100 protein-coding genes, 1 pseudogene and 1 riboswitch (2 of these 102 cut by a window edge) are annotated in these 113,285 nt (G+C 65.8%); of the genes and pseudogenes, 48 read left to right on the forward strand and 53 right to left on the reverse strand.

Annotated features, from left to right (window positions below):
• Together G4G71_RS11360 and nudC are read left to right on the forward strand one after the other, a co-directional pair.
• Positions 1-1,008, forward strand: partial view of a FimL-related protein gene (locus tag G4G71_RS11360; protein ID WP_169937692.1) — the 3' portion only. Its footprint begins 666 nt before the window's first position; only the last 1,008 of its 1,674 coding nucleotides appear in the window; its start codon lies off the left edge, out of view; the stop codon is at positions 1,006-1,008.
• Positions 1,008-1,847, forward strand: a complete 840-nt coding sequence (nudC, locus tag G4G71_RS11365) for an NAD(+) diphosphatase (protein ID WP_169937694.1) — start codon at positions 1,008-1,010, stop codon at positions 1,845-1,847. Before G4G71_RS11360 ends, nudC begins: the two co-directional genes overlap by 1 nt.
• 24 nt (positions 1,848-1,871) lie before the next feature.
• Here nudC and G4G71_RS11370 read toward each other — a convergent pair whose 3' ends face one another.
• Positions 1,872-2,654, reverse strand: a complete 783-nt coding sequence (locus G4G71_RS11370) for a TSUP family transporter (protein WP_169937696.1) — start codon at positions 2,652-2,654, stop codon at positions 1,872-1,874.
• A 158-nt stretch (positions 2,655-2,812) separates the two neighbouring features.
• Here G4G71_RS11370 and G4G71_RS11375 point away from each other — a divergent pair, with 158 nt between their 5' ends.
• A complete protein-coding gene (locus G4G71_RS11375) occupies positions 2,813-3,457 on the forward strand; it encodes a hypothetical protein (RefSeq protein ID WP_169937698.1) in 645 nt (214 codons plus the stop codon).
• 144 nt (positions 3,458-3,601) lie between these two features.
• On the opposite strand, the gene G4G71_RS11380 is transcribed toward G4G71_RS11375, so the two are convergent.
• From G4G71_RS11380 to G4G71_RS11395, 4 genes are all read right to left on the reverse strand, one after another.
• Positions 3,602-4,369: an SDR family oxidoreductase gene (locus tag G4G71_RS11380; protein WP_169937700.1), complete on the reverse strand. Its 768-nt coding sequence runs from the start codon at positions 4,367-4,369 to the stop codon at positions 3,602-3,604.
• A gap of 27 nt (positions 4,370-4,396) precedes the next feature.
• The gene (locus tag G4G71_RS11385; protein WP_045208351.1) at positions 4,397-5,464 is read right to left on the reverse strand and encodes a phosphotransferase family protein; all 1,068 of its coding nucleotides are present in this window, start codon (positions 5,462-5,464) and stop codon (positions 4,397-4,399) included.
• Between the two features lie 318 nt (positions 5,465-5,782).
• A complete protein-coding gene (locus G4G71_RS11390; RefSeq protein ID WP_017519529.1) occupies positions 5,783-6,094 on the reverse strand; it encodes an SCP2 sterol-binding domain-containing protein in 312 nt (103 codons plus the stop codon).
• A 59-nt stretch (positions 6,095-6,153) separates the two neighbouring features.
• Positions 6,154-6,864 carry a histidine phosphatase family protein gene (locus G4G71_RS11395; protein WP_169937702.1) on the reverse strand — a complete coding sequence of 237 codons (711 nt, stop codon included), beginning with the start codon at positions 6,862-6,864 and terminating at the stop codon, positions 6,154-6,156.
• Between the two features lie 211 nt (positions 6,865-7,075).
• On the opposite strand from G4G71_RS11395, the gene sohB reads away from it, so the two are divergent.
• Together sohB and G4G71_RS11405 are read left to right on the forward strand one after the other, a co-directional pair.
• The gene (sohB, locus tag G4G71_RS11400) at positions 7,076-8,104 is read left to right on the forward strand and encodes a protease SohB (RefSeq protein WP_169937704.1); all 1,029 of its coding nucleotides are present in this window, start codon (positions 7,076-7,078) and stop codon (positions 8,102-8,104) included.
• 73 nt (positions 8,105-8,177) lie between these two features.
• Positions 8,178-9,170 (forward strand): YhdH/YhfP family quinone oxidoreductase, encoded by a 993-nt coding sequence (locus tag G4G71_RS11405; protein WP_054907709.1) that lies wholly within the window; start codon positions 8,178-8,180, stop codon positions 9,168-9,170.
• Between the two features lie 21 nt (positions 9,171-9,191).
• Here G4G71_RS11405 and G4G71_RS11410 read toward each other — a convergent pair whose 3' ends face one another.
• Complete coding sequence (locus G4G71_RS11410; protein ID WP_038803142.1) at positions 9,192-10,046, reverse strand: alpha/beta hydrolase family protein; 855 nt, start codon at positions 10,044-10,046, stop codon at positions 9,192-9,194.
• Positions 10,047-10,057: 11 nt separating this feature from the next.
• Entirely contained in the window at positions 10,058-10,495 is a 438-nt protein-coding gene (locus tag G4G71_RS11415) for a hotdog fold domain-containing protein (protein ID WP_024763305.1), read from the reverse strand.
• Positions 10,496-10,618: 123 nt separating this feature from the next.
• Between G4G71_RS11415 and G4G71_RS11420 the strand changes: the two genes are divergently transcribed.
• On the forward strand, positions 10,619-11,197 hold the full coding sequence (locus tag G4G71_RS11420) for a TetR/AcrR family transcriptional regulator (protein ID WP_169937706.1): 579 nt from the start codon (positions 10,619-10,621) through the stop codon (positions 11,195-11,197).
• A 270-nt stretch (positions 11,198-11,467) separates the two neighbouring features.
• Here G4G71_RS11420 and G4G71_RS11425 read toward each other — a convergent pair whose 3' ends face one another.
• The 5 genes from G4G71_RS11425 to G4G71_RS11445 form a co-directional block, all read right to left on the reverse strand.
• A complete protein-coding gene (locus G4G71_RS11425; RefSeq protein ID WP_169937708.1) occupies positions 11,468-11,971 on the reverse strand; it encodes a DUF934 domain-containing protein in 504 nt (167 codons plus the stop codon).
• Positions 11,955-13,613, reverse strand: coding sequence for a nitrite/sulfite reductase (locus tag G4G71_RS11430; protein ID WP_169937710.1), 1,659 nt, complete (start codon positions 13,611-13,613; stop codon positions 11,955-11,957). The genes G4G71_RS11425 and G4G71_RS11430 overlap by 17 nt, the downstream gene beginning before the upstream one ends.
• A 270-nt stretch (positions 13,614-13,883) precedes the next feature.
• Complete coding sequence (locus tag G4G71_RS11435; protein ID WP_169937712.1) at positions 13,884-14,378, reverse strand: PaaI family thioesterase; 495 nt, start codon at positions 14,376-14,378, stop codon at positions 13,884-13,886.
• 314 nt (positions 14,379-14,692) lie between these two features.
• Positions 14,693-14,908 (reverse strand): DUF2970 domain-containing protein, encoded by a 216-nt coding sequence (locus G4G71_RS11440; RefSeq protein WP_024763310.1) that lies wholly within the window; start codon positions 14,906-14,908, stop codon positions 14,693-14,695.
• Between the two features lie 49 nt (positions 14,909-14,957).
• The gene (locus G4G71_RS11445; protein WP_169937715.1) at positions 14,958-16,283 is read right to left on the reverse strand and encodes an MATE family efflux transporter; all 1,326 of its coding nucleotides are present in this window, start codon (positions 16,281-16,283) and stop codon (positions 14,958-14,960) included.
• A gap of 229 nt (positions 16,284-16,512) precedes the next feature.
• Positions 16,513-16,600, forward strand: a riboswitch (cyclic di-GMP riboswitch).
• Between the two features lie 121 nt (positions 16,601-16,721).
• On the opposite strand from G4G71_RS11445, the gene G4G71_RS11450 reads away from it, so the two are divergent.
• The 4 genes from G4G71_RS11450 to G4G71_RS11465 all read left to right on the forward strand — a co-directional run bounded on the left by G4G71_RS11450 (position 16,722) and on the right by G4G71_RS11465 (position 18,722).
• Positions 16,722-17,321: a hypothetical protein gene (locus G4G71_RS11450; RefSeq protein ID WP_169937717.1), complete on the forward strand. Its 600-nt coding sequence runs from the start codon at positions 16,722-16,724 to the stop codon at positions 17,319-17,321.
• Complete coding sequence (locus tag G4G71_RS11455; RefSeq protein ID WP_054907703.1) at positions 17,318-17,848, forward strand: GTP-binding protein; 531 nt, start codon at positions 17,318-17,320, stop codon at positions 17,846-17,848. Before G4G71_RS11450 ends, G4G71_RS11455 begins: the two co-directional genes overlap by 4 nt.
• Before the next feature lie 32 nt (positions 17,849-17,880).
• Positions 17,881-18,291: a roadblock/LC7 domain-containing protein gene (locus tag G4G71_RS11460; protein WP_024763314.1), complete on the forward strand. Its 411-nt coding sequence runs from the start codon at positions 17,881-17,883 to the stop codon at positions 18,289-18,291.
• 71 nt (positions 18,292-18,362) lie between these two features.
• Positions 18,363-18,722: a hypothetical protein gene (locus G4G71_RS11465; protein WP_017519512.1), complete on the forward strand. Its 360-nt coding sequence runs from the start codon at positions 18,363-18,365 to the stop codon at positions 18,720-18,722.
• A 59-nt stretch (positions 18,723-18,781) separates the two neighbouring features.
• Here the strand turns inward: G4G71_RS11465 and G4G71_RS11470 are convergent, their stop codons facing one another.
• The gene (locus tag G4G71_RS11470) at positions 18,782-19,135 is read right to left on the reverse strand and encodes a 50S ribosome-binding protein YggL (RefSeq protein ID WP_169937719.1); all 354 of its coding nucleotides are present in this window, start codon (positions 19,133-19,135) and stop codon (positions 18,782-18,784) included.
• 189 nt (positions 19,136-19,324) lie between these two features.
• Positions 19,325-23,017, reverse strand: a complete 3,693-nt coding sequence (metH, locus tag G4G71_RS11475; RefSeq protein ID WP_169937722.1) for a methionine synthase — start codon at positions 23,015-23,017, stop codon at positions 19,325-19,327.
• 172 nt (positions 23,018-23,189) lie between these two features.
• On the opposite strand from metH, the gene G4G71_RS11480 reads away from it, so the two are divergent.
• Together G4G71_RS11480 and nfuA are read left to right on the forward strand one after the other, a co-directional pair.
• Positions 23,190-25,478 carry a fatty acid cis/trans isomerase gene (locus G4G71_RS11480; RefSeq protein WP_169937724.1) on the forward strand — a complete coding sequence of 763 codons (2,289 nt, stop codon included), beginning with the start codon at positions 23,190-23,192 and terminating at the stop codon, positions 25,476-25,478.
• A 202-nt stretch (positions 25,479-25,680) separates the two neighbouring features.
• Entirely contained in the window at positions 25,681-26,265 is a 585-nt protein-coding gene (gene nfuA, locus G4G71_RS11485) for a Fe-S biogenesis protein NfuA (protein ID WP_054907697.1), read from the forward strand.
• Between the two features lie 206 nt (positions 26,266-26,471).
• On the opposite strand, the gene G4G71_RS11490 is transcribed toward nfuA, so the two are convergent.
• The 10 genes from G4G71_RS11490 to lpdA all read right to left on the reverse strand — a co-directional run bounded on the left by G4G71_RS11490 (position 26,472) and on the right by lpdA (position 40,813).
• Positions 26,472-27,638: an MFS transporter gene (locus G4G71_RS11490; protein ID WP_169937727.1), complete on the reverse strand. Its 1,167-nt coding sequence runs from the start codon at positions 27,636-27,638 to the stop codon at positions 26,472-26,474.
• Positions 27,639-27,647: 9 nt separating this feature from the next.
• Positions 27,648-27,890, reverse strand: a complete 243-nt coding sequence (locus G4G71_RS11495) for a DUF1272 domain-containing protein (protein ID WP_169937729.1) — start codon at positions 27,888-27,890, stop codon at positions 27,648-27,650.
• 27 nt (positions 27,891-27,917) lie between these two features.
• A complete protein-coding gene (locus tag G4G71_RS11500) occupies positions 27,918-28,919 on the reverse strand; it encodes a GlxA family transcriptional regulator (protein WP_169937731.1) in 1,002 nt (333 codons plus the stop codon).
• Between the two features lie 96 nt (positions 28,920-29,015).
• The gene (locus G4G71_RS11505; protein WP_169937733.1) at positions 29,016-32,069 is read right to left on the reverse strand and encodes an efflux RND transporter permease subunit; all 3,054 of its coding nucleotides are present in this window, start codon (positions 32,067-32,069) and stop codon (positions 29,016-29,018) included.
• Positions 32,069-33,151 (reverse strand): efflux RND transporter periplasmic adaptor subunit, encoded by a 1,083-nt coding sequence (locus G4G71_RS11510; RefSeq protein WP_169937736.1) that lies wholly within the window; start codon positions 33,149-33,151, stop codon positions 32,069-32,071. Before G4G71_RS11510 ends, G4G71_RS11505 begins: the two co-directional genes overlap by 1 nt.
• 150 nt (positions 33,152-33,301) lie before the next feature.
• Positions 33,302-33,847: a DUF4256 domain-containing protein gene (locus G4G71_RS11515; protein ID WP_169937738.1), complete on the reverse strand. Its 546-nt coding sequence runs from the start codon at positions 33,845-33,847 to the stop codon at positions 33,302-33,304.
• 63 nt (positions 33,848-33,910) lie between these two features.
• Positions 33,911-34,912 (reverse strand): response regulator, encoded by a 1,002-nt coding sequence (locus G4G71_RS11520; RefSeq protein ID WP_169937740.1) that lies wholly within the window; start codon positions 34,910-34,912, stop codon positions 33,911-33,913.
• The gene (locus G4G71_RS11525) at positions 34,909-38,592 is read right to left on the reverse strand and encodes a PAS domain S-box protein (RefSeq protein WP_169937742.1); all 3,684 of its coding nucleotides are present in this window, start codon (positions 38,590-38,592) and stop codon (positions 34,909-34,911) included. The genes G4G71_RS11520 and G4G71_RS11525 overlap by 4 nt, the downstream gene beginning before the upstream one ends.
• 304 nt (positions 38,593-38,896) lie before the next feature.
• Complete coding sequence (locus G4G71_RS11530; protein ID WP_024763325.1) at positions 38,897-39,166, reverse strand: hypothetical protein; 270 nt, start codon at positions 39,164-39,166, stop codon at positions 38,897-38,899.
• Between the two features lie 246 nt (positions 39,167-39,412).
• Positions 39,413-40,813, reverse strand: coding sequence for a dihydrolipoyl dehydrogenase (gene lpdA / locus G4G71_RS11535; RefSeq protein ID WP_169937744.1), 1,401 nt, complete (start codon positions 40,811-40,813; stop codon positions 39,413-39,415).
• A gap of 210 nt (positions 40,814-41,023) precedes the next feature.
• Between lpdA and G4G71_RS11540 the strand changes: the two genes are divergently transcribed.
• The 4 genes from G4G71_RS11540 to ppk2 all read left to right on the forward strand — a co-directional run bounded on the left by G4G71_RS11540 (position 41,024) and on the right by ppk2 (position 44,710).
• Positions 41,024-42,145, forward strand: coding sequence for a M14 family metallopeptidase (locus G4G71_RS11540; protein WP_169937746.1), 1,122 nt, complete (start codon positions 41,024-41,026; stop codon positions 42,143-42,145).
• A 367-nt stretch (positions 42,146-42,512) separates the two neighbouring features.
• The gene (locus tag G4G71_RS11545; RefSeq protein WP_169937748.1) at positions 42,513-42,905 is read left to right on the forward strand and encodes a hypothetical protein; all 393 of its coding nucleotides are present in this window, start codon (positions 42,513-42,515) and stop codon (positions 42,903-42,905) included.
• Between the two features lie 146 nt (positions 42,906-43,051).
• Positions 43,052-43,504 carry a PaaI family thioesterase gene (locus G4G71_RS11550; protein WP_024763329.1) on the forward strand — a complete coding sequence of 151 codons (453 nt, stop codon included), beginning with the start codon at positions 43,052-43,054 and terminating at the stop codon, positions 43,502-43,504.
• Positions 43,505-43,792: 288 nt separating this feature from the next.
• Positions 43,793-44,710 carry a polyphosphate kinase 2 gene (gene ppk2, locus G4G71_RS11555; RefSeq protein ID WP_054907684.1) on the forward strand — a complete coding sequence of 306 codons (918 nt, stop codon included), beginning with the start codon at positions 43,793-43,795 and terminating at the stop codon, positions 44,708-44,710.
• Between the two features lie 28 nt (positions 44,711-44,738).
• Here ppk2 and G4G71_RS11560 read toward each other — a convergent pair whose 3' ends face one another.
• Together G4G71_RS11560 and G4G71_RS11565 are read right to left on the reverse strand one after the other, a co-directional pair.
• Positions 44,739-45,977, reverse strand: coding sequence for a tetratricopeptide repeat protein (locus G4G71_RS11560; protein ID WP_169937750.1), 1,239 nt, complete (start codon positions 45,975-45,977; stop codon positions 44,739-44,741).
• 639 nt (positions 45,978-46,616) lie between these two features.
• The gene (locus tag G4G71_RS11565) at positions 46,617-47,534 is read right to left on the reverse strand and encodes a hypothetical protein (RefSeq protein ID WP_169937751.1); all 918 of its coding nucleotides are present in this window, start codon (positions 47,532-47,534) and stop codon (positions 46,617-46,619) included.
• A 236-nt stretch (positions 47,535-47,770) separates the two neighbouring features.
• On the opposite strand from G4G71_RS11565, the gene G4G71_RS29900 reads away from it, so the two are divergent.
• On the forward strand, positions 47,771-48,328 hold the full coding sequence (locus G4G71_RS29900; protein ID WP_205896263.1) for a hypothetical protein: 558 nt from the start codon (positions 47,771-47,773) through the stop codon (positions 48,326-48,328).
• Between the two features lie 216 nt (positions 48,329-48,544).
• Here G4G71_RS29900 and G4G71_RS11575 read toward each other — a convergent pair whose 3' ends face one another.
• From G4G71_RS11575 to pobA, 7 genes are all read right to left on the reverse strand, one after another.
• Positions 48,545-49,051: a BRO family protein gene (locus tag G4G71_RS11575; RefSeq protein WP_169937754.1), complete on the reverse strand. Its 507-nt coding sequence runs from the start codon at positions 49,049-49,051 to the stop codon at positions 48,545-48,547.
• Positions 49,052-49,380: 329 nt separating this feature from the next.
• The gene (locus G4G71_RS11580; protein WP_169937756.1) at positions 49,381-50,073 is read right to left on the reverse strand and encodes a hypothetical protein; all 693 of its coding nucleotides are present in this window, start codon (positions 50,071-50,073) and stop codon (positions 49,381-49,383) included.
• 137 nt (positions 50,074-50,210) lie between these two features.
• A complete protein-coding gene (locus tag G4G71_RS11585; RefSeq protein WP_169937758.1) occupies positions 50,211-50,831 on the reverse strand; it encodes an HNH endonuclease in 621 nt (206 codons plus the stop codon).
• 60 nt (positions 50,832-50,891) lie between these two features.
• A complete protein-coding gene (locus G4G71_RS11590) occupies positions 50,892-52,046 on the reverse strand; it encodes a catalase family protein (protein WP_169937760.1) in 1,155 nt (384 codons plus the stop codon).
• A 276-nt stretch (positions 52,047-52,322) separates the two neighbouring features.
• Positions 52,323-54,233 (reverse strand): di-heme-cytochrome C peroxidase, encoded by a 1,911-nt coding sequence (locus G4G71_RS11595; RefSeq protein ID WP_169937762.1) that lies wholly within the window; start codon positions 54,231-54,233, stop codon positions 52,323-52,325.
• 273 nt (positions 54,234-54,506) lie between these two features.
• Positions 54,507-54,857 (reverse strand): hypothetical protein, encoded by a 351-nt coding sequence (locus G4G71_RS11600; protein ID WP_169937764.1) that lies wholly within the window; start codon positions 54,855-54,857, stop codon positions 54,507-54,509.
• Positions 54,858-55,309: 452 nt separating this feature from the next.
• Positions 55,310-56,494, reverse strand: coding sequence for a 4-hydroxybenzoate 3-monooxygenase (pobA, locus tag G4G71_RS11605; RefSeq protein WP_169937766.1), 1,185 nt, complete (start codon positions 56,492-56,494; stop codon positions 55,310-55,312).
• Positions 56,495-56,611: 117 nt separating this feature from the next.
• On the opposite strand from pobA, the gene G4G71_RS11610 reads away from it, so the two are divergent.
• From G4G71_RS11610 to pcaK, 7 genes are all read left to right on the forward strand, one after another.
• Positions 56,612-57,481 carry a helix-turn-helix domain-containing protein gene (locus G4G71_RS11610; RefSeq protein ID WP_420826009.1) on the forward strand — a complete coding sequence of 290 codons (870 nt, stop codon included), beginning with the start codon at positions 56,612-56,614 and terminating at the stop codon, positions 57,479-57,481.
• Between the two features lie 6 nt (positions 57,482-57,487).
• Positions 57,488-58,417 carry a pca operon transcription factor PcaQ gene (pcaQ, locus tag G4G71_RS11615; protein WP_169937770.1) on the forward strand — a complete coding sequence of 310 codons (930 nt, stop codon included), beginning with the start codon at positions 57,488-57,490 and terminating at the stop codon, positions 58,415-58,417.
• A 117-nt stretch (positions 58,418-58,534) separates the two neighbouring features.
• Entirely contained in the window at positions 58,535-59,254 is a 720-nt protein-coding gene (pcaH, locus tag G4G71_RS11620; RefSeq protein ID WP_138216277.1) for a protocatechuate 3,4-dioxygenase subunit beta, read from the forward strand.
• Between the two features lie 12 nt (positions 59,255-59,266).
• Positions 59,267-59,872, forward strand: coding sequence for a protocatechuate 3,4-dioxygenase subunit alpha (gene pcaG, locus G4G71_RS11625; protein WP_169937772.1), 606 nt, complete (start codon positions 59,267-59,269; stop codon positions 59,870-59,872).
• The gene (gene zapE / locus G4G71_RS11630; RefSeq protein ID WP_169937775.1) at positions 59,862-60,941 is read left to right on the forward strand and encodes a cell division protein ZapE; all 1,080 of its coding nucleotides are present in this window, start codon (positions 59,862-59,864) and stop codon (positions 60,939-60,941) included. Before pcaG ends, zapE begins: the two co-directional genes overlap by 11 nt.
• A gap of 271 nt (positions 60,942-61,212) precedes the next feature.
• Positions 61,213-62,055: an IclR family transcriptional regulator gene (locus G4G71_RS11635; RefSeq protein ID WP_054907667.1), complete on the forward strand. Its 843-nt coding sequence runs from the start codon at positions 61,213-61,215 to the stop codon at positions 62,053-62,055.
• Positions 62,056-62,332: 277 nt separating this feature from the next.
• Positions 62,333-63,682, forward strand: a complete 1,350-nt coding sequence (pcaK, locus tag G4G71_RS11640) for a 4-hydroxybenzoate transporter PcaK (RefSeq protein ID WP_169937777.1) — start codon at positions 62,333-62,335, stop codon at positions 63,680-63,682.
• Positions 63,683-63,685: 3 nt separating this feature from the next.
• Here pcaK and G4G71_RS11645 read toward each other — a convergent pair whose 3' ends face one another.
• The gene (locus G4G71_RS11645) at positions 63,686-64,558 is read right to left on the reverse strand and encodes a LysR family transcriptional regulator (RefSeq protein WP_169937779.1); all 873 of its coding nucleotides are present in this window, start codon (positions 64,556-64,558) and stop codon (positions 63,686-63,688) included.
• A gap of 148 nt (positions 64,559-64,706) precedes the next feature.
• On the opposite strand from G4G71_RS11645, the gene G4G71_RS11650 reads away from it, so the two are divergent.
• The 9 genes from G4G71_RS11650 (at position 64,707) to pcaC (ending at position 73,225) form a co-directional block, all read left to right on the forward strand.
• Positions 64,707-65,828 (forward strand): muconate cycloisomerase family protein, encoded by a 1,122-nt coding sequence (locus tag G4G71_RS11650; RefSeq protein WP_169937781.1) that lies wholly within the window; start codon positions 64,707-64,709, stop codon positions 65,826-65,828.
• A 31-nt stretch (positions 65,829-65,859) separates the two neighbouring features.
• Entirely contained in the window at positions 65,860-66,150 is a 291-nt protein-coding gene (catC, locus tag G4G71_RS11655) for a muconolactone Delta-isomerase (protein WP_015477003.1), read from the forward strand.
• A gap of 47 nt (positions 66,151-66,197) precedes the next feature.
• A complete protein-coding gene (gene catA, locus G4G71_RS11660) occupies positions 66,198-67,130 on the forward strand; it encodes a catechol 1,2-dioxygenase (RefSeq protein WP_169937783.1) in 933 nt (310 codons plus the stop codon).
• 448 nt (positions 67,131-67,578) lie between these two features.
• Positions 67,579-68,427, forward strand: coding sequence for a CoA transferase subunit A (locus G4G71_RS11665; protein WP_169937785.1), 849 nt, complete (start codon positions 67,579-67,581; stop codon positions 68,425-68,427).
• On the forward strand, positions 68,427-69,209 hold the full coding sequence (locus tag G4G71_RS11670) for a CoA-transferase subunit beta (protein ID WP_169937787.1): 783 nt from the start codon (positions 68,427-68,429) through the stop codon (positions 69,207-69,209). Before G4G71_RS11665 ends, G4G71_RS11670 begins: the two co-directional genes overlap by 1 nt.
• A complete protein-coding gene (pcaF, locus tag G4G71_RS11675; protein WP_169937790.1) occupies positions 69,206-70,411 on the forward strand; it encodes a 3-oxoadipyl-CoA thiolase in 1,206 nt (401 codons plus the stop codon). The genes G4G71_RS11670 and pcaF overlap by 4 nt, the downstream gene beginning before the upstream one ends.
• Positions 70,412-70,601: 190 nt before the next feature.
• The gene (locus G4G71_RS11680) at positions 70,602-71,915 is read left to right on the forward strand and encodes a 3-carboxy-cis,cis-muconate cycloisomerase (RefSeq protein ID WP_240964947.1); all 1,314 of its coding nucleotides are present in this window, start codon (positions 70,602-70,604) and stop codon (positions 71,913-71,915) included.
• A gap of 21 nt (positions 71,916-71,936) precedes the next feature.
• On the forward strand, positions 71,937-72,725 hold the full coding sequence (gene pcaD, locus G4G71_RS11685) for a 3-oxoadipate enol-lactonase (RefSeq protein WP_169937793.1): 789 nt from the start codon (positions 71,937-71,939) through the stop codon (positions 72,723-72,725).
• 104 nt (positions 72,726-72,829) lie between these two features.
• Positions 72,830-73,225, forward strand: coding sequence for a 4-carboxymuconolactone decarboxylase (gene pcaC / locus G4G71_RS11690; protein ID WP_169937795.1), 396 nt, complete (start codon positions 72,830-72,832; stop codon positions 73,223-73,225).
• 205 nt (positions 73,226-73,430) lie between these two features.
• Here pcaC and G4G71_RS11695 read toward each other — a convergent pair whose 3' ends face one another.
• The 11 genes and pseudogenes from G4G71_RS11695 to G4G71_RS11745 all read right to left on the reverse strand — a co-directional run bounded on the left by G4G71_RS11695 (position 73,431) and on the right by G4G71_RS11745 (position 88,267).
• Positions 73,431-75,386, reverse strand: a complete 1,956-nt coding sequence (locus G4G71_RS11695; protein WP_169937797.1) for an acetoacetate--CoA ligase — start codon at positions 75,384-75,386, stop codon at positions 73,431-73,433.
• Positions 75,387-75,481: 95 nt separating this feature from the next.
• The gene (locus G4G71_RS11700) at positions 75,482-76,252 is read right to left on the reverse strand and encodes a 3-hydroxybutyrate dehydrogenase (RefSeq protein WP_169937799.1); all 771 of its coding nucleotides are present in this window, start codon (positions 76,250-76,252) and stop codon (positions 75,482-75,484) included.
• Positions 76,253-76,310: 58 nt separating this feature from the next.
• The gene (locus G4G71_RS11705; RefSeq protein WP_169937801.1) at positions 76,311-77,702 is read right to left on the reverse strand and encodes a GntP family permease; all 1,392 of its coding nucleotides are present in this window, start codon (positions 77,700-77,702) and stop codon (positions 76,311-76,313) included.
• A 78-nt stretch (positions 77,703-77,780) separates the two neighbouring features.
• Entirely contained in the window at positions 77,781-79,031 is a 1,251-nt protein-coding gene (locus G4G71_RS11710; RefSeq protein WP_169937804.1) for an OprD family porin, read from the reverse strand.
• A 262-nt stretch (positions 79,032-79,293) separates the two neighbouring features.
• Positions 79,294-80,764: pseudogene (locus G4G71_RS11715) on the reverse strand (sigma-54 interaction domain-containing protein).
• Between the two features lie 158 nt (positions 80,765-80,922).
• Positions 80,923-81,825, reverse strand: a complete 903-nt coding sequence (locus G4G71_RS11720) for a hydroxymethylglutaryl-CoA lyase (RefSeq protein ID WP_169937808.1) — start codon at positions 81,823-81,825, stop codon at positions 80,923-80,925.
• 235 nt (positions 81,826-82,060) lie between these two features.
• Positions 82,061-84,022 carry an acetyl/propionyl/methylcrotonyl-CoA carboxylase subunit alpha gene (locus tag G4G71_RS11725; protein ID WP_169937810.1) on the reverse strand — a complete coding sequence of 654 codons (1,962 nt, stop codon included), beginning with the start codon at positions 84,020-84,022 and terminating at the stop codon, positions 82,061-82,063.
• A complete protein-coding gene (locus tag G4G71_RS11730) occupies positions 84,022-84,819 on the reverse strand; it encodes a gamma-carboxygeranoyl-CoA hydratase (protein WP_169937812.1) in 798 nt (265 codons plus the stop codon). The genes G4G71_RS11725 and G4G71_RS11730 overlap by 1 nt, the downstream gene beginning before the upstream one ends.
• 88 nt (positions 84,820-84,907) lie before the next feature.
• Positions 84,908-86,515 (reverse strand): carboxyl transferase domain-containing protein, encoded by a 1,608-nt coding sequence (locus G4G71_RS11735; RefSeq protein WP_169937814.1) that lies wholly within the window; start codon positions 86,513-86,515, stop codon positions 84,908-84,910.
• A 128-nt stretch (positions 86,516-86,643) separates the two neighbouring features.
• The gene (locus tag G4G71_RS11740; RefSeq protein WP_169937816.1) at positions 86,644-87,807 is read right to left on the reverse strand and encodes an isovaleryl-CoA dehydrogenase; all 1,164 of its coding nucleotides are present in this window, start codon (positions 87,805-87,807) and stop codon (positions 86,644-86,646) included.
• Positions 87,808-87,862: 55 nt separating this feature from the next.
• Entirely contained in the window at positions 87,863-88,267 is a 405-nt protein-coding gene (locus G4G71_RS11745) for a MerR family transcriptional regulator (RefSeq protein WP_169937818.1), read from the reverse strand.
• Between the two features lie 261 nt (positions 88,268-88,528).
• Here G4G71_RS11745 and G4G71_RS11750 point away from each other — a divergent pair, with 261 nt between their 5' ends.
• From G4G71_RS11750 to G4G71_RS11770, 5 genes are all read left to right on the forward strand, one after another.
• A complete protein-coding gene (locus G4G71_RS11750; RefSeq protein ID WP_169937820.1) occupies positions 88,529-90,427 on the forward strand; it encodes a sigma-54-dependent Fis family transcriptional regulator in 1,899 nt (632 codons plus the stop codon).
• Positions 90,427-92,154 (forward strand): ABC transporter ATP-binding protein, encoded by a 1,728-nt coding sequence (locus G4G71_RS11755; RefSeq protein WP_169937823.1) that lies wholly within the window; start codon positions 90,427-90,429, stop codon positions 92,152-92,154. The genes G4G71_RS11750 and G4G71_RS11755 overlap by 1 nt, the downstream gene beginning before the upstream one ends.
• Complete coding sequence (qhpE, locus tag G4G71_RS11760) at positions 92,144-92,815, forward strand: subtilisin-like serine protease QhpE (RefSeq protein WP_169937825.1); 672 nt, start codon at positions 92,144-92,146, stop codon at positions 92,813-92,815. The genes G4G71_RS11755 and qhpE overlap by 11 nt, the downstream gene beginning before the upstream one ends.
• Positions 92,816-93,001: 186 nt before the next feature.
• Positions 93,002-94,318 carry a flavin-dependent monooxygenase QhpG gene (gene qhpG, locus G4G71_RS11765; RefSeq protein WP_169937827.1) on the forward strand — a complete coding sequence of 439 codons (1,317 nt, stop codon included), beginning with the start codon at positions 93,002-93,004 and terminating at the stop codon, positions 94,316-94,318.
• Between the two features lie 63 nt (positions 94,319-94,381).
• Positions 94,382-94,909 (forward strand): DUF3828 domain-containing protein, encoded by a 528-nt coding sequence (locus G4G71_RS11770; protein WP_169937829.1) that lies wholly within the window; start codon positions 94,382-94,384, stop codon positions 94,907-94,909.
• A 235-nt stretch (positions 94,910-95,144) separates the two neighbouring features.
• On the opposite strand, the gene G4G71_RS11775 is transcribed toward G4G71_RS11770, so the two are convergent.
• Positions 95,145-96,530: an NAD-dependent succinate-semialdehyde dehydrogenase gene (locus G4G71_RS11775; RefSeq protein WP_169937831.1), complete on the reverse strand. Its 1,386-nt coding sequence runs from the start codon at positions 96,528-96,530 to the stop codon at positions 95,145-95,147.
• Positions 96,531-96,675: 145 nt separating this feature from the next.
• On the opposite strand from G4G71_RS11775, the gene ptrR reads away from it, so the two are divergent.
• Both ptrR and G4G71_RS11785 read left to right on the forward strand, forming a co-directional pair.
• Entirely contained in the window at positions 96,676-97,554 is an 879-nt protein-coding gene (gene ptrR, locus G4G71_RS11780; RefSeq protein WP_169937833.1) for a putrescine utilization regulator PtrR, read from the forward strand.
• 191 nt (positions 97,555-97,745) lie between these two features.
• Positions 97,746-98,672, forward strand: coding sequence for a hypothetical protein (locus G4G71_RS11785; protein WP_169937835.1), 927 nt, complete (start codon positions 97,746-97,748; stop codon positions 98,670-98,672).
• 153 nt (positions 98,673-98,825) lie between these two features.
• Here the strand turns inward: G4G71_RS11785 and G4G71_RS11790 are convergent, their stop codons facing one another.
• Positions 98,826-100,373 carry a nucleobase:cation symporter-2 family protein gene (locus G4G71_RS11790; RefSeq protein ID WP_054907870.1) on the reverse strand — a complete coding sequence of 516 codons (1,548 nt, stop codon included), beginning with the start codon at positions 100,371-100,373 and terminating at the stop codon, positions 98,826-98,828.
• A gap of 379 nt (positions 100,374-100,752) precedes the next feature.
• On the opposite strand from G4G71_RS11790, the gene G4G71_RS11795 reads away from it, so the two are divergent.
• Positions 100,753-101,637: a LysR substrate-binding domain-containing protein gene (locus G4G71_RS11795; protein WP_169937837.1), complete on the forward strand. Its 885-nt coding sequence runs from the start codon at positions 100,753-100,755 to the stop codon at positions 101,635-101,637.
• Between the two features lie 186 nt (positions 101,638-101,823).
• Here G4G71_RS11795 and G4G71_RS11800 read toward each other — a convergent pair whose 3' ends face one another.
• Positions 101,824-102,762 carry an MBL fold metallo-hydrolase gene (locus G4G71_RS11800; RefSeq protein ID WP_169937839.1) on the reverse strand — a complete coding sequence of 313 codons (939 nt, stop codon included), beginning with the start codon at positions 102,760-102,762 and terminating at the stop codon, positions 101,824-101,826.
• Between the two features lie 438 nt (positions 102,763-103,200).
• Here G4G71_RS11800 and G4G71_RS11805 point away from each other — a divergent pair, with 438 nt between their 5' ends.
• Entirely contained in the window at positions 103,201-103,893 is a 693-nt protein-coding gene (locus G4G71_RS11805) for a B3/B4 domain-containing protein (RefSeq protein ID WP_169937841.1), read from the forward strand.
• A 4-nt stretch (positions 103,894-103,897) separates the two neighbouring features.
• On the opposite strand, the gene G4G71_RS11810 is transcribed toward G4G71_RS11805, so the two are convergent.
• Positions 103,898-104,527 carry a TetR/AcrR family transcriptional regulator gene (locus G4G71_RS11810; protein WP_169937843.1) on the reverse strand — a complete coding sequence of 210 codons (630 nt, stop codon included), beginning with the start codon at positions 104,525-104,527 and terminating at the stop codon, positions 103,898-103,900.
• A 95-nt stretch (positions 104,528-104,622) separates the two neighbouring features.
• On the opposite strand from G4G71_RS11810, the gene G4G71_RS11815 reads away from it, so the two are divergent.
• Positions 104,623-105,288 carry an O-methyltransferase gene (locus G4G71_RS11815; RefSeq protein WP_169937845.1) on the forward strand — a complete coding sequence of 222 codons (666 nt, stop codon included), beginning with the start codon at positions 104,623-104,625 and terminating at the stop codon, positions 105,286-105,288.
• 11 nt (positions 105,289-105,299) lie between these two features.
• On the opposite strand, the gene G4G71_RS11820 is transcribed toward G4G71_RS11815, so the two are convergent.
• A complete protein-coding gene (locus G4G71_RS11820; RefSeq protein ID WP_169937847.1) occupies positions 105,300-106,223 on the reverse strand; it encodes a LysR family transcriptional regulator in 924 nt (307 codons plus the stop codon).
• Positions 106,224-106,386: 163 nt separating this feature from the next.
• Here G4G71_RS11820 and G4G71_RS11825 point away from each other — a divergent pair, with 163 nt between their 5' ends.
• Both G4G71_RS11825 and G4G71_RS11830 read left to right on the forward strand, forming a co-directional pair.
• On the forward strand, positions 106,387-106,782 hold the full coding sequence (locus G4G71_RS11825) for a RidA family protein (RefSeq protein ID WP_169937849.1): 396 nt from the start codon (positions 106,387-106,389) through the stop codon (positions 106,780-106,782).
• A gap of 85 nt (positions 106,783-106,867) precedes the next feature.
• Positions 106,868-107,368: a GNAT family N-acetyltransferase gene (locus G4G71_RS11830; RefSeq protein ID WP_169937851.1), complete on the forward strand. Its 501-nt coding sequence runs from the start codon at positions 106,868-106,870 to the stop codon at positions 107,366-107,368.
• Between the two features lie 4 nt (positions 107,369-107,372).
• Here the strand turns inward: G4G71_RS11830 and G4G71_RS11835 are convergent, their stop codons facing one another.
• A complete protein-coding gene (locus tag G4G71_RS11835; protein WP_054907879.1) occupies positions 107,373-107,792 on the reverse strand; it encodes a hypothetical protein in 420 nt (139 codons plus the stop codon).
• Between the two features lie 201 nt (positions 107,793-107,993).
• Here G4G71_RS11835 and G4G71_RS11840 point away from each other — a divergent pair, with 201 nt between their 5' ends.
• The 3 genes from G4G71_RS11840 to G4G71_RS11850 all read left to right on the forward strand — a co-directional run bounded on the left by G4G71_RS11840 (position 107,994) and on the right by G4G71_RS11850 (position 111,681).
• Positions 107,994-108,383 carry a hypothetical protein gene (locus G4G71_RS11840; protein WP_169937853.1) on the forward strand — a complete coding sequence of 130 codons (390 nt, stop codon included), beginning with the start codon at positions 107,994-107,996 and terminating at the stop codon, positions 108,381-108,383.
• Positions 108,384-108,832: 449 nt separating this feature from the next.
• Positions 108,833-110,527 (forward strand): amidase, encoded by a 1,695-nt coding sequence (locus G4G71_RS11845; protein WP_169937854.1) that lies wholly within the window; start codon positions 108,833-108,835, stop codon positions 110,525-110,527.
• A gap of 212 nt (positions 110,528-110,739) precedes the next feature.
• On the forward strand, positions 110,740-111,681 hold the full coding sequence (locus G4G71_RS11850) for an IS481 family transposase (protein ID WP_169935270.1): 942 nt from the start codon (positions 110,740-110,742) through the stop codon (positions 111,679-111,681).
• Positions 111,682-111,971: 290 nt separating this feature from the next.
• Here G4G71_RS11850 and G4G71_RS11855 read toward each other — a convergent pair whose 3' ends face one another.
• Positions 111,972-112,988, reverse strand: coding sequence for a GlxA family transcriptional regulator (locus tag G4G71_RS11855; RefSeq protein WP_169942617.1), 1,017 nt, complete (start codon positions 112,986-112,988; stop codon positions 111,972-111,974).
• Positions 112,989-113,050: 62 nt separating this feature from the next.
• A protein-coding gene (gene gabP, locus G4G71_RS11860) for a GABA permease (protein WP_169937857.1) crosses the window boundary here: on the reverse strand, positions 113,051-113,285 show its final stretch. 1,178 nt of this gene lie beyond the right edge of the window; 235 of the gene's 1,413 nt are visible here — the last part of the coding sequence; the start codon falls outside the window, past its right edge; its stop codon occupies positions 113,051-113,053.

Raw genomic sequence — 113,285 nt, forward strand, 5'->3', positions numbered from 1 at the left:
CAGATGCTGCCGCGCAAGACGCGCAAGCAGGTGTTCGCGCGCCTGGACCGCGAGCTCAAGCAACTGATCGCCAACCCGCAGTACGAGGCACCGCGGCAGTTGCTCAAGGAGCTGCTGTATCTCACCACGCTGGCTGACACCAGCGGCGTGCGCGCCACCGAACTGCGCCAGGTGTTCGGCCTGGCACCGCTGCCATTCACCGATCACCTGCTCGAAGACGAATCGCAACGCCTGTCCGGCCCTGGCAAGTCGGTGATGCGCTCGCTGTCGGTGGCGATCCGCGAGGAACTCACGGCGGTGAAGGACCAGCTCGACCTGATCGAGCGCGGCGTGTCCCAGGCCGATGCGCTGGGCATCCTGCACACTCAGCTGGGCAAGCTGGCCAAGACCCTGGGCATGGTCGGCCTGAACTCCGCCGCCACCTCGCTGCAGCACCAGCACGGTGTGGTTGCAGGCTGGGTCGCCAAGTGCGCGGTGGACGAACCTGCTGCGCTCAACTCGCTGGCTGACGCGCTGCTGTATGTGGAGAGCATGGTCGGCAACCTGGAGCGTGGCGAGCGAATGAGCGCGCGCCCGACACCGGTGAGCGAGGACGATTCCTTCGCCGCGCACCAGCTCGCCGAAGCGCGCATCGTGGTGATCGACGAGGCTCAGGCGGGCCTGGCGCTGGCCAAGCGTGCGATCACCGCGTACCTGGAATCCAATGGCGACAAGCTGCACCTGGCCAACGTCCCCATCAGCCTGCAGGCGGTGCGCGGTGGCCTGTGGTTCCTCGGCCAGGAGCGCGCGGCATTGCTCGTGGGTGCCTGTGCCGATTACATTCAGGGGCAGATGATCGAGACGACCCAGATGCCGTCCGAGCAGATGCTGGAAACCCTGGCAGATGCGCTGACCGGCCTGGAGTACTACCTGGAGGGTGGAGCCATGATGCGGCCTGAAGGCCAACCCGACGTCCTGGACGTCGCCAGCGAGAGCGTCAAGGCCCTGGGCCTGACGGTGGCAGCCTGATGCGTACCGGACGCTGGGAATCCTCGATGTTCGAGGTGGCGGCGACTGGTGGCTGGGCGCTCGCCCATTGCCAGCAGCAGTTCCTCGCCGACAGCAACGGCGTGCTGTTTCCCCGTGACTGGCTCAAGCGCCAGGATCTTTCCGTGCTTTCCGAGCACGCTGTCGGGCAGTTCGACGGCGAGCCGGTGTACCTGCTGGAAATCGACCGTACCGACCCGCTGGAAGGCGCCAGCTGGATCGGCCTGCGCCAGTTCATGATGCAGGCCGAGGAAGACATCTTCGCCATGCTCGGCTTCGCCAGCCAGATCGGCATCTGGTGGCGGCAGAACCGCTTCTGCGGCAGCTGCGGCCAGCCCAATCAGCGCATGCCCCGCGACCGTGCCATGCAGTGTGAAAGCTGCGGCATCCAGCGCTATCCGCTGCTGTCGCCGAGCATGATCGTGCTGGTAACCCGTGGCGATGAAGTGCTGCTGGCGCGTTCGCCGCGCTTCGTTCCGGGGATGTACAGCACTCTGGCCGGCTTCGTCGAGCCGGGCGAGTCGGTGGAGCACTGCGTCGCCCGCGAAGTGCGCGAAGAGGTGGGCGTCGAGATCGGCAATATCCGCTACATGGGCAGCCAGCCCTGGCCGTTCCCGCATTCGCTGATGTTCGGCTACCACGCCGAATACGTCAGCGGCGAGATCGTCATGCAGCCGGACGAGATCGAAGACGCTCGCTGGTTCCACGTTGACGAGCTGCCGCGCCTGCCGGCCGAGCGCTCCATCGCCCGCTACCTGATCGAGGTTTACCTGGCGCGCCGCGCCGGTCGTCCCGATCCTGTCCTGCCCGGCGGCGCCTGAGTCCAGGCGCCGCACCGGCCGACTTCAGGCCGCGACGCTGAACCAGTGCTGCCAGGCCAGGCGTACGGTCAGCGCGAGTACCACCAGGATGAACACCGGACGGATGAACTTGGCGCCGCCGCCAATCGCCGTGCGGGCGCCGAAGTAGGCGCCGATCATCAGCGAACTGCCCATGCACAGGCCCATCAGCCAGACCACCTGACCCGAGGCGATGAACACCGCCAGCGCAACGATGTTGCTGACGAAGTTCATGCTGCGTGCCACGCCGCTGGCGCGTACCAGGTCCAGCGGGTACATCAGCAGCGTGCTGACGGTCCAGAAGGCACCAGTGCCAGGGCCGGCCACACCGTCGTAGAAGCCCAGGCCCAGGCCCTGTGGCCATTGCCGGCGCTGGGCGATGCGCGGGTTGGCGTCCAGCGGCGCTTCGGGCGTCTTGCCGAACAGCAGGTAGAGACCGCAGCCGAACACCACCACCGGCAGCATGCGGTTGAGCCATTCCGCCGGCATCAGGTGCGCGGCCCAGGCGCCGAGCGCTGCGCCGATGGCGGTGGCGATCAGCCCCTTGCGCCATTGGCGCGGCTGGAACAGTTTGCGGCGGTAGAAGGTGTAGCTGGCCACGGCGGCGCCGAAGGTCGAGCTGAGCTTGTTGGTGCCCAGCGCCAGGTGCGGCGGGACGCCGGCGGTGAGCAGGGCAGGGATGGTCAGCAGGCCACCGCCACCGGCGATGGCGTCGATGAAACCGGCGAGGAAGGCGACGCCGGCGAGGATGACGAGGGTGGTTGGGTCTACGACGAGTTCGAAGGGCATTGGGTTCGCCTTGATCAGGGGCCCGTCCAGCCACTCTTTTGTAAAGAGCGGGTGGCATAGGAAACGTTAACGGGCCCGAAAGCTGCGACGGTCTGGCTGGCCGCGCAGGTACGCGGTGCGCATAATGCCGGCAATTCTACGAGGAAGGAAATCATTCGATGCAGTACGACGGTCTGGCCTGGGTCGTTGCCTTCGTGGCGCTGTTGGCCCTGGTGGTAGCCGCCCGCATTCTGTTCGACCGTCACTGGTTCCTCGGCTGGTTACGGGGTATGGCAGGGATGCTGTTCGTGGCCGTTGCCGCGCTGGTGGCGCTGGTGGCCTGGGACCTGCGCAGCTACGACGCGCTGCCGGCAGAGCGGCCGCTGGCGACCCTGAGCTTCCACAAGGTCGGCGAGCAAAGCTATGACGTGACGCTGCTGCAGGGCGACGAGGAGCGTCGCGTGGAGCTGGCCGGCGACCTCTGGCAACTGGATGCGCGGGTGTTGGAGTGGAAAGGCCTGGCACGTCTGATCGACATGGCGCCCGGTTATCGCTTGCAGGATCTTTCCGGCCGCTTCCTGGCCATTGAACAGCAGTCCCTCGGGCGCAAGGTGTCGCTGGTTTCCGATGCGCCGGGGATCGACCTCTGGCGCTGGCTGCGCGATGGCCAGCACGATCTGCTGACTTTCGTGCCGAAAGCCGGGCGGGTGAATTATCTGCCAATGGCCGACCAGGCGGTTTTCGCCGTGCGTTACGGGGCGGGTGGGCTGACCGCTGAGCCGATGAATGCGGCGGCGAACCAAGCGCTCAAGGAGTGGCAGTAGCCGCTTTTCTGTAGGAGCGAGCTTGCTCGCGAACCGCATCGCACCATGAAACGCCAGCGTGAGGCGGGTTCGCGAGCAAGCTCGCTCCTACAAAAGGCAAAAAAGGGAGCCGAATGGCTCCCTTTCTCGTTTCCGCGATAGCGCTTAGGCGAGGAAGCCGCCGTCCACGTTCAGCGTCACGCCGGTGGTGTAGCTGGAGGCGGCGCTGGCGAGGTACAGCACGGCGCCGGCCATTTCGCTCGGGTCGGCCACGCGCTTGAGCGGGATGCGCTGCAGGGCGACGTTGCGGATGGCATCGTTGCTGACCAGCGCCGAGGCGAACTTGGTGTCGGTCAGGCCAGGCAGCAAAGCGTTGCAGCGGATGTTGAACTGCGCGCATTCCTTGGCGAAGACCTTGGTCATGCTGATCACTGCGGCCTTGGTTACCGAGTAGATGCCCTGGAATTCGCCCGGGGTGACGCCGTTGACCGAGGCGACGTTGATGATGCTGCCGCCGCCGTTGGCCTTCATCAGCTTGCCGCCTTCGATGGACATGAAGTAGTAGCCGCGGATGTTCACGTCGACGGTCTTCTGGAAGGCCGACAGGTCGGTGTCCAGCACGTTGCAGAACTGCGGGTTGGTGGCGGCGTTGTTGACCAGGATATCCAGGCGGCCGAACTGCTCGCGGATCTGCGCGAAGACGGCCTGGATCTGCTCCATTTCACCGATGTGGCAGGCAATCGCGGTGGCCTTGCCGCCGGCGGCGACGATCTCGTCAGCCACGGCCTGGCAGCCGTCAATCTTGCGGCTGGAGACGATCACGTGGGCGCCCTGTTGGGCCAGCAGCTTGGCGATGGCCTCGCCGATGCCGCGGCTGGCGCCGGAAACGAAGGCGATCTTGCCTTCGAGGTCGAACAGTTGGGTCTTGGACATGGGGGTTCTCCTTATTCTCTAGCGCCGTTACAGGCGGGACTTGCCGATGACCTGCAGGCTCACCTGTTCCAGCAGCTTGTTGGCGTGGATGAAGGTGGCGAAGCGCTTGTCCTGGGTCTGGCCGTGGAAGAAGCGGTAGTAGATCTGCTGCATGATGCCGGCCAGGCGGAACAGGCCGTAGGTGTAGTAGTAATCGAGGTTGTCGATCTGGATGCCGGCGCGCTCGGCGTAGTAGTCGGCGAACTGCTGGCGGGTCAGCATGCCCGGCTCGTGGCTGGGCTGGCGGCGCAGCATCTGCATCGGCTGCGGGTCGCCCGCTTCGATCCAGTAGGCGAGGGTGTTGCCCAGGTCCATCAGCGGGTCGCCGATGGTGGTCATCTCCCAGTCGAGCACGCCGATGATCTGCATCGGGTTGTTCGGGTCGAGGATGACGTTGTCGAAGCGGTAGTCGTTGTGGACGATGCCCGGCTTGTGGTGGTCGGCCGGCATCTTCTCGCGCAGCCACACCTTCACCTGTTCCCAGGCCGGTGCGTCGGGGGTCAGGGACTTCTCGTAGCGATCGATCCAGCCGCCGATCTGGCGCTGCACGTAGCCCTCGGGCTTGCCGAGGTCGCCCAGGCCGCAGGCGTTGTAGTCGACGTTGTGCAGGTCGACGAATTTGTCGATGAAGCTCTTGCACAGCGCGGTGGTCTGCGGCGCGTCGAGGTTCAGTTCCTTGGGCAGGTCGCTGCGCAGGATGATGCCATTGACCCGCTCCATGACGTAGAACTCGGCGCCGATCACCGACTCGTCGGTGCAGTAGGCGTACGCCTTGGGGCAGTAGGGGAAGCCGTCCTTGAGTTGGTTCAGGATGCGGTATTCGCGGCCCATGTCGTGGGCGGACTTGGCCTTCTTGCCAAACGGCGGGCGGCGCAGGACCAGCTCCTGGTTGTCGTACTGGATCAGGTAGGTCAGGTTCGACGCGCCGCCGGGGAACTGGCTGATGCGCGGCTGGCCCTGCAGGCCGGGAATGTGGTCCTTGAGGTAGCCGTCGATCACGGCGGCGTCGAGTTCTTCACCTTCGCGGGAGCGGATGGTCTGGTCGGTCAACGACATGCTGGTCCCTTCTTGTACTGGGCTTGTACGGGTCATCGCACCGCAGCGAAAGCGGCGGGCAAGGGTGGCGCGCAAGGTGGCGTCGTGCTCTCGCCTGATGGGTTGCGGCAGAATCAGGCAAAGCAATGATGGCGCCGGGTGATCATTGGCTAATCTAATGTCGACGTCTGCCGCTCACAAGCACGGCGGGACGTTATTGGCGTTCGTGTTGCACCCCGATCAGGCTGCCTGATTCGCGGGCCGGAGCGGGGCGCGGGCATAAAAAAACCGGAGCCAGGGACTCCGGTTTTTCGTGCTGCGCGGGCAGGCTTCCTCGGATCAGACCGGGAACAGTTCGCCCAGCTTCATCGCCAGCATCATGTCGCCTTCGGCGCGCAGCTTGCCGGCCATGAAGGCCTGCATGCCGTCGGTTTCGCCGCTGGTGATGCCCTTGAGGGTCTCGCTGTCCATGATCAGGGTGACGTTGGGGGACTCGGCGTCGCCCTGTACCACTTCGCAGGTACCGTCCTTGACGACCAGGTAGTGGTTGTCGCCGTCTTCGATGTTGAACTGGAACACCAGATCCAGGCCGGCGGCCGCGCTGGCGTTGAACTTGCTCTTCATGGTGGAAACGATGTCAGCAACACTCATGGTTCTATTCCTTTTCTAGGTTTTCTCGCGCGGCGCTCGGCGCCGCATTGGGCCGGTACTCAACGATAGGTGATGAGTTCCGGCGCCCTCAACAGTTCCAGATGCACGTGACTGTTGAAGGAAGCCAGGGCCACTTCGCTGCCGCGGAACTTCAGGCGGTTGAGCGAAGTGTTGACGATCTGCCAGTTGAGCTCGAAGGCGTTCAGCGCCGGAATGCCGGTGACCATCTGCAGGACGGCGGTGATGGTGCCGCCGGAGGTGAACACGCCGATGTTGTCCTTGCCGCTGGCCGATTCCAGCAGGCGCTTGAGGCCGCCGTGCACGGTGTCGAGGAATTCAGCCCAGCTGACCAGGCCGTCCTTGTCGTGGTCGCCGGAAACCCAGCGGGCGATCACGGTGGAGAACAGGCGCTGGAATTCGGCGCGGTGGTCGGCGGCGTTGCGCATGATGTGCAGCGCCTGCGGCTCGATCTCCAGCAGGTCCGGCAGGTGGGCGCGGATCACTGCGTCGGCTTCGAATTCGTTGAAGGCGGAATCGATTTCCAGGGTGGGCGTATCGATCCCGGCTTCGTTCAACCGGCCCATCACCGCTTCGGCGGTGTGGCGCTGGCGGCGCAGGTCGCCGGCAATGCAGCGATCGAAGCGCAGGCCGAGGCTGGCCAGGTGCTCGCCGAGGATTTGCGCCTGGCGCACGCCGGTGTCCGAGAGCACATCGTAGTCGTCGGCACCGAATGAAGCCTGGCCATGTCGAATCAGGTAGATGCTTCCCACGCGCGCGTTCCCGGCAGGGCTGAAAGTTCCGGCGAGGTTATGAGGATCACCTGGGGCTGTCAACGAAAAAACATACGCTTGTTTGAATGCTATTCGCTGGACTGATACAGCGCTTTGCCAGCGCTGGTGGCGGGCCGGCGGCGTGGGTATGCTTGCGGGATTCACAGCGCTTGTCACGCGTGCGCGAACAGAATTGTAAAAGGGGATGTGAGTGGAGTTTCTAGCGGATTACGCGGGTTTCCTGGCCAAGACCTTCACCGTGGTAGTGGCCATCGTCATCGTCCTAGTGGTGATCGCCGCTCTGCGCGGCCGCGGCCGTCGTGGTGGCAGCGGGCACCTGGAGGTGCACAAGCTCAACGACTTCTACAAGGAACTGCGCGAGCGCCTGCAGCACAGCGTGCTGGAGAAGGCCAAGCTCAAGGCCCTGCGCAAGTCCGAGGCGAAAACGCTGAAGGAAGCGAAAAAGAAGAAGGGCGGCGAGAAGAACCGCGTCTACGTGCTCGACTTCGATGGCGACATCAAGGCCTCGGCCACCGAGCAACTGCGCCATGAGGTGACCGCGCTGCTGACCCTCGCCACCCCGCGCGACGAAGTGGTGCTGCGCCTGGAGAGCGGCGGTGGCATGGTCCATGGCTACGGTCTGGCCGCCTCCCAGTTGGCGCGCATCCGCCAGGCCGGCGTGCCGCTGACCGTCTGCGTCGACAAGGTCGCTGCCAGCGGCGGCTACATGATGGCCTGCATCGGCGAGCGCATCCTCTCCGCGCCATTCGCCATCCTCGGCTCCATCGGCGTGGTGGCGCAGTTGCCCAACGTCAATCGCCTGCTGAAGAAGCACGACATCGACTTCGAAGTGCTCACCGCTGGCGAATACAAGCGCACCCTGACCGTGTTCGGCGAGAACACCGACAAGGGCCGCGAGAAGTTCCAGGAAGACCTGGAAACCACCCACGAGCTGTTCAAGCGATTCGTTGTCCACTACCGCCCGCAGCTGGCCATCGACGAGATCGCCACCGGCGAGGTCTGGCTGGGCCAGGCGGCCCTGGGCAAGAAACTGGTCGACGAGCTCAAGACCAGTGACGAATACCTGGCCGAACGCGCCCGCGAGGCGGATGTCTACCAGCTCAGTTACGTGCAGAAGAAGTCCATCCAGGAGCGCTTCGGCGTGGGTGTCAGCGGCGTGATCGATCGCGTGCTGGTGACCTGGTGGGACCGCCTGGGTCGCAGCCGCTTCTGGCAATGACTCTTCTGGCAATGATTGGGCGTCGGGCGCCGGGATCGCGCCCGTTTATTGAATTCGAAAGAGGAGGGTCGAGATGAGTGCATTCAAGGCGTTGTGGGTCACGGAAAGCGCGCACGGCGTGCATGACCTGCAGGTGGCAGAGCGGCAGGTTGCCGATCTGCCGGCGGGTGAAGTGCTGGTGCGGGTGAAGTATTCCTCGCTCAACTACAAGGATGCGCTGTCCGCCAGCGGCAACCGTGGCGTCACCCGCAAGTACCCGCACACTCCCGGCATCGATGCCGCCGGCGTGGTGGAAGAGTCCTCGGTGGGCGAATTCGCCGCCGGCGATGAAGTCATCGTCACCGGCTATGACCTGGGCATGAACACGCCGGGCGGCTTCGGCCAGTACATCCGCGTGCCTGCCGCCTGGCTGATCAAGCGCCCGCAGGGCCTGTCGCTGCGCGAATCAATGATCCTCGGCACCGCCGGCCTGACCGCCGCGCTTTGCGTCGACAAGCTCGAGCGCGCTGGCCTGACGCCGTCCGCCGGGCCGATCCTGGTCACTGGCGCCACCGGCGGCGTGGGCAGCATCGCGGTAATGCTGCTGGCGCAACTGGGCTACACCGTGGCTGCCGCTACCGGCAAGCTGGAACAGGCCGAGCTGCTGAACCGCCTCGGCGCCCGGCAGATCCTCGACCGCGCCACCGTCTCCGATGGCGTCGACAAGCCGCTGCTGCGCGAGCAGTGGGCTGGCGCGGTGGACACCGTGGGTGGTGACATCCTGTTCAATGTGGTCAAGTCGCTGCAGTACGGCGGCAGCGTCGCCTGCTGCGGCCTGACCGCCGGCGCCGCCTTCAAGGCCACCGTGCTGCCCTTCATCCTGCGCGGCGTGAATCTGCTGGGCGTGGACTCGGTGGAGCTGCCGTTGGTGGTCAAGGCTTCCATGTGGGACAAGCTGTCCCTGCAATGGAAGCTCGACAACCTGGAGGCGGCGGTGCGCGAGGTCAAGCTCGACGACCTGCCGGCTGCCATCCACCAGATCCTGGCCGGCAAGCTGGTTGGCCGGGTGCTGGTCAACCTGGATTGATGCCCGTGCCGGGCCTGGGTGTCAGCCCAGGTCCGGCAGCAGGTAATCCGCCCACAGTGAATCGGCGAACTGGCTTCTGAAGAAGCCGAAGTGGCCGATGCGCTTCACGCCGATATCCTCCGGCGCGATTCTCTTCAGCGTCTTCGGCGAGCCACGGTAGAAACCGTGCAGCGACTCGGTATTGCGCCCGGACATCATCTCGTCGTCGGTGAAGGAGATGGAGGTAATGGGTGTGCTCACCGAGGAATACGCCTCGCGCACTGCACCACCTTCCGCGCCCACCGAGTACTCCGGGTCCAGGCACCAGCGCCGCCATTGCTCGATCACTCCGCGCGGCAGGTCGCCGACCACGCCCAGGCGCTTGCCGGGGAAGTAGCCCAGCAGCGGCGTGATCGTCGGTGCCAGCAGGTACCAGAGCAGCCAGGCCTTGTGCCGCAAGCCCTTGGTGTTCTCGCGCCAGTAGCCGCTGCCGGTGGCAATGGTGAAGGCGCGGTGGATGCGCTCGGTACCCCGCACGAAGGGCAGTATCTGCCCGCCCAGGCTGTGGCCGATCCAGTACACCGGCAGCTCGCCGGCCGCGGCGACCACGGCATCGAGCATGGCGCTGCAGTCGTGGTTCCCCCAGGCGAGGATGTCGACGTCCAGATCACGCAGGGAGCCGGCGCGGGATTTACCCATGCCGACATAGTCGAAGGTGACTGTCAGGTAGCCGCGCTCGGCCAGCCAGTTGGCGAAGGCCGTGTAGAAACGCTGCTCGACGCCCATGGCAGGAACGATCAGCACCGCTCCGCGGGCTTCGCCGGGTGGGTAGTACCAGTGGCTGGAGAGGCTTTGGCCATTGCCGTTGTCCAGCGGGCGGGGAAGCGGTGTGATCATGGCGCGATCCCTCAGGCCTGGCTGATGTACATGGTGATGTCGGCGCGGAATACCTTCTTGTCACCGACGTAGGCGAGCACCGGGACGATGACGTCGCCTTCCTGGTTCCAGTCCACGGCACGGCCATCGGCCACGGCGCGTACGTCACCGTCCGCCTTGGCCAGGTATTCCACGGTCATGCCGCGGGGAATCCAGCGGCGGCCCTTGGGGATCGACACGTCGGTCATGGTCCCGGCGGCCAGTTCGGCAGCGTTGCACAGGGCGATGGCGTGCACGGTCCCGATGTGGTTGAGCACTTCGCGGCGCTTGGGGAAGGTCACTTCCGCGTAGCCTGGGCGCAGTTCGACGAACTGCGGGGCGATGCTGGCGAAGTAGGGGGCGACCTGGCCGATCATGGCGCTGAACTGCGCGGGGCCGGCCTGCTGGTACATTTGCATCATCTGACTCATGGCAACTCCGGGGCAAAGCGGATTGAAGATGGATGCGCGCCCAGGCAGTATACGAAGACTAGAAATTAATTCTAGAAAAATATTCTAGAATTCTGTTCGAGCGGTTTTTCCAACAGGAACCCCATGGCCCGACCTTCCCGCAAAGACGACATTCTTCAGGCCGCGCTGGCCTGCTTCAGCGAATCCGGCGTGGATGCCACCACCATCGAGATGATCCGCGATCGCTCCGGCGCCAGTATCGGCAGCCTGTATCACCACTACGGCAACAAGGAACGGATCATCGGCGCGTTGTACCTCACGGGCGTCGGCCAATATGCCGCACTGCTCGATGCCGGAATCGAGGACGGGATGAGCGCGGAGGCCTGCGTGAAGCTGTTCGTCACCTGCTACGTCGATTGGGTGGCGGCGAACCCGGAGTGGGCGCGTTTCATCCTGCACAGCAGGGGGCGCGTCGAAGCGGGAGAGGTGGGCGAGGCGTTGCGCGAGGCCAACCGCGAACAGGGCCGCCGCATTGCCGGGCTGCTCTCCGAGCACCGCAAGGCCGGAGCGTTCAAGGAGCTGGCGCCGGAGCTGTTCAATTCGGTGGTGATTGGCCCGAGCCAGGACTACGCGCGCAACTGGCTGGCCGGGCGCACGCGGGTGGACCTGATCGATTGCCGGGATCAGCTGGCGCAGATTGCCTGGGAGAGCGTGCGGGCCTGAGTTGCGTGCACAGGAGCTGAGGCGTGAAGCCTGTAGGAGCGAGCTTGCTCGCGAACGGTGTTCCCGGCAGTTGCGGCGCTGCATCGGTTCGCGAGCAAGCTCGCTCCTACGAAGGGCCGTAGGGCGCATAACCTGGAACAGGTTATCTGCCGTCCCCCTGCTGGCGGATAACGCTGGCGCGCTATGCGCCCTACGAGAAATGCGCCGTGCAGAATTGAAAAAGCCCCGCAATGCGGGGCTTTTTCATGTCGCTGAATCAGCTCTGCCGGGTCAGGCCAGCTGGCGGCGACGGAACAGCGGTTGCGGCTGGGTCACCGAGGTCTGGTAGACCTCGCTGAAGTCGTCCAGGCCGGCCAGCGCCGCTTGCGGATCGCGGTCGGCGCGGATGGCGTAGGCGTCGAAGCCGCAGCTCTGCATGAAGAACAGCTGGTCACGCAGCACGTCACCGATAGCGCGTACTTCGCCCTTGTAGCCGAAGCGCTCGCGCAGCAGGCGCGCGGTGCTGAAGCCGCGGCCGTCGGTGAAGGCGGGGAAGTTCACGGCGATCACCTGGAAGTTGCCCAGGTCGTCGGCGATGGCTTCGGGCTCTTCGTCCGCATCCAGCCAGACGCCCAGGCCACCGTCGCGGCCGCGCAGGGCAGGCCCGTGTTCCAGCCAGAGGTTCAGCGGGATGATCACGTCGTCGCAGTTGGGCACGGTTTCCAGGGTCGCGTCCTTGGGCAGCAGGTGCCAGCGGTCGTCGACGACCTCGCGGTGCTTAATGATTCGCTGCATATACGCGCTCCTTGAAGGGGTCGATGCCGATGCGACGGTAGGTATCGAGGAAACGTTCCTCTTCGGTGCGCTGTTCCACGTAGACCTTGATGATCTTCTCGATCACGTCGGCCATCTGCTCCTGGGCGAAGGACGGGCCGAGGATCTGCGCCAGGCTGGCGTCGCGGCTGGCGCTGCCGCCGAGGGAGACCTGGTAGAACTCCTCGCCCTTCTTGTCCACGCCGAGGATGCCGATGTGGCCGACGTGGTGGTGACCACAGGCGTTCATGCAACCGGAGATGTTCAGGTCGATGGCGCCGATGTCGAACAGGTAGTCCAGGTCGTCGAAGCGACGCTGGATGGCTTCGGCCACCGGGATCGACTTGGCGTTGGCCAGGGAGCAGAAGTCACCGCCCGGGCAGCAGATGAGGTCGGTCAGCAGGCCCACGTTGGGGGTGGCGAAACCGTTCTCGCGCAGTTCGCCCCAGAGGGTGAACAGCTGAGCCTGCTCGACGTCGGCGAGGATGATGTTCTGGTTATGGCTGTTGCGCACTTCGCCGAAGCTGTAGCGGTCGGCCAGGTCGGCGACCACGTCCAGCTGCTTGTCGGTGATGTCGCCGGGCGCCACGCCGGTGGGCTTGAGCGACAGGGACACGGCGACATAGCCGGGCTTCTTGTGGGCGAAGGTGTTGCGGCTGCGCCAGCGGGCGAAGCCGGGGTTCTCGGCGTCGAGCTGGGCGAGGGCGGCGTCCTGGTTTTCCAGGGCCAGGTAGGCCGGGTCGACGAAGTGCGCGGCCACGCGCTGCAGCTCGGCGTCGGTCAGGGTGCTCGGGCCGTCCTTCAGGTTCGCCCATTCGGCGTCGACCTTCTGGGCGAAGACTTCCGGCGTCAGCGCCTTGACCAGGATCTTGATGCGCGCCTTGTACTTGTTGTCCCGACGGCCATAGCGGTTGTACACGCGCAGGATGGCGTCCAGGTAGGACAGCAGGTGCTTCCACGGCAGGAATTCATTGATGAAATTGCCGACGATCGGGGTACGGCCCAGGCCGCCACCGACAGAGACGCGGAAGCCCAGCTCGCCGGCTTCGTTCTGCACCGCTTCCAGGCCGATGTCGTGCACCTCGATGGCGGCACGGTCGCTCACGGCGCCGTTGACGGCGATCTTGAACTTGCGCGGCAGGTGGGCGAATTCGGGGTGGAAGGTCGACCACTGGCGGATGATCTCGCACCAGGGGCGCGGATCGACCAGCTCGTCATGGGCAACGCCGGCGAACTGGTCGGTGGTGGTGTTGCGGATGCAGTTGCCGCTGGTCTGGATCGCGTGCATCTGCACGGTGGCCAGCTCGGCGAGGATTTCCGGCACGTCTTCCAGTTCCGGCCAGTTGTACTGGACGTTCTGGCGGGTGCTGATGTGCGCGTAGCCCTTGTCGTAGTCGCGGGCGATCTGCGCCAGCTTGCGAACCTGCTGGGAGTTCAGCAGGCCGTAAGGCACGGCCACGCGCAGCATGGGCGCATAGCGCTGGATGTACAGGCCATTCTGCAGACGCAGCGGGCGGAATTCCTCGCCGGTCAGTTCGCCCGCCAGGTAACGGTGGGTCTGATCGCGGAACTGCTTGACGCGATCCTCTACGATCCTTTGATCGTATTCGTCATATACGTACATGAATCATCCTGCTGTCAGGCTATAGCGCTCAGGGCGTACTGCGTTTCCCAGCGCGCACGGCAACGCGCTCCACGCGGAGTGGGGCGCACGATACCAGTTCGGGAATATGCGCAAAAGTGATGTTTGAGTATATGGCGAGAACTTTCGGATCTAAGCCGCGCCAGGCCTGAGGCTCAGGCGGGACGGGGGCTTGCGCCGGTGCACGGGCTCGCCTTTGCGGCGCTGCCCTTTATACCCATTTCAAACGGCAGCGACGCAATTGGCAGTCGATCAGGCTTCGCGACCGTGGGCGGCATCGCGCAGTTGCGAGGTGTCGACGCGGACGAAGATCGAGTCGCCGACGCAGGTCAGCACGTCGCCGGCGTAGACCTCGCAGATGATCCGGCTCTTGCGGCCGACTTCGCCCTCGACATGCGCCCTGAGGGTCAGCGGCACGCCCATGGGCGTCGGCTTGATGTACTTGATGCCCAGGTTGCCGGTAACGCAGTCGATACGCGGCAGGCTGCCCGGCTCGCGGCCCTCGGCGCGGTAGTGGTAGGCCATGGCGGTCCAGTTGGAGTGGCAGTCCACCAGCATGGCGATCAGGCCGCCGTAGACCAGCTCCGGCCAGCCGCAGTACTTGGCCTCTGGCAGATGTTCGGCAACCACGTGGACACCGTCCTCGTGCCAGCGGCTCTTGATATGCAGTCCGTGCGGGTTGCTGCCGCCGCAGCCGTAGCAGACACCCTCGGGCGCGACGGTGTCCTGTAGCGATACCAGGTTCATTGCTGTTCCTTGTTCTTGTCGTTGTGCTTGTCGAGCAGCCAGCCTAACGGCTTTCGAAGCAGGACGGGAGTAGCGGGGCGGGCGGAGCTGGTCTTAACTCGTGGTGTGGTTCTTCAGCCAATAACGAGAAGATGGGGGAAGCATGAGCGAAGAAACGTCGAACAAGACCAGCGACAGCGTCGTCGATGCCCGCGCCGCATTCATCCTGATCCTGCTGGTGGTTGCGACTGCCGTGTTCTGGGTCAGCCATCAGTGACAGCGGTGCCGGCGGGCCGTCCTGCGGCCCGCTGGTACCAGACGCCCCGCCGCCTGTCCTACAGCCCGGCGAAATGCAGCACCAACTGCACCAGCCCGTACAGCAGCAGCACGAAGATCAGCGTGAAGAGAATGCCCATGGCGATGAAGTGACTGGGCTTGCCGTGGGTGAAGTCGCGCGCCCGGTTGCGCCCGCTTTGCACGCCGAAGGCCGCGGCCAGCACGCTGTGCAGCATCTGCCAGAAGGTCGGCGGCTTGTTCTGTTGCTCGTCCATCGTTCGGTCCCCTCTTTGCCTGCAAGCTTAGTTCCTGAACAGGGAGGCGCTAGAGCTCGATCTGTGTCCACTGGCGCTTCTGCCACATCACCGCGAAGATCGCCGAGGCCAGCCCGCGCTGGAGAATCTGCATGCTCCAGATCGCCAGCAAACCACCGCCCAGCATCGGGCCGACCAGGTAGGCCAGCGGCAGGAAGAACAGCCACTGGTTGCCCAGGCTGACCGCCATCACCGTGCGCACGGCCCCCGCGCCCAGCAGCGCCTGGGTCAGCACCAGCGCCGTGGCGTCGATCACCATGCCCATGCCGGTGAGCATCAGCGGCACCCGGCCCAGTTCGATCAGCGCAGGGTCGCTGACGAACAGCCGCAGGATGGCCTCGGGGAATATCCAGAATGGCGCGCCCAGCAGCGCCAGCCCGCAGGCCGCCACCTTCACCACGTCCCAGCCCCAGCGGTGCGCGCTGTCGAAGTCGCGCTCGCCCATGCTCTGGCTGACCAGGGTGGTTGCCGCCATGCCCAGGCCGACGCCGGGCAGGATCAGGAAAAGCGCCAGGTTGATCAGCACGTGGGCCACCGCCAGCTCGCGAGTGCCGACCTGGGCGATGATCCAGAACAGCAGGGTGATGCCGGCGGCGAAGAAGAACTGCTGCAGCGAATTGGGCAGCGACAGGCGCAGCAGCGTGCGGATATCCCGTTCGCTCGGCAGGCGAGGGTGGAAGCCCTGGGCGCGCGCATCGCGCCAGGTGATCCAGGCATAGATCAGCGAACCGATGTAGAGCGCCAGCGTGGTACCCAGGCCGCTCCCTACAGCCCCCATTTTCGGAAGGCCGAACAGGCCGTGGATCAGGCTGTAGCTGATCGCCGCGTTGGCCAGGTGCATGACCACCAGGGTGCGCATGTACATGCCTGATCGCCGGGTGCCGTTCCAGTAGCCCCGGAAGGAGAAGTTCAGGCCCACGGCGAGCACCGACAGCGCGCGCCACTCGAAGTAGGGGATGCCGACCGCGAGCACCTCCGGATCATGAGACAGCGCGCGAATGATGGGCTCGGCGAACAGCAGGCAGATCAGCGTGATCGGCAGCGACAGGCCCAGCGCGACCAGCAGCCCGCAGTTCAGCGGCGCGGCCAGCTCGTCGCTGCGACCTTCGCCCCGCCGGCGAGCCACCAGCGCCTGTACGCCGGCGCCCAGGCCCATCACCAGGGAGATGGCGACGAAGTTGGCGTAACTGCCGATGCCTACCCCGGCCAAGGACTTTTCCCCGAGGTGGCCGACCATGGCCGCGTCCACCAGGTTGAGCAGGCTCTGGCTGAGCATGCCGCCGATGATCGGCAGGCCCAGGCTGAGGATGTTCTGGAACCGCTGGCGCTCTAGCATGGCGTCTCTGGGCAGTGAATTCCGACTTGTTGTGGACATCCGGCGGGCCGTGCCGGTGGGGCGCCGCTGTGGGAAATCCTAGCCGAAGGGCAGGCTTCCTGCTCCCTTTTGGGGCGGAATATGCCTACGAACATTGCGAAGTTGTTCCGGTGATATTTCCGATGTTTGTGTGAGGTGTATCACGTTTTTTCGGCTTGGCGAACGAAAGCGGCGTACTACGCTGAAATTCAATTGACCAGGGCAAACCTGTGCGAAAGCCAGGGACGCAAAGCCACCGATCTACAGCCCGCAAGGGCCATGACCGCGGGGTTGCCAAGCAGGCCGGACGTTCGTCCGCGCCCTCTGCGAGCTTGTGCTCGGCATCCTCCAACGTCCCGGTGAGCCTCCTGATCAACCCGTGCAGGTTGATGGTGTTTGTTGGCCAAAGGGAGCGCGCCGATGAATCAGCCGTACCAGCTTCAGTACACCTACGGGTTCGCCCGGATGGCGTTGCGTGATCAGGTGGTGTTCAAGTCCATCGTCGGCCTGCTCAGTGGTCGCACGTTGGCGAGCTGGGCGTATGTCGATGGCCCGGCCGACCTGCTGGTAGAGGGGGAGGAGGGCGAGCCGCGGGTGCAGTTGCGTACGGCCGAGGGCGAGCCGCTCTGGGTGCACTGGCCGCTGCGTGCCAGCGAGGTATTCGATTGCCTGGAGCGTGCCGCTCGCGCCATCGGCCAGCGGCCGGCGCAGTCCACGGGTGAAGCCCTGCGCCTGAAGCACTGGCCGGCAGCGTCGCTGCTCAAGGCTGATCACCGCTACGTCCGGCTGGCCACTTTGCTCTGTGCAAGGACCATGAGCCTGGACGAGCTTTGCGAGCGCTCCGGCGTGCCGCGCCATGTGGCGGAGAGTTTCGTTCGCCTGATGGCTGCCCATGAAATGCTCCAGCCTGGCGAGGCCCTGCCGGCGCGGCCCGAGCAACAGGCAGCCGCCCCCGCCGGCCTGCTGGCGCGCATCCGCCGCCACTTCGGCCTTGGCGGTGCTTCGGAGGCCGGTCGATGAGGGAATACAAGATCCTCTTCACCGGCACCATGGGCGCCGGCAAAACCACCGCCATCGCCGCGATCAGCGATATCGAGCCGGTCAGCACCGATGTGCAGAACAACGATCCCAACCTGGACAAGGCACGCACCACGGTCGGCCTGGACTACGGCGAAGTGGTGCTCGGGCCCGATGAGCGCCTGCGCCTGTATGGCACGCCCGGTCAGGCGCGCTTCGCCTTCATGTGGGGCATCCTCGCGCGCGGTGCGCTGGGGCTGGTGATCCTGATCGACAACTCGCGGCCCGATCCGCTGGGTGACCTGCAGGTTTACCTCGATGGCTTTGCCGACTGCATCGCCGGCGCGCCCTGTGTCATCGGCGTCGGGCGTCTGCCAGGGCATCCCGTCCCCGGCCTGGATGACTACGCCGCGGCACTGGCGCGGGCCGGTCACAGCTTCCCGGTCGTCGAGGTGGACGTACGCGAGGCGGAGCAGGTGCGCATGCTGCTCGACCTGCTCCTGCTGCAACTGGAATGCACGGCGGCCTGAAGCCTGACGTTTGCAACCGACTGGAGTCGACCATGGAACACGCCTTGACGAGCTTGCCGGAAAGACTGCGCAACGACGCCGAGCAGGCGTTGGATGAGCTCGGCGCCAGCCTGGGGCGGCTGAGCGCAGCGGTGATCGCCACTACCGATGGCTTCGAAGTGGCCTCCCGCGCCGGCAAGGGGCTGGAGGTCTCCAAGCTGGCAGCCATGGCCTGCTCGATTTCGGCCCTCGGCGCCATGGTCGGCCAGGAGAGCGAGGTCGGCCCGCACCAGAACGTGATAGTCGAGGCGAGCGAGGGCTACATCGTGATCGTCGACATACCGCATCCGAGCCACCCGATGATCCTCAACCTGGTCGCCGATCGCGAGGAGATGCTTGGTCAGGTGCTCTATCAGGCCAAGCGAACGGCAACCCGGCTGGCGGATCTGTCGCTGGCCGGCTGAGACAAAAGGCTTCGCGGCGCGCGCGGTCGCGGGGCCCCTATAACAGGACGCGCACTCAAGGAGTAATCGCTATGGCAGCACTGCAACAATCGCTGGACGAACTGCTGAACCTGGATGGTGCCCTGGCGTCGGCCGTGGTGGATGCCAAGAGCGGCATGCTGCTCGGGCAGGCAGGAGGCGGCGTGGACCTGGAACTGGCGGCGGCGGGCAACACCGAGGTGGTTCGCGCCAAGCTCAAGACCATGAAGTCCCTGGCGCTCAACGACGTGATCGAGGACATCCTCATCACCCTCGGCCGGCAATACCACATCATCCGCCCGATGGCGAAGCACGAAGGGGTGTTCATGTACTACGTGCTGGACAAGGTGAAAGCCAACCTGGCGCTGGCGCGGCGCAAGTTGCAGGAGGTCGAGGCACAGGTGGCGATCTGAGGTGAGCTGATGGACGTGGGCGGGCGGGGAGGCCCGCCCACGCTTTGCACAAGGAGTGCTTACTCCTCGAACAGGCCGTGCCAGCAGTCGCTCAGCTCGCCCAGTTCGAAGGACTTCACCCAGGACTGCTTTTCCAGCCACAGGCGAGTGGTCTCGCGGTCGGCTTCGGTCAGGCTGCCGACAGCGTTCAGGCACAGGTAGCCGGTGAACTCGCCGTCTTCGGTGGCGCCGCCGACGAAGACCCAGCCTTCGGATTCGACGAAGGCGATCCACTGGTTGAGCACGTCATCCAGGTCGCCGGTGTAGTTCACTTCGAGGCTGAAGCCGAACTCCTGGAACTCGGCCAGGCGCAGCTTCTTCAGCAGGCGGCGTTTGCGAGGCTTGGCCATTTGTTCGGGGGTGAGGTATTTCATCTGTGACTCTCTCTTCAGCGGAAGCCTGGCGGGTGGCCAGCTTCGATCCGTTTTGCCCTGGGGGTGCCCAGGATGGCGGGATTATCCCGCATCTGCGCAGGATATGCAGCGAAGCTTTTCCCCAGGCCCCGGACCTGCCTGACGAAACCGCCGCGCCGGGAGGGCCCGGTCGCGGCGTTGGGCGTCAGATCAGTTGTCGTAGCCCAGGTTCGGCGACAGCCAGCGCTCGCTGGTGCTGATTTCCTGGTCCTTGCGCGCGCTGTAGCGTTCGATCTGGTCCTTGTCGAGCTTGCCGACGGCGAAGTACTGCGCCTGCGGGTGGGCGAAGTACCAGCCGCTGACGGCGGCGGCGGGAAACATGGCGTAGTGCTCGGTCAGGGTGACGCCGGACAGGCCCTGCGGATCGAGCAGCTGGAACAGCGTGCCCTTCTCGGTGTGGTCCGGGCAGGCCGGATAGCCGGGCGCCGGGCGGATGCCGACGTACTGCTCCTTGATCAGCGCCTCGTTGCTCAGGTGTTCCTCGGGCTGATAGCCCCAGTACTCCTTGCGCACGCGCTCGTGCAGCCATTCGGCGCAGGCTTCGGCGAGGCGGTCGGCCAGTGCCTTGACCATGATCGCGCTGTAGTCGTCGCCCTTGGCCTCGTAGGCCTTGGCCACTTCCTCGGCACCGATGCCGGCGGTGGTGATGAAGCCGCCGACATAGTCCTTCACGCCGCTTTCCTTCGGCGCGACGAAGTCGGCCAGGCTGAAGTTCGGCTTGCCGTCGGGCTTGATGGTCTGCTGGCGCAGGTGGTGCAGGGTGGCCAGCTTGTGGCCGTCGTCGCCGTAGACTTCCAGGTCGTCGTGGTGCACCTGGTTGGCCGGCCAGAAGCCCAGCACCGCACGGGACTTGATCAGCTTCTCGTCGATCAGCTTCTTCAGCAGCGCCTGGGCGTCGTTGAACAGGCTGGTGGCCGCTTCGCCGACGACCTCGTCGGTGAGGATGCGCGGGTACTTGCCGGCCAGGTCCCAGGAGATGAAGAAGGGCGTCCAGTCGATGTACTCGGCCAGCACGTTGAGGTCGATATCATCCAGCACCTTGACGCCGGTGAAGCTCGGCACCGGCGGCTGGTAGCCGGCCCAGTCGAACTTCGGCTTGGCGGCGATGGCCTGTTCGTAGCTCAGGCGCTCGGTGCGCGCGCTGCGGTTGGCGGTACGTTCGCGCACTTCCGCGTATTCCTCGCGCAGCTTGCGGGCGTACTCGGGCTTCATTTCCTTGGACAGCAGAGTGGTCGCCACGCCCACCGCGCGGGAGGCGTCGGTGACGTAGACCACCGCATCGTTGCTGTACTGCGGGTCGATCTTCACCGCGGTGTGCGCCTTGGAGGTGGTGGCGCCGCCGATCAGCAGGGGCAGGCTGAAGTTCTGCCGCTGCATTTCCTTGGCGACGTGGACCATCTCGTCCAGCGACGGCGTGATCAGGCCGGACAGGCCGATGATGTCGCACTTCTGCTCGCGGGCGGTCTGCAGGATCTTCTCCGCCGGGACCATCACGCCCAGGTCGACGATGTCGTAGCCGTTGCAGCCCAGCACCACGCCAACGATGTTCTTGCCGATGTCGTGGACGTCACCCTTCACCGTGGCCATGAGGATCTTGCCCTTGGCCTCGGGCTTGTCGCCTTTCTCTGCCTCGATGAAGGGAATCAGGTGCGCCACGGCCTGCTTCATCACGCGGGCGGATTTCACCACCTGCGGGAGGAACATCTTGCCGGCGCCGAACAGGTCACCGACCACGTTCATGCCGTTCATCAGCGGGCCTTCGATGACTTCGATGGGGCGCGCGCACTTCTGCCGGCATTCCTCGGTGTCTTCGACGATGAAAGTGGTGATGCCCTTGACCAGTGCGTGCTCCAGGCGCTTCTCGACGCTGTGGCTGCGCCACTCTTCGTCTTCCACTTCCTTGACCGCGCCGCCGCCCTTGTAGTTGTCGGCGATGGCCAGCAACGCCTCGGTGGCATCCGGGCTGCGGTTGAGCACCACGTCCTCGACCTTGTCGCGCAGCTCCTGCGGGATCTCGTCGTAGATCTCCAGCTGGCCGGCGTTGACGATGCCCATGGTCAGGCCGTTCTGGATCGCGTAGTAGAGGAACACCGAGTGGATCGCCTCGCGCACCGGGTTGTTGCCACGGAACGAGAACGACACGTTGGACACCCCGCCCGAGGTCAGGGCGTAGGGCAGGTTGTCGCGGATGTAGGCGCAGGCCTCGATGAAGTCGACCGCGTAGTTGTTGTGTTCCTCGATGCCGGTGGCGACCGCGAAGATGTTCGGGTCGAAGATGATGTCTTCCGCCGGGAAGCCCACTTCGTTGACCAGGATATCGTAGGAGCGCTGGCAGATTTCTTCCTTGCGCGCCTGGGTATCGGCCTGGCCGGCTTCGTCGAAGGCCATCACCACCACGGCGGCGCCATAGCGCTTGCACAGGCGGGCGTGGTGCTTGAACTGCTCGACGCCTTCCTTCATGGAAATCGAGTTGACGATGCCCTTGCCCTGGATGCACTTCAGGCCGGCTTCGATCACCTCCCACTTGGAGGAGTCGATCATGATCGGCACGCGGGAGATGTCCGGCTCGGAGGCGATCAGGTTGAGGAACTTCACCATGGCCGCCTTGGAGTCGAGCATGCCCTCGTCCATGTTGATGTCGATCACCTGGGCGCCGGCTTCCACCTGCTGCTGCGCCACTTCCAGCGCTTCGGCGTAGTTCTCCTCGCGGATCAGCCGCGCGAACTTGGCCGAGCCGGTGATGTTGGTGCGCTCGCCGACGTTCACGAACAGCGAGTTGCGGTCGATGGTGAAGGGCTCGAGGCCGGACAGGCGGCAGGCCTTGGGAATCTCCGGGATGGCGCGCGGCGCGTACTTGGCTACGGCCTTGGCGATGGCCTCGATATGGCCCGGCGTGGTGCCGCAGCAACCGCCGATGATGTTGAGGAAGCCGGAGGAGGCGAACTCCTCCACGACCACCGCCATTTCCGCCGGGGTCTCGTCGTACTCACCGAAGGCGTTCGGCAGGCCGGCGTTGGGGTGGGCGGAGACGTGGGTCCCGGCCTTGGTCGCCAGCTCTTCCAGGTACGGGCGCAACTCTTTCGCGCCGAGGGCGCAGTTGAGGCCGACGGAGATCGGGTTGGCGTGGCGCACCGAGTTCCAGAAGGCTTCGGTGGTCTGGCCGGACAGGGTGCGGCCGGAGGCGTCGGTGATGGTGCCGGAGATCATGATCGGCAGCTCGACGCCCAGCTCTTCATAAACGCCCTGCACAGCGAAGATCGCCGCCTTGGCGTTGAGGGTGTCGAAGATGGTCTCGATCAGGATCAGGTCGGCGCCGCCCTCGATCAGGCCACGGGTGGATTCGCTGTAGTTCTCCACCAGCTCGTCGAAGGTGACGTTGCGGAAACCGGGGTCGTTTACGTCCGGGGAGATCGAGCAGGTGCGGCTGGTCGGGCCGAGGACGCCGGCGACGAAGCGCGGGCGGTCCGGGGTCTCGGCGGTCTTGGCGTCGGCCACTTCACGGGCCAGGCGCGCGCCCTCGACGTTCATCTCGTAGGCCAGATCCTGCATGTCGTAGTCGGCCTGCGACACGCGGGTGGCGTTGAAGGTGTTGGTCTCGAGGATGTCGGCGCCGGCATCGAGATAAGCCTTCTCGATGGCCTGGATCACATCCGGGCGGCTGAGCAGCAGCAGGTCGTTGTTGCCCTTCACGTCGCTCGGCCAGTCGGCGAAGCGCGCGCCACGGTAGTCCTCTTCCTGCAGCTTGTAGCTCTGGATCATGGTGCCCATGCCGCCGTCGAGGATCAGGATGCGCTCCTTGAGGGCTTGCTGGAGGGCTTGCAGGCGTGCGGCACGGTCGATCATTGGGATACCTGGAAAAGGGCGTGGCGAAAGGTCGCTGATGATAGCAAAGCTGCATGGCTTTCCGGTGGTTCGCGGTTTTCCATGAATTCTGCTCATGTTTAATCTTTCGTTGGAGCGCATTGAGGCGGCTCTCCCGCTAGAATTCGCCCATCCTGATGGTTTGGAGTCTTTTATGTTCCTGCGAGCCCGCTTCACGTTGTTGATCGCCTCCCTGCTGTTTTCAGCGTTATCCGTGGCTGGGGAGCTGTCTTATACGCGGGATATCCAACCGATCTTCACCGAGAAATGCGTGGCCTGCCACGCCTGCTACGACTCGCCGTGCCAGCTCAACCTGACGGCCGCCGAGGGCGCGCAGCGCGGGGCGAACAAGCTGCCGGTGTACGACGGCGCACGGACGAAGGCGCAGGACCCGACACGGTTGTTCCTCGACGCCCATGGCGCGGATGCCTGGCGGCGCAAGGACTTCTGGTCGGTGCTCGATGGCCGCGGCAGCCAGGCGGCGCTGATGGCGCGGATGATCGACCTGGGGCATGACCACCCGCTGGTGCCCAACGCGAAGATCCCCGATGGGCTGGACCTGTCGATCAACCGCACCAACCAGTGCCCGACGCCCGAGACCATCGATGACTTCGTGGCGAAGAATCCGCGCAGCGGCATGCCCTTCGCCGTCACCGGCCTGACCGACAAGCAGCTGAAAACCATCAAGACCTGGCTGGCCCAGGGCGCGCCGGTGGACGAGCAGGCCTGGCAGCCGGGCAGCGGCGAGGCGCAGCAGATCGCCGAGTGGGAAAGCTTCCTCAACCAGCCCGGTGCCCGTCAGAGCCTGGTGTCGCGCTGGATCTACGAGCACCTGTTCCTCGCCCACCTGTACTTCACCGAGCGCGGCGAGCCGGGGCACTTCTTCCAGCTGGTGCGCTCGCGCACGCCCAGCGGCCAGCCCATCGACCCCATCGCCACGCGGCGGCCCAACGACGATCCGGGCAATACGTTCTACTACCGCCTGTGGCCGATCCAGGGTGTGATCGTGCACAAGACGCACATCACCTATCCGCTCAACGAGGCGCGGCTCAAGCGCAATCAGGAGCTGTTCTACGGCACCGCCTGGACTACCGACAAGGTGCCCGGCTACGGCCTGCAGCACCGCGCCAACCCGTTCGTGACCTTCGAGGCGATTCCGGCGCGGGCGCGCTACCAGTTCATGCTGGACAACGCCGAGTACTTCGTCCGTACCTTCATCCGCGGGCCGGTGTGCCGCGGGCAGATCGCCACCGACGTGATCCGCGACAACTTCTGGGCGGTATTCCAGGACCCGGACCACGACCTCTACGTCACCGATCCGAAATTCCAGCACCAGGCCTCGCCGCTGCTGGCGCTGCCGGGGCAGATCGACGACGTCGGCGCGATGCTGTCGCAATGGCGTTCCTACCGCGACAAGCGCAATAAATACGAAGAGCTGCGCCAGGACGTCTATGACGAGGCGCCCGCGCCGACCTGGGCGGACATCTGGGCCGGCAACGACAACGCTGTGCTGAGCATCTTCCGCCAGTACGACAGCGCCTCGGTGCGCAAGGGCCTGATCGGCGGCGTGCCGCAGACCCTCTGGTGGATGGACTACCCGCTGCTGGAGCGCACCTACTACGGGCTGGTGGTGAACTTCGACGTGTTCGGCAATGTCGCCCACCAGGCGCAGACGCGTCTGTACTTCGACCTGATCCGCAACGGCGCCGAGCAGAACTTCCTGCGCCTGATGCCCGTCGGTGCGCGCAAGAAGCTGCTGGATGACTGGTACCAGAGCAGCGGCAAGCTGAAGATGTGGGCCGACTACTACACCACCGACAGCGACGCGCCCACCGGGCTGTTCCTGCCGGAGAAGGGCGCCAAGCTGGCCTTCGCCAAGCAATTGCTGAAGCACTACGTGGCGCTCAATGCGCGGCCCGACCCGATCAACCTGTGCGAAAACGGCGCCTGCTACCGCAACTCCGTGGCCGCGCCGCTGCAGGATGCCGAGCAGGCCTTCAGCCGGCTGGTCAGCCGCCCGGCCGCCGGCCTGCCGGTCATCGACCAGTTCCCCGAGGCAACCATGCTGCGTGTGGAACTGCCGGACGGCCAGCGCGAAATCTACACCGTGCTGCGCAACCGTGCCCACAGCAACGTGGCCTTCATGACGGGCGAGTCGCTGCGCTACCAGCCGGGCCTGGATACCCTGACCATCTACCCGGGCGTGCTGTCGAGCTACCCGAACTTCATGTTCAACCTGAAGGCGGCTGAGGTGCGGGACTTCGTCGGCGCCCTGGAGCAGGTAAAGAGTGCGGCGGACTTCGAGAAGATCGCCGACCGCTGGGGCGTGCGTCGCAGCAACCCGCAGTTCTGGTTCTATTTCCACGATCTGGATGCCTACCTGCGCGAAACCGAGCCGGTGGAGGCAGGCGTGCTGGACATGAACCGCTACGAGAACCTGTAAATCAGATCCTGAAACTGTAGGACCGAGGGGGGCGTCCAGTCCTTGCTCGCGAACCATCCCCCGCTGCGGGGCTGTTCGCGAGCAAGCTCGCTCCTACGAAAAGCTCAGCAGCCCAGCTGCGAATTATTCCTACTAAATCAGTAGGGCTTTATCCGATCCCCCCGTTTGGCGTAAACTGGCGCCACGTTTGCGAGGAGTTGCCATGAGCGCTATCACCATTACCGAAGCCGCACAGGATTACCTGGCCGAGCTGCTGTCCAAGCAGGACACTCCCGGCATCGGCATTCGCATCTTCATCACCCAGCCGGGCACCACGTACGCCGAAACCTGCATCGCCTACTGCAAGCCGGGCGAGCAGAAGCCGGAGGACACCCCGGTCGGCCTGAAGGATTTCACCGCCTACATCGACGCCATCAGCGAGCCCTTCCTGGAAGACGCCGTGGTCGATTACGCCACCGACCGCATGGGCGGCCAGCTGACCATCAAGGCGCCGAATGCCAAGGTGCCGATGGTCAACGAGGACAGCCCGATCACCGAGCGCATCAACTACTACCTGCAGACCGAGATCAATCCCGGCCTGGCCAGCCACGGCGGCCAGGTGAGCCTGGTGGACGTGGTCGAGGACAACATCGCCGTGCTGCGTTTCGGCGGCGGTTGCCAGGGCTGCGGTGCGGTCGAGATGACCCTGAAGGACGGTGTCGAGAAGACCCTGATCGAGCGCATCCCGGAGCTGAAGGGCGTGCGTGACGTCACCGACCACAGCAACCGCGAGAACGCCTACTACTAAAGGCAGGCGATCGAGCAGCGAAAAGGCGACCTTAGGGTCGCCTTTTTCGTTTGGGCTGCATCGGGCCTGACGCAGGGAGCGACGCCCGTTTCGGATGCGGGGTGGTTCGCGAGCAAGGACTGGGCGTCCCCCTCGGTCCTACAGGTTGGGCTCGGCGCTCTTTGTAGGAGCGAGCTTGCTCGCGAACCGCGTTGGCACCTGAACCCTCAGGCCTGCACCACTTCCCGCCGCCCCGACCAGAGCATCACCAGCGCCACCAGCAGCACCGGCCAGACCAGCAGGTTCACCGCGCTCCAGCCGACGCTGGTGATCAGCGCGCCGGAGCTGAACGACATCAGCGCCGCCAGGCTGCCGTTGCCCAGTTCCATCAGCCCTTGCGCATGCCCGCGTTCCTGCGGCGTATGGCCGAAGGCGAGCAGCGTGGTGCCGGCCACCAGCATCAGGTTCCAGCCCATGCCCAGCAGCAGTGAGCTGATGAGGAACTGCGCCACCGACTGACCGCTCAGCGCCACCGCCGCACTCACTGCCAGCAGCGCCATGCCGACCCAGGCCACGCGGCGGCCGCCGAGGCGGTCCACCAGCGGGCCGGCAACGAAGGCGGGGAGGAACATGCCCAGCACGTGCCACTGGATCACGCTCACCGAGCGCTCCAGCGGCAGGCCGCAGAAGCTCATGGCCAGTGGCGTGGCGTTCATGATCAGGATCATCAGCCCGTGGCCGGCGGCGGTGCAGGCCATGGCCGCGCGGACCGCCGGGCGCGACAGCAACTCGCGCATCACCTTCCAGCCGCCGGTGGATGGCGCGGGCGCTGCGCCTTCCGGCAGGCGGCTGAGCACGGCGAGGGCGACCAGGGCCAGCGCGGCGATGGCCAGGTACGAACCCACGAAGGGCGCGGGCAGGGCATTGCGCGACCACAGCGCTAGGCTCGGTGCGAGCAATGCCGCCAGCACACCGCCGCCGATCACGTAGGCAGTGGCGCGCCCCTTGTGGGTTTCGTCCACCGCTTCCAGCGCGGCGAAGCGGTAATACATCGCCGACGCCTGGTAGGCGCCGATGGGCAGCGCGCCGAGGCAGAACAGCAGGAAGTCCGCCAGCCACACGCCCAGCGCGCAAAGCAGCCCGCCGAATACGCCGCAAGCGGCGCCCAGCAGCAGGCCGCGCCGCCGTCCGTGGCGTTGCATGAACAGCGACAACGGCTGCACCGCCAGCAGGTTGCCCAGCACCAGGATCGCCAGGGGCAGCGTGGCCAGGCTGTTGATCGGCGTGAGCTGCGCGCCCACCAGCGAGGTGAGGGTGATGCCGATCAGCGAGCAGGACCAGTACAGCGCCTGGCTGGTGAACAGCAGGCGGATCGCCGGAGTGCGCAGCAGCATGCTCCGTCCTCAGCCCTGGCAGCCGGCAGGCTTGAGCACGCGCTGGGTCGAGGTCGGGCTGGCCGCCAGCTTCTCCAGCGGCCGGCGTGGGCGCGGTACCAGTTCGCCGCCGCAGTTCGGGCAATGGCCGTGCAGCACCTGTTCGGCGCAGTCGGTGCAGAAAGTGCATTCGAAGCTGCAGATGCGCGCGTCGGCGCTGTCGCCGGGCAGGTCGCGGTCGCAGCATTCGCAGCCGGGGCGGAGTTCGAGCATGGCAAAGTCCTTTGCTGTGGATTGAAGTCAGCGCAACTGGCCGAAGCGCTCGGCGTATTCCTGCGGGCTGATCGCCAGGTGCTTGTGGAAGGTACGGCGCAGGTTCTCCGGGTGGCCGAAGCCGCACAGCCGCGACACCGTGCTGATCGACGCCTGGGCGTCCTGCAACAGCGCGCGGGCGGCTTCCAGGCGCACGCGTTCGACGTAGCGCCCCGGGCCCATGCCCAGTTCGTTGATGAACACCCGCGACAGTGTGCGCGGGCTCATGCACGCCTGTTCGGCCAAAACCTCCAGCGACAGGTCGCTGCCGAGATTGGCCGGTATCCACTCCAGCAGTGCCGCCAGGCGTGGCGTGCGGCTAGGTTCCGGGGTCAACCAGTGACTGAACTGCGCCTGCCCGCCGGGGCGCTTGAGGAACATCACCAACCGCCGCGCCACGGTCAGGGCGAGTGCGCGGCCGAGGTCTGCTTCCACCAGCGCCAGGGCGAGGTCGATGCCGGCTGTGACGCCGGCCGAAGTGAACACGTGATCGTCGCCGTCCCGGCGCTGCGGATCGTAGGTATGCAGGCGGTCGCCCTGGACCAGTACCTCGGGGTAGTCGCTGCACAGCTCATCGACATCCGCCCAGTGCGTGGTGGCCGGACGGCCGTTGAGCACGCCGGCCGCGGCGAGGATCAGCGCGCCGGAGCACACCGAGCCGAGCCGGCGCACCTGGGGCTCGGCGGCAGCCAGCCAGTGCAGCAGGTCGGTGTTTTCGCATTGTTGCGGGACGCCCAGCCCACCCGGTACCAGCAGGGTATCCAGTGTGGCTGGCTCGACTTCTCGCCATCCCATGTCAGCGCAGATGCGCAGGCCGGCCGAGGTGGCCACCGGCCCGACCCGTTCGCCCAGTACCAGCAGCTCATAGATCGGTGCCAGGCCCTGGCGCTGGCGCTCGACGTTGGCCGAGGCGAACACCTGCAGCGGCCCGGTGATGTCCAGGCTCATGACCTCGGGGTAGAGCAGGCAGGCGATGCGGCGCGATTCCATGGCGACACTCGTTCATTGAATGTCACGAGTGTGGCGGTGGCTGACGCTGGCGGCAACGTCAGTCACCCCACGAATCTTGCCAATCTGCAGGCCGGCCTACCTGGCTGCACCCAGCCGATACGCGCTGGCATACAGCACCGGCAGCACGATCAACGTCAGCAGCGTGGCGAAACCCAGGCCGAACATGATCACCACCGACATGCTCTGGAAGAACGCATCCAGCAGCAGGGGAGCCAGGCCGAGGATGGTGGTCAGCGCAGTCAGGCAGATCGGCCGCAGGCGCGCGCAGGATGCGTTCACCAGCGCCTCGCGCGGTGGCTGGCCGCCGGCGGCGAGGTTGTCGACTTCCTCCAGCAGCACGATGCCATTACGCACCAGCATGCCGGACAGGCTCAAGAGCCCGAGCAGCGCCATGAAGCCGAAGGGAATGCCGGTAAGCAGGAAGCCGACAGTCACGCCGATCATCGCCAGCGGCACGGTCAGCCAGATCAGCAGCGCCTTGCGCGGCGAGGAGAACATCAGCACGGTGATGATGAACATCGCCAGGAAGGCCATCGGCAGGCTGCCGAGCACGCCATTGCGGGCATCGCCGGAGCTTTCCACGTCGCCGCCCCAGGCCAGTTCGTAGCCCGGTGGCAGTTGCAGCGCCTCGATCTGCGGGCGCACGCGGGCGAGCAGTTGCGAGGAGGTTTCGCCGCTCTGCGGGGCGACGTCGGCCATCACCGTCAGCGTGCGCTTGCGGTCCTGGCGCAGGATCAGCGGGTCTTCCCAGACGCTGTCGAAGCCACCGACCACCTGCTCGATGGGCAGGTAGCGCTGGCTCACCGGGCTCCATAACATCAGGTCGTTGATCTGCCCGGCGTCCAGGTCGCGTTCGCGCACGACGATGGGCAACTGCTGCGTGCCGTCGCGGTAAAGGCCGACGGAGAGGCCGCTGAAACTCATGCGCAGCAGGCTGTCCAGATCGCCCTTGTCGATCCCCAGTTCGCGGGCGCGGGCTTCGTTGAACTGTGGGCGGACCAGCAGCGCACGGGATTGCCAGTCATGGCCGACGCCGGTGGCGACCGGGTCGGCGGCGAGGATATCGCCCACCTGTGCGCCGAGGCGGCGCAGCACCTGCGGATCGGCGCCGGTCAGCCGTACTTCGATGGCGCTGCCGTTGGACGGGCCGAACATCAGGCGCTTGAGGCCGGTCTGCACTTGCGGATAGCGCTCATCGAGGTAGTGCTGCAGGTCGGCGATCAGCCCCGGAATCTGCGCGCGGTTCTCGGTGCGCACCAGCACTTGCGCGTAGTTGGTGTGCTGGCGTTCGGCGCTGTAGGTGAGGATGAAGCGTGGTGCGCCCTGGCCGATGCTGGTGACGGTGCGTTCGACGCCCGGCAGGGCGGTGATGTGCCGGTCGATCTCGGCGGCCAGGTCGCGGGTGTGTTCGATGGCCGTGCCCTGCGGCAGCCACAGGTCGACGAAGAACATCGGCGTGTTGGCCGGCGGGAAGAAGTTCTGCCGCACCTGGGCGAAGCCCAGCAGCGATGCGGCGAGTGCCAGGGCGAGCACGCCCAGAGTCAGCGCGCGCTGGCGCAGGCAGGCTTCCAGCAGAGCGCGGTAGGCGCGATACAGCCAACCCTGGTGCGGCTCGGCGCTCGCTGCCTGTGCCGGCATCTTCTCGAAGGCCCAGCGGGCGAACAGCGGCGTCAGGGTCATGGCCGTCACCCAGCTGAGCAGCAGCGACACCAGCAACACTTCGAACAGTGAGCGGCAGTATTCGCCGGTGGAGTCGGAAGACAGGCCGATGGGCGCGAAGGCCAGTACCGCGATCACCGTGGCGCCCAGCAGCGGCAGCGCGGTGAGGCGGACGATATGGCGGATCGCGGCGTCGACGCCCTGGCCCCGCAGGCGCCCGACCAGCACGCCCTCGACCACGACGATGGCGTTGTCCACCAGCATGCACAGGGAAATGATCAGCGCGCCGAGGCTGATGCGCTGCAGCTCGATGCCCAGCAGGTACATCAGCAGCAGGCTGCCGAGCACGTTGAGTGCCAGCACCCCGGCGATCACCAGGCCGCTGCGCAGGCCCATGAAGACCAGCAGCGTGCCGACCACGATGGCCAGCGCCAGGACGAAGCTGAGCAGGAAGCCGTTCACCGCGCCGTGCACTTCCACGGCCTGGTCATAGAACGGCGTCAGCTGCATGCCAGCGGGGCGTTCGCTTTCCAGCTGGTCGAGGCGCAGGTGCACGGCGTCGCCGACCTTCACCACGTTCACCTGTGGGGCAAAAGCGATGCCCAGCGCCAGGGCCGCTTCGCCATCGGCGCGCCAGAGGTGGCTGGGGGTGTCGGTGAAACCGCGCCTGACCGTGGCGATGTCACCCAGGCGGATCAGTTGGGCGCTGCCCGGTGCGCTGACCAGCAGTTGCTCCAGCTCCGAGACGTCGGTGAATTCGCCGGTGGGATGCAGACGAATGCTCTCGCTGCCGACACGCAGGCTACCAGCGTCGGACACCAGGTTCTGACGGTTCAGCAGGTTCACCAGGCGAGTCAGTGGTACTCCCATGGCGGTCATCTTTTCCCGCGAGACATCCACCTGCACCTGTTCGGCCTGCAGGCCGGAAACCACCACCTTGCTCACGCCCGGCACCAGCACCAGCTCGCGGCGCAGGTAGTCGGCGTAGTCGCGCAGCTCCTGGTAGCTGTAGCCCTGGCCGGAGAGCGACAGGAGGATGCCGTATACGTCGCCGAAATCGTCGTTCACCTGTGGCGGCGAAACGCCCGGCGGCAGGTGCGGAGCGAGATCGTTGACCTTGCGCCGCAGTTCGTCCCAGATCTGCGGCAAGTCGCCTGCGCGGTACTGCGGCTTCACGTTGACGGTGATCTGCGAGAGGCCGGCGCTGGAGATCGAGGTCAGCTTGTCGACGTAGGCCAGTTGCTGGATGGCGTTTTCCAGCGGGTAGGTGACTTCCTCTTCCACCTGCTGCGGTGAGGCGCCGGCGTAGCGGGTGGCGACCACCGCGGTCTTCACCGTGAAGGCCGGGTCTTCCAGGCGGCCGATCTCAAGGATCGCGTAAAGGCCGCCGAGGGCCAGCAGGAGGATGACTATCCAGCTGCTGACCCGATTTTGTAGAAAGCCGCGGATCAAGTAGCCGCTGATATCCATCACAGCCCCCGCTCGCGTTGCCACGGACGCACTGCCTGGCCTTCACGCAGCTCGGAGGTGCCGGCAGCGACGATGCGCTCGCCCGGCTCCAGTCCGGAAAGAATCTGGATGCCCTCGGCATCGGGTTGACCTAGTTCCACTGTCCGGCGCTCAACGCGCAACGCATCGCCTTCACCCTTCACCACCCACACCTGGCTCTGCCCCGGCGCGCCGTCGTCGGCGCTGAAGACCGCTTCCACCGGCACTCGCAGGAGCGCCTGCGCATCGCGGCCGAGGCGGGCGAAATCCACCTCGACGGTGGCACTCATGCCCGGCAGCAGGGTGACGTCCTTCGGTCGCTCCAGGGTGAGGGTGACGGTATAGCTCAGGGTCGCGGGATCGGGGCGGGTGCTGTGCTCCTTGTAGTGCGCGGGGAAGTCCCGGCCAGGCACACGGGCCAGGCGCACGATGGGTTGGTAGTCGCTGCGCAGGCTGGCGCCGTCGACGCGCTCCAGCAGGCTTTCCGGCAACTGGAACTGCACGTCGTAGCTATCGGCGGATTGCAGGATGGCCACCGGCTGCTTGGGCTGCAGCATCTGGTGGTTCTGCACCGGCACCTGCGCGATGACGCCGGTGAAGGGCGCCGTCAGGCGTGCGTAACCCAGCTCCTGGCGGGCCAGCTTGAGCGCGGCTTCGGCGGAATCCAGCTGGGCCTTGCGCTGGTCGAGCTCGGCGCGGGCCACCAGTTGCCGCTCGTTGAGCGTGGCGACGCGCTGGTACTGGGCGCGGGCGAGGTTGTAGCTGGCTTCGCGATCACGTACTCGCAGGCGCAGGTCGGCGTCGTCCAGTTCGGCGATCAGCTGGCCACGCTCCACGCGTTGGCCCTGTTTCACTGTCAGGGTCTTGAGATGGCCGGCGAGGCGGAAGGACAGGTCGACCTCGTCCGAGGCCACCAGTTGGCCGGGAAACTGCCGTACGCCTTCGGCGGTGGCGGCGGGCACGCTGTAGAGCTTCACCGGGCGCACGATATCGACCGGCGCCGACGGCGTCGGGCCACAGCCGGCCAGCAGGCCGGCGAGCAGAAGGCAGGCGGGCGTTTTCACGCGGGATTCCTCTTGAGCTGAGCGGGTGTGGCAAGGCTGCGCGCCGCTCGGAGGAATCCGTCTGACATGAATCAAGGGCTGCCGGCCGGCCCTGGGAAAGTTCGGTAGCGGTACAGGAATCGTTCAGAAATGGCCTACAGATGAGCGCCTCTAAACCATCAGCACACCGCGAAAACCGCGCGCGGCGTAATAGGACTGCACGCCATTGTGGTAGATGAACACCCGCTCGTAGCGGCGGTCGCCGAACAGCGCGCCGTCCAGCTTGCGCATGGAGCCGGGCGTGCGCAGCCAGCTGGAGGTCTTCTGGTCGAAGCTGCCCAGCTCCTGCAACTGGCGGTACTGCGCCTCGTCCAGCAGCTCGATGCCGATCTGCGCGGCCAGCTCGGTGGCGCAGCCGGCGGGCTTGTCCTTCTTGCGTGCGTCCAGCGCCTCGCGGTCGTAGCAGAGGCTGCGGCGGCCGGCCGGGGTCTCGGCGGAGCAATCGAAGAACAGGAAGGCGCCGCTGGCGCTTTCGCGGCCGACCACGTCGGGTTCGCCGCCGGTTTCCTCCATCTGCTCCAGCGCTTTCAACTTGGCCGGGGCGGCCTCCAGGCGCGCCTGGACTTCCGCCCAGTCGATGCCCTTGTGGCGCTCGGGGTGTTGCTTGAACCGCGCCTGCAGGGTGGCCAGCAGGGCGTCGCGTTGCTTCGCATTCATCTTGCTTACTCTCGGCAGGGGTTGAAGGTCAGAGAGTAAAGCAGGATTTGCGCGACCTGCGGCTCAGCCCGCGTCGGCCCAGCGCTCGCGCACGGCGAGGATGTCGGGCAGGCAACCGAGGAAAAGCTCCACCAGCTCCGGGTCGAACTGGCGGCCTTTTTCCCGGCGCAGCAGTTCGATGGCCTCGTCGATGCTCCAGGCCGGCTTGTACGGGCGTACGCTGGTCAGCGCGTCGAACACGTCGGCGATGGCGACTATGCGGCCCTCCAGAGGGATTTCCTCGGCGCGCAGGGCATTGGGGTAACCCGTCCCGTCCCAGCGCTCGTGGTGGGTGAGGGCGATGCTGCGCGCCAGGGTGAGCAGGGTGGAGTCGTGTTCGCCGATGATCCGCGCGCCGATTTCCGGGTGCTGGCGCATCACCGCCCATTCCTGTTCGTCGAGGCGGCCGGGCTTCTGCAGGATGGCATCGGGAATGCCGATCTTGCCCACGTCGTGCATGGGCGCCGCGTTGAGCAGGTCGTCGGCGGCCTTCTCCGAGAAGCCGGCGGCGCGGGCCAGGATGTGCGCGTAGTGGCTCATGCGGATGACGTGCAGGCCGGTCTCGTTGTCCTTGTACTCCGCGGCCTTGCCCAGGCGCTGGACGATCTGCAGGCGCGTCTCGCGCAGTTCCTCCACACGCACCAGCGACAGGTGCGTGCGCACGCGAGCCTTGACGATGGGCGGGCTGACCGGCTTGGTGATGTAGTCCACTGCGCCGACCTCGAAGCCCCGCGCTTCGTCGGGTACATCAGCCAGCGCGGTGACGAAGATCACCGGGATGGCGCAGGTGGTCTGCTCGGCCTTGAGCCGCTGGCAGACCTCGAAGCCGGTCATGCCGGGCATCATCACGTCCAGCAGGACCAGGTCCGGGCGTTCGCGGTTGGCCAGCTCCAGCGCCTTGTCGCCGTCCTTGGCGAACAGCAGGCGGTAGTCGTCCTGCAGGATGTGGCGCAGCACCTGGAGGTTGGTGGCTTCATCGTCTACCAGCAGCAGGCAGGGACGATGATCTTGGGCGGTCAGGCTCATGCTTGCTCCAGGCGGGCGCCGAGGGTCCGGACCCATTCCAGGGCCTGGTCGAAGTCGAAGTCGTCGATGGCGTCGCGCAGGGCTTCGAAGGCCTCGCGGTGTTCGCCCTGGACGGTGCCCAGGCGCAGGCGTTCCAGCGCCTGGTCGTCCAGGCCGCCGCGGGAAAGGGCCAGTTGCAAGGCCTGCAGCGCGTCGCGCAGGTCCTGCGAGGCGGCCTCGCCAACGGCTGCCCCGACCGCCTCGGCAAAGGCTTCCGGCACCAGCGGCACCGATTCGCGGACGGTGGTGAACTCCGCGCGGACGCGCTCCAGGGCAGCCGCCAGTTGTTCAGCCTTGCCCTGCTCTGCGGCGCCTTCCAGCGCACCGATGGCGCCGGCCAGACGCGGCAGGGCGAGATTGGCGGCGGCGCCGCGCAGGCGGTGGGCGAGGGCGGCAATGTCGGCGCGATCGCCGTTGCTCACTGCGCTTTCCAGGGTGTTCAGGCTGGTTTCCTGCTCTTCGAGGAAGCGCACGATGGCTCGCGCCATGGGCAGCGGCCCGCCCCACAGGCGGGCGCCGGCATTCCAGTCCAGGGTTGCCAGTGGTGCTGGCGCGGTGGCTTGTGTGCTGCGTACTGCGGGCGCGGCGCCGAGCAGGCGGGCCATCTCATCCAGCAGGGCGTTGAGCTCCAGCGGCTTGCTGGCGAAGCCGTTCATGCCGGCGTCCAGGGCGTTCTGCCGGTCGCGGTCGAGCACGCTGGCGGTGAGGGCGATGATCGGCACGGCTGCCGCCCCGCGCTGTTGCTCGAGGTTGCGGATACGCCGGGTGGCTTCCAGTCCGTCCATGCCGGGCATCTGCACGTCCATCAGGACCAGGTCGAAGTCCTGCGCGCTGTAGGCCTGCACCGCGGCCTGGCCGTCGCCGACGCTGTGCGGGTGGTGGCCCAGGCGCCGCAGGTTCAGCTCCAGCAGCTCGACGTTCTGTGGCACATCGTCCGCCACCAGGATGCGCAGCGGCGGCAGGCTCGGCGCGTGGCTGCGGGTAACCGGTTGCACACTGTGGCCGGCTGGCAGGGGCAGGTCCACGGTGAACACGCTGCCCCGGCCCACTTCGCTTTCCACGGTGATGCGGCCGCCCATCAGCTCCACCAACTGGCGCGAGATGGTGGTGCCCAGCCCGGTGCCGCCGAAGCGCCGGCTCATGGAGGCGTCGGCCTGGGCGAAGGGGTCGAAGATGCGCTCCAGGCGGTCGGCGGCGATGCCGATGCCGGTGTCGCGGATGGCCAGGCGCAGCGCGCCGGGTTCGCCGCTGATGACCAGCCGCACTTCGCCGCGCTCGGTGAACTTCACCGCGTTGCCCAGCAGGTTGGTCAGCACCTGCTGCAGGCGCAACGGGTCGCCGCGGAAGTACTCGCCGGCGCGCTGGCCGTAGTCGATCTGCAGGCGCAGGCCCTTGCGCTCGGCGGACAGCCGCAGCGCCGCGCAGACCTGCTCGCACAGCTCCGGCAGGGAGAAGTCCAGGGCTTCCAGTTCGATGGCGCCACGGTCCAGCTTGGCGGTGTCGAGGATGTCGTTGAGCAGGCCCAGCAGCGAGCGGGAGGCGTTCTGTACGGTGCTCAGGTAGCGCCGCTGATTGTCTTCCAGCGGCGAATCCAGCAGCAGTTCGGTGAAGCCCATGATGGCGTTCATCGGCGTGCGGATTTCGTGGCTCATGTTGGCCAGGAAGCTGCTGCGCGCGGCGGCGGCCTGTTCGGCGCGGTCGCGGGCGCTGCGCAGTTCCTGCTCCATGACCCGGCGCGGGGTAAGGTCGGTGGCCAGCTTCACCACCTTCACCGGTTTGCCGTCGAAGTCGAGGATCGGGTTGTAGGTGGCGTGGATCCACACTTCGCGCCCGTCCTTGGCCAGGCGACGGTATTCGCCGGCGTTGTACTCGCCCTCGCGCAGGCCCTGCCAGAAGGCCTGGTAACGGGCGCTGGCGGCGATGTCCGGCGGGCAGAACAGGCTGTGGTGCTGGCCCAGTACCTCGGCTTCGGTGTAGCCGAAGAGTTCGAGGATGTTCTCGTTGGCGGCGAGTACGCGGCCGTCCAGGTCGAACTCGATCAGCGCCATGGCGCGGCCGATGGCGGTGACCTTGCCTTCGTACTCGTTGCTCAGCAGCTTGGTTTCGGTCTGGTCGAGCAGCACGCCGTCGATCCACTGCGGGTTGCCGGCCTCGTCGTAGCACGCGCTGCCGCCTTCCCAGATCCAGTGTTCGGCGCCGCTGCGGTCGAACAGCCGGTACTCGACGACGTAGCTGCGGCGCTCGGCAATGGCGCGGCGGACTTCCTCGTTCACCGCTTCCTGATCATCGGGATGGTAGAGCTGGGCGAAGGTGATGCGCTGGTCGCTGAAGTCCTGCGCCGACCAGCCGGTGACGGCCTCCACCGCATCGCTGACGAACAGGGTGCTCCAGGCGTCGTCCGGGAGGACGCGGAAGGCGATGCCGGGCATGTTGCGGATCAGCGAGCGGTACTGCTCCTCGCTGGTGCGCAGGGCCTGCTCCATCTCGCGGCGTTCGCTGATATCGGCGACGAACACGACGAACCAGGGCTTGCCGTTGTGATCGGTGACGCCGAGGCTGACGCGCACGGGGATTTCCCGGCCGTCGCGGGTCAGTGCTTCCAGCTCCAGTTCGGAGTTGCTGAACTGGCGCTTGCCGCTGCTCTTGTAGTTCTCCAGCGCCATGCGGAACTGATGGCCGTAAGCCTCGTTCATCAGCACCTGCATGGGCTTGCCGACCAGCTCGTGCGGGTGCCAGCCGAACAGGCGCAGCACCGCGTGGTTGACCGAGCGGATCACGCCACTGTGGTCGATGGTGAGGATCGCCTCGACGGCGGCGTCGAGCAGCGAGTCCAGGTGCTTGCGCCGGCGCTCCAGCTCCTGGAACAGCTGGCGATAGCGCAGCAGGCCGTTCACCGCGGCGACGCAGATGCTCAGGCTGATGGTGGCCATGGACACCGCCATCGCCAGGTAAAAGCTGCCCTGCACGCCTTGCGGCACACCAAACTCTTCCATGCCGACGAAACGTGCCGCCGCCATCCCGGTGTAGTGCATGCCGGCAATTGCCAGGCCCATCACCAGACCGCTGACCAGGATCGCCAGGTTCGGACGCATCTTGCCGCGCAGGCCGAAGCGCACCCAGAGCGCAATGACGGCCAGGACCACCGCGACGAGGATCGACAGGGCGAACATCCACGGGTCGTAGCGCAGCAGCGGCGCCATCTGCATGGCCGCCATGCCGCTGTAGTGCATGGCGCCGATGCCGGCGCCGACCAGCACGCCGCCACCGATGAACTGCAGCGTGCTGACGTTGCGCTGGGCCAGCAGGTTGAGTGCGATCCAGGAGGCGAACAGGCTCGGCAGGCCGGAAAGCAGGGTGATCAACGGGTCGTAGCGCACCGCTGCGCAGAGCTGGAAGGACAGCATGCCGATGAAGTGCATCGCCCACACGCCACCGCCCAGGGCCACCGCGCCGGTGCCGATGGCCAGTTGGCGGTAGAACGGGCTGCGCGCCAGCCGCGCCACGCCTGACAGTTGCAGGGCCATGGTCGAGGTGAAGACGGCAATGAGGATGGAGAGCAGCACCAGAGCATTGTTGTGCTCGCCGAAAACCAGCAGCGAAGGGGTGTCGCCGCTGTAGAAATATCGCTGCAGATCGAGCATTGAACGAGACCGTACTGCGTGCCGAAGGCCCGGTGGAAGACGAGACGGGGTGAGCAAAACACAGGATGGCTGCAAATTGCCATCATTGTCGGTCGCTGCTCCCGCTGAACCGGCAGTGGAATGCGGGTTTCGGACGAGCGGAAAGCCAATGTTCGGAATCGAAGCTGAAACGATGCAGCCCGGAGGGCGACCGACACTTCGTTGTCGGCAGACGAAGCGGCAAATTGAGCGGTTGCCGACGGCTGGCGCCGGAAATGAAGAAGCCCGGCTTGGGGCCGGGCTTCTTTGGGTACCTGTCTGCGGATCAGGCGGGCATGTGCCATTCCTGCAGGCGGTAGCCTTCGCGGTTCAGCTCGTCGCGGGCCTGGTTCAGCAGGCCTTCGAGCTGCTCCGGATCGGAGTAGGCGGAGCTGGGAATGCGGGTGAGGCCCAGCAGACGGGTACCGGTGCGATCGAGGACGGACAGGTCGAGGCTGCCGTCGCCCCCTTGGTCAACCCAGGTCACACAATTGAAGGGTTGGAAGGCTCGTCCAGTGATCAGCAGAGCCTCGTTGAAACGAAGAGTCGCATGCATGGTTGTGATCTCTCTGCGTGGTAATCCATTGCGAAGGTGGCGAAAGCGGTTCATCCACTTTCGTGTTCGTTCACGCAATTGATGGATTCAGAGTCGAAGAAAGTCACAACCCATGTCGCGGTTGTACACAAAATAGTCGCAAATAAAACTGTTTCAGTCGCTACAGGCCCCGTCAGCCGTGGCCTGTAGCGATTTTTTGGGTGCGCCATCGCGCCGCACGTGCCATTTGTAGTTGGCGACGAGCGGTCAGGCCTGCATGGCCCAGCCGTCCACGTTCATCGCTGCCTGGCGCAGCGCCTCGGAGCGGGTCGGGTGCGGATGGCAGGTGCGCGCGATGTCCTCGGCGGCGCCGCGGAACTCCATGGCCACGCAGTACTCCGCGATCATGTCGCCGACGTTCGGGCCGATCATGTGCACGCCGAGGATCTCGTCGCTGCGCTCGTCCGCCAGCACCTTCACGAAGCCCTCGGTCTCGTGGTTGATCTTTGCCCGGCTGTTGGCGGTGAAGGGGAACTTGCCCACTTTGTAGGCGCGGCCCTCGGCCTTGAGCTGTTCCTCGGTCCTGCCCACGGTGGCCACTTCCGGATGGGTGTAGATCACGCTGGGGATGACGTCGTAGTTCACTTCCCCGGCCTTGCCGGCAATCAGCTCGACGCAGGCGATGGCCTCGTCCTCGGCCTTGTGCGCGAGCATCGGGCCGGAGGTCACGTCGCCGATCACCCAGATGCCCGGCACGCTGCTGCGGTGTTCATGGTTTTCCAGCATGCCGCGCTTGTCGGTAGCCAGGCCCACGCTTTCCAGCCCCAGGCCCTGCGTATAAGGGCGGCGGCCGATGGCGAGCAATACGTAATCCGCCTGGATCGACTCTGCCGCGCCGCCAGCAGCCGGCTCCACGCTCAGGGTCACCTGCTTGCCGCTGACCTTGGCCTGGGTGACTTTCGAGCCCAGCTTGAAGCTCATGCCCTGCTTGGTCAGCGCGCGCTGGAAGGTCTTGGCGGTTTCCAGGTCCATGCCGGGGCAGATGCGGTCGAGGTATTCGATGACCGTGACTTCCGCACCCAGGCGGCGCCATACCGAGCCCAGTTCCAGGCCAATCACGCCGGCGCCGATCACCACCAGGTGCTTGGGTACCTCGGGAATCGACAGCGCGCCGGTGGAGTCGAGGATGCGCTTGTTGTCGACTTCCACGCCCGGCAGCGGGGAGGGCTCGGAACCGGTGGCGATGATGATGTCCCTGGCGGTGAGGCTGCTCTTGCTGCCGTCGGCGGCGGTCACTTCCACCTTGCCCGGCCCGTCGATGCGGCCCCAGCCCTTCACCCAGTCCACCTTGTTCTTGCGGAAGAGGAACTCCACGCCCTTGGTCAGCGCGGTCACGCTCTCGGCCTTCTGCTTCATCATCTGCACCAGGTCCAGCTTGGGCTTGACCTGGATGCCGAGGTTGGCGAACTCGCCGCCGGCCGCCGCTTCGTACAGTTCCGACGCGTGCAGCAGCGCCTTGGACGGCATGCAGCCGACGTTCAGGCAGGTGCCGCCGAGGGTTTCGCGGCCCTCCACGCAGGCGACCTTCAGGCCCAGCTGGCCCGCGCGAATGGCCGCGTTGTAGCCGCCGGGGCCGCCGCCGATGACGATCACATCGTATGCGCTCATGCAGTGCTCTCCGAGTTGGAAAAAGGGGTCAATCGAGGTTAGCCCGCGCTCGCCGGATCACCAGCGCAGGGCCTGGGATAAGCGTTACTCGATTTATATTACGAACATAATATATAATTCAACGCAAGTCACGCAGACATGACAGACGCGGCGGGGAGGGCGAAAATGCAGGGCTTTGGCGCCTCAGGTTCGTGCGCCTACGGAGAATTCATGAAGATCGACTGCGATTTCGACAGCGGCAACATCCAGGTCATCGACGACAGCGACCCGCGCCACGTGCGCCTGGCGCTGCGCCCGGACACGAAGAGCCCGCACTTCCAGTGGTTCCACTTCAAGGCCGAGGGCCTTGAACCCGGCCAGCAGTACCGGTTCAGCCTGACCAATACCCCTGGCTCCAGCTACACCGGCGGTTGGCCGGGCTACAACGCCGTGGCTTCGTATGACCAGCGCGACTGGTTCCGCGTGCCCAGCACCTATGATTCCAACGGCCTGCACTTCAGCCTCGATGCCGAACAGCCCCAGGCCTGGTTCGCCTACTTCGAGCCGTACAGCCGCGAGCGCCATGCCGAGCTGGTGAAGCGCGCCCAGGCCAATGGCGCCGAGCTGCTCGCCACCGGCCACAGCATCGAAGGCCGCGAACTGCCCCTGCTGCGCATCGGCAAGGGCGCGGCGGGTGCGCGCAAGGTCTGGCTGATCGCTCAGCAACACCCCGGCGAGCACATGGCCGAGTGGTTCATGGAAGGCCTGATCGATCGCCTGCAATCGGGTGATGCCGAGGTCCAGCGCCTGCTGGAGCGCGCCGACTTCTATTTGGTGCCGAACATGAACCCGGACGGTGCCTTCCACGGCCATCTGCGCACCAATGCCGCCGGCAAGGACCTGAACCGTGCTTGGGCCGCGCCCAGCGCCGAGGAAAGCCCGGAAGTGCTGTTTGTCCAGGAGCAGATGGCGAATTACGGCGTCGACCTGTTCCTTGACGTGCACGGCGACGAGGAAATCCCCTTCGTGTTCGCCGCCGGCTGCGAAGGCAACCCGGAGTTCACGCCGCGCCTGGATCGCCTGGAAAGCCTGTTTCGCGAGCGTCTGGAAGCCAACGGCGAATTCCAGAGCGTGCACGGCTACCCGAAGGACGCCCCCGGCCAGGCCAACCTGACCCTGGCCTGCAATCACGTCGGCCGCACCTACGACTGCCTGTCGCTGACCCTGGAAATGCCGTTCAAGGACCACAACCTGTCGCCCAACCTGCGTACCGGCTGGAGCGGGGCGCGGTCGAAGGCGCTGGCGGAGGCGGTGCTGGTCACGGTCGCCGGGCTGGTCGACGAGTTGCGCTGAACATAGGCCACGCACCCTCGCTGGCGGGGCCTGAGCAAGTGCACCTCAGGGCCTCACTGGCGCGTGCGCCAGCCAGGGAGACACGCCAGGGCCGATTCGGCTCCCCGCCGGACCGGCCTTGCGTGATTGTTGACCTGCAGTCATTCACTTCGTCGGACCGCACCTGCTATTCCGCGCCGTCAGCTCCCTTCCGTCATCCGTTTCCAGGCTGGAGACGGCATTTTAGAGCGCCGCGTATCTGTAACTTCAGGCTTACCCAATAGTCGATGTCATACAAAATACAGACTGAAAACTTGAACTGCTTCACATAAACTCGGGTCTTCCGTTAGCGCATTTCGCTCTACCCGCAGCCGTCAGAAGTAACCCCATGGAAAACCACAGTACCCCCCTGGGTCCGGTTCCCGCTCATCTGGTCCGTGAAGCCGTGGCCAAGAAGACCGGTCTGGGATGGGTGGTCGAGTTCAACGTTGCCACCTGGCTCAACCTGGCTGTGCGCGACGACACCGGTATTATTCTCAAGATCAGTTACCTGGACGGCGACAAGCCCCGCGAAGTGCTGGTCGACAAGGGCAGCATCTTCGGCGCCCAGCGCATCCTGCTGTGCGGCATCGCCCGCCTGGGGGTGAACCAGAAGCTGGAGTCCATGAGCCTGTCGCTGGAAACACGCTCGCCGATCCAGTCGCTGCTGGTGGAGGAACTCTTTGTCCAGGCCGTCGAGCGCCAGAGCGAAAAGAAGAGCGGCACCCGCAAGGCACGTTGACCACCCGTGGCGAGGGGCGCCGCTGGGGCGCCTGAGCGTTGCAATCGGCGGGCATTCCCGCCGTGCATGAAGCTTCGCCGGGCTTGCGAACCGCCGGTCGGAGCGGGGAATATCGCCTGGCCCCACTCGTTGCACCAGGAAGCCCCATGCCCCTCGATATCGAACAGCTCAAGCTCTACACCGCACACCGTGGCATCGCCATTCCCATGCTCGACCTCCTGCAGTTCCGCCATGCCCCGGCGGAGGACGGCAACGGCCCCGGTCGCCTGGTGGTGCGCGTCGAACCGCAGCACGTGAACGGCTGGGCCAACGCCCATGGCGGGTTGATCATGACCCTGCTGGATGTCGCCATGGCCTTGAGTGCCAGCGATGCCGACGAAGCCGGCCGCGGCGTGGTGACGGTGGAAATGAAGACCAACTTCCTGCGGCCGGGCGGGGAAGTGGGCGAGGTGCTGGAAGCCCTTGGCAGCGTCCGCCACCACACGCGCTCCATCGCCTTCTGCGAGGCCGAGTTGCGCAATAGTGCCGGCGTGGCCGTGGCGTCCGCTTCCGGCACCTTCAAGTACGTCAACAAGCCGCGCCCGCTGGCTGACGCTTGAGCATTTTCCTCCCCGCATAGTCAATTCCCCACGGTCGCGGACGGATGTTCGCGGCCTTTTCCCTGGGCTGATATCGCTTCGTTACCAGCACCGCTCGGCGGCTCGGCGTGCGTTCTTAAGATCTTCTTAATTCATCGGGTGTCCTATCAAAGGACGCTCTAGCACGGGCTTTGCAAGAAACTTCTTTCACTGGCTGTAATGAGTTCGTCATAAAGCGTGACTACATTTTTCTGTCATGAAAGTGTCACTCAATGTGACTGAGCCAGTGACGGCACAAGGCAACCCACCATGCTGCTCGATGACAAGAACTTCCCGCGACGCGTCCAGCGCGACCTGCAGGATGACCGCGACGAAGAGCTCGAACTCGAACTGTTCGACGAACTCTACGATTTCGAAGGGCTGCGCCACGGCAGCCTGCAAACCCATGAAGAGCGCCTGGCGCGTCAGCGTTACTTCCACACCCTGTTCAGCCTGCAGGCCGAGCTGGTCAAGCTGCAGAACTGGGTGGTGAAGACCGGCCACAAGGTGGTGATTCTCTTCGAGGGGCGCGACGCTGCCGGCAAGGGCGGCGTGATCAAGCGCATCACCCAGCGCCTCAATCCGCGCGTGTGCCGCGTCGCTGCGCTGCCCGCGCCGAACGACCGCGAGCAGACCCAGTGGTACTTCCAGCGCTACGTCTCGCACCTGCCGGCGGCGGGGGAGATCGTCCTGTTCGACCGCAGCTGGTACAACCGCGCCGGGGTCGAGCGGGTGATGGGCTTCTGTACCGACGGCCAGTACGAGGAGTTCTTCCGCAGCGTGCCCGAGTTCGAGCGCATGCTGGTGCGGTCCGGCATCCAGGTCATCAAGTACTGGTTTTCCATCTCCGACGAGGAACAGCACTACCGTTTCCTCAGCCGAATCCATGATCCGCTCAAGCAATGGAAGCTCAGCCCCATGGACCTGGAATCGCGCCGCCGCTGGGAGTCCTACACCAAGGCGAAGGAAATCATGCTCGAGCGCACCCACATCCCCGAAGCGCCCTGGTGGATCGTGCAGGCCGACGACAAGAAGCGCGCCCGACTCAACTGCATCAGCCACCTGTTGAGCCAGATTCCCTACCAGGAAGTGCAGCTGCCCGCCGTCAGCCTGCCCGAGCGGCAGCGCCACGAAGGCTACCGCCGGCATCCCACGCCGCTGGAGCTGCAGGTGCCGGAAGTCTACTGACTGGCAGCGATTCGCCCGCAGGGCCCTGTCACTTTGCCAGGCTGCGCACCGTGCAGCTGCCGTCCGCGATGGCGTCGCAGAGGAAGTACGGCATCCATTCCTCCCAATGCCCCTTGGCCACTGGCGATTCGTAACGGCATAGCAGCGTGCCTTCGGCTTCGAACAGGCCCCAGGGCTGCAGCTCGCCGTCCTTAAGCTTGCTCGGCACCTTGATGCCCTGGTAGCTGACGTTGCAGCCGACATGGAAGGCTTCCATCCGCCAGCGCACCGGCTCGTGCGCGGGGAAGGGCTGCGCCTCCAGGAAGCCGAACAGCTCGTCATGGTTCAGCAGGCTCTGGCGGATGGTCGGCCACAGGCTGCGGCGCAGGAAGTACTGGTCGGCGAAGCGCGGATGCGCTTTCTCGTCCTTCAGGTACTGGGCGATCAGCTCGCGGATGCCCGGCAGGTTCGGGTTGTGACAGCCAGCCCACATACCCGCCAGCAGCAGTTCGGTGTGGCTGAAGTAATCGCGCATGTGGTGATACCAGTAGCCACTCTGCAGCCAGGCCTCAACGGCCGCAAGGTCGCGTTCGGAGAGCAGCGAGTCGGCATCGCGCACCTGGAAGCGCGAGACTTCGCCGTCCTCCATCACCAGGAAGCGCCACATCGTCGGCGGGATCGAAGCGCGTGTCGCCGCGTCCACCAGGACCACCTGTGCCCCGGCTTTCGCCAGGCGATCCAGCACCGTCGGCGGCACCGAGTCGTCCACGTAGAAGCGGCAGCGCCATTGCGGGAACAGCTCGCGTGCGGCTTCCACGTTCTTCAGCGCGCTCTCGCAATAGCGGGGGCGGGCGCCGAACAGCGAAAACACGATCAGGTTGCGTTCCGGTCTCGAGCCGTCAAACGGCGGGGGCGGCGCATCGGGTAGGGGATAGGCGGGGAGCTGGCCGTACTTGCGATCCGCCACGCTCAGCGACAGGTTGCCGTAGCGGCGCACCAGGTCCTCCCGCTTCAGCCAGCCGCAAACCTCCGTCAGCCCGTCCAGCGCGGTGTCCGGCATCCTGTCTTCGCCCAGCGTATTCAACAGCTTGAGGTAGGTCTTGTAGGCCTGTTCGTAGTCTTTGGTGCGCATCAGACACAGGGCATAGTCCGTCAGTAGCGTCGGATTGTTCGGCGAGAGCTGCAACGCCTGACGCGCCACGTCGCGGCCCTGGCGGTAATTGCCTGCCGCCAGGGCGGCGCGGAAGGTGGCGGCCAGCTTTTGGAACTTCTTCTCGACGGCAGACATGCAGAAACTCTCCAGGGCAGGGGGCGGCGGGTGTTTCTGCCCGGAATGAGCAGCCCGCGCGCCCTCGATTGCATGGAGCGCAAGGCTAGGGAGCGGGGGGAGAGGGCTCTATCGGATATTTCCTGCACGCGGCGGCGATAAGTACGAAGTCTCCGCCGCGCCGCCTGCCGTCTCCCGGCTAGCGGTGATATCGGCCCGCCACTATTCTTTGCCCGCAGAAAATCCATCGGGTCCTGAAGCCTTGTCAGCGGGTGAGTGAATGAATCGAATCGGACTGGCGAGCCTGCTCGCCATGCTTGTCAGCGCACCGGTCTTGCCGGCGAGCTCGCCCGAACGGACAAGGGCTGCCTGGTTCAGGACTGGAACGCCCAGCGCTCCAATCCCAGCTACATCTGGTCCGGCCAGTGCGTGGCGCGCTCCGCTTCGAAGGGAAAGGGTTGATCGTGCCGGGCCGGACGGACGCCGGTTCCTTGCTTGCGAACCTACTCGGCACCCCATTGAAAAAGCCGTCCCGAGGACGGCTTTTTTGTCAGTGCGCCAACCGGCTGCAATCAGTGCCAGAACAGCGCGATCAGGATGATGATCGGGATTGGAACGCCGAGGAAATACAGAAGAATCGAGCGCATGGTGTGCCTCCGGTCAGTGGGCAGGACGGGACTGCGTGGAATGCAGCGTGCGGGTATTGGTCAGCAGCACCACCGCATCGCGGCGACGGCCACCGTGGATGGCCAGGAAGCTGGCGAAGAAGGCGCCGCAGAGTAGGGCCACGAACATCCACAGCGCCGAGGCGGCGGCCACCTTGCGGGCGGTATCGGCCGCTTGCTGTGCTTTCAGCTTGGCCTGCTGCGCCGCAGCGAACACCTGGTCGATGCGCTGCTCGGCTTCCGCCTGGCTGATCTCGGTACGCTGGGAAACCACGCGGGCGAGATAGCTGCGATCGTCCGCGTTCAGCTGTCCGTCGGCCAGGCCGCGCAGGAAGATGCGCGTGGCGATGGCATGGGCGGCGTCGTCACTGACCGCCACCGGGCGGTTATCGCGGAACAGCATGTCAATGAAGTACGCCGAGCCGTCGTCCGTGCCACTGGCGCTGGCGTTCGAACCCGCGGCAGCGGCGGCAGTGGTTGCCGCAGAAGCTCCGGCCTGCAGGCCGCCGCCGACGATATTGCTCACCGAGCCCACCACGAGCGTGGCGGTTACCAGCGTCGCCACGGCCCAGGCGAGGAAGCCGTGGGCGGTGTCGCGGAAATACACCTCGTCGTCATGCAGCGTTGCCCAGCGCGCGCGCAGGCGCCCGGCGATGTAGCCACCCAGGCCCGAGGCGAGTATCTGCGTCAGCATCAGCCAGACGATGGTGGAAACGCCTATCTGCTTGAACGTCGCGCCATCGCCCGGCCAGGGCGACACCGCGGAAAAGCCCAGGCCGAAGCCCAGGATGATCAGGATCAGGGACAGCGCCGCCGCCCCGGCGGCCCCGGCGAATACCGCCGCCCAGGACACCCCCGAATGGTCGGTGGTATCCACGGCAGTGGTGGGGTAGGCATCGGTCGTTGTAATCATTGTTGGCTGCTCCGTGAAAGAGAGGTGGAAGCCTCCGTCTTTCCGCTGCAGCGGCTATGCCAGATGTAACAAAATAATATTTTTAGCCTAATCAATTACTTGGAAAATTGCGGCGGCCGACGGCCATGCAGATTGCAGGATCGGGCCCGCGCGGCGCCGCAGATTGCATGCTCGGGGAACGGTTGGCTTATAGTTCCTGCTACCCCAGCCAACGTACCTGACAGAGCAGGGCGCCCATGACCCTCGAACCGACCACCCTGCTATGGGGCGCTCCCGTGCTGATGCTGCTGGGCGGCTACCTGCTGACCCGCTGTATCGGCCGGTTGCGCCGCATCATCTTCCCGGCCGTGCGCCAGCGCTGGGCCGACGCCACGCGCCCGCAAACAATCGCCTTGCCCCGCGCCGGGCGCTACGTCATCAACATCGTCTTCCCGGCCTTCACCGTGGTCACCGGCACCGCCCATTTCTCCGCCGACTTCGCCATCACCGCCCGCGCCTCCGGCCAGCCCGTGCCGTACCAGCGCTATAGCCGTTTCAACCTGTTCAGCGTGCGGCGCAGCGACATGGGCGGCAACTCGAGCAACCCACTGGGCGAGTTCAGCTGCAGCGAACCCGGCGATTACCAGGTCACCTGCCTGACCCCGGAACACATCCGCCCCGGCTTCCTGCTGGAAGTCTTGCCCTACGTCTCGCCGGCCACCTTCGTCCCGCTGATCCTCGGCACCATCCTTTCGGCCGCGATGACCATCGGCGGATTGGTCTTCACCGTCCTCAAGCTGACCGGCCGGCTCTGAATTCGCCTTGCATCGGGGCAACGCCTTGTCCGCCCCGTAGGATGGCGTGGAGCGAAGCGATACCCATCACTCACCCGCCGCCACGGCCGATGGGTATCGCAAGCTCCACCCATCCTACGAACGGTATTCACCGGCAACACCGTAGGGCGAATAACCGCGAAGCGGTTATCCGCCGCCACGCCGGAACGGCGGATAACGCGTGCCGCGTTATGCGCCCTACATCCGCAATCGCTTCGCCCAACCCCGCCAGCCGCTGCGCCCGGCAATCGGCGAACGCCCGCCGAGTACGCGCGGCAAGTCGCCGAAGCGCACCCAGAGATCATCCTGCCAATCCAGCACCCGCAGGCATTGCCGTTCGAACTGCAACTGCACATGGCGTGGGCCGCTGGCCTTGAACTGGCTGCGCACCTGCGGCACCACCGTGCCGCTGATCCAGCGCCGCAGCGAGCCGTAGTCCGGCACGTTGAACAGTACCAGCGCTTGGTATACGGCGGATTCGCTGATCAGTACGTGGTCGAGTTCCAGGCCGTTCTCGGTCAGCAGCCGTTCCTGGCGAATCTGGTCGTCGGCCATGCGCATGGCCAGGCGGTCTTCGTGCGTATAGCCCGTCACGCGGCAGAAATCGGAGAGGAGGAACCAGACCTGATCGTCGATCAGCAGGGCGCGCAGGGTGCGGCGGTGGCGGAGGAAGGGGAGTGGGGTGGGCAGGGATGAATCGTCCATTTCAGTCACATCTCTACTACGAGCAGACCACCTACGGACGATGTTGGATCAGCAGCCACATGAACCAACACGCCGCGTTCCGGTGGACGGCCCAATTGGCTGGGCCGCCGATACAGATCGGCGATTGTCTCTAGGGTTTTCGGGCTGCTAATCCCGGCCCCGCTTTATCACGGGGCGGGTGAACGATAGAGGGAACAAACTGAGGCAGACAAGAGACGCGATGGGTACAGTCCGCCTCGGGGTGAAACTGCATTGCCTGTCTCAGTATTGCAGTCGATGCTGCAGCCATTTCGTTCGTGAAAGTTGTGGGGCTTGCTCTAGCGTCACGTTCAATTCGCGCGCTCAGCTCTGAGTTGTTCAATGTTGCGCGACTTGCCGCCGTTGCTCTTGTAGTCACTCCAGTACTCTTTCATGTCCTCCTGGCACTGCACGATCTGTTCACCTGCCTGACGCAGATTCAGCTTGTTCACGAAGCCGGACGTCGCGCCCACCTTCTTCTCGTAAGTGATGGTTTCGCGCGCTTCCTTGATGCGTAGATCGCAATCAAGGATCAAGTCGGCGGAGATATTGCGCTGTGCTTCGGGGGAAGCGGCGTACTGGCGCGCTTCGGCGTCCTTCGCGGCGAAGTCGCGGGCAGCCAGTTGTTCCGAGGTGGGATTGTCGTTGGCGTCCTTCAAGTACTGCACGGAGACTGGGTCTTCGATCGGTTTGCTATACACCTGGGCGCGGATGGACTTCCAAAAAATGCTGCCGAAGCGAGTTTCCTTCTGTTTTGGCGCCTGGCTGGTCATCTGGTAGCTGGTGGCTGTGAGGTACGGGATTCCGTTGGCAGTAGTGTGTGTTGTGAGTTGAAGCACGGCGCTGACGGTCACCCCTGCGGCCCACTCGTCCTGCGAGAGATTCTCGGTGACCTTGATCCACTGTGCCTCGCCACCGATTGGGTTGCCGTCGAGGGTGCACCCGACTCCGAGGCGGGGCAGGTCGCTATCGCATTTGTGCCGCACTTCCTCCAACGGGGCCATCACCAAGTATTCCTGGGCTGCTTGGGCGCTAGCAATCGGGATTAGCAGAGCAGTAGTCACGGATAGGAGAGAGCTGCGTAGGAGGCTGTACATGAACGGTCCTTGGTGCACTATTGGGCGCTGAATTTGTGAGGGCTTCAGCCGAAATGTCTTTCGCGGTGGCAGTTAGGGCAAAGCGCAATGGCGTTCTCAACCGTGTCGTCCCCGTGCTGGGCGAGCGGTATCCGGTGGTGTACTTCTAGATAGGGTGAGCTGTCCGATTTGCGCTTGAAGGGGGCAGGCTCCTTACAGCCCTCGCAATGCCCTTCTGCACGCAGCAATACCTCGGCGACTACATCAGGGTTGCGGTTAAACACCACCGTACGGACGGTTTTCTTGCTCGGTTTCTTTGGGGCTTTTGCCAGACGGCCCCGTCGCTGCTCGGTTGAGTCCTGAAGCGCTTTCTGCACAGATTGCAGGAAGTCGTCTTGGACGAGCGCGGCTTCGTTCAGCGAGCTGTGCCGATATTCCGCGTACATCACCAGTGCGCGGCGATACATGTCCTTCCCGCGTGTATTGAGCGGCAGGATTTCCTCAGTTGGATCGAACCTCTGGCAAGTGTCGGCGAATGCTGCGCTGGTCTTGACATCGCCCAGCGAGAAGTCGCCATTATTGAAATGCGCAGCCATCTCTTGTAGGCGCCCGTCGATGGCGCCGGTGTAGTGTTTGATGGTCTTGGGGCTTTTGCCTTGGGCAATCAACCAATCGTGAAACGTCATCTATCGCCAACTTTTTTGCCGCTGAATTTCAGTTACTACGTCTCTGTGAGTTGGATGGGACTATTCCCCGCCCACCCCATTGCGCTGATGCCGATAAACACTCACCGCCTCATAAACCGCCTTCCTCAACCGGTTGATCCCGCCAATCGGCTGGTGCTCCGGCAGGGCGTGCCACGGGTTGTAGGAGGTGTTGTCGCAGGCGAGGTTCTGCTCGCGGCTGTCGAAGTCCTGGGGCGGGATGTTGACGGTGGCGATGGTCTGGAAGGGGGCGTCTGATTCGCTCCATTCGACGCTGGTGTCTTCGATGGGCATGTATTTGCTCGGGTCCTGTTTCTGCACTTGCAGGGCGAAGCAGGCGGGAACGCGGTCGACCGAGAGTTGCTGGTACATGGCGGTACGCAGGAAGTTGGGCAGCTTTTCGTTGAGCTTGGGTAGCTGGTAGGCCGGGCAGCCTTCGGCCTGCGGGATGACGCGGAACTTGATGTTGTTTGCCTCGCCCAGCTTGTACGGCGCGATGCCGTTGTAGCCGGTTTCGAAGGGGCTGTCGGGCGCGGGAGCGAGGGTCTGCAGGGCGATGACCAGGTGACGGATTTCCCAGGTGCTGGGCTTCCAGCTGGGGAAGAACGCGGCGACCTTCTGGCCGCTGGCCTGGGCGGCGAAGTTCTGCCGGTATTCAGCAACGTCGCGGACGAAGAACACCGGGTGGTTGAACATGACGAAGTCCTGTTCGGTGTCGTGGCCTTTGCCGGGCATCAGCTTGGCGCCGGGGACGTCGAGCAGTTTGATGGCCATGCCGCGGGCGTCGCGGGCGCTGTCGAACTGCGGGTAGGCGTTGCCGTTGGAGAAGCGGACCATGGCGTCCCACTTGTGGCCCGGCTCGGCGAACACGCCCTGGCGCAGGCCGGGGGCGATATCGCTGGCGACTGTGACCTCGGCCTTCACGCAGCCGTGGGCCTTGGCGTGGGCGTCACGCAGGACGCGGGTGTTGTCGCGGTGCTGTTCGACGATGCGCACGGCGTCTTCGATGATCGCCTGGGTGAGCTGGGCTTCGCCCGGCGGGATTTCTTCCTGGGCGGAGACGGGGCCGGAGAATTTCCAGGCGTAGTAGAGGCTGCCGATGCCCCAGCCGAGCAGGCCGATGGCGGCGATGGCGAGCAGCAGACGGCCGAGCCATTTGCCGAGGAAGAGCCAGATTCGGGTGAGCAGGGAGCGCATGGCACGGGGTCCTTTGGTGTTTTCTTTTTTTGGAGGGGATTCCGTTCCCTGGCCCGTGCGGGCTTGCTGTGGAGCGTTTCCCTCTCCCTAGTCCTCTCCCTGAAGGGAGAGGGGATGGGTTCGGTGATTCGGTGGTGCTCAGGAGCTTTACCTGTAGGAGCGAGCTTGCTCGCGAACCCGCTTCACTCTGGAGCGGTGGGGAGTCTGTTCGCGAGCAAGGACTAGGCGTCCCCCTCGGTCCTACAAAAAAACAAAAGACAGTTCAGCGCTGGCCGGTCATTCGCACTTCGGCCCGGGCGTCCACGGTGGGGTGGGGACGTTCGGGTCGAGTTTGTTTTCGTATTCGGCGTTGCCCAGCACCTTCAGGTATTCCACCAGCGCCCAGCGTTCTTCCGGCGACAGGGCGCGGCCGATGACGCCGTCCTGGCGGCAGCCGTCGCGGAATTCGTGGCCGCGGTTGCTGTTGCCGGTGACGCTGGTCTTGTAGAGGAAGCCGCCGGGGAAGCGTTCGGTGCGGTAGCCGGCGAACTTGGGGTCGTACTCGAAGCTGCCGACCCAGAATTGCGCGTCGCGCTCGGCCACCGGGGAGAGCATCTGGAACAGGTTGGGCACCGAGCCGTTGTGCAGGAAGGGCGGGGTGGCCCAGATGCCGTCCAGCGGGCGGGCCTTGTAGGCGCGCAGTTCCTGCACGCCGATGGGCAGGCCGTAGCCGTTCATTTCCTGCTGCTGTGGCTCGCTGATGTGCGCGTCGCGGTAGGCGCGCTGCTCGACGAAGGCGGTGATGTAGGCCAGGCCCTTGGCGGCGGAGATCTTCGACAGGTCCAGTTGGACGTCGCTCTGCGGGTAGAGGTGGACGTTCATGCCCTGCAGCTCGTCGGTCTTCAGCTTCAGCGCGCGGATGTCGAAGGTGTGGTCGGCGATGTTGTCGGCGGTGGTCGGGTCGGTGCCGATCTCTTTCGTGGACACCAGCTTCATGCGCCACTCGGGCACGCGCGCCGGGGCGATGTAATCCTTGGCGCCGGGCTCCTTCACGTGCGGGCCGTGGCAGTAGACGCAGTTGGCCTGGAACAGGGCGCGGCCCTGGGAGGCTTTCTTCAGGTCGATTTCGCCGAAGACGTCCTTCGGCCAGGCCGGCGGCTTGAGCTGCTTGAGGGTTTCCTCGAGGGTGTAGAGGTCGCGCAGGCGCACGCTGGAGGCGTAGCGCTCATCGCCCATCACCGGTTTGCCGTCGCTTTCGAACATGCGCAGGGTGGCGCCGACGCCGAGGGCTTCGCCGATGTTGCGGGCCATGGGCTGCATGGCCGAGCCGTTCCACTGCACCCAGTCGAATTTCCAGATGTCCCAGACCTGCGGGTAGTTCACCGGGGCGTTGGCGACGCGGTAGTTGGAGGCGTCGATGCCATCGCCGAACACGCTGTTGGCGATGCGCCCGAAGGCATCGGCGCGGCCGGGGCCTTCCAGGGTCGGGTAGAGGCCGCGGTGGGTGTCGTTCCAGGCGGTGGAGACGAGGGTGCCGAGCACGTTGCGCACGTCGCGCTTGAGAGCGGCCTTGCCCTTGGGATAGCGGTCGCCGAGCACGCCCTTGGCGAAGCGGTCGAACTTCCACGGTACGTAGTAGGTGGACGCGAGGCTGGCGCCCAGCGCCTGGCCGAACGCGCCGCCGCGCAGGGTGGGCACGGTGGAGGCAATGGAATGCATGGCCGCGCCGCCGTCGATGCGGATGGCGGTGCCTTTGTAGCGCAGCTCGCCGGTGTGGCAGGCGGAGCAGGTGATGTCGAGGTACCAGGCGCCGGTCTCGCCGTCCTGGTGGCGGGCGAAGCCGACTGGCAGGTTGCCGGGGTTCTTTGTGGTGGCGGCCAGGGTGTCATCGGCGGCGCGGCCGATCTGCTCGGGCTCGATGAGGAAGCCGAAGCGTGCGAGGTTTTCCGGGGAGGCGAACTTGTCCTTGCTGAAAGGCTGCTCGAGGTGGGTGAACCAGTCGTAGCGCAGGCCTTTCACCTGGGTGCCCTGGGGCGTGTAGTAGTAGGTTTCGCGGTCCTGTTTGGACCACTGCTCCTCGAGGTGGATCATCTTCTGCGGCGGGGTGTATTCCGGCAGATTGGGATGCGCGGTGTACCAGGCGATGAGGCCGCCGACAAGCAAGAGCAGCAGCAAAATCGCCAGTAGGACGCGTCCGAGAATGCGCATCGAAACTTCCTTGTTATGTGTGCGAAAAAGATTCGGACGTTTATGCCAACTGCGTGACGGATTGGCAAGGTGATGCCGCACTGAATTCAGGGTTTTTATGGCGGGTTACGGGGTGTGGCGGGGAGTTTCCGGATTTACGGAGAGCGGATGTGCGGCGGCAGCATGGGTATCGCTGCGCTCCACCCATCCTACGGAAACCTGGTGGATAGCAGTCAGACCCATTCGTAGGATGGCGTGGAGCGAAGCGATACCCATCGTCTTTCAGGCAAGCGCTTAAGTCGCGGGGCGCAGCTCTATCAGCAGGCTCAGGCAGATCACCGCGCCGATCAGCACGCCGACCACGCTGGCGATGATCAGCGGCCAGCGCAGGCCGGGGCTGTCCTCTTCGTCATCGGGCAGGCGCGCATGGATGGCGGGCCAGAGTTCGTCCGGGGGCGGCAGTTCCGGCCAGGGTTCGTCGCTGGGCGGCGGGGAAGGGTGGCCGGCGAGCTGGTAGAGCAGGGCGATCATCCAGTCCAGCGCGGCGATGCGCGAGGGGTGATAGCGGTCGGCGTCGGTCCAGACGTGGAGGAAGGTGTCGACCAGCAGGGCGTCGGCCTGCGTCTGATCGTCCGTCAGCTTCATTGCCAAGGGGTAGAGGCGCGGGGCAGTGCAGCGGTACAGCGTGGCGAAGGCGCGCGCGTCCCCGTCGCCGCTTTCGGCGAGCAGGTAGCTGAGGAAGTTGGCTTCGTCCGGGTCGATGACGGCCTCCGGCGGTGTCGCGGCGAGCGATGTGGCTGGAGGGTAAGGATAGATCGCGATGCTTTTTGTAGGAGCGAGCTTGCTCGCGAACTGCCCAGCAGCGGATCTCCCGGCGAGCCTCTGTTCGCGAGCAAGCTCGCTCCTACCAGATCAAGAGCCCCTCACCCTAACCCTCTCCCCGTGGGAGAGGGGACCGTTCGGTGCAGGATGAAACCTCGACGTCAGCCGGCACGGACGGCTCCCTCTCCCACGGGGAGAGGGTTGGGGTGAGGGGAAAGCATCGGTACAGGCTTCCACGGAACGACGGTTGCTCCTGCAAGCTCGGTGAGTCGGCACTAAGCCACGTCCTCGAACGGCAACCCGACATAGTTCTCGGCAATGGTCGTGCGCCCGGCCTCGGAGCCGAGGAAGTAGTCCAGCTCGGTCTCCAGCATGCGCTGGGTGAAGGCGTCGCTGTCGGGGAACTGGTGCAGCATCGAGGTCATCCACCAGGAGAAGCGCTCGGCCTTCCAGATGCGCCGCAGGGCAATCGGCGAATACTGCTCCAGCAAGTCGGTGCGGCCGTCGGCGTAGACCTTCAGGAGGATTCGGTGCAGGGCATCGACATCGCTGGCCGCCAGGTTCAGTCCCTTAGCGCCGGTGGGCGGGACGATGTGCCCGGCGTCGCCGACCAGGAATAGCCGGCCGTACTGCAGCGGCTCCACCACGAAGCTGCGCAGCGGGGCGATGCTCTTTTCCAGCGACGGCCCGGTGACCAGCTGGCGCGCAACGTCCTCGGGAATACGGCGTTTGAGCTCGTCCCAGAAACGCCCGTCAGACCAGTCCTCCACCTTTTCCTCCAGCCCTACCTGCAGGTAGTAGCGGCTACGGGTGGCGCTGCGCTGGCTGCACAGGCTGAAACCGCGCTCGCTGCTGGCGTAGATCAGTTCGTGGCTGACCGGTGGAGTGTCGCTGAGCAGGCCGAGCCAGCCGAAGGGGTAGACGCGCTCGAAGACGCTCAGGCGCTCGGCGGGAATGCTGCGCCGGGCCACGCCGTGGAAGCCGTCGCAGCCGGCGATGTAGTCGCAGTCCAGGCGCACGCGCTCGCCCTGATGGCTGAAAGTGACGTAGGGCTTTTCGCTGGTGACGTCGTGCAGCTCCACGTCAGCCACTTCGTACACGCTCATCGCGCCGCTGGCCGCACGGGCCTGCATAAGGTCGCGAGTGACTTCGGTCTGGCCGTACACCATCACCTGCTTGCCGCCGGTGAGGGCCTTGAGGTCGATGCGCTCGCGGCGGCCGTTGAGCACAAGTTCGAAACCGTCGTGGAGCAACCCTTCGGCGTCCATCCGCGCGTTGGCGCCGGCTTTGCGCAGCAGGTCGGCGGTGCCCTGTTCCAGCACGCCGGCGCGGATGCGGCCGAGTACGTAGTCGGGGGTCTGGCGTTCGAGGATCACGCTGTCGATGCCAGCCTTGTGCAGCAGCTGGCCAAGCAGGAGGCCGGCGGGGCCGGCGCCGATGATGGCGACTTGAGTCTTCATGGGGTGGCTCCTTGGAGAGCGCTGTTGTTTTTGTCTCCTGCATTTTTTGTGGATGGGATCGGCCTTTGAAGGTAATTTTCAACAGTCTTCTTGGACTTTTCATGGATGCGGGCGGTGATCGAACAACGTGCTGACAATCCGGTCCCGGTGTTTCGCCTGTATGGCGAGACTGCTGCGTGGCCGACGCCCGACCTGATCCACTGCGAATCCATCGCCTCGCGCAGCCGCCTCCACGACTGGGAAATCCGCCCGCATCGCCATGGCGACCTGGTGCAGCTGCTCTACGTGCAATCCGGTGCGGCGGAGTTGGAAGTTGAGGGGCGGCTGACGCCGATCCGCGAGGCGTCGCTGCAGGTCACGCCGGCGCTGGCTGTGCATGGTTTTCGCTTCGCCGAGGACGTGCAGGGCTGGGTGCTGAGCATGGGCCTGCCGCTGGCCGAGCAGCTCGGCGGCCTGCTGGAAAGCACGGTGCTGGAGCAGCCGGCGTGCTTTGCCGTGGGCGAGGGCAAGCGTCACCTGGATGCGCTGTTCGAATCCATCGACCGCGAGTACGCCGGGCAGGCGCCGGGCCGCGACCTGATGCTGCAATCGCTGCTCAACATGCTGCTGGTCTGGCTCAGCCGCCGGGCGCTGGAGCAGTCCCGCACGGAGGCAAGCCAGCAGGATCGCGGCGTCGAGCATATGCAGGCGTTCTCCCGCCGGCTGGAGCAGGATTTCCGCTTACATCGGCCCATCGAACACTACGCGGCGGCGCTGGGCATCAGCGCCGCGCACCTCAATGCGCTGTGCCGGCGCCTGGCCGGGCAGTCGGCGCTGCAGATGATCCACCAGCGCCTGCTGCTGGAGGCCAAGCGCAACCTGGTGTACACAGCCATGACCATCCAGCAGGTGTCGGACAGCCTGGGCTTCTCCGAACCCGCGTATTTCTCCCGATTCTTCAAGCGCTACGCCGGGGTTTCGCCCCGCGCGTTCCGCGAGCTGCGTTGAGCCGCCATGAATATCGATTCGCGTATCAAGTTCCGCCACCTCGTTTGCTTCCTCGAAGTGGCCCGCCAGGGCAGTCTGGCCCGCGCGGCGGATGCCCTGGCCGTGAGCCAGCCGGCCATCTCGAAGACGCTCAAGGAGTTGGAGGACCTGCTCGAAGCCAGCCTGTTCGAGCGCGGCAAGAGCGGGGCCAGTCTGACGGAAGCGGGGGTAGCCTTCCTGCGCTACGCCGGCCCCTGCGTGCAGGCGCTGCGTGATGGCGTGAACAGTCTGCGCGGCGGTGAGTACGCCTCCAGCACGGTACGTCTGGGCGTACTCTCCACCGTCGAAAGCCTGTTGATGCCGGAGACGGTGCGGCGCCTGCACGAGCGTCACCCGGCGCTGGTGGTCAGCGTGGTGACCGGGCCGAGCGCGCACCTGCTCTCGCAATTGCGTGTGGGCGAGTTGGACCTGGTGGTCGGCCGTATGACCGAAAGCCCGCAGATCCAGGGCCTCGCTTTCGAGCACCTGTACAGCGAGGCGATGACCCTGGTGGCCCGCGCCGGCCATCCGCTGCTGGGCCGCCCGCTGCCGCCCTCTGCGCTGGACGATTGGCCGCTGGTGCTGCCGCTGGCCGGCACCACCATCCGCAAGTCCGCCGACAGCCTGCTGGTGCAGAGCGGCCTCGGCCAGCCGCGCCAGAGGCTGGAAACCCTGTCCACGGTACTCAGCCGCCGTTATGTATTGACCAGTGATGCGCTGTGGATCGCCCCGCTGGATTCGGTGCGCCTGGACCTGCGCTCCGGCGAGATGGTCGAGCTGCCGCTGGATGTACAGGAACCGGGCGGTTCGGTGGGGGTTTGCAGCAACTCGACGCTGCCGCTTTCCCTCGGTGCGCACTGGTGCCTGGAGGTACTGCGCGAGGTGGGAGAAGCCTATCGCAATGGGACTTATCCATAACCCGATGGTTATGGATGGCGGGCATCTTTTCAGTTTTCCAGTTCGGATGAGCCGGCGACACTGCGTCGCACTGCCTGATGCAACAGGCTCCTATAAATCCAACAAGAGGAGACCGACATGTCCGACGCGGAGAACAGCCGCTTCGTCATTCGTGACCGAAACTGGCACCCTAAAGCCCTCACGCCCGACTACAAGACCTCCATCGCCCGCTCGCCGCGCCAGGCGCTGGTGAGCATTCCGCAATCGGTTTCCGAAACCAGCGGCCCGGACTTCTCGCACCTGAAGATGGGCGAGCACGACAACGACCTGCTGCTCAACTTCAACAACGGTGGCCTGCCCATCGGCGAGCGCATCATCGTTTCCGGCCGGGTCATGGACCAGTACGGCAAGCCCGTGCCGCATACCCTGGTGGAGATGTGGCAGGCCAACGCCGGCGGCCGTTATCGCCACAAGAACGACCGTTATCTCGCGCCGCTGGACCCGAACTTCGGCGGCGTCGGCCGTGCGCTGACCGACAGCGAAGGGCGCTACGTCTTCCGCACCATCAAGCCCGGCCCGTATCCCTGGCGCAACGGCCCGAACGACTGGCGCCCGGCGCACATCCACTTCTCCATCAGCGGCCCGTCGATCTCCACGCGGCTGATCACCCAGCTGTACTTCGAGGGCGACCCGCTGATTCCGATGTGCCCCATCGTCAAGTCCATCGCCAACCCGGACGCGGTGGAAAGCCTGATCGCGAAGCTCGACATGAGCAACGCCAACCCCATGGACTGCCTGGCCTATCGCTTCGATATCGTGCTGCGCGGCCAGCGCAAGACCCATTTCGAGAACAAGTGAGGAGGACCGACCATGCCTATCGAACTGCTGCCGGAAACCCCCTCGCAGACCGCCGGCCCCTACGTGCACATCGGCCTGGCGCTGGCCGCTGCTGGTAATCCGGCCCGTGACCAGGAAATCTGGAGCGAGATGGCCAAGCCCGGCGCGCCGGGCGAACACATCCTGCTGATCGGCCATGTGTATGACGGCAACGGCCACCTGATCCGCGATTCCTTCCTGGAACTGTGGCAGGCGAATCACGAAGGTGTGTATGACACTGATTACGATCTGGAAAAGCCTTTCAATGGCTTCGGACGCACGGCAACGACCTTCGATGCTGGCGAGTGGCAGGTGCAGACCATCAAGCCCGGTGTGGTGAAAAACGCCGCCGGTGTGCCCATGGCGCCGCACATCAACGTCTTGCTGTTTGCCCGTGGTATCAATCTGCATTTGCAGACGCGCCTGTACTTCGAAGACGAGGCACAGGCGAATGCCGTTGATCCGGTCCTGAACCTGATCGAGCAGCCCGAACGTCGGCAAACCCTCATTGCAAAGCGTTGCGAGGTGGACGGGAGGCTCGCTTACCGGTTTGATATCCGCGTCCAGGGAAATGCGGAAACGGTGTTCTTTGACTTCTGATACACGACTACATGAGACATCCGCCGAGCCGGTCGCCGACCGCGTTCGGCGGCACTTCGCGGCCGCGCTCGATGAGCGCGGCTACCGGGCGGACGAGGCGCAGGTGACGGCGGTGGACCACCTCGCCACCTGGCTCGACGACTTCTTCGCCGGCCGCCATGGCTTCCTGCGCAAGCCGGTGGCGGGCGTCTACCTGTGGGGTGGCGTGGGGCGGGGCAAGAGCTTCGTCATGGACCAGTTCTTCGCCGCCGCACCGACCCAGGCCAAGCGCCGCGTGCACTTCCATGCCTTCCTGCAAGAACTGCAATCACGCATGTTGGCGATCACCGGGCAGTCCGACCCGCTGGTGCGCGTGGCCCGCGCCATCGCCGAGGAAACCAAGCTGCTGTGCTTCGACGAATTCCACGTGCACGACATCGGCGACGCCATGCTCCTGGGACGGATGCTGAAGGTGCTGGTGGACGAAGGTGTAGGCCTGGTCTGTACGTCCAACTACGAGCCGGAAAACCTCTGCCCGAATCCGCTGTACCGCGAGCGCTTCCGTCCGGCCATCGAGCTGATCGAAAAGCGCTTCGACGTGATCTCGGTGGATGCCGGCCAGGATTACCGCGAGCACAGCACGTCGCTGGAAGAGTGGGGCAGCTTCCTCTGGCCGGCCCGCGCGGATGATCGGGAGCTGATCGGCTCGCGCCTGGGGCTGGCCGCAGACGCAAAGTTCGACGAGGTGCTCAGCGTCAATCACCACCCGCTGAAGGTGCATGCCCACGACGACCACTGTGCGTGGATGGACTTCAGCGAAATGTTCGAACGCCCGCGCTCGGCCAGCGACTACCTGTGGCTGATCGAGCATTTCCCGCGCATGGCAGTCAGCGGCCTCGGGCCGCTGGCGGATTACCCGCCGGACGTGAGCATGCGCTTCCTCAACTTCATCGACATTGCCTACGACCGGCAGTTGAGGCTGCAATTGTTCGCCACGGTGTCGCTGGACGAGTTGGCGGCGGGCGGGGCAGCGCTGGACTTCTCGCGAACGCTGAGCCGGTTGCGGCAGTTGAAACTGGAGCCGCTGTAGGCGGTCGCGCGGGCCGTCGAGATTGGTTCGCGAGCAAGCTCGCTCCTACGAAGATCACTCCGATCCTACCTGTAGGAGCGAGCTTGCTCGCGAACCCGTGTTGGCACCGAAGCGCCGGCCTATGGTCGGCGGATAACGCTGGCGCGTTATGCGCCCTACGCCGGTGGCGCGGGGTGTCGATAAGCTCCGTTCGATAATCGGCCAGTTGTGTTGCGATAATCGCCCGTGCGTGTCGATAATCGCCCGGCATTCGCCTGCCAGGACAACAACAATGACCGACGCCCCCCGTGCCAGCCTGCCGCCTCTTGCGCCGCCGATCATCGCTTCGCCCGCCAAGCGCATCGAGGCCTTCACCGGCGACCCGAACTTCATGACCTCGCTAGCCCGCGGCCTGGCGGTTATCCATGCGTTCCAGGAGCGCAAACGGCACCTGACCATCGCGCAGATCAGCCACCGCACCGAGATCCCGCGCGCCGCCGTGCGCCGCTGCCTGCACACGCTGATGAAGCTGGGCTACGTCACCTCCGACGGTCGCACCTATTCGCTGCTGCCGAAGGTGCTGACCCTCGGCCACGCCTACCTGTCGTCGACGCCGCTGGCGGTCACCGCGCAGCCGATCCTCGATCGCCTGAGCGAGCAGCTGCACGAGGCCTGTTCGATGGCCACGCTCGAAGGCGACGAGATTCTTTACATCGCCCGCTCGGCCACGCCGCAGCGCCTGATCTCGGTGGACCTGAGCGTCGGCAGCCGCCTGCCGGCGTACTGCACCTCCATGGGGCGCATCCTGCTCGCCGGGCTGAATGACGAAGCCCTGGAGGACTACCTGGCCCACGCCGACCTGCAGGTGAAGACCAGCCGCACCGTGCACACCCCGGAAATGCTCCGCGCGAGCATCGCCGAGATCCGCCAGCAGGGCTGGGTGATCATCGACCAGGAACTGGAAGTCGGCCTGCGCTCCATCGCCGTGCCGCTGAAGGATTCCGCCGGCCAGGTGCTCGCCGCGCTGAACGTCGGCACCCACGCCGGGCGCGTGTCACGGCAGGAGCTGGAAACGCGCTTCCTGCCGGTGCTGCTGGAGGCCAGCCGCGAGCTGGGTACGCGGCTGTTCCATTGATTGCCTTGCGCGGCCCGTCTTGCGGTAATCCCGTTCGCTAACCGCCCACAGTGGCGATTATCGAATTGATCGGCTGAACGTCTCTTCGTACTGTTGCTCGACCCGTCCAGCCGGACGGGCAATAACAACAATGAGCGTCAGCCATGGCCCCTGTGTGCCTGCCCCATCCGCCGGTCCGTGCGTCCACCGGCTCGCGCCTCATTCCTGTCCAGCTTGCGGGAGTGCAGGGCGATCCAGCCGGCCTTCCCGCGACGACGCCTTCGCAGGAAGTCTTCGCATGACCAGTTCCGCCCACGTGCCCGCTGCCGGCACCCTCGACGTCCAGTCATTCATCAACGCCCAGCCGCTGTCGCTGTACCAGTGCCGCATCGTGCTGCTGTGCTTCCTCATCGTCTTCCTCGACGGCCTGGATACCGCCGCCATGGGCTTCATCGCCCCAGCGCTGACCCAGGACTGGGGCATCGACCGCGCCAGCCTCGGCCCGGTGATGAGCGCTGCGCTGATCGGCATGGTCTTCGGCGCCCTGGGCTCCGGCCCGCTGGCCGACCGTTTCGGGCGCAAGGGCGTGCTGGTGGTGGCGGTGTTCCTGTTCGGCCTGTTCAGTCTGCTCTCCGCCTACAGCGCCACGCTCGACCAACTGCTGGTGCTGCGTCTGCTGACCGGCATCGGCCTGGGCGCGGCGATGCCCAACGCCACGACGCTGCTTTCCGAGTACACGCCGGAACGCCTCAAGTCGCTGCTGGTAACCAGCATGTTCTGCGGTTTCAACCTGGGCATGGCGGCAGGTGGTTTCGTTTCCGCCAAGTTGATCCCGGCCTATGGCTGGCACAGCCTGCTGTTGCTCGGCGGCGTGCTGCCGCTGGTGCTGGCGGTGGTGCTGCTGGTGTGGCTGCCGGAGTCGGCGCGCTTCCTGGTGGTGCGCAATCGCGGGGCGGAGAAGATCAAGCGTGTGCTGGCGCCGATTGCTCCGGCCGAGGTGGTCATGGCACGTGAGTTCAGCGTGCCTGAACAGAAGACGGTGCAGAGCCGCAACGTGTTCAAGGTGATCTTCTCCGGCACTTACAGCGCGGGGACCCTGCTGCTGTGGCTGACCTATTTCATGGGCCTGGTGATCGTCTACCTGCTCACCAGCTGGCTGCCGACGCTGATGCGCGACGCCGGCGCGAGCATGGAGCAGGCGGCCTTCATCGGCGCGCTGTTCCAGCTCGGCGGGGTACTCAGCTCGGTCGGGGTGGGCTGGGCGATGGACCGCTTCAACCCGCACAAGGTCATCGGCATCTTCTACTGCCTGGCGGGTGTGTTCGCCTACTTCGTCGGGCAGAGCCTGGGCACCGTCATGCTGCTGGCGACCCTGGTGCTGGCCGCCGGCATGTGCGTGAACGGCGCGCAATCGGCCATGCCGTCTCTCGCCGCGCGCTTCTACCCGACCCAGGGACGCGCCACCGGGGTGTCCTGGATGCTCGGCATCGGCCGCTTCGGCGCCATCCTCGGTGCCTGGATCGGCGCGACCCTGCTGGGCCTGGGCTGGAACTTCGAGCAGGTACTCACTGCGCTGATCGTGCCGGCCGCCATCGCCACGGCGGCGGTGGTGATCAAGGGGTTGGTGAGCCACGCGGACGCTACCTGATCCTCAGGGCAGTTTCGCGCCGATCAGTTGCAGGCAGCGTTGCAGCGGAGCGCTGACATCGCCGCGGCGCAGGCTCAGGATGATCGGCGAGACTGCCTCTGCGTCGGTCAGCGTGGAGTAGCCGATGTCGGCGCGGTGCTGTTGCTGCACCGACGCCGGCACCAGTGCCACGCCCAGGCCGGCGGCGACCAGGCCGATGGCGGTCTGCAGTTCGTTGGTCCACTGCGCAACACGCACACTCAGGCCGTGGTTGGCGAACAGCGCCAGTACGTGGTCGGCATAGCTGGGACGCGGGTTGGCGGGGTAGAGGACGAAGTCCTCGCCGGCCAGTTGCTCCAGGCTCACTGGGTGACCCAGCAGACGGTGCCCGGCGGGCAGCACGGCGACCATCGGCTCCTCACGCAGGACGATCTGGCTGATCGCCGGGTCGTCGATGCGGATGCGCCCGAAGCCGATGTCGATGCGCCCGCTTTTCAGCGCCTCGACCTGCTGCACTGTGGTCATTTCCTGCAAACCCAACTCCAGCCCGGCATCGCCGCGCAGCTCGCGGATCAGCTCGGGCAGGCCGTCGTACAGCGTCGACGGCGCGAAACCGATGCCGAACCACTGGCGCTCGCCACGACCGATGCGCCGGGTGCTTTCGCAGATGCCCTCCAGCTGCGCCAGCAGGGTGCCGGTCTGCTCGTGGAAGTAGCGCCCGGCGTCGGTCAGGCGCAGCGGCCGGCCGCGTTCCAGCAGCGGCACGCCAAGCAACTCCTCGAGCTGCTGGATCTGCCGGCTCAGCGGTGGCTGGGCGATGTGCAGGCGCTCGGCGGCGCGGGTGAAGTTGAGGGTGCCGGCCACTTCGCGGAAGTAGCGCAGGTGTCGCAGCTCCATGATACCTCCAGGGTATGCAACAAGACGGCATCGATATTGGACTGCCTGTGGGGCCCGGCGCAATCCTTCGTCAATCGCGAAAAGACCTTCCGGGTATCGCTAATTGACTGCCCGGCCACCCCAGAAATCCCAGCCCGGAACGCCGTCCATGAGTAGCCCTGTCATCGAACGCATCGAGTCGATCATCGTCGACCTGCCGACCATCCGCCCGCACAAGCTGGCCATGCACACCATGCAGCGGCAGACGCTGGTGATCATCCGCCTGCGCTGCTCCGACGGCGTCGAAGGCATCGGCGAGGCCACCACCATCGGCGGCCTGGCCTATGGCAACGAGAGCCCGGAAAGCATCAAGGCCAATATCGACACGCACTTTGCGCCGCTGCTCCAGGGCCAGGACGCGAGCAACATCAACGCTTGCATGCAGCGCCTGGACAAGTCGATCAAGGGCAACACCTTCGCCCGCTCCGGCATTGAGAGCGCGCTGCTGGACGCCCAGGGCAAGCGCCTCGGCCTGCCGGTCAGCGAGCTGCTCGGCGGCCGCGTACGCGACAGCCTGGAAGTGGCCTGGACCCTGGCCTCCGGCGACACCGCCCGCGATATCGCCGAAGCCGAACAGATGCTGGAAATCCGCCGCCACCGCATCTTCAAGCTGAAGATCGGCGCCAACCCGCTGGAGCAGGACCTCAAGCATGTGGTGGCAATCAAGAAGGCCCTGGGCGAGCGCGCCAGCGTGCGCGTGGACGTCAACCAGGGCTGGGATGAATCCCAGGCCATCCGCGGCTGCCAGGTGCTCGGCGAGAACGGTATCGACCTGATCGAGCAGCCTATCTCGCGCATCAACCGCAGCGGCCAGGTGCGCCTGAACCAGCGCAGCCCGGCGCCGATCATGGCCGACGAGTCCATCGAGAGCGTGGCCGACGCCTTCAGCCTCGCCGCTGACGGCGCGGCCAGCATCTTCGCCCTGAAGATCGCCAAGAACGGCGGCCCGCGCGCCGTGTTGCGCACCGCGCAGATCGCCGAAGCGGCCGGCATCGCGCTGTACGGCGGGACCATGCTCGAAGGTGCGGTCGGCACCCTGGCCTCGGCCCACGCCTTCATCACCCTGGAAAAACTCACCTGGGCCACCGAGCTGTTTGGTCCGCTGCTGCTCACCGAGGAAATCGTCACCGAAGCGCCGGTGTATCGCGACTTCCAGCTGCAGGTGCCGCGCACGCCCGGCCTGGGCCTGACCTTGGACGAAGAGCGCCTGGCGCGCTTCCGCCGCACCTGATTTTTTCGATTGAGATAGAGGAGAAAAACCGATGCTGTTCCACGTGAAGATGACCGTGAAATTGCCCGTCGACATGGACCCGGCCAAGGCCGCCCAGCTCAAGGCCGACGAGAAGGAACTGGCCCAGCGCCTGCAGCGCGAGGGCAAGTGGCGTCACCTGTGGCGCATCGCCGGGCACTACGCCAACTACAGCGTGTTCGACCTCGCCAGCGTCGAGGAACTGCACGACACCCTGATGCAGTTGCCGCTGTTCCCCTACATGGACATCGAGGTCGACGGCCTCTGCCGCCATCCGTCCTCGATCCACGCCGACGACCGCTGACTTTCGCTCCGTACGACTCAACAAGAACAAGACTTGAGGATCGCACCATGACCGTGAAGATTTCCCAGACTGCCGATATCCAGACCTTCTTCGAAGAAGCCAGCGGCGCCTTGAACGACCAGGGCAATCCGCGCGTGAAGAGCCTCGTCCTGCGCATCCTGCAGGACACCGCGAAGCTCATCGAAGACATGAACGTCACCCCGGATGAGTTCTGGAAAGCCGTGGACTACCTCAACCGCCTGGGCGCGCGTCAGGAAGCCGGCCTGGTGGTCGCCGGCCTGGGCATCGAGCACTACCTCGACCTGCTGCTGGACGCACAGGACGCAGCGGTCGGCATCGAAGGCGGCACCCCGCGCACCATCGAAGGCCCGCTGTACGTGGCCGGCGCGCCGCTGTCCGAAGGCGAAGCGCGGATGGACGATGGCCAGGATGCGGGCACCGTGATGTTCCTCTCCGGCCGCGTGTTCGACCTCGACGGCAAGCCGCTGGCCGGCGCCGTGGTCGACCTCTGGCACGCCAACACCAACGGCACCTACTCGTACTTCGACAGCACCCAGTCCGAATTCAACCTGCGCCGGCGCATCGTCACCGACGCCGAAGGCCGTTACCAAGCGCGCAGCATCGTGCCCAGCGGCTACGGCTGCCCGCCGGACGGCCCGACCCAGGAGCTGCTCAACCAGCTCGGCCGCCACGGCCAGCGCCCGGCGCACATCCACTTCTTCATCTCCGCGCCGGGCCATCGCCACCTGACCACGCAGATCAACCTGGCCGGCGACCAATACCTGTGGGACGACTTCGCCTACGCCACCCGTGACGGGCTGATCGGCGAGGTGCGTTTCGTCGAGGACGCCGATGCGGCCAAGGCACGCGGCGTGGAAGGGCGTTTTGCCGAGATCGAGTTCGACTTCCAGCTGCAGCAGGCGGTTTCCGCCGACGCGGAAGACCGCAGCAATCGCCCCCGCGCCTTGCAGCAAGCCTGATTCCCCAACCGCTCCGATCCTGCTGGTAACCCCGCCGTAGGATGGCGTGGAGCGAAGCGATACCCATCAATCCGTGCAACGACCGCATGGGTATCGCTGCGCTCCCCCCATCCTACGCAGAGCACTGCAGGAAGCCTGATGCTGAATCTGTAGGAGCGAGCTTGCTCGCGAACCCGCTCGGCGCCGGATCAGCCGGGAAACTCAGTTCGCGAGCAAGCTCGCTCCTACAAAAAACCGCTTGCCGGGCATTACCTCGCTTGCTGGAAGCATCTGCAGGCGTGGCCCTTTGCCTGTGACGCTCCTGCGATTTCGGGCTGTCGCCGAGCAGCCGTTAGCCCCCTAAGAGAAGTGTTCGATATTCGCACCAATAGTCGATTATCGCATTGTTCGCCCATCCCCCCGGCGGTACCTTTTTCCCACCTGCACCACGCCTACAACGAGACCGACCATGGCTGAACTCCTGACTCTCCGCGAAGCGATCGAGCGCTTCGTCAACGACGGCGACACCGTCGCGCTCGAAGGCTTCACCCACCTGATCCCGACTGCTGCCTCCCACGAGCTGATCCGCCAGGGCAAGAAAGACCTGCACCTGGTGCGCATGACGCCCGACCTGGTCTACGACCTGCTGATCGGCGCCGGCTGCGTGCGCAAGCTGACCTTCTCCTGGGGCGGCAACCCTGGCGTCGGTTCGCTGCATCGCCTGCGTGATGCGGTAGAGAAGGGCTGGCCGCGCGAGCTGGAGATCGACGAGCACAGCCACGCCGACCTGGCCAACTCCTACGTCGCTGGCGCCTCGGGCCTGCCGTTCGCCGTGCTGCGCGCTTACGCCGGTTCCGACCTGCCGAAGGTCAACCCGAACATCAAGTTCATCAACTGCCCGTTCACCGGCGAGCAACTGGCTGCCGTGCCTTCGGTTCGCCCTGACGTCACCGTGATCCACGCGCAGAAGGCCGACCGCAAGGGCAACGTGCTGCTGTGGGGCATCCTCGGCGTGCAGAAGGAAGCCGTCCTGGCCGCCAAGCGCTGCATCGTCACCGTCGAGGAAATCGTCGACGACCTGAACGCGCCGATGAACTCATGCGTGCTGCCGACCTGGGCGCTGTCTGCCGTCTGCCACGTGCCCGGCGGCTCGCACCCGTCCTATGCCCACGGCTACTCCGAGCGCGACAACCATTTCTACCAGGCCTGGGATCCGATCGCCCGTGACCGCGACACCTTCAACGCCTGGATCGATACCTACATCCGCGGCACCAAGGATTTTGCCGAGTTCCAGACCAAGCTCGCGGAGGCCAACTGATGAGCGCCTACAGCACCAATGAAATGATGACCGTGGCCGCCGCCCGCCGATTGAAGAACGGCGCCGTCTGCTTCGTCGGTATCGGCCTGCCGTCCAAGGCGGCCAACCTCGCGCGCCTGACTGCATCCCCTGATGTGGTCCTGATCTATGAATCCGGCCCCATCGGTGCCAAGCCCAGCGTGCTGCCGCTGTCCATCGGTGACGGCGAGCTGGCCGAGACCGCCGACACCGTGGTGCCCACCGGCGAAATCTTCCGTTACTGGCTGCAGGGCGGGCGCATCGACGTCGGCTTCCTCGGCGCGGCCCAGGTCGACCGCTTCGGCAACATCAACACCACCGTCATCGGCGACTACAACAAGCCGAAGGTGCGTCTGCCGGGCGCCGGCGGCGCGCCGGAGATCGCCGGCTCCGCCAAGGAAGTGCTGATCATCCTCAAGCAGTCCCACCGCACCTTCGTCGACAAGCTGGCTTTCGTCACTTCGGTCGGCTTCGGTGAGGGCGGCGACCACCGCAAACAGCTCGGCCTGCCGGGCAAAGGCCCGGTGGCGATCATCACCGACCTCTGCATCATGGAACCGGAAGCCGGCAGCAATGAATTCATCGTCACCTCGTTGCATCCGGGCGTGACCCGCGAGCAGGTCGTGGAGGCAACCGGCTGGGCGATCCGCTTCGCCGAGAAGGTGTCAGAAACTGTCGCGCCGAACGATGTCGAACTGACCGCCCTGCGTGCCCTGGAAGCTCGCACTGCCGCCGCCCACGGTCAGCTGGGAGGTGAGGAATGAGCCGCGAGGTCTTCATCTGCGACGCCTTGCGCACGCCCATCGGCCGCTTCGGCGGCGCGCTCTCCGGTGTGCGCGCCGACGATCTCGCCGCCGTGCCGGTGAAGGCGCTGGTGGAGCGCAACCCGCAGGTCGACTGGGCCGCGCTGGACGAGGTGTACCTCGGCTGCGCCAACCAGGCCGGCGAGGACAACCGCAACGTGGCGCGCATGGCGTTGCTGCTGGCCGGCCTGCCGGAGAGCGTGCCGGGCGTGACCCTCAACCGTCTCTGCGCCTCGGGCCTGGACGCGGTGGGCACAGCCTTCCGCGCCGTCGCCAGTGGTGAGGCCGAGCTGGTTATCGCCGGTGGCGTGGAGTCCATGTCCCGCGCGCCCTATGTGATGGGCAAGGCTGACAGCGCTTTCGGTCGTGGCCAGAAGATCGAAGACACCACCATCGGCTGGCGCTTCATCAACCCGCTGATGAAGGCACAGTACGGCGTGGATGCCATGCCGCAGACCGCCGACAACGTGGCCGACGACTACAGCATCAACCGCGCCGACCAGGACGCTTTCTCCCTGCGCAGCCAGCAGCGTGCCGGCATCGCCCAGGCCAACGGCTACTTCGCCGAGGAAATCGTCCCGGTGGTGATCAAGGGCCGCAAGGGCGAGACCGTGGTCGACACCGACGAACACCCGCGCCCGGACACCACCCTGGAAGCACTGGCCAAGCTCAAGCCGGTCAACGGCGAAGGCAAGACCGTCACCGCCGGCAACGCCTCGGGCGTCAATGACGGCGCCGTGGCGCTGATCCTCGCCAGCGCCGAAGCGGTGAAGAAACACGGACTGACGCCTCGTGCGAAAGTACTCGGCATGGCCAGCGCCGGCGTCGCGCCGCGCGTGATGGGCATCGGCCCGGTGCCGGCGGTGCGCAAGCTGCTGGAGCGCCTGAACCTGTCGATGGATCAGTTCGATGTCATCGAGCTGAATGAAGCCTTTGCTGCACAGGGGTTGGCAGTCACTCGTGATCTCGGCGTCGCTGATGACGATGCACGGGTGAACCCCAACGGCGGCGCCATCGCCCTCGGCCATCCGCTGGGGGCCAGCGGTGCGCGTCTGGTGCTGACAGCGGTGCATCAGCTGCAGAAGACTGGCGGCAAGCTGGGCTTGTGCACCATGTGCGTGGGCGTAGGGCAGGGCGTGGCGCTGGTGGTTGAGCGCGTTTAGCTCTTGTAGGAGCGAGCTTGCTCGCGAACCGCATGGCACCGGATTAACTGGCGTGAAGTGGGTTCGCGAGCAAGCTCGCTCCTACAGGTAGCAACACTCCGGTCATACTGTCCCGCATACGCCCGCCGATCTCCGGAGCCAACCCGTGAGCACCAATCTTCTGTTCGACGCCTACTTCACCCAGCCTGCCATGCGCGCGATCTTCAGCGACCACGGCCGGGTGCAGGGCATGCTCGACTTCGAGGCCGCTTTGGCCCGTGCCGAGGCCCGCGTGGGCATGATCCCGGTGAGCGCGGTGGCGCCCATCGCTGCTGCCTGCCGCGCCGAACTCTATGATTTTGATGCTCTGGCCCAGGCCATCTGCAGCGCCGGCAACTCCGCCATCCCGTTGGTGAAGGCGCTGGGCAAACGCATCGCCGCCGAGGACGCCGAGGCCGAGCGCTACGTGCATCTTGGCGCCACCAGCCAGGACGCCATGGACTCCGGGCTGGTACTGCAACTGCGTGCCGCCATCGAACTGCTGGAAAGCGACCTTGCCCAGCTGGCCGACGCGCTCGCCGTTCAAGCACAAGCCCACGCCGGTACGCCCATGGTGGGCCGCACCTGGCTGCAGCACGCCACGCCGGTCACCCTCGGCATGAAGATCGCTGGCTGGCTGGGTGCGATCACCCGTCATCGCCAGCGCCTGAACGAGCTCAAACCGCGCCTGCTGTGCCTACAGTTCGGCGGCGCTTCCGGCAGCCTTGCCGCCCTTGGCGAACACGGCTTTGCCGTGGCCGAAGCGCTGGCGGAAGAACTGAACCTGCAACTCCCCGAACAACCCTGGCATACCCAGCGCGACCGGCTGGTGGAGTTTGCCAGCCTGCTCGGCCTGATCGCCGGCAGCCTCGGCAAGCTCGGCCGCGACCTCAGCCTGCTGATGCAGACCGAGGCCGGCGAAGTCTTCGAGCCATCCGCACCGGGCAAGGGCGGTTCCTCCACCATGCCGCACAAGCGCAATCCGGTGGGTGCTGCGGTGCTGATCGGCGCGGCCACCCGCGCGCCGGGATTGGTCTCGACGCTGTTCTCCGCCATGCCGCAGGAGCACGAACGCAGCCTCGGCCTGTGGCACGCCGAATGGGAAAGCCTGCCGGAGCTGTGCTGTCTGGTTTCAGGCGCGTTGCAGCAGGCGCTGCTCCTGGTGCCGGGCCTGGAGGTCGACGCCGAGCGCATGCTGGCGAACCTCGACCTCACCCGTGGTCTGGTGCTCGCCGAAGCGGTGAGCATCGCCCTGGCCCGGCGCATCGGCCGCGATGCCTCCCATCATCTGGTGGAGCAATGCTGCAAGCAGGCGGTGAAGGAGGGCGCGCACCTGCGCACGGTGCTCGGTGCCAACGCCGAAGTCGTCGCCCAACTGAATGCCGAGGAACTGGATCGTCTGCTCGATCCCGTCCATTACCTGGGCCAGGCGCGCCGCTGGGTCGAACGCGCTCTGGCCGAACACCAAGAACTGTCTTTGCGATAACAGTCGCGATAGGAGCTTTGCATGCCTGCCGTACGTCTCGCCGATGGCGACCTGAACTACCAACTGAACGGCCCGGCCGGTGCGCCGGTGCTGGTACTGTCCAACTCCCTGGGCACCGACCTGCACATGTGGGACGCGCAGGTCGCGGCCTTCACCGAACACTTCCGCGTGCTGCGCTATGACACCCGTGGTCACGGCGCTTCGCTGGTCACGACCGGCCCCTACAGCATCGAGCAGAATGGCCGCGACGTGCTGGCGCTGCTGGACGCGCTGGGCATCCCGCGTGCGCACTTCTGCGGCCTGTCCATGGGCGGCCTGATCGGCCAGTGGCTGGGCATCCATGCGCCGGAGCGCGTCGAGCGGCTGGTGCTGTGCAACACCGCCGCCAAGATCGGTACGCCCGAGGTGTGGAATCCGCGCATCGACACCGTGCTCAGCGGTGGAGCCGAGGCGATGCGCAACCTGCGCGATGCCTCCATCTCGCGCTGGTTCACTGCCGATTTCGCCGAGGCCGAGCCGGGCAAGGTCGAGGCCATCGTCGGCATGCTGGCGCAGACCTCGCCGGAAGGCTACGCGGCCAACTGCGCCGCCGTACGCGACGCTGATTTCCGTGGCGAGATCGGTGCGATCAGCGCGCCGACCCTGGTGGTCTGTGGCGCCGCCGACCCGGTGACCACCACCGAGGACGGCCGCTTCCTGCAGGCGCGCATTCCCGGCGCCGAGCTGGTGGAGTTCCGCGCCGCGCACCTGTCCAATGTGCAGGCCGGCGATGCCTTCAGCCAGCGCGTGCTTTCCTTCCTGCGCGCGTAATTGCTTTTGCTTTTCGTAGGAGCGAGCTTGCTCGCGAACAAGCCCCGCTGCGGGGTCCAGGTTCGCGAGCAAGCTCGCTCCAACAGGTTCCGATGGGAGTTGAGATGGACGAAAAAGAACGCTACGAAGCCGGCATGCAGGTGCGCCGCGCGGTGCTGGGCGATGCCCACGTCGACCGTAGCCTGCAGAAGCGCAACGCCTTCAACGAAGAGTTCCAGGAAATGATCACCCGCCATGCCTGGGGTGACATCTGGACCCGCCCCGGCCTGCCGCGCCACACCCGCAGCCTGATCACCATCGCCATGCTGATCGGCATGAACCGCGAGGGTGAACTCAAGCTGCACCTGCGCGCCGCGCGCAACAATGGCGTGACCCGCGAGGAGATCAAGGAAGTGCTGCTGCAGAGCGCGATCTACTGCGGCATCCCCGCCGCCAACGCCACCTTCCACCTCGCCGAGGCGGTGTGGGACGAGCTTGGTACCGAGTCGCTGGACGAGTAACCCGTTACGGGTTCGATGGGTATCGCTTCGCTCCACCCATCCTACACAGCGGCCTCCGGACCACGCATCCGGAGGTCTGCCTGCTTCTGTATGAGCGCCCAATGGGCCGGCCCCGCTGCTCCTATAGTAAATGCCGTGGGGTGGGCACTCGTAGGATGGGTGGAGCGAAGCGATACCCATGCTGTGCCTCTACCCAATCACCGGTTCAGCTCTCCAGCTCCTTCCGATCCCTGAACAACTCCAGCGCCTGCGGATTGGCCAGCGCATCGGTGTTCTTCACCGGTTGGCCGTGTACGACGTTGCGCACCGCCAGTTCGACGATCTTGCCGCTGATGGTGCGGGGGATATCCGTCACCGCAAGTATCTTCGCCGGCACGTGGCGCGGCGTGGTGTTGCTGCGGATGGTCTGGCGGATGCGTTCCTGCAGCGTTTCATCGAGATCAACGCCTTCGCGCAGGCGCACGAACAGCACCACGCGCACGTCGCCCTGCCAGTCCTGGCCGATGGCGATGGATTCCAGCACCTGTTCGATCTTCTCCACCTGGCGGTAGATTTCCGCGGTGCCGATGCGCACGCCGCCGGGGTTGAGCACGGCGTCGGAGCGGCCGTGGATCACCAGGCCGCCGTGTTCGGTTTCCTCTGCGTAGTCGCCGTGGGCCCAGACGCCGGGGAAGGTGGCGAAGTAGGCATCGAGGAATTTCTCGTTGTTCTCGTCGTTCCAGAAACCCACCGGGATCGACGGGAAGTGCTTCACACAGACCAGCTCGCCTTTCTCGCCGTGCACCGGTTTGCCAGCCTCGCCCCAGACTTCCACCGCCATGCCCAGGCCCTTGCATTGCAGCTCGCCGCGCCATACCGGCGCCGTCGGGTTGCCGAGGGAGAAACACGAAACGATGTCGGTGCCGCCGGAAATCGACGACAGGCAGAGGTCGGTCTTCACGTCGCGGTAGATGTAGTCGAAGCTCTCATGGGCCAGCGGTGATCCGGTGGAGAGGATCGTCTTCAGTCGTTCCAGGGAATGGGTCAGGCGCGGGCGCACATTGGCCTTTTCCAGCGCGGCGATGTACTTCGCGCTGGTGCCGAAAACACTGATGTGCTCGGCGTCGATCAGGTCCATCAGCCGTTCCGGGCCGGGGTGGAACGGCGAGCCGTCGTACAGCACCAGCGTGGCGCCGACGGCGAGGCCCGAGACCAGCCAGTTCCACATCATCCAGCCGCAGGTGGTGTAGTAGAACAGCGTGTCGTCCTGCCCCAGGTCGACGTGCAGGCCGTGTTCCTTCAAGTGCTGCAGCAGTACGCCGCCAGCACCATGCACGATGCACTTGGGCACGCCGGTGGTGCCGGAGGAATAGAGGATGTACAGCGGGTGGTCGAAGGGCACCGGGGTGAACACGGGCTCGCCGCCGCTGTGGAAGAAGTCCTGCCAGAGGCTGATCCGCGCCGGCGTCTGGAGGTCCGTGCGGCGCGCATGGCTGTTGGCGTAGGGGACGATCAGCAACTGTTCCAGGCTCGGCAGCTGGGCGAGGATTTCGTTGAGCTTGGCAGTCAGGTCCAGGACCTTGCCGGCGTAGCGGTAGCCGGCGCAGGCGATCAGCACCTTGGGCTCGATCTGGCCGAAGCGGTCGATCACGCCCTGGGTGCCGAAGTCCGGCGAGCAGCTCGACCAGGTCGCGCCGAGGCTGGTGGTGGCGAGCATGCCGACCACGGTCTGCCAGGTGTTGGGCATGAAGGCCGCGACGCGGTCGCCGACGCCCACGCCGGCTTCGCGCAGGGCGCGCTGCAGGCCGGCGACCTGGGCGGCCAGTTCGGCGTGGCTGATGACCTCGCGACGTTCGTCCTCGCTGATGGCGATCAGCGCCGGCTTGTGGTCTCGGCGGCGCAGTAGGTGTTCGGCGAAGTTCAGGGTGGCGCCGGGGAACCAGCGCGCATCGGGCATTTCCGGGCCTTCCTCGAGCACCGCCGCGGGCGCCTCGTGGAACTGCACGCCGAAGGTGTCGACGATGGCCAGCCAGAAGGCCTCGCGCTCGGCGATGCTCCAGGCGTGCAGGGCGGCATAGTCGGGCAGGTCGAGCCCGTGCTGCTCGGCGACCTTGCGGCGGAAGGCGTCCATGCAGGTGGCGGCGATGCGTTCGGGGGAAGGGCTCCAGAGCGCCTGGTTCATCGACTACGACTCCAGCTGATTCGTGTGGGGCACAAAGCACCGCCGACGAACGGTGCCCGCGCATCATGTCACGAAGCGCCGCAGGAACCCTCAAGTCACTGGGCGACCCAGCCGCCATCCATGTTCCAGGCGGCGCCGCGGACCTGGGCGGCAGCTTCAGAACACAAGAATAGCGCCAGCTCGCCGAGCTGTTCGGCGGTGACGAAGTCCAGCGACGGCTGCTTCTCCGCCAGCAGGTCGTGGCGCGCCTGTTCGGGGCTGGCGCCGGCGGCGATGCGCGCGTCGATCTGCTGCTGCACCAGTGGCGTCAGCACCCAGCCGGGGCAGATGGCGTTGCAGGTAATGCCGGTGGTGGCGGTTTCCAGGGCGGTGGTCTTGGTCAGGCCGATCACTCCGTGTTTGGCGGCCACGTAGGCGCTCTTGCCGGCCGAGGCGACCAGGCCGTGGGTCGAGGCGATGTTGAGGATGCGCCCCCAGCCGCGCTGGCGCATGCCCGGCAGCGCCAGCCGGGTGGTGTGGAACACCGAGGAGAGGTTGATGGCGATGATCGCGTTCCAGCGCTCCACGGGGAAATCCTCCAGGGCCGCGACGTGTTGGATGCCGGCGTTGTTGACCAGGATGTCGAGGCCGCCGAATTCGCGCTCGACGTAGGCGATCATCTCGGCGATCTGCTCGGGTTGCGCCATGTCCGCGCCGTGGTGGCCGATGCGCGTGCCGTGCACCGACAGCTCGCGCACGGCCGCGTCGATGTCGCCGAAGCCGTTGACCACCACATTGGCGCCCGCCTGCGCGAGGCGCGCAGCGATGCCCAGACCGATGCCGCTGGTGGAGCCGGTGACCAGTGCGGTCTTGCCCTTGAGTGTCATGCAAATCTCCTCTGGATCGAGGCGGTCGCCGCTCGACGACCGCTTGAAAACAACCGGTTTATACGATTCCGGTGGCGTAGAAGGTCCCTATCACCACGAACACCGCGAGGGTCTTGATCAGGGTGATGGCGAAGATGTCCTTGTAGGCTTCGCGGTGGGTCAGGCCGGTGACCGCGAGCAGGGTGATCACCGCGCCGTTGTGCGGCAGGGTGTCCATGCCACCGGACGCCATGGCCGCGACCCGGTGCAGCACCTCCAGCGGGATGTTGGCGGCGTGCGCGGCGGCGATGAACTGCTCGGACATGGCCGCCAGGGCGATGCTCATGCCACCCGACGCCGAGCCGGTGATGCCGGCCAGGGTGGTGACGGTGATGGCCTCGTTGATCAGCGGATCGGGAATCTTCTTCAGTGCGTCGGCCAGTACCAGGAAGCCCGGCAAGGATGCGATCACCGCGCCGAAGCCGTATTCCGAGGCGGTGTTCATGGCCGCCAGCAGCGCGCCGGAAACAGCGGTCTTGCTGCCCTCGGCGATCTTGCTGCGGATCACCGCGAAGCTCGTGACCAACACCAGCAGGATGCCCAGCAGCAGCGCCGCCTGCACCGCCCAGATGCCGGTCAGCTTGGCCACGTCGCTGGCCACCGGCGCGGCCATGCCGGCCAGTTGCAGGCTGTGGGTCTTGCCGTAGACCTGGGGAATCCAGTGGGTGAACAGCAGGTTGGCGACGCCCACCAGCACCAGCGGCGAGAGCGCCAGCAGCGGGTTGGGTAACTTCATGTCGTCGGCGGTTTCCGGCTCGTTGCGCAGTTCGTTGCCGTAGCCTTCACCGGCGGCGCGCGCCTTGCCGGCCTGGCGGCGGAGGAACAGCATGCCCACGGCGAACACGAACAGGCTACCGATCACGCCCAGCCAGGGCGCGGCCCAGCCGGTGGTGTTGAAGAAGGCAGTGGGGATGATGTTCTGGATCTGCGGCGTGCCGGGCAGGGCGTCCATGGTGAAGCTGAACGCGCCCAGGGCGATGGTTGCCGGGATCAGCCGCTTGGGGATGTTGCTCTGGCGGAACATCTCGGCGGCGAACGGGTAGACCGCGAACACCACCACGAACAGCGACACGCCGCCGTAGGTGAGCAAGGCGCAGACCAGCACGATCACCAGCATCGCCTGGCTGGTGCCGAGCAGGCGGATGGCCGCGGAGACGATGGAGCGGGAGAAGCCCGACAGCTCGATCAGCTTGCCGAACACCGCGCCGAGCAGGAACACCGGGAAGTAGAGTTTGACGAAGCCGACCATCTTCTCCATGAACACCCCGGTGAAGGCCGGGGCGACGGCGGAAGGATCGGTCAGCAGCACCGCCAGCAGTGCGGCGATGGGGGCGAAGAGGATCACGCTGTAGCCGCGGTAGGCGGCGAGCATCAGCAGGGCGAGGGCCGCTAGGGCGATGACCACGCTCATCGAAGTATCTCCAGTTGTCGCGCGGCCAGGAGCCGCGCGTCGTTCTTGTTGTAGTGGGGGCGAGTGACGATCAGTGGGTTACCAGAGCGGCAGCACGTAGCTGAGGATCAGGCGGTTCTCGTCCAGGTCGTTGCCGAAGTGGCTGGAGCGCACCGTCGCATTGCGCCACTTCACGCCGACGTTCTTCAGCGGGCCGCTCTGCACCACGTAGCCGATGTCGGTGTCGCGCTCCCATTCCTTGCCTTCGGGCTTGCCCGCGCCCAGTTCGATGCTGTCGCCGGATAGGTAGCGCGTCATGAAGGTCAGGCCCGGCACGCCCAGGGCGGCGAAGTCGTAGTCGTAACGCGCCTGCCAGGACTTCTCGTCGCGGTTGGCGAAGTCGCCGATCTGCACGAAGTTGACCAGGAAGGCGTCGGTGCCGCCGATGTAGGCGAAACCGGTGTCGCCGCTCATCTTCTGGTAGCCGGCGCCGAAGCCATGGCCGCCCAGGGTGTAGCTGAGCATGGCGCCGAAGGCGCGGTTGTCGACGTTGCTGTGGCCGTCGTCGTCGGAGCGCGCATAGCGCAGGTCGGTCTTCAGCGATTGGCCGGCGGCGATCGGCAGCACGTGCACCAAGTTGACGATGTGCTGGTCGTAGAGCCCGTCGAGCTTGGCGTAGCTGTAGCCGGTGGTCAGCTGTGGCGTCCACTTGTAGCTCAGGCCGGCGAAGTCGAACTGGTCGCTGCTGTCGGTGGCGACGATGCCGCGCGCGCTGCCGCTGGTGACGGTCATGTCTTCGCGGTTGGACGAATCGCGCTGGCTCACCTGGCGCAGGCGACCGCCGTCGAAGGTCAGGCCGGCGAACTCGGCGGAGTTCAGGTGCGCGCCTTCGAAGGTCTGCGGAAGCAGGCGCGAATCGTTGGCCAGCACGGTGGGCAGCTTGGGCAGCAGGGTGCCGATCTTCAGGGTGCTCTTGGAGGCGCGCAGCTTGGCGGTCAGGCCCAGTTCGCTGTAGTCGTCCGGCGCGCCGTTGACCTTGTCCTTGTCCCGCGGCAGCAGCCCGGAGCCGGCACGGTCGGGGCTGGAATCCAGCCTTAGGCCGAGTAAACCGATAGCGTCCACACCCACGCCGATGGTGCCTTCGGTGTAGCCGGATTCGTAGCGCAGCAGGAAGCCCTGCGCCCACTCTTCCTGCTTGGACTGCGCGGCGTTGTCCTGGCGGAAGTCGCGGTTGAAGTAGAAGTTGCGCAGCTCGACGCTGGCCTTGCTGTCGGCAAGGAATTCGGCGAAGGCATGGGGCGAAAGGGCGAGGGTGGAACCGAGGGCGGTGATGACGGCGGTACGGCTCATCAGGTGATCTCCTGGCGCGGCGCCGTGTGCGAAGCGGGACTAGCCGTGGTGTCCGCTGGGGTTTGTTCGCGTTCGGGCAGCATTGATTGTTGTTATGTCGGCTGTGCGGACGAAGGCCGCGAGAGGCGACATAGCCAGGACCGTGCCAGGATTGTAACTATTTGATTTTTAAGTCTTATTTCGAGAATGGCGCCGATGGGGAGAGCCTTTTTGTCTCTGGTTGGAGACAAGGCGCAAGATTGATTCGCCAGGAGGCCGTTGATCAAGCGGCAGGATGCCGTGTCTCTATTTTGAGACTTGTCTCTCTTTCAGGACTGCAGGCCGAGAGCCGCCATCTTCTTGTACAGCGTCGAGCGCCCCAGCCCCAGGCGTTGCGCGGCTGCATCGACGTTGCCGGCGTGCTCGGTCAGGGTGTTGGCGATCAGTTCGCGCTCGAAGGCGTCGCGTGCGGCGTAGAAGTCCTGCCCGTCGGCCAGCTTGGCGGCTGGCGCAGCCGAGGCATCCGGCAAGGGTTGCAGCTCGCCCAGGGCCGAACGCAGGGCGGCGGCATCGATCTGCGGGCGGTCGCCCAGCAGTACGGTGCGCTCCAGCAGGTTGCGCAGCTCGCGCACGTTGCCCGGCCAGGCGTGCCGGGCGAGCAGGGCGAGGCCGCCGGCGTCCAGTTCGTAGAGCGTCTGGCGGTCGTCGCGCAGGTCATCGAGGATCGCCTCGCACAGCGCCGGCAGGTCTTCCAGGCGTTCGCGCAGCGGCGGAATGTCGATGGGCAGGACGTTGATGCGGTAGAACAGGTCGGCGCGGAAGCGGCCTTCGCGCACGGCGGCGTCGAGGTCGATGGAGGTGGCGGCGATCAGGCGCACGTCGCTGCGCAGCACCTCGTTGGAGCCCACCGGTTCGAACTCCTTCTCCTGCAACACCCGCAGCAGCTTGCTCTGCAGGGTCAGCGGCATGTCGCCGATCTCGTCGAGGAACAGCGTGCCGCCCTGGGCGATCTGCAGCTTGCCGGCGCGGCCCTTGCGGTCGGCGCCGGTGAAGGCGCCCGGCGCGGTGCCGAAGAACTCGGCTTCCAGCAGGGTCTCGGGAATGGCGGCGGCGTTGATGCTGACGAAGGGTTTGTCGGCGCGCGGCGAGGAGGCGTGGATGGCATGTGCGAGCAGTTCCTTGCCGGTGCCAGTCTCGCCCAGCAGCAGGATCGGCGCTTCGCTGGCGGCGCCACGGCGGGCGCGGCGCTTCACTTCCAGGCTGGCGGCGCTGGTACCGATGAAGTGGCCGAAGCTGTACTTGGCCTGGCGCGCCTGCAGCAATGAACGGGTCGAAGCCAGTTCGGCCTGCATGCGCTGGTAGCGGGTGAGCAACGGCGACAGTGCGCGCAGTTCGTCGAACAGGGCGAAACCGATACCGCCGATGACCTCGCCTGCGTCGTCGCGGATCGGCACGCGCATGACCACCAGTGGGTCCTTGGTCATGTCGAGGATGTCCAGCAGCATCGGCCGGCCGCTGCTGACCACTTCGCGCATCAGGCTGCCGGGGATCACCTGCTCGACGGGGCGGCCGATGGCCTGCTCGGCGCTGTCCAGGCCGAAGCGTTGGGCGTAGCGCTGGTTGATCCAGACGATGCGCGCCTCGCGGTCGACTATCACCGTGCCTTCGCTGAACTGCTCGAAGATCTCGAACAGCGAGCGGATCGCCAGTTGGCGGACGCTGGGGTAGTCCTTGAGGCTGTCGGTGTCGGTCATGGGCGGGCCGTGCGCGCGGAGGGCAGAGGGCGCACTGTACCGGGATGTGGGTGCTCTTTGTAGGAGAGAGGGGGGCGCCTAGTCCTTGCTCGCGAACATTCTCCGCAGCGGGGGCGGTTCGCGAGCAAGCTCGCTCCTACAGGTCCGGGTAGGTTGCCTCAGCGTTTGGACAACTGCGCCTTGGCCACCCGCGAGCCATTGGGCTTGTCGAGCACGGCGCAGATGCGCTGGCCGGCGTCGATCAGCTTGCCCAGGTCGATGCCGGTGTGGATGCCCAGGCCGTTGAGCAGGTAGAGCACGTCTTCGGTGGCGACGTTGCCGGTGGCGCCCTTGGCATAGGGGCAACCGCCGAGGCCGGCGACCGAGCTGTCGAACACCGCGATGCCTTCCAGCAGGCTGGCGTAGATGTTCGCCGTGGCCTGGCCGTAGGTGTCGTGGAAGTGCCCGGCCAGTTGCGCGCGCGGCACGCGTTGGCCGACGACCTCGAACATGTGCCGGGTGGCGCCGGCGGTGCCGACGCCAATGGTGTCGCCCAGGGACACTTCGTAGCAGCCCATGGCGTGCAGCTCCTCGGCGACGGCGGCGACCTGCGCCACGTCCACCTCACCCTGGTAGGGACAGCCGAGCACACAGGAGACGTAGCCGCGCACGCGTACGCCGTGCTGACGGGCCGCTTCCATCACCGGGATGAAGCGCTCCAGGCTCTCCTTGATCGAGCAGTTGATGTTCTTCTGCGAGAAGGCCTCGGAGGCGGCGGCGAACACCGCGACTTCCTTCACCTGAGATTCCAGCGCGGCCTCGAAGCCCTTGAGGTTCGGCGCCAGCGCGGCGTAGGTGACGCCGGCCTTCTGCTGGATGCCGGCGAAGACTTCCGCCGAGCCGGCCATCTGCGGCACCCACTTGGGCGAGACGAAGCTGCCGACTTCGATGTAGCCCAGGCCGGCGGCGGTGAGGTCGTCCACCAGGCGCACCTTGTCGGCGACGGCGATGGGTTGCTTCTCGTTCTGCAGGCCGTCGCGCGGGCCGACTTCGACGAGGCGGACGGATTGGGGCAGGGTCATGAATTGTCCTCTGTGGATTCGGGCGAAGGCTTTTGCTTCCTGTAGGAGCGAGCTTGCTCGCGAACCTGCTTCACACCGGGATATCAGGGTGCAATGCGTTCGCGAGCAAGCTCGCTCCTACAAAAGTGGTTTCGGTATCAATCAGCCAAGTGGGGCGCATAAAGCCGAACGCTTTATCCGCCGTTGTCTCGCGGCGGATAACGCTGGCGCGTTATGCGCCCTACAAAAGCCGGCGTCAGGCCGGCGCTTCTTCCAGTTCCACCAGCGCTGTTCCTTCCGACACCAGCTCGCCTTCGCTGCAATACAGCGATTTCACCACGCCGGCGTGCGGCGCGCGAATGCTGTGTTCCATCTTCATGGCTTCGAGCACCACCAGTGCGGCGCCGGCTTCGACGCTCTGGCCAGGTTCTACCAGGATGCGCACGATGCTGCCGTTCATCGGCGCGCCCAGGCCGCCCTGGTGCGAATGCGCGGCTTCGGCCTCGGCGATGGCGTCGAAACGCTGCACGTTGACCAGCTCGCCGTTCCACTCCAGATAGAGGCTGTCGCCGCGGCGGATCACCTGATGGCGGCGGCGAATCTCGCCGTCCTTCACATCCAGCCACTGACCATCGAGCTGGGCGATGCGCTGCCCATCGGCGTGGCGCAGGCGTACCACCTGGGACTCACCCTTGGCCAGCAGGTGCAGGTCGGTCTCGCCCGGCAGGCCGCTGCGCCAGCCGCTCTGGGCGGACCAGGGCGAATGGGCGTCGTCGCCGCGCACGCGGGCGGCTTCGCTCTGCACCCAGGCTTCGCCGGCCAGTTGCCAGAAGCGCTCGGGCAGGGTGGTCGGAACCGGCAGCAGGGTGTCCTGATAACGGGCGATGAAGCCGGTGTCCAGCTCGCCCTCGGCGAAGGCCGGGTGGGCCAGCACGCGGCGCAGGAAGGCCAGGTTGGTCTTGAAGCCGCCGACCGCGGTTTCGGTGAGCATCGACAGCAGGCGCTGGCGCGCTTCCTCGCGGTTCTCGCCCCAGGCGATCAGCTTGGCCAGCATCGGGTCGTAGAACGGCGAAATGTCGTCGCCCTCGCGGATGCCGCTGTCGGTGCGGCGGCCAGGGCCGGCGGCGGGTTCGCGGTACAGCGCGAGGTGGCCGCTGGCGGGCAGGAAGCCGCCTTCCGGGTCTTCGGCGTAGAGGCGCACTTCGATGGCGTGGCCGTTCAGCGGCACCTGTTCCTGGGTGATCGGCAGCGGCTCGCCACGGGCGACGCGGATTTGCCAGGCGACCAGGTCGAGACCGGTGATGGCTTCGGTGACCGGGTGCTCCACCTGCAGGCGGGTGTTCATTTCCATGAAGAAGAACTGGCCGCTGCCTTCGTCGTAGAGGAACTCCACGGTGCCGGCGCCAACGTAGCCGATGGCCTGGGCTGCGCGTACGGCGGACTCGCCCATGGCGGCGCGCAGCTCGGAGGAGAGGCCCGGTGCCGGCGCTTCCTCGACGACTTTCTGGTGGCGGCGCTGGATCGAGCAATCGCGCTCGTTGAGGTACAGGCAATGGCCGTGCTGGTCGGCGAACACCTGGATTTCCACGTGGCGCGGCTTGGTCAGGTACTTCTCCACCAGCATGCGCGAGTCGCCGAAGCCGGACTGGGCTTCACGCTGGGCGGATTCCAGCGCCTCGGCCAGTTCGGCTTCGCGCTCGACCACCTTCATACCCTTGCCGCCACCGCCGGCGGCGGCCTTGAGCAGCACCGGGTAGCCGATGCGCTGGGCTTCGCGCTGGAAGGTGGCGTAGTCCTGCGCCTCGCCATGGTAGCCGGGCACCAGCGGCACGCCGGCGGTTTCCATCAGCGCCTTGGCGGCGGACTTGCTGCCCATGGCGTCGATGGCGCTGGCCGGCGGGCCGAGGAAGATCAGCCCGGCCTCTTCGCAGGCGCGGGCAAACCCGGCGTTCTCCGAGAGGAAGCCGTAGCCGGGGTGGATGGCCTGGGCGCCGGCAGCTTTCGCAGCGGCCAGCACGGCGTCCGCGCGCAGGTAGCTTTCAGCGGGCTTGGCGCCGCCCAGGTCGATGGCGATGTCCGCCTCTTCGACGTGGCGGGCGTTGCGGTCGGTGGCGCTGTGCACGGCTACGGTGGTCAGGCCCAGGGCCTTGGCGGTGCGCATCACGCGGCAGGCGATTTCGCCGCGGTTGGCCACCAGCAGGGTATCGATCTTCTTCATCAGACTTGCTCCTGCCAGGCCGGTTTGCGTTTTTCCAGGAAGGCGTGCAGGCCTTCCTGCCCCTCGGGGCTGATGCGGATGCGGGCGATGGCGGCTTCGGTGTAGCGGCGGCGTTCGGGGGTGAGTTCGCCGGCGCCGATTTCCTGGAACAGCGCCTTGCAGGCGACCAGCGCCGCAGGACTGTTGTTCATCAGGTTGGCGATCCAGGCCTCGGCCTCGTCGTCCAGTTCGGCGGCCGGGTAGTGCTCGTCGACCAGGCCCAGCTCGCGGGCACGGATGCCGCTGAAACGTTCGGCGGTCATGGCGTAGCGGGTGGCTGCTCGCTGGCCGATGGCCTTGGTGACGAAGGGGCCGATGGTGGCCGGGATCAGGCCGATGCGCACTTCGGACAGGCAGAACTGCGCGTCCTCGGCGGCCAGCACCATGTCGCAGCAGGCGGCCAGGCCGACACCGCCGCCGAAGACTGCGCCCTGGACGATGGCGAGGGTCGGCTTCTTCAGTTGGTGCAGGTTGTAGAGCAACTCCGCGAGCTGCTGGGCGTCGTTCAGGTTGCCCTGGTAGTCCAGTTTCACCGATTCCTGCATCCACGCCAGGTCCGCGCCGCCGCAGAAGTGGCGGCCACGGCCGCGCAGCACGACGAGGCGCACGCGGTCGTCGTTGGCCACGGCGCCCAGCGCCTGGATCAGCTCGGCAATGGTCTGGGCGTTGAAGGCGTTGTTCTTCTCCGGGCGGTTCAGCCACAGGCTGGCGACGCCGCGCGGGTCGATATCGAGCTCAATGTTTTCGAAAGTGGTCATTAGGGACTCCTGGGCTGCAGGCTGCAGGCCACAAGCTGCAGGCGAGAACTCTCTTGCCTGCAGCCTACCGCCTGTAGCCTGCCGCCGCTTACATCCTGAATACGCCGAAGCGGGTCGCTTCGACAGGCGCGTTGAGCGAGGCGGAGAGGGCGAGGGAGAGCACGTCGCGGGTCTGCGCCGGATCGATCACGCCGTCGTCCCACAGGCGCGCGCTGGAGTAGTAGGGGTGACCCTGGCGCTCGTACTGTTCGAGGATCGGCGCCTTGATCTTCGCCTCGTCCTCGGCGGACAGCGCAGAGCCTGCGCGTTCGGCCTGCTCGCGCTTGACCTGGGCCAGTACGCCGGCAGCCTGTTCGCCGCCCATCACGCCGATCCGCGCGTTGGGCCACATCCACAGGAAGCGTGGGTCGTAGGCACGGCCGCACATGCCGTAGTTACCGGCGCCGAAGCTGCCGCCGATGATCACGGTGAATTTCGGCACCTGGGCGCAGGCCACCGCGGTGACCAGCTTGGCGCCGTGCTTGGCGATGCCGCCGGCCTCGTACTTCTGGCCGACCATGAAGCCGGTGATGTTCTGCAGGAACACCAGTGGGATGCCGCGCTGGCAGGCCAGTTCGATGAAGTGCGCGCCTTTCTGTGCGGCCTCGGCGAAGAGGATGCCGTTGTTGGCGAGGATCGCCACCGGGTAGCCGTGCAGATGGGCGAAGCCGCACACCAGGGTGGTGCCGAACAGCGCCTTGAACTCGTCGAATTCGCTGCCGTCGACCAGCCGCGCGATGATCTCGCGCACGTCGAAGGGCTGCTTGCTGTCCACCGGGATCACGCCGTACAGCTCGTCGGCGGCGTACAGCGGGGCGCGCGGGGCACGGGTGTTGAGCTTGCCCTGCTTGGTCCAGTTGAGGTTGGCGATGCAGCGGCGGGCGATGGCCAGCGCGTGTTCGTCGTCCTCGGCGTAGTGGTCGGCGACGCCCGAGGTCTTGCAGTGCACATCGGCGCCGCCCAGGTCCTCGGCGCTCACCACTTCACCAGTGGCGGCCTTCACCAGCGGCGGGCCGGCGAGGAAGATGGTGGCCTGGTTGCGCACCATGATGGTCTCGTCGCTCATCGCCGGCACGTAGGCGCCGCCAGCGGTGCAGGATCCCATCACTACGGCGATCTGCGGGATGCCCTGGGCGCTCATGTTGGCCTGGTTGAAGAAGATGCGGCCGAAGTGTTCGCGGTCGGGGAACACCTCGTCCTGGCGCGGCAGGTTGGCGCCGCCCGAGTCCACCAGGTAGATGCACGGCAGGCGGTTCTGCTGGGCGATGGTCTGGGCGCGCAGGTGCTTCTTCACGGTCAGCGGGTAGTAGCTGCCGCCTTTCACCGTGGCGTCGTTGCCGACGATCATGCATTCCACGCCTTCCACGCGGCCGATACCGGCGACCACGCCGGCGGCGGCGACGTCTTCGCCATACACGTCATGGGCGGCGAGGGCGGAGACTTCGAGGAAGGGCGAGCCGGCGTCGAGCAGGCGGTTGATGCGCTCGCGCACCAGCAGCTTGCCGCGCGCGGTGTGCTTGGCCTGGGCGGCGGCGCCGCCGCCTTCGTGGACGCGGCCGAGGACGGCGCGCAGGTCCTGGACGTTCTCCAGCATGGTCGCGGCGTTGGCGGCGTATTCCGGGGAACGGGTGTTGAGTTGGGTGCCGAGGATGGTCATGGCGTCTCCACGAGCGGGAAGGGATCTGTAGGAGCGAGGGGGGCGCCTAGCCCTTGCTCGCGAACAACCTCCGTAGCGGGGCCGGTTCGCGAGCAAGCTCGCTCCTACAAAAGCATGGGCGTCAGTGTTCAGCGAGTCTCGTTGAACAGCTCGCGGCCGATCAGCATGCGGCGGATTTCGCTGGTGCCGGCGCCGATCTCGTAGAGCTTGGCGTCGCGCAGCAGGCGGCCGGTGGGGAACTCGTTGATGTAGCCGTTGCCACCGAGGATCTGGATGGCGTCCAGGGCCATCTGGGTCGCGCGTTCGGCGGTGTATAGGATCACCCCGGCGGCGTCCTTGCGGGTGGTCTCGCCACGGTCACAGGCCTGGGCCACGGCGTACAGGTAGGCGCGGCTGGCGTTGAGCTGGGTGTACATGTCGGCGACCTTGCCCTGGATCAGCTGGAACTCGCCGATGCTCTGGCCGAACTGCTTGCGGTCGTGGATGTAGGGGACGATCACGTCCATGCAGGCCTGCATGATGCCGATCGGGCCGCCGGCGAGGACCACGCGCTCGTAGTCCAGGCCGCTCATCAGCACCTTCACGCCGCCGTTGACCGCGCCCAGCACATTCTCTTCCGGCACTTCCACGTCATCGAAGAACAGCTCGCAGGTGTTCGAGCCGCGCATGCCCAGCTTGTCGAACTTGCTGCCACGGCTGAAGCCTTTCCAGTCGCGCTCGACGATGAACGCGGTGATGCCGTGGGCGCCTTTTTCCGGCTCGGTCTTGGCGTAGATCACGTAGGTGTTGGCGTCCGGGCCGTTGGTGATCCAGGTCTTGCTGCCATTGAGGACGAAGCGGTCGCCGCGCTTCTCGGCGCGCAGCTTCATCGACACCACGTCGGAGCCGGCGTTGGGCTCGCTCATGGCCAGGGCGCCGATGTGCTCGCCGCTGATCAGCTTGGGCAGGTACTTGGCCTTCTGCTCGGCGTTGCCGTTGCGCTTGATCTGGTTGACGCACAGGTTGGAGTGCGCGCCGTAGGACAGGCCGACCGACGCCGAGCCACGGCTGATTTCCTCGATGGCGATGACGTGGGCCAGGTAACCCATGTTGGCGCCGCCATATTCCTCCGCGACGGTGATGCCGAGCAGGCCCATGTCGCCGAACTTCTTCCACATGTCCGCGGGGAACAGGTTGTCGGAATCGATCTGCGCGGCGCGCGGGGCGAGTTCGCTGGCGACGAAGCCCTGCACCTGCTCGCGCAGCATGTCGATGGTTTCGCCGAGGCCGAAGTTGAGGGAGGGGTAGCTCATTGGGTCACCTGTTGTACTTGTAATCGGATGAGAGAGAGCGGGCAGGGCGGCGAGATCAGCTCGTGGCGCGCTGCTTGCGGGGTTTGTCGGTCTCGGCCATGGCCGCCAGGCAGCGCTCCTCGGCCGTGTCCAGTTCCAGTTTCATCTGCTCGATGTCGAGCAACTGTTGCTCAAGCTGCGCGCGGCGCGCGGTGATCTTGTCGAGGAAGGTCTGCAGCTGCCTGGTGTTGCCGCTGCTCGGGTCGTAGAGGTCGATCAGTTCCTTGCACTCGGCCAGCGAGAAGCCGATGCGCTTGCCGCGCAGGATCAGCTTCAGCGCCACCAGGTCCTTGGCGCTGTAGACGCGCTCCTGGCCACGGCGCTCGGGGCTGAGCATGCCTTGCTCCTCGTAGAAACGGATGGCACGGGTGGTGACGTCCAGTTCGCGGGCCAGCTCGGAGATGGTGTAGGTCGTGGGCATGGGAATCTTCTTGCTCGGTCGTTTACCTTTACGTTAACGTAAACCTGCCTTGGGTCACTGTCAATACAGCTCGAAGGCGGCCCGGGAAGGTTTTGGAAAGGTCCTGCAAAGTTCACTGGCGCGGGAATTGCCTGGCCATCGATATGAACCTTCCTACTGGGGACTTCCCCTTTACGGACGCCGCCTGCGGGTGTACACAGCCCTGACCAGCCTGCGAGTTCCATGCCCTCAAAGAGAGCACGGAACCTACCGGAGCGATGCATGACTACAAGAACAATAAGCAGTGACCTGCTGCGCGAAGCCCACCTTGCCCGTGAACACCTGCAGCAGGAGGGCGAAGTGCCCAACGGCGTGCTCCGCGAGGAGATCGACGCCTCCTGGCGGCGCAGCCTCGACCATGGCCTGGACTGCTCCAACGGCACCGAGCATGGCCTCGACACGCGGATCAAGCCGGATGTGCTGCTGGCCGGCAATCGCCTGCTGCTGGACGCCGCTACCCCGGAACTCGACTACCTGCAACAACGTCAGGGGCACGACGGCGTGATCATCCTGGCCAATGCCGACGCCACCATCCTGTCCGTCGAAGGTGCCCGCGAGCGCATGCAGAGCAAGGGCCTTGCCGACATCGTCGAGGGCGCCTGCTGGAGCGAAGCCGCGCGTGGCACCAATGCGCTGGGCACCGCGCTGGTGGAAAAGCGCGCCACGCAGATCGACTGCGGCGAACACTTCCTTGACCGCCTGAGTCGCTTCTCCTGCACCTCGGTGCCCATCGAAGGGCCGCAGGGTACGTTGCTCGGCGTGCTCGACATGACCCGCGAAGGTCCGCTGTCCGGCCCGCGGGAAAGCCTCTCGCTGCTCAGCCTCGCGGTATTCCAGATCGAGGCGCGGCTGTTCGCCGTCAGCCATCCGGGGCAGGTGGTGATCGCCTTCCATTACCGTCGCCAGTACCTCGACTCAGCCTGGCAAGGCCTGCTGGCGCTGGGGCTGGACGGCAAGGTGCTGGCCGTCAGCGGCCAGGCCTGCCAGTTGCTCGGCGCCAACCGTGAATCCCTCGTCGGTCGGCGTAGCGAAGACTTCCTCGGCCTGCGCGGCGAGCAGCTTATCGCGCGGCTTTACCAGGGCGGCGTGGGCAGCCTGCAGACGCCCAAGGGTGAGCTGTTCTACAAGACCTTGCAGGCGCCGCTGCGCAGCCATGCGGTGCCGGTCAGCGCTCGTGCGCCGCGCCCGGCCGCCGGCCCCGATCTCGACGCCCTGGCCGGCAACCACCCGCGCTATGCCCGCGCCCTGCGCATGGCCCGCCAGGGGTTGGTCAACGAACTGCCGGTGCTGCTGCTGGGCGAAACCGGCAGCGGTAAAGAAGTGGTGGCCCGTGCCCTGCACCAGGCCAGCGCGCGCAGCGACAAGCCCTTCGTCGCGGTGAACTGCGCGGCGATTCCCGAAGGCCTGATCGAGTCCGAGCTGTTCGGCTATCGCGACGGCGCCTTCACCGGATCGCGGCGTGGCGGCATGGTCGGCCGGCTGCAGCAGGCCCACGGTGGCACGCTGTTCCTCGACGAAATCGGCGATATGCCGCTGGCACTGCAAGCGCGTCTGCTGCGCGTGCTACAGGAACGCAAGGTAGCGCCGCTGGGTGCCGGTGAAGAGCAGGACATCGACGTCGCGCTGATCTGCGCCACCCACCGCGACCTCAAGCGCCTGGTGGAAGAGAAACACTTCCGCGAGGACCTCTACTACCGCGTCAACGGCATCAGCGTGAAGCTGCCGGCGCTGCGCGAACGCGACGACCTCGCCGAGTTGGCAACCGGCGTGCTGGCTCGTCTCGGCGCGCCCAAGGTGAAACTCTCCGCCGAGCTGCTCGGCCTGCTGCGCGAATACCACTGGCCGGGCAACATCCGCCAGTTGGAGATGGTCCTGCGCACCGCGCTGGCCATGCGCGAGGAGGGCGAGGAGGAACTGAGCCTCGATCACCTGCCGGACAGCACCCTGGACGAACTCAGCGTCGGCGAACGCCCGCAGAGCGGCAGCATCCGCGAGAACGAACTGGAGCTGATCCGCCAGGCGCTGGAGCGCCACCAGGGCAACGTCTCCGCCGCCGCCGACGCGCTGGGCATCAGCCGCGCCACGCTGTACCGCAAGCTCAAGCAACTCAAGGTGGGCTGATGTTCTTCACCCGCCTTATCGACAGCGAAGACCCGCAGCAACTCAAGGCTTCACTGCGCTGGCTGTACGGCTTCGTACGGCCGCACAAGGTGGCGATTGCCGGGCTTCTCGGATTGTCGTTCTGCGCATCCCTGCTGGTGCTCGCTCAGCCCTGGCTGACCAAGATGCTGATCGACGACGGCCTGCTGGCGAAGAACTTCCCGGTGCTGGTAACGGTGGCCGTGGCGATGATCGTTGTCGGTCTGGTGGGTACGGCGTTGTCCGGGGTCAACCGCTTCCTGCACACGCGGTTGTCCGGGCGTATTCTGTTCTCCCTGCGCGATGCGCTGTATCGACACCTGCAGACGCTTTCGCCGAGCTTCTTCGGCCGCCGCCGCATCGGCGACCTGATGTCCCGGCTGGACGGCGACGTCGCCGAGATCCAGCGCTTCGCCGTGGACTCGCTGTTCTCCGCCGTCTCCAGCGTGATCGGTCTGATCGGCGCATTGGCACTGCTGCTCACGCTGTCCTGGCAATTGTCGCTGCTGGTGGCGCTGCTGATTCCCCTGGACGTGCTCTGGCTGCGCTGGATGCGGCGCAAGGTGGAGCGCGAGGCGCGTGGCTTGCGCGAGCGTTCGGCGGACCTTTCGTCCTTCTTCGTCGAGACCTTGCCGGCGATGAAATTCATCCAGTCCGCCGGCCAGCAGAACCGCGAAGCCGGGCGCCTGGAAGGCCTGGGGCAGGGTTATCTGGGCCAGTTGCTGCGCCTGCAACTCACCGAGTTCTTCACCCAGGCCGTGCCGGGAACGCTGATGTCGCTGTCCCGCGCCTGCGCCTTCCTGGTCGGCGGTTACTGGGTGGTGCAGGGCACCTGGCAACTGGGTTCGCTGATCGCCTTTTCCACCTACCTGGGCATGGCCATCGGGCCGGTGCAGAGCCTGCTTGGCCTGTACGTCACGTTGCAGCGCATGACGGTCAGCCTTGGCCGGGTGATGGAGCTGCGCGGCGAGGAGGCCAGCATCGTTTCACCGGTCACTCCACGGGCTATGCCGGCGGTTGGCGAGCTGCGCCTGGAGAACCTGAGCTACGCCTGGCCGGGCCGTGCGCAAGCTGTATTGCAGGACGTGCAGGCGGTGATTCCTGCCGGCCTCAAGGTCGCGCTGAGCGGCCCGTCCGGCGTTGGCAAGAGCACCCTGATCGACCTGTTGCAGCGCTTCTACGATCCCGACCAGGGGCGCATCCTGCTCGACGGTATCGATCTGCGCGAACTCGACCTGCAAGCCCTGCGCCGGCGCGTGGCGGTGGTCAGCCAGGACATCGTGCTGTTCCGCGGCAGCCTCGCTGACAACCTGGCCTACAGCGCGCCCGAGTCGAACCGCGAAGCCATTGAGCAGGCCGCTCGCGCCGCGCAGCTGGACAGCCTGATCGCCAGCCTGCCTGAAGGTCTCGACAGCCCGCTGGGCGAGCGCGGCCAGCAGTTGTCCGGAGGGCAGAAGCAACGCATCGCCATTGCCCGCGCGCTGCTGCAGGACCCGCTGATCCTGGTGCTGGACGAGGCCACTTCGCAGGTGGACGAGAGCACCGAGCGCGAAGTGATCGCGGCCATCGACCAGTTGTTTGCCGGGCGTACGCGATTGCTGATCAGCCACCGTACTTCGACGTTGGCCGCCGCCGACCTGTACCTGGAGTTGCAGGACGGACAGATGCGCGTGCGCGCAGCGCAGCCGGTGCAGCGACATGAGGCCTGAGCTGCGGGTTGGGGTGGTCGATAGCGGTTTTGCCGAGTCGCAGTCAGCGAGCGTCAGCGCTGCGCGCCGTTTCTTCCTCACCGACACCGGCCATGCTGAAGGCGAATTCCAGGTGGATGCCCTTGGCCACGGAAGCGCTGTCTGCGAAGCCATCCTTTCCGGTGCGCCGGATGCACGCCTGTCTGTCGCCCAGGTCTTCGACGAACGCGGCGTGACCAGCCCGTTGCAGATCGCCGCCGCGCTGCACTGGCTCGGCGAGCAGGGCGTGCGGGTGATCAACCTGAGCCTGGGCGTGCGCCAGGATCGGCTGATCCTCCGGGAAGCGGTGGCCGAGCTGATCGAAGCTGGCGTGCTGGTGTGCGCGTCCAGCCCGGCGCGGGGTGAACCGGTGTTTCCGGCGGGCTATCCCGGTGTAGTTCGAGTGACGGGTGATGCGCGCTGCGGTGAAAAAGAGTGGTCGTGGCTGGATAGTCCGCAGGCGGATTTCGGCGCAGCAGTGAAGGTCGGCGGGCGCTCCGGGGCGAGCCTGGGGTGTGCGGCTTTTTGCGGGCATCTGGTGGCATTGCTGGTGGAACGACCCGAGCTTTCCAATGTGCAGCTCATTGAAGTGATGCGCGAGCGGGCGGCGTTTCAGGGGATCGAGCGGAAGGTGGGGTTGTGAGCTCGCGGCTGTTCCCTCTCCCCAGCCCTCTCCCTGAAGGGAGAGGGAGCAGCCCTCTGCGGGCGTTCATCTCTGGAGCTGTCCTGTTGTTTCCGGTGTGCGCGGAAATGTCCCAGCGCACCGAACAGTCCCCTCTCCCTTCAGGGAGAGGGTTAGGGAGAGGGTTAGGGAGAGGGCAGCCGCAGCATGAGTAACCTCCCCATCCTGATCCTCGGCGCCGGCCCCGCAGGAGCGGCTGTCGCCCTCGGCCTGCGCCGTCTCGGTCATCCCGTCACAGTGATCAGCGAATGGCGCCGCTTCGCCGCCGTCGAAGGTGTCTCCCAGCGCGTACTCGAAGGCCTGCGCAATGCCGGCTTGCGGCATGCGCTGGAGTGCGCCGCGCCACCGTCGCAGCGTCGCGTGCACTGGAACGGCGCGGAAAGCGCGCAGAACATCGAATGCGTCCTCGACCGTCCGCGCTTCGATGCCGGGCTGCGCGAGGACATGACGCAAGCGGGAGCCGAGCTGATCGAGTCGCAAGCGCTGGCAGTGGAGAATGACGGCACTGGTTGGTGCGTGAAGCTGGATGACGGCCGCGCAGTGCAGGGCGCCTTCCTCGTCGAAGCTCGCGGCCGCCAGGCGCCATTGAATCAAAAGGGCCAGAAGGCCCGACGCGGCCCGGAAACCCTCAGCCTGCTCAATCGCTGGCAGGGCGAGCCCGGTCCTTTGGCGACCGCGGTGGAGAGCCTGCCCGACGGCTGGGCGTGGATGGCGCGGCTGGAGGATGGGCGCTGCTACTGGCAGCTCACCCTGGATGTCGCCAGCAGCCAGTTGCCGCCCCGCGAGCAACTGCTGGATTACTGCCGCGAGCGTCGCCGTGCGTCGACGCTGGCCCGGCAATTCTTCGGTGCTGCCCAGGAGTGCGAACTGGACCTGCACGCCCGCAGCAGCACGGCGATCCTCTGCCTGGAAGCCTGTGGTGATAACTGGATTCGCGTGGGCGATGCGGCGATGGCGGTGGACCCGCTGTCGGGCAATGGCATCTTCCAGTCGCTGTCCTCGGCCTTGCAGGCGCCGCTGGTGATCAACACGCTGCTGCGCGCACCGGAGCGGGCTGAATTGGCCAAGCGCTTCCACCAGCAACGGGTCGAGCAGCTGTTCCTGCGTTTCGCCCGGATTGGCCGCGACTTCTATGCCAGCGAAGAACAGTGGAGTGGCCAGCCGTTCTGGCAGGCTCGCCGCGGGTGGCCGGACGAGCAGCCGAGTCACGCGCCGGCGGATTTCGCCAGCCTGCGCATCGAGCGTGCACCGGTCCTGAAGGGCGAGTTCGTCGATGAGGCGGAAGTGGTGGTCAGCGCCGATCAGCCGCTCGGCGTCTGGCACCTCGACGGCCTGGAGCTGGCGCCCTGGCTACGGCGGCTGCGCGCGGAGCCGGAGGCCCAGGTGCTGGCGGACCTGCCACCGGAACGGCGTCGAGCCTTCCAGGGCTGGCTGCTCGCCCAGGGCTATCGCCCGCAGCTTTAACCACTTCACGGATTTTCGAGGCTGCGCCGGGCGATGATGTACGGCTGCCCGATGGAGAATCCCATGGCCTTCCTGCGATCCGCCTTTGCCCTGTCGCTGATCCTGCTGACGCTCTTCGATACTTCGCTCGCGGCTTCGACGCCAGCGGTCGACACTGCCAGCGCGGAGCGTTTCCTGCGCCAGTTGTACGCCAGCTATTCGCCGGACGGGCCGGGCGTGCCGAACCAGTCGCTGAAGCAGGAGGACGTCTACGATGCCTCGCTGATCGCCCTGATGAAGGCCGACCAGGACGCCGCCGATGGCGAGTTGGGCTACCTGGGTGGCGACCCGCTGTGCGATTGCCAGGACTGGGGCGACATCAAGGTGAAGTCGCTGGAGTTTTCCCCGGTGGACGACGAACGAATCAAGGCCCGGGTGGTGCTCAAGGATGCACTGACCGGGGAAGACCGCGACCTTGGCCTGCTGTTGCATCGCACGGCCGGGGGCTGGCTGGTCGAGGACTGCTTCAATGAGCAGGGCAGCCTGGCCGAGAATCTGCGGCATAGCACCCGTGAGCTCCTGCAATTGAAGAAGGGCGCAGCCAAGCCCTGATTGAACCTGCAGACGCGCCTCGGGTGCTTGTAGGGCGCATAACGCGCAAGTGTTATCCGCCGCAGGATGCACCGGCGGATAACCTGTTCCAGGTTATGCGCCCTACGGTCCTTGATTCCCGTGATTCGCGGGGGGACCGATGGTGGCGGGAACGTAGGAGCGGACTCTGTCCGCGATAGGTCCGCATCGCGCTGGCGGCCATCGCGGACAGAGTCCGCTCCTACGAGAGCAAGGCTTACTTGCGGTCGATCCACACGGTCTGCGGGTTGGTGAACTCGCGCAGGCCGAAGTGCGACAGCTCGCGACCGAAGCCGCTCTTCTTCACACCGCCGATCGGTACGCGCGGGTCGGATGCGGAGAAGCCGTTGATGAACACGCCACCGCTGACCAGGCGACGGGCCATGTGCTGGGCCTTGGCCTTGTCGGCAGTCCAGATCGCGCCGGAGAGGCCGAATTCGCTGTCGTTGGCCAGTTCCAGGGCGTGCTCGGCGTCGCGGGCGATGATCAGCGAGGCGACGGGGCCGAAGATTTCCTTCTTGAACGCGGTGTTGCCCGGCTGCACGTTGGCCAGCACGGTCGGCGCGTAGTAGTTGCCTTCGCCTTCGAGCTTGTGGCCGCCCAGCAGCAGGGTGGCGCCGTCGGCGATGGCTTGCTGTACCTGGCCATCCAGTTCGTCGCGCAGGTCGAAGCGAGCCATCGGGCCGACGAAGGTGTCGTCCGCCAGCGGGTCGCCGATCTTCAGCGCCTTGACCGCAGCCAGCAGCTTCTCGGTGAAGGCCGGAGCGATGGATTCTTCGAGGATCATGCGCTTGGCGGCGATGCACACCTGGCCGCAGTTGCCGAAGCGGCTGGCGACAGCGGCCTTCACGGCGGCGTCGAGGTCGGCGTCGGCGAGCACGATGAAGGCGTCGGAGCCGCCCAGTTCCAGGACGCACTTCTTCAGCGCGGCACCGGCCTGGGAGGCGATGGCGGCGCCTGCGCCGACACTGCCGGTCACGGCGATGGAGGCGATGCGGTCATCGGCGATGGCCTTGGAGACCAGCGGCGGCTCGACGTTCAGCACCTCGAACACGCCTTCCGGCAGGCCGGCCTGCAGCCAGGCGTCGCGCAGCTGATAGGCGCAGCCCATGACGTTCGGCGCGTGCTTGAGCACATAGGTGTTGCCGCCGAGGATGATGCTGACCGCGCCACGCATGACCTGCCAGGTGGGGAAGTTCCACGGCATCACGGCCAGGACGGGGCCCAGCGGCAGGTAGGAGATGTACGCGCCTTCGATGCTGGTCTTCTCGTCTTCGAGCATGGCCGGGCCGTTGTCGGCGTACCACTCGCAGAGGTTGGCGCACTTGTTGATCTCGCCACGGGCCTGGGTGACCGGCATGCCCATTTCCTGGGCTTCCATGCGGGCCATCGGCTCGACGTTGGCGCGCAGCACTTCGGCCATCTTGCGCAGCACGGCGACACGTTCGGCGATGCTGGTGTCGCGCCATTGGCGGAACGCGGCATCGGTGCGGGCCAGCGAGGTTTCCAGCTGGGCGGCGTCTTCGAAGGTGTAGCGGGCCAGTTCCTGGCCGTTGGCGGGGCTGCGGGAGATGGCAGCGGGGATGGCGGCGATCTGGTTCATGGTGAGTCCTGCTTGTTCTGTTGAGGGGCCGCAAGGCCGGTCGTTCGTCCGGGCGCACTGGCTCCGGAATGGGGCAGAAATTAAGATGCCGAACCATTCATGTAAAATGAATAATCAAGAAAGACTCTTTCTCTCGGAGAGAATGATGGACTTGACCCAGCTGGAAATCGTCCGCGCCGTCGCTACTGAAGGCAGCATCACCGCTGCCGCGACCCGTCTGCACCGCGTGCCTTCGAACCTGACCACGCGGATCAAGCAGCTGGAAGCGGAGCTGGGCACCGAGCTGTTCATCCGCGAGAAACTGCGCCTGCGTCTGTCGCCGACCGGGCGCAGCTTCCTGGAGTACGTCGAACGCATCCTTGATCTGGTGGAGGAGGCTCGGCAGGTGGCGATGGGCGCCGAGCCCCACGGGGGCTTTTCCCTGGGCTCGATGGAGAGCACGGCGGCGGTGCGCATCCCGGAGATGCTTGCGCGTTACCACCAGCATTGCCCGAAGGTGCAGCTGGACCTCTCCACCGGCCCCTCGGGCGAGATGATCGACGGGGTGCTCTCCGGCCGTTTCATCGCTGCCTTCGCCGATGGCCCGGCCAACCACCCGCAACTGGACGGCCAGCCGGTATACCGCGAGGAACTGGTGCTGATGAGCGCCAAGCACCATGCGCCGGTGCATGACGCGCGGGACGTGGCGGGGGAGACGGTATTCGCCTTCCGCGATACCTGCTCCTACCGCAAGCGCCTGGAGGGCTGGTTCGCCGAGCACCGCGTGGTACCGGGCAAGATCGTCGAGATGGAGTCCTACCACGGCATGCTCGCCTGCATCGCAGCGGGCGGTGGCGTGGCGATCATCCCGCGGGCGATGTTCGAGAGCCTGGCCGGCGGGCGTAACGTGGCGATCCATCGCCTGGCGCCGCATCATGCCGATGCGACCACCTGGCTGTTCTGGCGGCGCGGCACCGACACACCGGCGTTGCGGGCATTTATCGGATTACTGGACGCGCCGCTGCCCGAGGCTGAGGTGGCTTGAGATCGAGCCTTTGCGCGCGCCGTTTCGCCAGCGCTACGTAACGCCCGCGAGACAGCGGTTAAAAAATCACCAACGCCTCTTGCAGCGGCTTTGCGCTGCGCTAACGTGAGTCTCTCTGTCCGTCGTGCGAAGGCGGAAACACCCTTCGCGGCAGGGCGTTTTCCCCGCTGGCCTTCTGCCCGGAGCGCATGATGGAGACACGTAGCAAGAGGCGACGCGCCAATGCGTTGCAGATCACTTTGATGGGCGCGGGGCTGATGCTCTTCGCGCTGCTTCTCGCAATTGCCCTGGTCAACCTGTGGCCGCAGTCCTACCCGAAGTTTCCACCCGCTGGCGAAGTCGGCGACCCCGGCGTGCAATGCCTGATCGGCTGGTGCCCGGGGCCGGATGCGCGGCTGCTGGTGATGGTCATGGTCGCCGGGGCGCTGGGCAGTTTCGTCCATGTGGCGAAATCCTTCGGCGACTTCGTCGGCAACGACCGCTTCATGGTCAGCTGGATCTGGTGGTACCTGCTCAAGCCCTGCATCGGCATGGCGCTGGCCTTGCTGCTCTACCTGATCGTGCGCGCGGTGTTCCTTTCGGTGAACCTCGCCGGCGACTCGGCCAGCGTCAATCTCTACGCAGTGCTGGCCATGTCCGGTCTGGTGGGGATGGCCTCCAAGCAGGGCACCGACAAGTTCGCCGAAGTGCTCGACCGGCTGTTCCGCATCCGGCACTCCGGCGGCGATGCCCGGCGCAAGGATCAGCTGGAAAACCCCGTGGCGGTCATCACCGAGGCGCAGCCGCCGGTCCTCGATGCCCAGTCGCTGTACGTGACCTTGCGCGGCAAGGGCTTCAGCCGTGGCGCGCGGGTACTGGTGAATGGCCTGGAACGCGAGACGTCGCTGCCCGACAGTACGCGCCTGGCCTTCCAGCTGTTGCCCGAGGATGTGGCCGCTGCCGGCAGCCTGGCTGTGGTGGTGGTCAATCCGCCGCCCGGCGGTGGGCCTTCGGCGTCGCTGATGCTGGAGGTGAGCGCACCGCCTGTACCCGAACCGGAAGCAGAGCCGGCGAAGGCCGGGCCGGTGGCGATGGTGGTGGCGTCGGCCGAAGAAGATTCGGCGGTGGCGCTGCACTGAGCCACGGGTGGCTTTGGCCTCTGCAGGAGCGAGCTTGCTCGCGAACCGCGTCACGCCGGTGCTGCCGGTAGAACCGTTCGCTCCTATCCCAAACAGGAGATACGGAAACGAAAAAGGCCCCGCAATGGGGCCTTTTTCATGGGCAGAACCGGGTCACGCGCTGCTGTTCACCGTCTCGCGCTTGAGCGGTCTGGTCGCTGGCGCGTGGTGTTCGTCGTGGTCGTGATCGTCGACGATTACCGGTACTTCATTGCCTTCGGCATCAAACAGCTTGCCGTTCTGGAAGTAGTCGCCTTCGTTCAGCGCAGCGATGTCGCGGTAGCGCAGGGTGCGTTCCTCGGCGGCGACGAACACCGACTGCTGGTCCGAGTTGCCGGTCTTGAAGTGGTTGAACAGCAGGTTGAGGCCGATGGCCATGATCGCCGCCGAGCTGATGCCCGAGTGGAAGATGGTGGCGAACCAGCTGGGGAAGTGCTCGTAGAAGCTCGGCGCGGCGATCGGGATCATGCCGAAGCCGATGGAGGTGGCGACGATGATCAGGTTCATGTTGTTGCGGTAGTCGACCTTGGACAGCGTGCGGATACCGCTCGCCGCCACGGTGCCGAACAGCACCACCCCGGCGCCGCCGAGCACGGAGGAGGGCACCGCGGCGATCACCCGGCCCATCACCGGCAGCAGGCCGAGGGTCACCAGGATCAGGCCGCCGGTGGCTACCACGTAGCGGCTCTTGACGCCGGTCACGGCCACCAGGCCGACGTTCTGGGCGAACGCGCTCTGGGTGAAGGAGCCGAAGATCGGCGCCAGGATGCTGGAGGCCATGTCTGCGCGCAGGCCGTTGCCCAGGCGCTTGGAGTCTACCTTGGTGCCGATGATCTCACCGACGGCGAGGATGTCCGCCGAGGTCTCCACCAGGGTCACCATGATCACGATCAGCATCGAGATGATGGCGGCGATGTGGAAGGTCGGCAGGCCGAAGTGGAAGATCGACGGGAAGGCCACCATCGGGCCTTCGGCCACGCGGGAGAAGTCGGTCATGCCCAGGGCGGCGGCGATCACGGTGCCGATCACCATGGCCAGCAGGATCGACAGGCGCGAGATGGAGGCGCTGCCCAGCTTGCTCAGCAGCAGGACGATCACCAGGGTGAGCGCGGCCAGGCCGATGTTGGCCATGCTGCCGAAGTCCGGTGCCTTGGGGTTGCCGCCCATGGCCCAGCGCGCCGCCACCGGCATCAGCGTCAGGCCGATGGTGGTGATGACGATGCCGGTGACCATCGGCGGGAAGAACTTGGTGATACGCGAGAAGATCGGCGTGATCAGGAAGCCGATGAACGAGGCTGCCATCACCGCACCGAGCACGGCGGGCATGCCGCCGCCTTCATAGCCGCCACCGAGGATGGCGATCATGGTGGCGACGCCGGCGAAGGAAACGCCTTGCACCAGCGGCATCTGTGAGCCGAAGAAGGGGATGCCGAGGGTCTGCAGCAGGGTGGCGAGGCCACCGGCGAACAGCGAGGCGGCGATCAGCAGGCCGATTTCGCTGGGGGAGAGCCCGGCCGCCTGGCCGAGGATCAGGGGCACGGCGACGATGCCGCCGTACATGGTCAGAACGTGTTGCAGGCCGTACGCCAGGTTGGCGCCGATTCCGAGGTTCTCGTCTTCCGGGCGTGCTCCGGCGGACGCTACAGCTGAACGATCATTCATGGCTGAGGACTCGCTTGTTTTTGTTGTGCGGCCACTGTAGACAAAGTTCGTGGGAAATATCCACTGGTTTGTATACATTTTCGCGTCCTATGGTCCGGAATCTGACCGGGCGGTTAAGTGGTTTTTCCGTTGAGATGGCTCTGCAATCAGCGTTATGCATGAAATCCTGACTCGGGATGCTTTGCCCAAAATGTGTGCATTTCTGAATCCAAAAGCACCAGTTGGCTGCATGCAAAGCGCCGAAAGGTTCTTTGCGACCACCTGGGCACAGGACTTCGCAATTTGTGGGCCAGGGGTGCTTCGAGGGCGTTGCGTTCCCCTGTGAAGGCCGCTCCTGCTATAACCGTCCGTCACGATTTGCGCAGGACTGCTTCAGAAGATGGCCCTCCCGCCACTGCACAGTTTCAGGGTGTTCGAAAGCGTGGCCCGCCTGGGCAGCCTAGCGGCGGCTGCCGTCGAACTGCACGTCACCACCGGCGCGGTCAGCCAGCAGGTCAAGGCGCTGCAGGCCGGCCTGGGCGTGGAGCTGTTCGAGAAGCGCGGCCGCCAGTTGGTGCTGACTGCCAGTGGGCGGGCGCTGCAGAAGAGCGTGGCCAGTGCGATGGACGAGATCGGTGGGGCGGTCCTGGCGTTGCAGGCAGGAGGGCGCCCGGACGAGGAACGGGTGGATATCTGCCTGTCGATCCCCCCGGCCGAAGGCGTGGAGTGGCTGACCCGGCCGTTGTTGCGCTTCATGGAGGAGTCGAACTCGGTGCGGGTGAGCGTGATTACCGCGCCGGGCATGCCGCAGGTGGACTGGCGCCGCGCCGACGTGGCGGTGATCTACGGCACGCCGCCGTGGTCGGGTGTCTGGTGGCGCCTGCTGCACGGCATCCGCATGACGCCGGTGTGCAGTCCGCAGTACCTGCGCGGGCCGCTGGCCATCGTCGAGGCCGCCGACCTGGCGCGGCACCGGCTGCTCCACGAGGACGATGGCAGCCAGTGGCAGCAATGGCTGGCCGAGGCTGGCCACAGTCGGGGAGGCGCCGAGGACATCCATTTCGAGGATTTCGGCATGGTCCTGCAGGCGGCGCGCGATGGCTTCGGCGTGGCGCTCAGCGACGAGACGGTTTCACAGCGCGACCTGGACGAAGGCCGGCTGGTGCGCCCGCTGCCGATCTCGGTGGCGGCAGTGCACAACTACTACGTGGTCTGCCCCGAGGCGAAGCGGGAACGCCCGGAGGTCCGGGCGTTCATCGAGTGGTTGCTGTCGGTGGGGGAGTGACTCTCCGAGGACAGTCCCTGTAGCCATCCCGATGGCTCGGTGCCTGCTCTTTCCCCTCACCCCAGCCCTCTCCCGCAGGGAGAGGGGCAGACTGTGCCGGTTGACGCCGCAGTTTCATCCTGCACCGAACGGTCCCCTCTCCCGCGTGCGGGAGAGGGTTAGGGTGAGGGGCTCTGGATCTCGTGCTCAGTATCCATACCCCCGCCCATCCGTGAACTGGATGTCGGTCAGGATGCTGATGTCCTTCTCCACCTTGTACAGCTCCGAGCTCCTGATCAGTTCCGGGTCGCTGAAGGCTTCGCCCTTGGCGCGGCCGGCCTGGATCTGCTGCATCTTGTCGCGGACCGCGACGACGTCGGCGTAGGTCATGGCCGGCACCTTGCTCGGGTCCTCGTCGGCGTGGGCGCCGTAGAGGGTGGTCTGCGGGTTGATCACCTTCAGGGTGGCGTCCAGCGAGGCGACGTAATCCTTCAGGTTCCCCGCCAGCAGCCACGACGGATACAGGTGATCGCCGGAGAGCAGGATGTTGTGCGCCTCATCAAACAGCGCGACTTCGTCCGGCGTGTGGCCGGGCATGCTCAGCAGTCGCAGCTTGAGGCCGCCCAGGTCGATCACTTCATCGGGCTTCACCAGCCGCGAGACCTTGAAGGGCGCCAGCGTCATGTGGTCGATGTTGCCCAGGTAGACCGGCTCGGGAACCTGGTAGAGGCCGTCGGCGCGGCGGAATTTCGCGGTGAAGGGGGTATCCACCAGGTAGATGCTCTGGAAGTTGTGCAGACCGCCCAGATGGTCGAAGTGCAAGTGCGAGGGCAGCACCGAGAGCGGCTTGTCGGTGATCTGGCGGGCGACCTGGGTGATGTCTTCCTTCTGGTTCGCGCCGGAATCGAACATCAGCGCGTGGTCCGAACCCACCAGTAGGTACGAATAGTTCTTCTGGTAGTAGTTCGGCTCGCCGATGGCATAGAGGAAGTCCGTCAGCTTGTGTACCACGAAGGCCGCTTTCTCTACCTTGAGGGTATCGGCCTTGGGTGCTCCGGCCTTGGGCGCCTCGGCGGCGGTTGCGGCGAACGGAGCACCGAGCAGGGTGGTGGAAGCCAGGGCCAAGGCTTTGATCAATGTGCGCATGGGGCGCGAACCTCTGTTGTCGTTGTTTTGGGTGGGAATGGCGGCGGGTATTTCCGTCAGCCCATCTCAACGCTGGCGAGGGCGCACTTCAATCCACGATTTTTGTGGCCCGACAGTTCAGATCAGCTAAAGCCTGACGGTTTTGCGGTATCAGCAAAGTCGATTTGCGTTATTTCCTATAAGCAGGGCTAATCCTTCATTCGGGGATTTCATGGCAGCGAGTACGCCATGCCGGTAGAACTGCGCTGGTCGGGCGCGCTTTTCGCGCCCCATTCCCCCGTTACCGGAGCTATTCCAATGACGTCCAGATGGACCACTTTGCTGTGCGTGCTGAAAACCCTGTCTGTTGCCTGGGGCGACTACAACAAGCGCAACTTCGTTCGCCGCTGAGGTGGGCAATTCGATCGTCCGCATCCGCTGTACACCAAGGATTTCGCCATGCATCCCGTCACGCCTCGCATTGACCCCGCCATCGCTTCCATCGCCCCCGGCTTTCGGGCCCTGAGCATCACGGTCGAGGCCGCGCCCATCCGCCATCCGGCGGTGGCCGAACAAGCCCTGCAGCGAGCCTGCGCGGCGCTCCTGGCGGGCGAGCCGGCCTGGGCCGAGGCGCACCTGGCGGCGTGGGCCGAAGTGTTCCGCCGCTTTGGCGCCAAACCCCAGCGCACGCCCTGCTCGGCGGAGGCGCTGCGCAAGCGCGTATTGCGTGACGGCAGCCTGCCGGTGATCGATCCGGTGGTGGACCTGTACAACGCCATCAGCGTGCAGTTCGCGATTCCGGTGGGTGGGGAGAACCTCGCCGCCTACGCCGGAACCCCGCGCCTGGTGATCGCCGACGGCAATGAACTCTTCGACACGATGAAGGACGGCGCGCCGGCCCACGAATCGCCCGACGCCGGCGAAGTTGTCTGGCGTGACGACCTCGGTGTCACCTGTCGCCGCTGGAACTGGCGGCAGGGCGTGCGCACCCGCCTGGACGCCGAGGCGCAGCAAATGTGGTTCATCCTCGAAAGCCTGCCGGAAATGCCGCTGGAAGCCCTGCGCGAGGCGGGCGACCTACTGATCGTCGGGTTGCAGGAGATGATGCCGGGCGCCAAGGCCGAGGCGCAGTTGGTGGAGTGCCGGGGGTAAGCCTCTACTGCATGAGGCTCTTCAGGTAGGCGCAGAACATATCCGCCATCGCGTCGCTGAATGCATCGATCTGCTCGGCGCTGCGCGGGCTTTCCGAGAACTGCTTGCCCACCGAGCCAAGTGTCGTGGTGATCAACTCGCAAGCCAGCGTGCGTTGTGCTTCGGGAGCGAGCGGGAGGGCTTCGGCGATGAACGCCTGGAAAATCCCCTCGCCGGCGGCCTTGGCTTCCCGGGCCTCCGGCGCATCGCGGTAGAGCGGAGCAGCATCGCTCAGGGCGATACGCATGCGCGCCTCCTCGCACTCGGAGCGGATGAAGGCATGGACGAGGTTGCGCAGGCGCTGCAATGGCTCCTGCGTTTCATCCGCCAGCAGGCCGCGCAACATCTCCGTGGTTTGCCGCCACTCGTCGCTCTGCAGGCGGAACAGGATCGCCGCCTTGTTCGGGAAGTACTGGTACAGCGAGCCGACGCTGACCCCGGCGCGCTCGGCCACCCGCGCGGTGGTGAAACGCGAGGCGCCTTCCTTCTCCAGAACCTGAACAGCGGCATCCAGAATGGCCGTCACCAGGTCGTTGGAGCGCGCCTGTTTCGGCTCCTTGCGCGTGGAAATACGCGGGCTGCGGCGTTCGGGCATGGGGCTCTCCGGCAATGCGAATAGTGGAATATGACGAATTCGTCGCATTCTAGTCGGGCGCTTTTTCGCACTCAATCCTCTATCCGGAGACCACCATGACGACCCTCACTTCTGCCCCCGTGGCGCCCCTGCTGCAACGCCTCTTCGAGGAAGCTGATGCGGCATCTCCCCAGTCCAGCCCGGCCTTCGCCAATCTCGACCAGGCTGCGCTGACGCGCCTGATGCAGAGCAAGACCGAGTACCGGGAGCTCTACGGCCAGCTCAGGGACCAGCCGCTGCCCGTCTCGCGGGAAACCGGTGCGCTGCTGTACATGCTGGCGCGCAGCATCGGCGCCAGGCACATCGTCGAATTCGGCACTTCCTACGGTATCTCCACGCTGCACCTGGCGGCGGCCTTGCGCGACAACGGCGGCGGCCGCCTGATCACCAGTGAGTTCGAGCCTTCGAAAGTGGCACGCGCCCAGGCCAACCTGGTCGCCGGTGGCGTGGCCGACCTGGTGGAAATCCGCGAGGGCGATGCACTGCAGACCCTGGCCCGCGATCTGCCCGAAAGCATCGACCTGCTGCTTCTCGACGGCGCCAAGGCGCTCTACCCGGAAATCCTCGCGCGGGTGGAGAGCCGCCTGCGCCCCGGTGCGCTGGTCATCGCCGACAATGCCGATTACTGCCCCGAGTACCTGGCGGAGGTGCGCCTGCCGGGCGGGCGCTACCTGTCGATTCCGTTTGCCGATGACGTGGAATTGTCCATGCGCCTGGGTTGAAGCTGCGCTGTCTAGAGCTGGGGCTGGACCACCGGCGCGTGCCGCGCCATCAGCTCGACGATCCAGTCGATGAACACCCTCAGCTTCGCGCTGACGTGGCGGTTGGGCGGGAAAGCCACGAAGAGCGGCATCGTTTCCATCGTCCAGCCGGCGAACAGCTCCACCAGTTCGCCGCGCGCCACGGCCTCGTCGGCCATGTAGCGCGGCAGCCAGAGCACACCCATGCCGGCGATACCGGCGGCGAGGTAGGCGTTGCCGTCGTCCACGGTCAGCACCGGCCGCCCCTGGACCTGCACGGTCTCTCCCGCCTTGTGCAGCGCGTACGACAACGGCTTGCCGGTGCGCGCCCAGAGGTAACCGACGATGCGCTGCTGGCTGTTCTCCAGGTCACGCGGGTGCTCCGGCACTCCGGCGCGCTGCAGGTAGGAAGGCGCGGCGAAGACCCCCAACTGCAGGTCGCCGACGCGCCGGGCCATCAGCGACTGGTCGGTGAGTTCGCCACCGCGCACCACGCAATCCACCTTCTCATCGATGAGGTCGACCATGCGGTCGCTGACGCCCAGGTCGATCTGGATGTCCGGGTAGCGAGCGTGGAAGCCCGGCAGCGCGGGGATCAGCAGGATACGCGCCAGCGGGCTGGGTACGTCCACCCTTAGCCGCCCGCGGGGCAGGGCGGCGGCGCTGGAGAGGCTGGTCTCGGCGTCGTCCATGTCCGCCAGCAGGCGCACCACGCGCTCGTAGTACGCAGCGCCGTCGGCGGTGAGATTGAGCTTGCGCGTGGTGCGGTTGAGCAGTCGCACACGCAGGCGCGCCTCCAACTGCTGGATCAGCTGGGTCACGCTGGTGCGGCTCATGTGCAGGGTGTCGGCGGCCTTGGTGAAGCTGCCGGTTTCCACCACGCGGGCGAAGGCTTGCATCGCATCGAAACGGTCCATGGCGGCTCCGGCTGGCTCAGGAAGGAGGGCGCTGAGAAGGGCTGATTGTTTGGATTCTACAAACAATGCTGACCAGTGTTGCCCGATTATCGCTGCCCCCGCGCGCCGTAACCTGCCTCCATCTTTGAACCGGGGCCATCGCGCCCCTCGCTGGAGCAAGCAGATGAGTACACGTGACGTGGTTTTCCCTTCCGGCCGCCAGGATCTTTATGAACGCAACCGCTATTCCCCGGCGATCCGCAGCAACGGCCTGCTGTTCGTCTCAGGCCAGGTTGGCAGCCGCGAGGACGGTTCGCCCGAGGTCGGGCTGGATGCCCAGGTGCGGCGCGCCTTCGCAAACCTCAACGCGGTCCTCGACGCCGCCGGTTGCAGCTTCGATGACGTGATGGACGTGACGATCTTCCTGGTCGACCCCCAGGCGAATTTCGAGCGCGCCTGGCAGGTCGCCGCCGACTATTGGGGCGCGGCACCCTATCCGACGGTGACGGCGGTGGGCGTGACCTGGCTCTACGGCTTCGATTTCGAGATCAAGGTGATCGCGCGCCTGCCACGGGACTGAAGCCGGCCGCAGGGCAGGGCGGCGAGACGGGGCGGCCGGGTTTCTTTACCATGCCATCCTGTTTTGCCCTGCCAGGATTTCCCCCATGACCGCGCCGACCTTCCGCACCGCCGTTCCCGCCGACACCGACCGTTGCTTCGCGATCGAAACCACCGCCTATGAAGGCGACGAGGCGGCGACGCACGAGAAGATAGCCACGCGCATCGCCCAGTATCCCGAAGGCTTCCTGATCATGGAGCTGGAAGGCGAGATCATCGGCTTCATCAACAGCGGCTGCGCGTTCGACGTGGTGATGTCCGACGAGGAGTTCAAGGAGCTCATCGGCCACGATCCGGCGGCGCCCAACGTGGTGGTCATGTCGGTGGTGATCGACCCGGCGCAGCAGGGCAAAGGCTATGCGTCGCTGCTGATGCGCACCTTCGTCGAACGCATGGCCGGCCTGGGCAAGCGCACCATCCACCTGATGTGCAAGGACCGCCACGTGCCGCTCTACGAGCGCTTCGGCTATCGCTACGTCAAGCCGTCGGCGTCCGACCACGGCGGCATGGCGTGGCACGAGATGGTCATGGAACTGCCAGCTGCCTGAGCCTTCAGCGCTCCGGCCGATCGTTCACCCGGTCGCGGGTGGCGCGCTCGGCCAGCCGGTCGAAGGATTCCGGCAGCAGTGCCGCCTCGCCCTGCTCGTCGAGCAGCTGGCGGAATACCAGATGGTCCGGGAAGCTGCGGCTGATCAGCGTGAGCAGCTCGGTGCCGCGCTCGGTAAGCTCGAAGTTGTTGCCGGTGCCGCCGTGTTCGCGCGGGCGCTCCTGGATATAGCCGTTGGCGAAGAGATCGCCCTCCAGGTCACCGGCGACCTTCTTCAGATGATCCGTGCTGCCTTCCACCGGCTCGCCCTGCAGCCGGTGCTGCTCGGCCACTTCCTCGCCGCATTCGCGAGCCTTGTAGGGTTGGTCGGCGCATTCCTGGGCGCGCAGCAGCAGGCGTTCGATCAGGTCCCAGTCGTAGCTCATGGTGTGTCCTCCGGGGTTGGAAAGGCGGGGCTTCATGATTTGCGACCGGCCATGGCGGGGAGGGTTCGAACTTCCTGCGCAGCGGTGCGCAACCATCAATGCCGTCGAGCTTCACTATCGATGCAATCGAGTGGTGCGCGGGCCGGGCGCGGCTGACTATCTGCCCCACGAGATCGATGAACCGAGCAAGGGACAGAATCGATGAACACCCAGCGCCCCATCGCCAATCGCCCGGCTGCCCGTATCGCCCTTGGTTCGCTACTGCTGGCGGCGGCCAGCCTGACCGGCTGCGCGGCGACCTCCGAAAGCCAGCTGAGCTGGGACAGCCTCGGCGGCATGACTGCCCAGGACAGCAGCGCCTACCTCAACTGCGTCGACGGCAGGCTGACTCCCGGCACTGCCACTTTCGTCAGCGACAGCGGCACTACCCGCCAACTGCTCACCGGCAGCGCCGATCCGTTGCAGGCCAGCGGCATCGTCCAGGTGACTCCTATCGCCGGTGGCAACCACTTCAGTGCCTACCAGCGCAGCGCCTGGCAGGACAAGGGCGAGCTGCTGGATGCCGCCTACCAGTGCTCGCAGCACGGTTGATGATCTGTAGAGGTTGATACGTCTTCGAGCGGATCGCTCCCCCCAGCGACCCGCCCAGCGCCGGCAGGCGGCGAGTAGCCTGCGCCAGCGTCTGCCTTCGGGCTTTCGCTGATTCACTCTCCAAGGGTGCTTCCCCCGGCACCCGTATCTCGCCCGCCGAGTCCGCGCTCGGTGGGCGTTTTTTTTAATTTACGCGTGTTGTGTATTCTGATCGGACATGCCAGTGTGTGCGCCCTGGCGGCTGTATTCGCCCTGCCTTGCCCAGGATGCGCATCCGGTTTGTCCGCCGGGCGCTGAACGACGCCGCCGGCCGACGGTAAACTCACTCCCGTCGCGTAACAGAAGTACAAGAGAATCGAGATGAACACGCATTTTCCGACTTGCGCCGTCTGGGTCCTTCGCGACGCAGACCTGCCCCTTCCCACCAACCTTCAGCCGACGGTGAAAGCATGATCGAGGTAACCGAAGTTTCCATTGCGCAGCTGCGTGAAGCCCTCGAGTCGGGCCGCACCACCGCGGTCGAACTGGTCAAGGCCTACCTCGCTCGCATTGACGCCTACGATGGCCCGACCAAGCTCAACGCCGTGGTCGTGCGCAACACCGAGGCCCTGAAGGAAGCCGAAGCCTCCGACGCCCGCCGCGCCCGTGGCGAGACCCTCGGCCCGCTGGACGGCATTCCGTACACCGCCAAGGACAGCTACCTGGTGAAAGGCCTGACCGCCGCTTCCGGCAGCCCGGCCTTCAAGGACCTGATCGCCTACCGCGACGCCTTCACCGTCGAGCGCCTGCGCGCCGGCGGCGCCATCTGCCTGGGCAAGACCAACATGCCGCCCATGGCCAACGGTGGCATGCAGCGCGGCGTCTACGGCCGTGCTGAAAGCCCGTACAACCGCAAGTTCCTCACCGCGCCCTTCGCCTCCGGCTCCTCCAACGGTGCCGGCACTGCGACCGCCGCGAGCTTCTCGGCCTTCGGCCTGGCGGAAGAAACCTGGTCCAGCGGCCGCGGCCCGGCCTCGAACAACGGCCTGTGCGCCTACACCCCGTCCCGTGGCGTGATCTCGGTGCGTGGCAACTGGCCGCTGACCCCGACCATGGACGTGGTGGTGCCCTACGCCCGCACCATGGCCGACCTGCTGGAAGTGCTCGACGTGGTCGTCGCCGAAGACGCCGACAAGCGCGGTGACCTGTGGCGCCTGCAGCCGTGGGTGCCGATCCCCGCCGTCAGCGAAGTGCGCCCGGCTTCCTACCTGGACCTCGCCGCCGGCCCGGAAGCCCTCAAGGGCAAGCGCCTGGGCGTACCGCGCATGTTCATCAACAAGGACGAACTGGCCGGCACCAGCGAGAAGCCCGGCATCGGCGGCCCGACCGGCCAGCGCATCAACACCCGCGCCTCGGTCATCGACCTCTGGGAACAGGCCCGCAAGGCCCTGGAAGCCGCCGGCGCCGAAGTCGTCGAAGTGGACTTCCCGCTGGTTTCCAACTGCGAGGGCGACCGCCCTGGCGCGCCGACCGTGTACAACCGCGGCTTCGTCTCCGAGCAGTTCCTGCATGACGAACTGTGGGAACTGTCCGGCTGGGGCTTCGACGACTTCCTCCGCGCCAACGGCGATCCCAAGCTGAACAAGCTGGCTGACGTCGACGGGCCGAAGATCTTCCCCCATGACCCGGGCACTCTGCCGAACCGCGAGGACGACCTGGTCGCCGGTATGGACGAGTACGTCAACATGGCCAAGCGCGGCCTGAAGACCTGGGACCAGATCGAAACCCTGCCGGACGGCCTGCGCGGCCTGGAGAAGACCCGCAAGCTCGACCTGGAAGACTGGATGGACGAGCTGAAGCTGGACGCCGTGCTGTTCCCCACCGTGGCCGACGTCGGCCCGGCGGACGCCGACGTGAACCCGGAATCGGCCGACATCGCCTGGAGCAACGGCATCTGGGTGGCCAACGGCAACCTGGCGATCCGTCACCTGGGCGTGCCGACCGTCACCGTGCCGATGGGCGTGATGGCCGACATCGGCATGCCGGTGGGCCTGACCTTCGCCGGCCGCGCCTATGACGACTCGGCGCTGCTGACCTTCGCCGCGGCCTTCGAGGCCACCGGCTCCAAGCGCCTGGTGCCGCCGAGCACGCCGCCGCTGAGCTGATCGGTCGGTTGCTGCCAGCAGGATGAAAAACCGCGCCCCAGGGCGCGGTTTTTTATTGCCAGAAGCGCTGGGTGCGACGTGTTCGATGGTCTGCTGTGTTGATGGGCCATGTTCGCGAGCAAGGACTAGGTGTGATCTCTCGGTAGGTTGTTCATCCGGGGCTTACCCGGAAAACTGGAAGTGCGACCAACCAATCCTTCCAGGAGCCCCGAATGAACCTGCATAAACATGCCCGTCTTACACCGCGCGGTCGAGCCCTTTTAGTCCAGCGCATGCTTCAGGGATTACGTGCTGAAGAGGCAGCGCAGGCGGCCGGTGTCAGCGTACGTACGGCCTACAAATGGCTTCGGCGTTACCGCGAAGAGGGAGAGGCCGGCATGATGGATCGCACTTCGCGCCCTCACGCCTGCCCCCATGCCACACCCGAGTCCCGGCTCGAAAGGCTGATTGAGCGGCGCAGCGCCCGTCAAACCTATCGGCAAATTGCCAACGAGTTAGGGCTGGCAGTCAGTACCATCGCTCGCCACCTCAAACGACTCGGACTCAATCGGCTCCCCGAGTTGGAGCCCGCTCCGCCGATCAGGCGTTATCAGTACGCTCAACCAGGTGATCTACTGCATCTGGATATCAAGAAGCTCGCACGCTTTTGGAGACCGGGACATCGAGTTACGGGAACCCGGCTGATGGGCTCTGACGGAGCGGGCTGGGAGTTTGTCCATGTCGCCATCGACGATGCCTCGCGCATCGCCTTCTCCAGCCTGCATGCTGATGAACGAGGTGGAAGTGCCTGTCGCGCTCTGCTCCAGGCTTTGCGCTACTACCGCTCGCTGAAGATTCGATTTACTCGGGTCATGACTGACAACGGTGCCTGCTACCGATCAGGTCTATTCCGCCGCCTATGCCGGCGTCTGGGCTTACGACATATCCGCACCAGACCCTACACCCCACGTACCAATGGCAAAGCTGAGCGCTTCATTCAAACCAGCTTGCGGGAGTGGGCCTACGCCCGTAGCTACGAGAGCTCTGAGCAGCGCGCCCAGCATCTGGCCCTCTGGCTACACCAATACAACTGGCACAGGCCTCACTCCAGTCTGCATTACTGCCCACCCATCAGCCGCATTCCACTGAACAACCTACTGGGTTTACACAACTAGGCGTCCCCCTCGGTCCCCACAGGGTGTGGCGGTCCTGTTCCTTGTAGGAGCGAGCTTGCTCGCGAACCTCTGCCGGCCTGGCGCGGCAGCCGGGAAGCCATCGCGGACAGAGTCCGCTCCTACAAGAGAAAGGCCCCTCACCCTAACCCTCTCCCGCAAGCGGGAGAGGGACTGTTTGGTACAGGGTGAAACCTCGGCGTCAGCCGGCACGGGCTACCCCCTCTCCCTCCGGGAGAGGGTTGGGGTGAGGGGGAGCGCAGGCACGGACTCTCAAGAGAAGACAGTTGCTCCTACAGGGTGCGCTCGGATGTGCGTTGCGCCTTCACGCAACCGAAGCGCGCTTCCCTGGACGGTGAGTAGCCGTAGAAGGATGTGTAGCACTTGCTGAAATGGCTGGGCGAGACGAAGCCGCAGGCCAGCCCCACCTCGTACATCGGCAGGCTGGAATGCTGCAGCAGGCGGCGGCTTTCGGTGATGCGCAGTTCCAGGTAGTAGCGCACCGGCGTGGTGCCCAATTGTTCCTGGAACAGCCGCTCGATCTGCCGCTTGGAGCGCCCGACGTAGTTCGACAGCTGGTCCTGGCTAAGCGGTTCCTCGATGTTCGCGCTCATCAGGTTGATCGCTTCGCGCAGCGGCTCGCTGAGCTTTTCGTGCAGCGCCGGGCGGGTGCGGCGGAAGCGCGACTCCTCGAAGGCCAGGATGTCGACGATGGCGTCCACCAGTTCACGGCCGTGGCGCGCGTTGATCCACTCCAGCACGAGGTTGAAGGCGCCGGTGGGGCTGGCGGCGGTGAGGCGGTCGCGGTCGGCCTGGTAGCTCTCGCTGGTGACCTCGCTGTGCCGGGCGATCTCCGCCAGCGCCGCGCGGTTCTCCGGGTGGATGGCGCAACGGTAGCCGTCCAGCAGGCCGGCCTGGCCAAGGAACCAGGCGCCGTTCCACAGGCCGGCGAGGGCGATGCCGCGGTCGGCGGCGATCTGCAGCAGGCGCGTCAGTTCGGGGATTGCGCGCAGCGGGGTGCGCAGGCCGCCGCAGACCACCAGCAGGTCGAGCTCGGCGAGTTGCGCTGAGGTCAGCGTCTCGCCGGGACAGATCACCAGGCCCAGGTCGCTGGTGACCGACTCGCCGTCGAGGCTGAAGGTCTGCGTGGCGAAGGTCTGTGCGCGGATGAGGTTGGCGGTGACCAGGGTATCCAGCGCCTGGGTGAAGGCCGGCAGGGAGAAGTGCTCCAGCAGCAGGAAGCCCACCCGCGCGAGCCGGCCGGGCTCCCGGGAATCATCGTCGAGGTAGCGCAGGTTGCGCCCCTGCATGGCACCACTGAACTGGCGGCGTTCGACCAATAGGCACCTCGTCTCGTTGTGTGGCGGAGCGTTCAGCTACGCACGGCGCGCCGGCCGATGGTTCGCTGGGTGTGGGGCGACGTGCGCCGGCCGGTCTGGCTGAGCAGGACGATGATCACCGTCAGGGCCAGGGTCGAACTCACTTCCACGCGGTGCGACGGCATGATGAACATCACCGTGAGGATGAAGCTGATGATCCCGATCACCAGCCAGGTCAGCCAGGGGAACAGCCACATGCGAAACACCAGCTCGTGGTTGCGCCGGCGC

This window comes from Pseudomonas multiresinivorans (genome assembly GCF_012971725.1).
In the GTDB taxonomy this organism is placed as follows: Bacteria; Pseudomonadota; Gammaproteobacteria; order Pseudomonadales; family Pseudomonadaceae; genus Pseudomonas; species Pseudomonas multiresinivorans.

Bases quoted from the DNA above. Each gene is read 5' to 3' on its own strand.
- G4G71_RS11405 (WP_054907709.1), top strand. From the start codon at position 8,178: ATGAGTGCATTCAAGGCGTTGTGGGTCACGGAAAGCGCGCACGGCGTG.
- G4G71_RS11370 (WP_169937696.1), bottom strand. From the start codon at position 2,654: ATGCCCTTCGAACTCGTCGTAGACCCAACCACCCTCGTCATCCTCGCC.
- G4G71_RS11810 (WP_169937843.1), bottom strand. From the start codon at position 104,527: ATGCCCGAACGCCGCAGCCCGCGTATTTCCACGCGCAAGGAGCCGAAA.
- metH (WP_169937722.1), bottom strand. From the start codon at position 23,017: ATGATCGACCGTGCCGCACGCCTGCAAGCCCTCCAGCAAGCCCTCAAG.
- catA (WP_169937783.1), top strand. From the start codon at position 66,198: ATGACCGTGAAGATTTCCCAGACTGCCGATATCCAGACCTTCTTCGAA.
- G4G71_RS11755 (WP_169937823.1), top strand. From the start codon at position 90,427: ATGTTCTTCACCCGCCTTATCGACAGCGAAGACCCGCAGCAACTCAAG.
- G4G71_RS11700 (WP_169937799.1), bottom strand. From the start codon at position 76,252: ATGACACTCAAGGGCAAGACCGCACTGGTCACCGGCTCCACCAGCGGC.
- G4G71_RS11815 (WP_169937845.1), top strand. From the start codon at position 104,623: ATGACGACCCTCACTTCTGCCCCCGTGGCGCCCCTGCTGCAACGCCTC.
- G4G71_RS11560 (WP_169937750.1), bottom strand. From the start codon at position 45,977: ATGTCTGCCGTCGAGAAGAAGTTCCAAAAGCTGGCCGCCACCTTCCGC.
- pcaF (WP_169937790.1), top strand. From the start codon at position 69,206: ATGAGCCGCGAGGTCTTCATCTGCGACGCCTTGCGCACGCCCATCGGC.
- G4G71_RS11410 (WP_038803142.1), bottom strand. From the start codon at position 10,046: ATGATCACACCGCTTCCCCGCCCGCTGGACAACGGCAATGGCCAAAGC.
- G4G71_RS11730 (WP_169937812.1), bottom strand. From the start codon at position 84,819: ATGACCACTTTCGAAAACATTGAGCTCGATATCGACCCGCGCGGCGTC.
- G4G71_RS11775 (WP_169937831.1), bottom strand. From the start codon at position 96,530: ATGAACCAGATCGCCGCCATCCCCGCTGCCATCTCCCGCAGCCCCGCC.
- G4G71_RS11580 (WP_169937756.1), bottom strand. From the start codon at position 50,073: ATGGCCCCGTTGGAGGAAGTGCGGCACAAATGCGATAGCGACCTGCCC.
- G4G71_RS11800 (WP_169937839.1), bottom strand. From the start codon at position 102,762: ATGCGCACATTGATCAAAGCCTTGGCCCTGGCTTCCACCACCCTGCTC.
- catC (WP_015477003.1), top strand. From the start codon at position 65,860: ATGCTGTTCCACGTGAAGATGACCGTGAAATTGCCCGTCGACATGGAC.
- G4G71_RS11390 (WP_017519529.1), bottom strand. From the start codon at position 6,094: ATGAGTGTTGCTGACATCGTTTCCACCATGAAGAGCAAGTTCAACGCC.
- G4G71_RS11490 (WP_169937727.1), bottom strand. From the start codon at position 27,638: ATGCTGCTGCGCACTCCGGCGATCCGCCTGCTGTTCACCAGCCAGGCG.
- G4G71_RS11520 (WP_169937740.1), bottom strand. From the start codon at position 34,912: ATGAGCCTGACCGCCCAAGATCATCGTCCCTGCCTGCTGCTGGTAGAC.
- G4G71_RS11825 (WP_169937849.1), top strand. From the start codon at position 106,387: ATGAGTACACGTGACGTGGTTTTCCCTTCCGGCCGCCAGGATCTTTAT.
- pcaD (WP_169937793.1), top strand. From the start codon at position 71,937: ATGCCTGCCGTACGTCTCGCCGATGGCGACCTGAACTACCAACTGAAC.
- G4G71_RS11415 (WP_024763305.1), bottom strand. From the start codon at position 10,495: ATGAGTCAGATGATGCAAATGTACCAGCAGGCCGGCCCCGCGCAGTTC.
- G4G71_RS11505 (WP_169937733.1), bottom strand. From the start codon at position 32,069: ATGGATATCAGCGGCTACTTGATCCGCGGCTTTCTACAAAATCGGGTC.
- pcaC (WP_169937795.1), top strand. From the start codon at position 72,830: ATGGACGAAAAAGAACGCTACGAAGCCGGCATGCAGGTGCGCCGCGCG.
- nfuA (WP_054907697.1), top strand. From the start codon at position 25,681: ATGAGCGCTATCACCATTACCGAAGCCGCACAGGATTACCTGGCCGAG.
- G4G71_RS11705 (WP_169937801.1), bottom strand. From the start codon at position 77,702: ATGAGCGTGGTCATCGCCCTAGCGGCCCTCGCCCTGCTGATGCTCGCC.
- G4G71_RS11650 (WP_169937781.1), top strand. From the start codon at position 64,707: ATGAGTAGCCCTGTCATCGAACGCATCGAGTCGATCATCGTCGACCTG.
- qhpE (WP_169937825.1), top strand. From the start codon at position 92,144: ATGAGGCCTGAGCTGCGGGTTGGGGTGGTCGATAGCGGTTTTGCCGAG.
- G4G71_RS11695 (WP_169937797.1), bottom strand. From the start codon at position 75,386: ATGAACCAGGCGCTCTGGAGCCCTTCCCCCGAACGCATCGCCGCCACC.
- G4G71_RS11500 (WP_169937731.1), bottom strand. From the start codon at position 28,919: ATGGAATCGCGCCGCATCGCCTGCCTGCTCTACCCCGAGGTCATGAGC.
- pcaG (WP_169937772.1), top strand. From the start codon at position 59,267: ATGCCTATCGAACTGCTGCCGGAAACCCCCTCGCAGACCGCCGGCCCC.
- G4G71_RS11380 (WP_169937700.1), bottom strand. From the start codon at position 4,369: ATGTCCAAGACCCAACTGTTCGACCTCGAAGGCAAGATCGCCTTCGTT.
- G4G71_RS11785 (WP_169937835.1), top strand. From the start codon at position 97,746: ATGGAGACACGTAGCAAGAGGCGACGCGCCAATGCGTTGCAGATCACT.
- G4G71_RS11740 (WP_169937816.1), bottom strand. From the start codon at position 87,807: ATGAGCTACCCCTCCCTCAACTTCGGCCTCGGCGAAACCATCGACATG.
- G4G71_RS11855 (WP_169942617.1), bottom strand. From the start codon at position 112,988: ATGCAGGGGCGCAACCTGCGCTACCTCGACGATGATTCCCGGGAGCCC.
- G4G71_RS11805 (WP_169937841.1), top strand. From the start codon at position 103,201: ATGCATCCCGTCACGCCTCGCATTGACCCCGCCATCGCTTCCATCGCC.
- G4G71_RS11795 (WP_169937837.1), top strand. From the start codon at position 100,753: ATGGCCCTCCCGCCACTGCACAGTTTCAGGGTGTTCGAAAGCGTGGCC.
- G4G71_RS11670 (WP_169937787.1), top strand. From the start codon at position 68,427: ATGAGCGCCTACAGCACCAATGAAATGATGACCGTGGCCGCCGCCCGC.
- G4G71_RS11590 (WP_169937760.1), bottom strand. From the start codon at position 52,046: ATGCGCTCCCTGCTCACCCGAATCTGGCTCTTCCTCGGCAAATGGCTC.
- G4G71_RS11420 (WP_169937706.1), top strand. From the start codon at position 10,619: ATGGCCCGACCTTCCCGCAAAGACGACATTCTTCAGGCCGCGCTGGCC.
- G4G71_RS11550 (WP_024763329.1), top strand. From the start codon at position 43,052: ATGCCCCTCGATATCGAACAGCTCAAGCTCTACACCGCACACCGTGGC.
- G4G71_RS11545 (WP_169937748.1), top strand. From the start codon at position 42,513: ATGGAAAACCACAGTACCCCCCTGGGTCCGGTTCCCGCTCATCTGGTC.
- G4G71_RS11830 (WP_169937851.1), top strand. From the start codon at position 106,868: ATGACCGCGCCGACCTTCCGCACCGCCGTTCCCGCCGACACCGACCGT.
- G4G71_RS11515 (WP_169937738.1), bottom strand. From the start codon at position 33,847: ATGAATGCGAAGCAACGCGACGCCCTGCTGGCCACCCTGCAGGCGCGG.
- G4G71_RS11835 (WP_054907879.1), bottom strand. From the start codon at position 107,792: ATGAGCTACGACTGGGACCTGATCGAACGCCTGCTGCTGCGCGCCCAG.
- ptrR (WP_169937833.1), top strand. From the start codon at position 96,676: ATGGACTTGACCCAGCTGGAAATCGTCCGCGCCGTCGCTACTGAAGGC.
- G4G71_RS11425 (WP_169937708.1), bottom strand. From the start codon at position 11,971: ATGCAGCGAATCATTAAGCACCGCGAGGTCGTCGACGACCGCTGGCAC.
- pcaQ (WP_169937770.1), top strand. From the start codon at position 57,488: ATGAATATCGATTCGCGTATCAAGTTCCGCCACCTCGTTTGCTTCCTC.
- G4G71_RS11575 (WP_169937754.1), bottom strand. From the start codon at position 49,051: ATGGACGATTCATCCCTGCCCACCCCACTCCCCTTCCTCCGCCACCGC.
- G4G71_RS11820 (WP_169937847.1), bottom strand. From the start codon at position 106,223: ATGGACCGTTTCGATGCGATGCAAGCCTTCGCCCGCGTGGTGGAAACC.
- G4G71_RS11745 (WP_169937818.1), bottom strand. From the start codon at position 88,267: ATGCCCACGACCTACACCATCTCCGAGCTGGCCCGCGAACTGGACGTC.
- G4G71_RS11725 (WP_169937810.1), bottom strand. From the start codon at position 84,022: ATGAAGAAGATCGATACCCTGCTGGTGGCCAACCGCGGCGAAATCGCC.
- G4G71_RS11460 (WP_024763314.1), top strand. From the start codon at position 17,881: ATGGAACACGCCTTGACGAGCTTGCCGGAAAGACTGCGCAACGACGCC.
- G4G71_RS11525 (WP_169937742.1), bottom strand. From the start codon at position 38,592: ATGCTCGATCTGCAGCGATATTTCTACAGCGGCGACACCCCTTCGCTG.
- G4G71_RS11850 (WP_169935270.1), top strand. From the start codon at position 110,740: ATGAACCTGCATAAACATGCCCGTCTTACACCGCGCGGTCGAGCCCTT.
- pcaK (WP_169937777.1), top strand. From the start codon at position 62,333: ATGACCAGTTCCGCCCACGTGCCCGCTGCCGGCACCCTCGACGTCCAG.
- G4G71_RS11770 (WP_169937829.1), top strand. From the start codon at position 94,382: ATGGCCTTCCTGCGATCCGCCTTTGCCCTGTCGCTGATCCTGCTGACG.
- G4G71_RS11470 (WP_169937719.1), bottom strand. From the start codon at position 19,135: ATGAAATACCTCACCCCCGAACAAATGGCCAAGCCTCGCAAACGCCGC.
- G4G71_RS11480 (WP_169937724.1), top strand. From the start codon at position 23,190: ATGTTCCTGCGAGCCCGCTTCACGTTGTTGATCGCCTCCCTGCTGTTT.
- G4G71_RS11450 (WP_169937717.1), top strand. From the start codon at position 16,722: ATGAATCAGCCGTACCAGCTTCAGTACACCTACGGGTTCGCCCGGATG.
- ppk2 (WP_054907684.1), top strand. From the start codon at position 43,793: ATGCTGCTCGATGACAAGAACTTCCCGCGACGCGTCCAGCGCGACCTG.
- G4G71_RS11585 (WP_169937758.1), bottom strand. From the start codon at position 50,831: ATGACGTTTCACGATTGGTTGATTGCCCAAGGCAAAAGCCCCAAGACC.
- G4G71_RS11595 (WP_169937762.1), bottom strand. From the start codon at position 54,233: ATGCGCATTCTCGGACGCGTCCTACTGGCGATTTTGCTGCTGCTCTTG.
- G4G71_RS11645 (WP_169937779.1), bottom strand. From the start codon at position 64,558: ATGGAGCTGCGACACCTGCGCTACTTCCGCGAAGTGGCCGGCACCCTC.
- G4G71_RS11530 (WP_024763325.1), bottom strand. From the start codon at position 39,166: ATGCATGCGACTCTTCGTTTCAACGAGGCTCTGCTGATCACTGGACGA.
- G4G71_RS11430 (WP_169937710.1), bottom strand. From the start codon at position 13,613: ATGTACGTATATGACGAATACGATCAAAGGATCGTAGAGGATCGCGTC.
- pobA (WP_169937766.1), bottom strand. From the start codon at position 56,494: ATGAAGACTCAAGTCGCCATCATCGGCGCCGGCCCCGCCGGCCTCCTG.
- G4G71_RS11440 (WP_024763310.1), bottom strand. From the start codon at position 14,908: ATGGACGAGCAACAGAACAAGCCGCCGACCTTCTGGCAGATGCTGCAC.
- G4G71_RS11720 (WP_169937808.1), bottom strand. From the start codon at position 81,825: ATGACCCTGCCCCAATCCGTCCGCCTCGTCGAAGTCGGCCCGCGCGAC.
- G4G71_RS11565 (WP_169937751.1), bottom strand. From the start codon at position 47,534: ATGATTACAACGACCGATGCCTACCCCACCACTGCCGTGGATACCACC.
- G4G71_RS11635 (WP_054907667.1), top strand. From the start codon at position 61,213: ATGACCGACGCCCCCCGTGCCAGCCTGCCGCCTCTTGCGCCGCCGATC.
- G4G71_RS11600 (WP_169937764.1), bottom strand. From the start codon at position 54,857: ATGAAGCTGACGGACGATCAGACGCAGGCCGACGCCCTGCTGGTCGAC.
- G4G71_RS29900 (WP_205896263.1), top strand. From the start codon at position 47,771: ATGACCCTCGAACCGACCACCCTGCTATGGGGCGCTCCCGTGCTGATG.
- G4G71_RS11845 (WP_169937854.1), top strand. From the start codon at position 108,833: ATGATCGAGGTAACCGAAGTTTCCATTGCGCAGCTGCGTGAAGCCCTC.
- G4G71_RS11435 (WP_169937712.1), bottom strand. From the start codon at position 14,378: ATGAACCTGGTATCGCTACAGGACACCGTCGCGCCCGAGGGTGTCTGC.
- G4G71_RS11445 (WP_169937715.1), bottom strand. From the start codon at position 16,283: ATGCTAGAGCGCCAGCGGTTCCAGAACATCCTCAGCCTGGGCCTGCCG.
- nudC (WP_169937694.1), top strand. From the start codon at position 1,008: ATGCGTACCGGACGCTGGGAATCCTCGATGTTCGAGGTGGCGGCGACT.
- G4G71_RS11455 (WP_054907703.1), top strand. From the start codon at position 17,318: ATGAGGGAATACAAGATCCTCTTCACCGGCACCATGGGCGCCGGCAAA.
- G4G71_RS11750 (WP_169937820.1), top strand. From the start codon at position 88,529: ATGACTACAAGAACAATAAGCAGTGACCTGCTGCGCGAAGCCCACCTT.
- lpdA (WP_169937744.1), bottom strand. From the start codon at position 40,813: ATGAGCGCATACGATGTGATCGTCATCGGCGGCGGCCCCGGCGGCTAC.
- G4G71_RS11465 (WP_017519512.1), top strand. From the start codon at position 18,363: ATGGCAGCACTGCAACAATCGCTGGACGAACTGCTGAACCTGGATGGT.
- qhpG (WP_169937827.1), top strand. From the start codon at position 93,002: ATGAGTAACCTCCCCATCCTGATCCTCGGCGCCGGCCCCGCAGGAGCG.
- G4G71_RS11540 (WP_169937746.1), top strand. From the start codon at position 41,024: ATGAAGATCGACTGCGATTTCGACAGCGGCAACATCCAGGTCATCGAC.
- G4G71_RS11495 (WP_169937729.1), bottom strand. From the start codon at position 27,890: ATGCTCGAACTCCGCCCCGGCTGCGAATGCTGCGACCGCGACCTGCCC.
- G4G71_RS11680 (WP_240964947.1), top strand. From the start codon at position 70,602: ATGCGCGCGATCTTCAGCGACCACGGCCGGGTGCAGGGCATGCTCGAC.
- G4G71_RS11665 (WP_169937785.1), top strand. From the start codon at position 67,579: ATGGCTGAACTCCTGACTCTCCGCGAAGCGATCGAGCGCTTCGTCAAC.
- G4G71_RS11735 (WP_169937814.1), bottom strand. From the start codon at position 86,515: ATGACCATCCTCGGCACCCAACTCAACACCCGTTCCCCGGAATACGCC.
- G4G71_RS11385 (WP_045208351.1), bottom strand. From the start codon at position 5,464: ATGTCGTTGACCGACCAGACCATCCGCTCCCGCGAAGGTGAAGAACTC.
- G4G71_RS11710 (WP_169937804.1), bottom strand. From the start codon at position 79,031: ATGAGCCGTACCGCCGTCATCACCGCCCTCGGTTCCACCCTCGCCCTT.
- G4G71_RS11375 (WP_169937698.1), top strand. From the start codon at position 2,813: ATGCAGTACGACGGTCTGGCCTGGGTCGTTGCCTTCGTGGCGCTGTTG.
- pcaH (WP_138216277.1), top strand. From the start codon at position 58,535: ATGTCCGACGCGGAGAACAGCCGCTTCGTCATTCGTGACCGAAACTGG.
- G4G71_RS11790 (WP_054907870.1), bottom strand. From the start codon at position 100,373: ATGAATGATCGTTCAGCTGTAGCGTCCGCCGGAGCACGCCCGGAAGAC.
- G4G71_RS11840 (WP_169937853.1), top strand. From the start codon at position 107,994: ATGAACACCCAGCGCCCCATCGCCAATCGCCCGGCTGCCCGTATCGCC.